Below are 115343 nucleotides of genomic sequence, written 5' to 3'. Positions count from 1 at the left end.
CTTCGGCCGTAAGACGCGCCATGTTCCCGGACTGCGAGGGATCGGCATTGACCAGCATGGTGTTGGCACGCTGGATGATGACATACCACGATTTCCAGTAGGCGAGAATCGTGCTGTCGTCGGGCCAGATCCGGCCGGAACCGAGCGTTTCGTTCTCGTCGCGGGTCATCACCAACCCGGTCAGGGCGTCGTAAGAGGCGGGCCCGGGGAGCATATAGCCGATGGCGGCGCCGCTCGACCAGAGGTAGAGGCCGTTGTAGATTCCCGTCAGCGCCAGTTTGGCGGCCTCCTCGCTTTTGAAGAAGTCTCCCGTGGTGGGTTTCGACGGGTAGCGGTTCAGGAAGTCCTCCGCGCAGGATGTCATCGACAGCAGGCAGAGCAGCAGGATCGGATATTTAATGAACTTTTTCATAATCAGAAGCGTAAATCAAGACCGACGGTAAATACACGCATGATCGGATAGAACTCGGAACCGTAAGAGTTGTTACCCTCCGGATCGAACCCTTCGAAAGCATCGGAGAGCGTGAAGAGGTTTTGCCCGGTGACATAGACGCGCGCGCTCTGGAGACGGAGCTTCGAGATGACCTTCTTGGGAATGCGGTAGCTCAGCGACACATTCTTCAGACGCACGTAACCGGCATTCTTCACCCAGACGTCGGACGAGTAGTAGTTGTTCTTGTTGTTGATCGACAGCCGGGGGAACTTGGCATTGAGGTTGTCCTCGCGCCAATAGTCGGTCTGGCTTTCGAACATCGAACGTCCGTTGTCGAACGGGACGATACCGGCGCCGTTGTAGCGCTTCATCCGCTCGCCGACCCCCTGGATGAAGACCGAAAGGTCGAAATTCTTCCACGAGATGTTGGCCGTCAGGCTGTATAGGTAGCGGGGACTTCCGTCGCCCAGCGTATAGACGTCGTTGTAGTCGATCACGCCGTTGCCGTCCTTGTCGCGGTACTTCACGTCACCGGGTTTGAGGTTCGTCTTGTCGTTGTTGAACGCCGGCGAAGCGTCGATGTCGGCCTGGTCGCGGTAAAAACCGTCGGTCTTCCAGCCGCGGATGGCGTTGCGGAGTTCACCGGGGCGCAGCGCCGTAATATCATTGGTATCGGCAATGTCCGCGACTTCGAGAATTGTACTCTTGGCATCGGAGAAGTTGCCCGTGAACGAATAGCGCCAGTTGCCGTTCTTCGACGAGCCGCGGTACGAAATCGAAATGTCATAACCCCGCGCCTGCATCTTTCCGATATTGAAATACGGGGCATTGTAGACGACAAAGGTCGGGATCGTCGGAACCTGGATCAGGTCCGAGATCTTCCGGTTGAAAAGGTCGACCGTCAGCGTGAGCTTGTCGCCGAGGAATCCCATATCCAGACCGATATTGGCCTGCTTGGAGGTTTCCCACGAGATGTCGGCATTGAAGAGCTTCTCCTGAATGCTGCCCAAGAACTGCTCGCCGTTGAAGAAATAACCGTTCCAGAGGTTAGTGTTCATCTGGCTCGCGAACGGATAGTAGTCGTTGAGCCACTGGTTGCCGAAGTGCGCATAGGAGGCACGAATCTTCAGCGAGGAGACATACTTCTCCACCGACTGCCAGAACGGCTCCTGCGAGATACGGTAAGCCACCGAACCTCCGGGGAAGAAGCCCCAGCGGTTGTCCGGCATGAAGCGCGACGAACCGTCGAGACGCCCGGTGAGCTCGATGAGGTATTTCTCCTTGTAGTTGTAGTTGAGCACGCTGTAATACGAGAGCATCGCCCACTCGTCCCGCGCCGACGAACTGGTCTGGGTTTTCGACCCGACGCCCATCTCGTCGTACCCGGGGATGAAGAATCCCTCGCGCGAACCCGAAAGGCTCTGCGAAAGAAGCGTTTCGAGCTGCACGCCGGCCAGCGCACTGAAATTGTGGTTCTCCCTGAAAGTATTCTTATAGGAGAAGCTGGCGTTGAACTGGATCTGCTGATTTTTCTTCCAGTACATCGAGACCTTTCCGTCCGGCGTCGTGTCGGGATAAGTATATTTCAGCATGCCCTGCGTGTAAGTATCGTAGGGTTTGGTCACGATCTTCTGGTTGTCGTGCTGGTAGCGATAACTGAACAGCGTTTTGAATTCGAGGTTGTAAGGCAGTTTGACCGTCAGGTTCGCCTTGGGATTGAAACCGGTCACGTCGTTACGCTGCGTACCGCCCACCTTAAGGATGGCGATGGGATTGTAACCGTTGAGACCCTCGCCCCAAGTGCCGTCGCGGTTGATGCCGGCCAGCGTCGGGGTGTAGGTCAGCGCCTCGCCGATCAGCTTCTCGGGAGTGGAGATCGACGGCACGGTCTCCGAGGTTCCGAAAGCACTGAAATCCACGCTCAGGGTGGCCCATTTGGCGAGGTTCATGTCGGTATTCACACGGAAGGTCTTGCGCGAAAAGTTGTTGTTCTCGATCAGGCCGTCCTGGAACTGGTACGAACCGTCGATGTAGTAGGAGCAGATATTGCCCTTTCCGGAAATGCTCAGCGCGTGGCGGTGCATGTAGGAACTCTTTTTGAGCATCTCCTTCTTCCAGTCGGTATCGAACGTCGTCCAGTTGTCGGCGCCGTAACGCTTGTACTCGGCGATGTAGGCGGGGTCGAAACGGATGCTCTGCCCGGAGTTCAGGGCCGCGATATTCATATACTCCATGTATTCGGCTCCGGAAACGGGCGTCGGCATCTCCGTCGGAGCGGTAATGGCATAGTAACCCGTGTAGGTGAACTGGGGCGTCTCGCTCTTGCCGCGCTTGGTGGTGACGAGAATGACGCCGTTCGAGGCGCGCGAACCGTAAATAGCCGCCGATGCGTCTTTCAGGGCGGAGATGCTCTCCACGCTGTTCATGTCGACCTGATTGATGTCGCCTTCGACACCGTCGATCAGGATCAGCGGGCTGGTGCTCGAATTGATCGAACCGATACCGCGGATGGTGATCTGGCCGCCGTCGGCGCCGGGACGTCCCGATCCCTGCACGACGCTGACACCGGGCATCAATCCCTGAAGGGCCGAGGAGAGGTTGGGAGCATCGCGTTTGACGATGTCCTTTCCGGAGATCGCCGAGACGGAGCCGGTGAGGGTGACCTTTTTCTGAACCTGGTATCCGACCACGACCACGTCGTCGATCTGCCGGTCCTCGGTTTCGAGGGTGATGTCGAGCCGGGTCCGGTTGTTCACCGGAACGGTACGGCTGTTGTAGCCGATGGAGCTGACGGTCAGCGAGACCGACCCGGAGGGCAGCGTGATGGAGTAGGACCCATCCACGCCCGCGGCCGTTGCGATCATCGGTTTCGAACCTTCGACGACGATCGTCGCACCGATCACGGGCTCTCCGGCAGAGGAGACGACCTTACCCGTCAGGGTCAGCTTTTTGGAGGCCGGTTTCGACGCGGTTTGCGCATGCAACGACACGCAGCCGACCAAAAGCAGGATTAGGAGTGCTAATTTCTTCATACAAAAATTTGTCTCAGCCTTTAACAGCGGCGATTAACTGAAAAAACCGGAGGAGTGACCGCACAGGCGGAACCCCTCCGGCAATCGAAAGGAGGTTACTCCTTGACGTTGTTGATCTCGTAGCCGACCATGCCGACACCCGACAGGAGGTTGTAAACGCGGCAGCTCAGCTCGCCTTCGTCGTCACCGCTGCCCTCGGCAACCACGCTGATGGCCAGACCGCCCGTTCCGTTGGGGTTAAGCACCGACACCTTGCCGTCGAAGACATCCTTGCCGACATAGGCAACCTTGTAGTCCTTGCCCGAAACCTCGAGCAACTGCGTGTAGAGGTAAACCTTGTCCTCGGTAGCGCCGTTCGTACCGATCTCGGTGCTGTAGAATGCACATACGGCGAGGTAATTCACACCGTTGAACGTGAACGGCTGGCTCTGGAGCACCTTGCGGCCGTAGCCGGTCTCCTTAAACATTTCGTCGCCGCCGCCCATGATGTCGCTCGGGTTCACGCCGCCCTTGAAGTAAACGATCTGGTCGTCGAGACCCACATAACCCAGACGGGTCACAGGCACGGCGTTCGAAGCGCCCGGATCGCTGAAATAGAACGGCTTGACAGCCAGTTCGCTGGCGGGCCAAAGCACCTGATACATATTGCCGGCACGGTATCCGGCCGGCACGGCGACCAATTCCGGCTTCGTATTGACGACACCGTTGGTTATCTTCCAGCAGTAGTGGGCTGCGGGTGCGGCAGCAGGATTATTGTTGGGTTTCAGGTTATAATCGGTCACGCTGAGCGACGTAATGATCGCATTGCCGTTGACATCGCCGACAGCCGTCAGACGACGACCGAAGCTCTCCGTTGCCGACTGCTCGTAGCTGAGCACCTCCACGGGAGCGGCATTCAGTGCGGTCCATTTGTAGACCTTCCAGGGATTGTTATTCAGAGCCCAGGCGCCCAGTGTCGCACCCAGCAGATTGCCTTTGCTGTCGTTGGCAACGACAAAAGGAAGCAGTGTTGCAGCATTCGCAGGATTACACTCGATACCATCGATATTGAGCGTCTCGCCGGTGTTCTCGCCGGTAGTGCCGTCGATAATCATACCCGGGCGGGAAACAACCACCTTGTCCTCAAACGAGGCGATCGTAGGCTCGTTGACCGTGAGGCCGATTTCCGATGCTTTCTTCGCCCAAAGCAGTTTCACCGTACCGATACCCTGAGCCACATACTTGCTGACGACGGGTTTCACGGTCCAGGTTTTCTGCGTTTTGCCGTCCTCGGCAGTCACGAGATAGGTCACCTCCTTGGTGAAGTCCTGCTTCACGCTGAACGCGGGAACCACCGTAGCGCCGATGGAGAGCTCGCCCGTAGGCGTCACATCGGAGAGCAGCTCCAGCAGGTCGGGGGCCACATAGAGTTCCACAACGGCTTTGTCCTTGTCGATCTTGACATCGACGTTGGGAACGGAAACCGAGAATTTCTCGATCTCACAATACGGACGCTTCTCGCCTCCTCCTTCGGAGTCGTCGTCCGAGCACGAATTCAGGCCGAAAACGGCCATCGCACCAAGTGCCAGGGTTAAAAACAATCGTTTCATAATCATTCTTTTTTAAGGTTATTTGGCTGTTGTATTACTTGTTACGTGTTACTATCGTTCGTTCCGTTTTTCAATCATCTCCAGCAGCATCGCGGGCTCGTCCGTGGTGATGAAATCGACCCCCATGTCGAGCATGCGCTCCATGATCTTCGGGTCGTTGACCGTCCAGACGTTGATCGTCAGCCCCAGCATCCGCGCCCGGTCGTAGAGCCGCGGCATGTTGTCGAACTGCGAAAAATGGTAGTCAATGCCGTTCATACCCTCGATCTTCTGCTGATCCATCGGCACGACGGCTCCCAGGTAGGCGATGTGCGCCGTGGGATCGAGCGCACGCACCCGTTTCAGCACCTCGTAGTCGAAGCTGATGTAGTCGACCCATGCCTGTGCGCCCATCTTGTGCACCATCGCCACGGCGGCGTCGGCCAGTTCGAGGCCTATTTTGTTCGTCGGCATGGATTTCAGCTCCAGCACCAGCCGCGTCCGGTTCTGCCCGCGGATGATATCCAGATACTCGTCCAGCGTCGCCATCACTTCGCCCTGCTCCAGAATCACGCGCCGCATGTCGGCCAGTTTCGACAGCTCGACGATCATGCCGTCGTACTCGTAATCATGATTGATGGCGATGTACTTGTCCTTCGTGAGCCAGGCATCGAACTCCGAGGCTTCGCATCCCAGTTCGATCGCCTTGCGCAGCGAATGGCGCGAATTCTGGTGATACCCATAGCCTTTCCATGCGCCGCGGTGGGCCACTACCTTGTTGCGGATAAACTCGTCTTTGACAATGGTGAACCGCTTCTGCGCATCGCCGCATGCGACCTCGATCTCGAACAGGATGGGCGACGAAGCCGTCACGACCGCTTTTTTGCGGAGTTTCAGCCGGTTGTCCGCGATCTCGAAGAGCCCCGAGGGATCGTCGGCGAGCACGACAGGCACCTCCGTGGAGAAACGTCCCACCGCCGCACCCGGCACCCCGACGGGCACCGTGTATTTCTCCAATGCCAGCATCGGTTCCGCAGCCTGGGCCGCAGTCGTCGTCAGCAGCAGGAGCAGCGCCGCAAAAGTTTTCAGCAAAAGGTTCTTTTTCATCTTATTTCGTCTTTTTCTTTTCGTTCAGGTAGGCCTGCTGGTGAGCGATGATAAACGTACAAAGGTCGTCGAAAGTCTTGCGGTCGACGCTTAGCGCAGCCTCGGAAAGCTGGCAGAACGCATTCTCGCTCATGTAGTAGGCCAACGGCTGTTTCGCATAGACGCCGCTCTCCTTAAAAGCCTTCATGTAGTCGTACAGCCGCGACCGCTTGGTTCCGCCCAGACTCTCGATAGCCTTCTCGTCGAACTCCACCTCGTAACCCAGGTCGTACTTGTTGATTACTTTTACGGCATCCGTCAACCGGCTGGCCGGCACCGACTCGTTGAAGAAATAGTTGGGCTGGAGATAAGCCTGGTCAAACCCGTAATCTTTCCAGGTGAAATAGTCGGGATCGTTGCCCTGCCAGTCCTTCTCGCCTTTCCAATAGGGAATCCACTCGAACCGCAGCCCTTTCGAATGAAGGTATTCGGCCACGCCCTCGATGATGCCCGACGAGTGGTACATCTCCTCGGCGACCCAGTAGAAACCCGCCAGCTCCACATGCTCATAACCACCGGCATCGAACATCTCGCAGGCTTTGTCAATGTACCATTTGCAGGCCGTCAGCCGGTCTGCCGGACGGGTGAAATCCAGCTTCCGGCCTTCCACCACGCCCCAGTAATCCTTTGCGAGGGTCGGATAATTCGATCCGGCGCCGCCCACGATCGGCTCGGGAAGCGTCAGCACCACCTGCCGCTTGTAGGCCGGGCGTCCGATCTGCCCGATCTGCTTGCCGACGGTCTTGTCCAGGGCATCGACGCTCACGTCTTTCGTAAAATAGTAGTCCAGCAACTCCTGCCACTCGGCCTTCCGCGCCGGAAGCCCGTAATAACCCGTGGCGAAGATCTGGTTCGTAGTCTGCCCGCCTTTGCCCAGCGTGAACTCGATCAGCAGGAACGAGTCGAACAGCCAGTACTTGTTGTCGTTTCGATCGGTGTAGACCACGTGCGGCCCGAAGCTCGCCTCGTTCCACACGACCTGTCGGTGATGGCCGCCGCCGTAAATCAGCGCCAGGTCGGAAATACAGGCCGTCCCATAGGGTACGGGCTCGTCGGTGGAGGGTCCTTCGGGAGTGACGCCCTTTGTCTCCTCACCCTTGCAGGCTGTGATGCAAAGCACGAACAGCAACAGCAGTTTGCACATCAGTCCGGAAATGCCGGCAGGGTTGTTCGGTTTCATTTGGATTATTGCATGGTTTTAAGGTTAACAATCACTTCTTCTCGGCGAAAATCACCGCCGTCGGCATGGTCCGCTCCGCCGGCAATCCGTTCAGCAGGGTCCCCTCGCGTCCCACGAAGGCCGAGGAACCGCCTCCGTCGAGGTTCACGGCCATCACGCATCCGAATCGCAGGAACAGGTCGCCCAGCTCGGGAAGCGTGATTCCGGCGCTCGACTGCACCTTGTCGCCGTTACAGACGACGACCACCATCCGGCGCTGCGAACGGGTGGTTCCGAGCGCCGTGCGGGGGCGGCGTCCCATGCCGTTGATCCCCTGCCCCATATAGTGAAGCACCTCCCGGTAATAGGAATCCTCCGCCACGTTCAGGCTGTCCCTGACGAGCATCGGACCGGCACCGATGGCCTGCTGCGGCTCCCAGAGCTCGGCGCCCGGGGTTTTCGAGGTCGGTGCGGAAGGCATGAAGGAGGGAATGCGCTCGTCATTGTCCAGCGGCGAAGGGAACGCATAGGGACGCTGCGCATCGTCAGCGACACAATACACCCATGCCGTTTCAAACTTGCCGTCGGCCATGCGGCCCATGGCTCCGCGCACGGGGAAAAACTGGTAAGGCGACGACGAAGGCCCGGTCCACTCGTAGGGATCGGGGCGCGAGTTCACCACACCGTCGCTGACCAGCAGACAGTAGGAGCGGGGCGGCGCCGTCATGACGAAGAAACCGCCGTTCACCGCCAGGAACGGATTGTCCGCACCTTCGGCGAGGTGGTCGCTGAAATATTTGGTAGGCTTTTTTCCCGCGGAGAATCGGGGAAGAAACTGAAGGTCGGGATTTTCGACGAAATCCAGCACGGCATAGTAGCCGACGATCTTCTGGCCGCCGGAAAGCGGCATTTCGAATGAACGGACGTAGACTCCCTCGGGATAGCCGTCGTACCGTTTGGTAATGGTCAGACCCTCAGGGTCCTCATAAGGAGCATCAACAAGATCGCCGCCCGTGGAGGGGGGGGGGAATTTGCACGCCTCCGTCGTCGTCGGAACTGCATCCGGCGAACGCACCTATTATAATAGCGGCGGCGACAGTCAGAAAAATAGTTCTGTTCAATTTCATGATACCCAAAACAATTATTGTCTGCACAAATATAAATAAAATAATTTACCTACAAAGAATATTTTAATAATTATTTTTACTCTAAAAATTGATAATGTTGAATTTTATTACTTATTTTGTTGGAAATTAACACCGACTAACCATGAATTTCAACTCGCTGGCTGCGCTTTACAAGACGGAACTATTTGAAAATGTGATACCTTTCTGGCTGAATCACTCCCTCGACCGGGAGTGCGGAGGCTATTTCACCTGCCTCGGCCGCACAGGCAACGTGTACGATACCGACAAATTCATCTGGCTTCAGGCGCGGGAAGTCTGGCTCTTTTCGATGCTATATAATAATGTGGAGCCGCGCAAAGAGTGGCTCGACGCCGCCATCCACGGCGCCGCGTTCCTCGAGAAGCACGGCCACGACGGCGCCCTCAACTGGTATTTCGCCCTCGACCGCCGGGGCGCACCGCTGGTGGAGCCCTACAACATCTTCTCCTACACCTTCGCCACCATGGCCTTCGGGCAGTTGAACAAGGCGACCGGAAATCCCCGCTACGCCGACATCGCCCGGCGGACTTTCGAAATCATCCTCTCCAAAGCCTCCAACCCTAAGGGCAAATGGAGCAAAGCGTCACCCGGCAGCCGGACGCTTAAAGGCTTCGCACTGCCGATGATCCTCTGCAACCTGGCCATGGAGATCGAGCACCTCCTGAGCGAAGAGATCCTCCACGCCCGCATGGAGGAGTGCGTGCATCAGGTGATGGAGGTCTTCTACCGCCCCGAACTGGGCATCGTGGTCGAGAACCTCACGGCCGACAACCAGCTCTCGGACACGTTCGAGGGCCGCTCGGTCAACCCCGGCCATGCCATCGAGGCGATGTGGTTCGTCATGGACATCGGCCGGCGGCTCAAACGCCCCGAGCTGATCGAACAGGCCAAAAACATCACCCTGCGGATGGTCGAATACGGCTGGGACACGACCTACGGCGGCATCTTCTATTTCATGGACCGCAAGGGCTGCCCGCCGCTCCAGCTGGAGTGGGACCAAAAACTGTGGTGGGTGCATATCGAGACGCTCATCTCGCTGCTCAAAGGCTATGAGCTGACCGGCGACCGGCGGTGTCTGGAGTGGTTCGAACGGGTCCACGCCTACACGTGGGATCACTTCAAAGACCCGGAATACCCCGAATGGTTCGGCTACCTCAACCGCCGGGGCGAGGTGCTGATCGACCTCAAGGGCGGCAAGTGGAAAGGCTGCTTCCACGTCCCGCGCGGGTTGTACCAATGCTGGCAGACCCTCGAACGGATCGACCGCAAGGCAACCCTGATTACCCCAACCCCTAAAACCGAAACCTTATGCAACGAAAATTTGCTTTAATCCTCTGCGCGCTGTTCTGCACACTGGCGGCTGCGGCCGGGAATCCCAAACCGTTCGTCATCCCCGAGCTCGTCAGCTGGGAGGGCGGCAACGGCCATTTCACGCTCTCTTCCGCCACCGTCATCACCCATGACGAGGCCACGGCAGCCGTCGCCGAACGTTTCGCCGCCGAATGCCAAGAACTGCTGGGCTTTGCCCCGCAGGTGGTTCCGGCGAAGCGGAACCGGCAGAAATCCGGCGTCATCTCGCTGGCCGTCACCCCCGGCAAGTGCGGCACCGACAACGCCGAAGGCTATGCCCTCTCGATCGGCAGGAACGTCAGGGTATGCGCCAACGAGCCGCTGGGAGCGATCTGGGCCACCAAAACGCTCCTCCAAATGGCCGAGCAGTCGACCGCCCTGCCCTGCGGGTCGGCCGTCGACTACCCCGCTTTCCCGATGCGCGGTTTCATGCTGGACGTGGCCCGCAAATATTTCGACCTCTCCTACCTCGAAGACCTCGTCAAAGTGCTCGCCTACTACAAGATGAACACGTTCCAGGTCCACCTCAACGACAACGGCATGCAGGAGCTCTTCGAAAACGACTGGACCAAAACCCCGTCGGGCTTCCGGATCGAGAGCAAAACGTTCCCCGGACTGGCGTCGAAAGACGGTCATTACACCCAGGAAGCCTTCCGCGAGTTTCAGAAAGAGGCGCTCCGGCAGGGCATCACCATCATCCCCGAGATCGACACTCCGGCGCACACCCTCTCTTTCTCGCACTACAAGCCCTCGCTGGGAAGCGACATCTACGGCAAGGACCACATGGACCTCTTCAATCCCGAGGGCTATGAGTTCCTCGACGCCCTCTGGCGCGAATACCTCTCGGGCGACGATCCCGTGTTCGTCGGCAAAAAGGTGCACATCGGCACCGACGAATACAGCAACAAGGATTCGCTGGTGGTCGAACAGTTCCGCGCATTCACCGACCGCTACCTCCGTTACGTCGAGTCGTTCGGCAAGGAGCCGATGCTCTGGGGCGCGCTGACCCACGCCAAGGGCGCCACCCCGGTCAAATCGGACGGAATCCTGATGAACTGCTGGTACAACGGTTATGCCGACCCGAAAGAGATGTACGCGCTGGGATACGACATCCTGAGCGTCCCCGACGATCAGGTCTACATTGTCCCCGCCGCAGGTTACTACCACGACTACCTCGACACCAAAACGCTCTATGAGAGCTGGACTCCGGCCAACGTCGGCAATCAAACCTTCGACCCGGCGGACCCGCGGCTCAAAGGCGGTCTGTTCGCGCTCTGGAACGACCATGCCGGCAACGGCATCAGCGTCCAGGACGTACACCACCGCATTTTCGACGCCGTCGCGCCGCTGTCGGTCAAAATGTGGAACGGCGCCCGGACCTCGCTGACCTACGACGAGTTCACGGCCCTGCGCCCGCGGATCGGCGAAGCGCCCGGCGTGGACATCCTCTCGCTGCACCCGGAGAAAGGGGTATTGCTGTCCAAAAAGGAGATTTCGCACGGCGAGCGGCTGCCCCTGAAACAGGTCGGCTGGAACTACCGCGTGGAATTCACGCTGACGGCAGGTCAGAACCCCGGCGGCACGGTGCTTTTCAAAGGCCCCTATTCGACCTTCTACATCAACAATCCGCTCGACGGCCGGCTCGGATTCTCCCGCGACGGATACACCTATTCGCTCGGCTACGCCCCGCCCGCCGGCAAACCGGTGCGCATCGCCGTCGAGGGCGACAACAGGTCCACGCGGCTCTACGTCGACGGAGAGCTGACCCGGACGCTCGACATCGTCTGCCCCTACCGCGTGTCGGTGACGCGCCCGGCGATGATTATGAGCTATGTGCAAACGCTGGTCTTCCCGCTGGAAGAGGTCGGGAAGTTCGACGGCCGGATTTCCGACCTGGAAGTTACAGTCCGATAAGTTTGTTGCGTGCCAGCAGGCAGGCACCCGTGACACCCGCATTTTCTCCCAACTCCGAGAGACAGATGCGGGTGTCTTTGTTCACCAGCATCAGCGAGTATTTGTTGACGGCGTTCCGCACGGGAAGCATGATGTACTCCTTGGCCGTGGAGAGCGACCCGCCGATGACGATCTGTTCGGGATTGAAAATATTGATCAGCCCGGCGATGGCTTTGCCGAGGTTGTGGCCGACGGTCTCGAGTATCTCGATGGCGAGGACATCCTCGTTGGCGATCGCCGCCAGAATGTCGTCCATCGTGATCTTCGCCCCGCTTTTGAACTTGTCCGACAACACCGAGACGCTCCCCGCCTCGAGTTTCTCGAGGAACATGCGGTAGAGCGCCGAACCCGATGCGACCGTCTCCAGACACCCCCGCTTTCCGCAGCGGCAGATGATCTCCTCGTCGTTGAAGGGGAAGTGGCCGTACTCTCCCGAAAAGCCCGAATGGCCGTAGAAAAGTTTGCCGTCGATGATGATCCCGATGCCCAGTCCCCAGCTGGCGTTGATATAAAGCAGCGTTTGCTGGGCGTAACTTTCGTTGTTCATGTATTCGCCGTAAGCCGCGGCCCGGGTGTCGTTCTCGATGAAGACCGTATAGCCCAGCCGCTCCTCGAGGAGTACCGACAGCGGTTGCTCTTCCACGAAAAAGTAACTGTAACTGTACCCCGTCCGGGAATTGACCCGTCCGGAGATATTCACGCCCACGGCCAATATTTTCGTCGGGTCGATCTTGTGGCGTTTGATGAAGCCGAGAATGACGTTGCAGAGGTCGTCGAGCGCCTGCGGGCCCTCCAGGTTGAAATCCACTACCTCCCGGTGAATCAGGTTGCCTTTGAAATTCATGGCGCCCATGATTACGGAATCCTTTTTGATGTCGGCGCCGATAATCAATCCCGTGTAGGGATTCAGCCCGTAGATGTTCGGTTTTCGGCCTCCGGCGGTCTGCTGCTCGCCGAAATTGTGGACGAACTCCTCCTCGATCAACTCGCCGAGCAGTTTGGTGACCGTCGGGACACTCAGGTTGACCGCTTTGCTCAGGTCCGCGATACTCGAATCGCCTTCAAATATGAAATGCCTGATAATGTGCTGTTTGAGTATCGCATTCTTGTTGCCTTCGGTTGCGAGTTTGAGAAAAGACTGTTTCATGACGCTTTATTTTGCGTAAATATAATTAAAATTTATCAGAACAAACCAGCTCGCTCATTAAAATATTTTTTCAAACTCCCCCAAACGGCCTCCGGACGGCTCGGCAACTTTAAAAGAAAAAAGCCGGCGATCAGAGAGTCTGCGAATAAAACTGAAAACAAAAGCCGTAAACAATTAAAAATAATTATCATTAATCCGGTTTTAAATAATATTTTTTATTATTTTTGTCCCCATCAGTTAAACCATTAACCGACCCGAATGAAACGAATTACCCTCCTGCTTCTGGCAATGCTGCTGTTCACGGCGTGCGGACGCAACCGCCCGGCCGACACATCGTCCCGGCTGATCGTCCCCACGAAGAACGCCCTTCCGATCTCCGGCACCTTCCTCGACGAGATCTCCCACGACATCCCCCACCAGAACTGGGGCGAGAAGGAGTGGGACCGGGATTTCCGCTACATGAAGGACATCGGCATCAACACCGTCATCCTGATCCGCTGCGGCTACCGCAAATTCATCACCTATCCCTCCGAATACCTTCTTTCGCGGGGCTGCTACATGCCTTCGGTCGACCTGGTGGACATGTACCTGCGGCTGGCCGAGAAATACGGCATGAAGTTCTACTTCGGGCTCTACGACTCGGGCGAGTACTGGGACACGGGCGACATGACCTCGGAGATCGAGGCCAACCGCCACGTCATCGACGAGGTGTGGAAAATGTACGGCGAGAAATACAGCAGCTTCGGCGGCTGGTACCTGAGCGGCGAAATCTCCCGTGCGACGAAGGGCGCCATCCACGCCTTCCGTGAAATGGGGCTGCAGTGCAAGCGCGTTTCGGGCGGCCTGCCGGTCTTCATCTCCCCGTGGATCGACGGCAAGAAAGCCGTCATGGCCTCGAACGGCAAACTTACCCGGGAAGACGCCGTATCGGTGGAACAGCACGAAAAGGAGTGGGACGAGATCTTCGCCGGCATCTCCGGAGCCGTCGACGCCGTGGCGTTCCAGGACGGACACATCGACTACGACGAGCTGGACACGTTCTTCGCCGTCAACAAGCGGCTCGCCGACAAATACGGCATGCAGTGCTGGACCAACGCCGAATCGTTCGACCGCGACATGCCGATCAAATTCCTGCCGATCAAATTCGACAAGCTGCGGATGAAGCTCGAGGCGGCGCAGCGCGCCGGCTACGACAAGGCGATCACGTTCGAGTTCTCGCACTTCATGTCGCCGCAGTCGGCCTACCTGCAGGCCGGGCACCTCTACGACCGCTACAAGGAATATTTCGAAATCAAGTAACCCATGAAAGGCATCGGATACATTCTGTTTCTGTCGGCGGCGGCTGCGCTGGGCGGATTCCTCTTCGGCTACGACACGGCCGTGATCTCGGGGACCATTTCGATGGTCACCACCCAATTCGGGCTCAACGTGACGCTCCAGGGTTGGTACGTAGGGTGCGCCCTCGTGGGTTCGATCGCGGGCGTGTCGTTCGCCGGAATGCTTTCCGACCGTTTCGGCCGGAAAATCTCGCTCTCGCTGGCGGCGCTGTTCTTCACGGTCTCGGCCGCAGGCTGCGCCGTCTCGGCCGACATCACGCAACTGATCATCTACCGCATCATCGGGGGCGTCGGTATCGGCGTGGCCTCGATCATCTCGCCCATGTATATCAGCGAGATCGCCGTCGCCAAACACCGGGGACGCCTCGTGTCGCTCTACCAGCTGGCCATCACCATCGGCTTCCTCGCAGCCTACATCGTCAACTTCGCCCTGCTGAACTATGCCGGACAGGGTACGCCGACGGACACGCTCTGGAGCAAGGTCTTCATCACCGAGCCGTGGCGCGGCATGCTGGGCGCCGAGACCCTTCCGGCACTGCTCTTTCTCGTGATCCTCTTCTTCATCCCCGAGAGCCCGCGGTGGCTCGTCGCCCGGGGCCGGACCGACTGCGCCCTCGCCATCCAGACGCGCATCAGCGGCAGCGAGACCGACGCCCGCAGCGAACTGGGCCAAACCATCGAGCGGATCGAACGCGACAAAGGCTCGGAATGGAAATTCCTGCTGCGCCCGAACATGCTGAAAGCCGTGGCCATCGGCGCCGCCATCGCCATCCTGGGACAATTCATGGGAGTCAACGCCGTGCTCTACTACGGCCCCTCGATCTTCGAGCAGAGCGGCCTCTCGGCCGGCGATTCGCTCTTCTACCAGGTGCTCGTCGGACTGGTGAACATGCTCACCACGGTAGTGGCGCTCGTCATCATCGACAAGGTCGGCCGCAAGAAGCTCGTCTACTTCGGCGTCAGCGGCATGATCCTCAGCCTGCTGGCCATCAGCTGGTACTTCACCTTCGGCGCAGGCATGTCGAGCATCTTCCTGCTGGTCTTCTTCCTGCTCTACATCTTCTTCTGCGCCATCTCCATCAGCGCCGTGATCTTCGTGCTGCTCGCCGAGATGTACCCCACCAAGGTGCGCGGTCTGGCCATGTCCATCGCGGGTCTTTCGCTCTGGGTCGGGACCTACCTCATCGGACAGCTCACCCCCTGGCTGCTGGAGAGCCTGCTGCCGCAGGGCACGTTCCTGCTCTTCGCCGTCATGTGCATCCCCTATATCCTCATCATCCGCTTCCTCGTCCCCGAGACCACGGGCAAAACCCTGGAACAGATCGAACAATACTGGGAGGAGAAAGCCTGAAAACCGACACTATGCTGAAACGAATATTACCGATACTGGGCGCCGCCGCACTGCTCGCCGGCTGCGGAACAGACGCCCGTTACGACCTGCTGATCGTCGGGGGCGGAGCCTCCGGAACGGCCGCCGGCATCACCGCCGCCCGCATGGGCTCGCGCGTGCTGCTCGCCGAGGAGACCCCGTGGCTCGGGGGCATGCTCACCGCGGCGGGCGTGAGCGCCATCGACGGCAATCACCGCCTTCAGGGCGGATTTTTCGGGGAGTTCTGCGACTCGCTGGCCGCCCGTTACGGAGGTCCCGACAGCCTCCGCACGGGGTGGGTCAGCAACGTGCTCTTCGAGCCTTCGGTCGGCAACGCCATTCTCCAGCGGATCGCCGCAAAACAGAAAACCCTGAAAATCCGCTTCGGCACCCGCCTGCTCGCCCTCGCCGAAGAGCCCGGGGGCTGGCGCGCGACGCTGGTGCAGGGCCGCGACACCCTCACGGTCCGCGCGAAGGTCCTCATCGACGCCACCGAACTGGGCGATGTCGCCGCACTGGCGGGCGTCGGTTACGATATCGGCATGGACGCCCGCGCGGAGAGCGGCGAGGCCATCGCTCCCGAAGCGGCGAACGACATCGTGCAAGACCTGACCTATGTGGCTATCCTGCAGGAGTATGACCACGATGTCACCATCCCCGAACCCGAGGGATACGACAAATCCGACTTCGCCTGCAGCTGCCGGTCGGCCGACTGCGTCAACGCGACCCACGGCCGGGTGCTCTGGAGTCCGCGCGAGATGCTCGACTACGGAAAGCTCCCCAACGGCAAATACATGCTCAACTGGCCCATCGAAGGCAACGACTATTACACCAACATCATCGAACTGTCGCCGGCGGAACGCGCCGCGGAACTCGAGAAAGCCAAGCAGTTCACCCGCTGTTTCATCTACTACATCCAGCATGAACTGGGCTTCCGGAACATCGGCCTCGCCAAAGGCGAGTTTCCCACCGGGGACGGTTTCCCGCTGATCCCCTACCACCGCGAATCGCGGCGCATCCACGGCCGGGTGCGTTTCACGGTCGAGGATGCGAAGAACCCCTACCGCAACACGCTCTACCGCACGGGTATCGCCGTGGGCGACTACCCCGTCGACCACCATCACCAGCGGCATCCGCAGTGGCAGAGCCTCCCCGAACTGCATTTCCACCCGATTCCCTCTTACACGATCCCCCTGGCGGTGATGCTGCCGCAGGAACGTCCGAACCTGATCGTCACCGAAAAATCGGTCTCCGTCTCCAACCTGGTCAACGGCACCACCCGGCTCCAGCCCATCACGCTCGAACTGGGTCAGGCCGCGGGCGTGATCGGTTCGCTGGCCGCCGCCCGGAACACCCGTCCGGAACTGGTTCCCGTGCGCGACGTTCAGCGGGAACTGCTGGCGCAGGGATGCTACCTGCTGCCCTATCTCGACCTGCCGCGCAACGACGTCCATTTCGCCGCCTTGCAGCGCATCGGCGCAACGGGACTGCTCCGGGGCGTGGGCACGAACGTCGGATGGTCGAACCAGACATGGTTCCATGCCGACAAAAACGTCGCGGGCGGCGAACTCGCCGAGGGACTGCGGTCGCTTTACCCGGCCGTCGATTTCGGCACGCTCTCCGACACGGTGACCGTCGCCGAAGCCGGCGAACTGCTCCGCCGGATCGCCCCCGATGCAAAAGTCGACGCCCGGACGTGGGATGCGCTGTCGCTCACGGACTTCGACCCCGGCCGAAAGATCACGCGCGGTGAACTCGCCGTACTTTTCGACCACGCGGCGAATCCGTTCGACGGCGTGGAGATAGACCTCTGCGGACAACTAAAAAACCAATGATATGAAACGCTTATTCCTGCTTCTGTCGTTCGTGCTGATCGGCTCCGCACTCTGCGGCCAGACGGCCCACAACAGCAAATTCACGGTCAAAAAAGGCCGGATCGTCTTCGACACGCCCAAACGCGCCCCAGGCCAGCAGTCGATGCTGGGCTTCGCCGCCGAACCGATCCCGGTGGTCCGGGTCGGCATCATCGGACTGGGCATGCGGGGTCCCGGCGCCGTCACCCGGCTGGGATTCATCGACAACGTGGAAATACGGGCGCTGTGCGATCTTTACCCCGAGCGGATCGAGGAGAACCAGCGGATACTCGAAAAGGCGGGCATGCCCCGGGCCGATGAATACAGCGGCGAGGAGGGCTGGAAACAGCTCTGCGAGCGCGACGACCTCGACCTGGTGTACATCGTCACCCCGTGGCTGCAACACGTCCCGATGGCCGTCTATGCCATGGAACACGGCAAGCACGTCGCCCTGGAAGTTCCCGCCGCGCAAAGCGTCGCCGAGTGCTGGCAGTTGGTCGACACCTCCGAACGGACACGCCGCCACTGCATGATGGTCGAGAACTGCGTGTACGACTTCTTCGAACTCACGACCCTCAACATGGCGCAGCAGGGTCTTTTCGGAGAAATCATTCATGCGCAGGGCGGCTATGTCCACTGCCTCGAACAATACTGGTCGAGTTATCAGGGCGACTGGCGCTTCGACTTCAACAAACGCCACACCGGCGACATCTACGCCACACACGGCCTCGGCCCCGTCTGCCAAGCGCTGAACATCCACCGCGGCGACAAGATGAACACACTCGTATCGGTCTCCACCGGGAGCTTCAACGGCCGGAAGCTGAGCGGGAAGCGCGACGGCGACCGGACATTCCGCAACGGCGACCAGACCTCCACGCTCATCACGACCGAGAAGGGAAAGACCATCCTCCTGCAGCACAACGTCATGACGCCCCGTCCCTACGACCGCCTCTACCAACTGGTCGGCACCGACGGTTACGCCAGCAAATATCCGGTCGAGGGATACGCTTTCGGGGACCTGGACTTCGCGGGCGACGAACGTCCCGACATCGAGGCGCTCGACACGCACGGCTTCGTCTCCGAAGCGCGGAAAGCCGAGCTGATGCGGCAGTACGAACATCCGATCCAGCGACAGCTGACCGAGAAAGCCAAGGAGGTCGGCGGCCACGGCGGCATGGACTTCATCATGGATTACCGGCTGATCCACTGCCTGCAAAAGGGCCTTCCGCTCGACCAGGACGTCTACGACGCCGCCGAGTGGTCGTGCATCGGGGAGCTCAGCGCGAAATCCATCGAGCACGGCAACGCGCCGGTCGAAGTTCCCGACTTCACCCGCGGCGAGTGGAACCGGCTCCCGGGCCTCGTCTTCGCCAAATAAAAAAAGGGCTGTACTTCGGTACAGCCCTTTTTGCTATTTCTCGTCCGCCGAGCGAATCTCCTTGCGGCGTATCTTGCCGCTGATGGTCTTGGGCAGCGACTCCACGAACTCGATCACACGCGGGTATTTATAAGGCGCCGTGATGCGCTTCACATGGTCCTGCAACTCTTTGACGAGCGCCTCCCCGGCCTGCGCACGGTATTTCTCCGCAAGGATGATCGTCGCTTTGACCACCTGCCCGCGAATCTCGTCGGGCACGCCCGTAATGGCGCACTCCACCACCGCAGGATGGGTCATCAGGGCGCTCTCGACCTCGAACGGCCCGATGCGGTAGCCCGAACTCTTAATTACGTCGTCGGCACGCCCCACGAACCAGTAGTACCCGTCCTCGTCGCGCCACGCCATGTCGCCCGTGTAGTAAATCCCGTCGCGCCACGCCTCGTGCGTCAGCTCCTCGTTGAGGTAATACTCTTTGAAAAGCCCCAGCGGTTTGCCCCCGTCGGTGCGGATCACGATCTGCCCCTGCTCGCCGTCTTCGGCCGAACGGCCGTCGGAGGTCAGCAGGTCGATCCGATACTGGGGATTGGGCACGCCCATACTCCCGGGCTTGGGTTCCATCCACGGGAAGGTCGCCAGCGTCAGCGTGGTCTCGGTCTGCCCGAAACCCTCCATCAGACGGATGCCCGTCAGCCGTTGGAAAGTATCGTACACGGCGCCGTTCAGCGCCTCGCCGGCCGTCGTGCAATACTCCAGCGACGAGAGGTCGTATTTCGTGAGGTCCTCGCGGATCAGGAAACGGTAAATCGTCGGAGGCGCGCACAGCGAGGTGATGCGGTACTGTTCGATCTTATGCAGAATCTCCGCGGGCGTGAATTTCTCGTGATCGTAGACGAAGATATTGGCCCCGGCCAGCCATTGCCCGTAGAGTTTGCCCCACGCGGCCTTGGCCCATCCCGTGTCGGCAATCGTCAGGTGCAGGCTCCCCTCGTGGAGATTGTGCCACAGCAGCCCCGTGGTGATGTGCCCCAGCGGATAGGTGAAATCGTGGGCAACCATCTTCGGCTCGCCCGTCGTTCCCGACGTGAAATACATCATCATGATGTCGTCGTTGGCGTTCACGCGCTCCGGACGCACGAAAGGCTCCGCCCCGGCTATGCCTTCGTGAAAGTCGAGAAAACCGGCGGGGACCTCGGGGCCCACGCTTATCAGCACCTCCGCAGTGGGGCTCTCGGGCATGGCCGCCGCAATATGGTCGGTAATGACCGCCTCGCCGGCAGCCACGATGCCTTTGATGCGGGCCATGTTGCAGCGGTAGACGATGTCCTTTTTGGTCAGCAGGTGGGTCGCGGGGATCACCACCGCCCCCAGTTTGTGCAGCGCGAGGATCGAAAACCAGAATTCGTAGCGGCGTTTGAGAATCAGCATCACCGCGTCGCCCTTGCCGATGCCGAGGCTCCGGAACCACGAAGCCGTGCGGTCGCTCTCGCGTTTGAGGTCGGCGAAGGTGAACTGAATCTCCTCGCCCTGGTCGCTGGTCCACAGCAGCGCCTTTTTGTCGGGCTGCTCGGCGGCATAGGCGTCGACGACGTCGTAGGCGAAATTGAAATTTTCAGGCACGCGGATATGCAGGTTCCTGCGGAAATCCTCCTGCGACGCAAAGGAGGTCTGCGTTAAAAATCGTTCTACCATAGCTTACATGATTATGGCCAGGAAACGGACCGTTTTTCCGTCGAGGGCTTTCATTCCGTGAGGCTGCGCCGAGTCGAAATAGAGGCTGTCGCCCGGCTCGAGCTCGAACTCCCGGCCGTTCAGACTGATGAGCAGACGCCCCTCCAGCACATAGTTCATCTCCTGCCCGTCGTGGGAGTTCAGGTGCATCGGGGCGTCGGCCGGAGCCGGCTCCACCGTCACGATGAAGGGGTCGATCTTCCGCCCGCGGAAGCCCGAGGCCAGCGCCTCGTATTTGTACGCCTCGCGGCGCTCCACCGACACGCCTTTTCCGGCGCGGGTGATGAAATAGGAGTTCATCCGGGGCTCCTCGCCGAACATCAGCACGTCGAGACTGATCCCGTAATGGCGGGATATGGTCTGCAACACGTTGACCGAGAAGTCGGTCTGTCCACTCTCCATGGCCCGGTACTGTTCGAGGGTCAGGTGGCAGCTTTCGGCCACCTCCTGCTCCGACAGTTCGAGCACCTCGCGCAGCCCGCGCAGACGGGTCGCGATCGATTGAATAGGATCGTCACACATTGTCGTATCGTTTGTTTGGGTAAATCCGGGCCGCCCTAACCACAGCGGCCTGTCCGCGGTAAATATACTGAAAATTATTAAAAACGGCAATTTCCGGGGCAAAATGGCTCTATATATATCGGTAAGATACCCGGCGAATAAAAAAACGGCCGGAATTTTGGTTTTTCCGAATGGAAACCCTATATTTGTCCCCAACGACAACTGAAATGACGATTTTCAACCATATCCATCATCACCATCACCACTTTACCGAGGGGTAGGTCGATCATGTATATGTGAAAACGCAATTATATGAAGCTCACCCCCTGCGGGTGGGCTTTTTCGTGTGCCGTGCCGCAGGTGGGTGTCCCGAAACGAAACGATCAACACACACCGAATATGCTGAGAATAGCCATCCAGGCCAAGGGCCGACTGAACGAACAGAGCATCGAACTGCTTTCCGAAGCAGGCATCCGCGTTGCCGAGAGCAAACGCAAACTCATATCCCGCGCCGAAGGGTTTCCGCTGGAAGTCCTCTACCTGCGCGACGACGACATTCCGCAGGCCGTAGCCATGGGCGTCGCCGACATGGGCATCGTAGGACTGAACGAGGTGGCCGAGAAGGGCTTCTCCGTCGAGCAGGTCATGGACCTCGGGTTCGGGGGCTGCCGCATCTCGCTGGCCGTGCCCAAGACGACAACCTACGAAGGTCCCGACTTCTTCCGCGGCAAGCGCGTCGCCACCTCCTACCCCAACATCCTTGCCCGCTACTTCGCCGAGCGCGGCATCGAGGCCGAGATCCACACCATCGAGGGTTCCGTGGAGATCGCTCCGGCCGTGGGCATGGCCGACGCCATCTTCGACATCGTCTCCTCGGGCGGCACGCTCATCTCGAACGGGCTCACGGAGGTCGAGAAAGTATTCTTCTCCGAGGCGGTGCTCATCGCCAACCCCGGGCTCGGCAGCGACAAACGCCGCGAGATGGAACAGCTGACGTTCCGCCTCAACTCGATCCTCGACAGCCGCGGAATGAAATACGTGCTGATGAACCTCCCGAAAGAGCGGCTCGACGACGCCATCCGAATCCTCCCCGGCATGCGCAGCCCGACGGTGCTGCCGCTGGCGCAGGAGGGATGGTGCTCGATCCACGCCGTAATCGCCCAGGACCAGCTCTGGGAACGCATCGAACGCCTCAAAGAGATCGGAGCCGAAGGCATCCTGATTCTGGCCCTCGAAAACATGATCCGCTGAAAATCCGAACCCGATATGGAAATCCTCAACATCTACCCCAACCCCGAACGCTCCGAGTGGGCGGCCCTCACCGAACGCTGCACGCGGCAGGAGGAGGAGATCACCCGGCAGGTGGCCTCGATCCTCGACGAAGTGCGCACCGGCGGCGACCGGGCCCTGCGCGAAATCACCCGCCGCATCGAGGGGCGCGACTGCGAAACGTTCGAAGTCCCCGCCGACATCCGCCGCGCGGCGGCGGAGCTGGTCCCCGCGGCGCTGAAAGAGGCCCTCGCCACCGCCAAGGCCAACATCGAAGCCTTCCACCGCGCCCAGCTGCCCCCCGAGGTCAGCGTTGAACCGATGCCGGGCGTGCGGTGCGTCCAGCGCGCGCTGCCCATCCGCCGCGTGGGGCTCTACATCCCCGGCGGCAAGGCCCCGCTGTTCTCCACGGTGCTGATGCTGGCCGTTCCGGCCCGCGTCGCCGGATGCCCGGAGGTCGTGCTCTGCACCCCCGCCCGTCCCGACGGCACCGTCGCTCCCGAGATACTCTATGCCGCCGACCTCTGCGGCGTGGACCGCGTCTACACCGTGGGCGGCGCGCAGGCCGTGGCGGCCCTGGCCTACGGCACCGAGAGCATCCCGCGCGTGGACAAGATCTTCGGCCCCGGCAACCGCTACGTCACCAAGGCCAAACAGCTGGTCGGAGCCAACGACGTGGCCGTCGACCTGCCGGCAGGACCTTCGGAGGTACTCGTACTGGCCGACGACGAAGCGTCGCCCGCCTTCGCCGCCGCCGACCTCCTCTCGCAGGCCGAACACGGAGGCGACAGCCAGGCGGTGCTGGTCTGCGCCTCGGAACGCTTCGCACTCGACACCCGGCGCGCCGTCGAAGAGCAGCTTCAACAGCTCCGGCGCGGCGACACCATCCGCGAAGCGCTTCGCCAGAGCCGCATCGTGGTGCTCGACAGCCGCGAGAAGATGATCGGTTTCGCCAACGCCTACGCCCCCGAACATCTGATTATTTCGATGCGCGACGCCTGGAAGGCCGCGGCGCAAATCACCGCCGCCGGCAGCGTCTTCATCGGGCCCTGGTCGCCCGAGAGCGCCGGCGACTACGCCTCGGGCACCAACCACACGCTGCCCACGGGCGGCTGGGCGCGGGTTTACAGCGGCGTCAACACCGACTCTTTCCTGCGCAAGATCACCTATCAGGAACTCACCCGCGACGGGCTTTCGGCCCTCTCCCCGGCGATCGTCGCCATGGCCGAAGCCGAAGGGCTCGGGGCGCACGCCGCCGCCGTCCGCGTCCGTCTGAAAAAACAGCGCTCATGAAGACCCTCGAACAATTGGTGCGCCCCAACATCCTGGCGCTGAAACCCTACTCCACGGCCCGCGACGAATACGCCGGCGGGGAGATCTCGACGTGGCTCGACGCCAACGAAAACCCCTACGAAAACGGCGTCAACCGCTACCCCGATCCGCACCAGAAGGGCCTGAAACAGCGCATAGCCGCCCTGAAAGGCGTGCGCGAAGAGCAGGTCTTCATCGGCAACGGCAGCGACGAAGCCATCGACCTCGCCTACCGCATCTTCTGCCGCCCGGGCATCGACAACGCCGTTTCGATCGCCCCGACCTACGGCATGTACCGCGTCGCCGCCGACGTCAACGATGTCGAGATGCGCGAGGTGCCCCTCGGCGCGGATTATGCCCTGCCGGTCGAGGCCCTGCTGGCCGCGGCCGACGAGCGGACCAAACTGCTGTGGCTCTGTTCTCCGAACAACCCCACGGGCAACGCCTTCCCGGCAGCCGACATCGAGCGGCTCATCCGCCGTTTCGACGGCATGGTCGTACTCGACGAAGCCTATATCGACTTCGCCTCCGGTCCGGGATTCCTCGCGCGGCTCGACGAATTCGAAAACCTCATCGTCCTGCAAACCCTCTCCAAAGCGTGGGGCATGGCGGGGCTGCGCCTCGGGCTGGCTTTCGCATCGGAAAAGGTCGCGGCGCTCTTCGCCCGTGTGAAATACCCCTACAACATCAATTGCCTGGCACAGGCCGCCGTCGCCGAACGGCTCTCGTTCGACATCGCAGGGCAGGTGGCGCAGCTCCGCGCCGAACGCGACGCCATCGCCCGAACCCTCGCCGCGTGCCCCGCAATCGAACGGGTCTACCCTTCCGAAGCCAACTTCGTGCTGGTCCGCACCCCCGATCCCGACCGCCTTTACGACGCGCTGATCGCCGCGGGAGTCATCGTCCGCAACCGTTCGCGCGTCCCGGGATGCGCGGGGTGCCTGCGCATCACCGTCGGACGCCCCGACGAGAACGCCCGGATGCTGGAAACCGTCAAAAATTTCACCCTATGAAAAAAGCCCTCTTCATCGACCGCGACGGCACCGTCATCGCCGAACCCGCGGACGAACAGATCGACAGCCTCGAAAAACTCGCGTTCGTGCCCGGAGCCATCTCCGCGCTGAAAGCCCTCACGGGCCTCGGTTTCGACCTCGTGCTGGCCACCAACCAGGACGGCCTCGGAACCGCGTCCTTTCCCGAAGAGACATTTTGGCCGGCGCATGAAAAGATGCTCTCGACGCTGCGGGGCGAGGGCGTCGCATTCGACGACCAGCTGATCGACCGTAGCTTCCCGCACGACAACGCCCCCACGCGCAAGCCCGGAACAGGGATGTTCGGCCGTTACACGGGCGGCGAATACGACCTCGCGGCGAGTTACGTCATCGGCGACCGCGTGACCGACATCCTGCTGGCCCGCAACCTCGGGGCCCGGGGCATTCTGCTGGCGCCCGCCGCCGAGGGGCTCCGGATGCTCGACGAAGCCGGGGCCGCCGACGCCTGCGCGCTGGTCACCGACTCGTGGGCCGAAATCGCCGAGTTCATCCGCCGCGGCGAACGCCGGGTCGAAATTCGGCGCGAGACCCGCGAAACGCAGATCATCGTCCGCCTCGACCTCGACGGGCGCGGCGACTTCAACGGCGAAATCTCCACGGGGCTGCGCTTCCTCGACCACATGCTCGCACAGATCGCCCACCACGGCGGCGTGGCGCTGGCCGTGGATGCAAAGGGCGACCTCGACATCGACGAACACCACACCATGGAGGACGTGGCCATCACCCTGGGCGAAGCCATCGACCGCGCATTGGGCTCCAAGGCGGGCATCGCCCGCTACGGCTTCGCCCTGCCGATGGACGACTGCCGGGCGCTGGTGCTCCTCGACTTCGGGGGCCGCATCGACTTCGAGTGGGACGCCGAATTCCGCCGCGAGCGGGTCGGCGACGTGCCGACGGAGCTATTCCGCCACTTCTTCCACTCGCTCTGCTGCTCCGCGCGGTGCAACCTCCAAATCTCGGCCCGCGGCGACAACGACCACCACAAGGCCGAAGCCATCTTCAAAGCCTTCGCCCGCGCCCTGCGCATGGCCGTCGGCCGGCAGGGCTTCGGATACGACATCCCCAGCAGCAAAGGAGTCCTATGATAGCGGTAGTCGATTACGATACGGGCAACCTGCGGTCGGTTGCCGACGCCCTGCACCGCGCCGGGGCCGAATTCACCCTTACGGACGATCCTGCGCTGCTGCGCCGGGCCGACCGGGTGATCCTTCCGGGGGTAGGCGAAGCCTCATCGGCCATGTCGAAACTCCGCGAACGGGGTCTCGACACCGTGATCCCCACGCTCACACAGCCCGTGCTGGGCATCTGCATCGGCATGCAGCTGATGTGCCTCGCAAGCGAGGAGGGCGACGCCGAGTGCATGGGCATCTTTCCGACACGGGTCCTGCGGCTCCCGACGCTCACCGCCGCGGGCGAGCGGCTCAAAGTCCCCCACGTGGGCTGGGACACCGTTTCCGGCCTCCGCACCCCGCTGTTCCGCGGCATGGCCGAAGACACTTATGTCTATTACGTCCACTCCTTCGCCGCGGAGCCGTGCGAAGCGACCATCGCCACGACCTGCTACGGACTTCCGTTCAGCGCGGCGCTCGGCCGCGGCAACTTCTTCGGCACGCAGTTCCACCCCGAAAAGAGCGGACGGGCGGGCGCGCTGATTTTACAGAATTTCCTAAACCTTTGACACCATGATCGAAATCATACCGGCAACGGACATCATCGACGGCCAGTGCGTGCGACTGACACAAGGCGACTACGCCAGCCGAAAGACCTACTACCGCGACCCGCTCGAAGCCGCCCTGCGCTTCGAGGAGGCGGGCATCCGCCGCCTGCACATGGTCGACCTCGACGGCGCCAAGGCTTCCGAGCCCCGCAACCTCGCGGTGCTGGAACGCGTGGCGACGCGGACGGGACTCGAAGTGCAGTACGGCGGCGGCATCAAAAGCCGCGAGGCGCTGCGCAGCGTCTTCGACGCCGGAGCCGGCCGCGCCATCTGCGGCAGTATCGCCGTCCGCGAACCCGACCTTTTCGCCGCATGGCTCGCGGAGTTCGGCCCCGAACGGCTGATCCTCGGCGCCGACATCCGCGACGGCGCGGTGGCCATTCAGGGCTGGCTGGAAAGTTCGGCGCTCACGGCTCCCGAACTGATCGAATGTTTCCTCCCGCAGGGGCTTTCGCAGGTCATCTGCACCGACATTTCCCGGGACGGCATGCTGTGCGGGCCTTCAGCGGCGTTCTACGCCGAGCTGCAAAGCCGCTTCCCGGCGGTGGAGATCACCGTCAGCGGCGGCATCTCGGGGATGGACGACATCGGGGAACTCGACCGGCAGGGCCTACGGAGCGTCATCGTCGGCAAAGCCCTCTACGAAGGGCGCATCACCCTCAAAGAACTCGAACGATGCTTGCGAAACGCATAATCCCCTGCCTCGACATCCGCGAAGGCCAGACCGTCAAAGGGATCAACTTCGTGGAGCTGAAACAGGTCGGCGACCCCGTGGAACTCGGCGCGAAATACGCCTCCGAAGGGGCCGACGAACTGGTCTACCTCGACATCAGCGCCTCGGAGGAGGGCCGCCGGACCTTCACCGAACTGGTTTCGCGCATCGCCGCGCGGATCGACATCCCCTTCACCGTCGGGGGCGGCATCTCGTCGGTCGACGACGCCGGGCGGCTGCTCGACGCCGGGGCCGACAAGATCACCCTCAACAGCGCCGCCGTGGCCAACCCCGCACTGATCGACGCCATCGCCGCCAAATACGGCTCGCAGTTCGTCGTGGCGGCGATCGACGCCCGGACGGTCGGGGACCACTGGGTCGTGACGACCCACGGCGGCAAACGTCCCACCGACCGCGAACTCTTCGCCTGGGCCCGCGAGGCCGCCGACCGCGGTGCGGGCGAGATACTCTTCACCTCGATGGACCACGACGGCACGAAGAACGGCTATCCGTGCGACACCTTCGCGCGGCTGGCCGAACTCCCCGTCCCGATCATCGCTTCGGGCGGCGCCGGCACGGCGGACCACATCGCCGACGTGCTGACCCTCGGCCGCGCCGATGCGGCGCTGGCGGCCAGCATCTTCCATTACAACGAAATTCCGATCCCCGTGTTGAAGCGGGCTTTGAACGAACGCAACATAAACGTCAGATTATAACATCATTATGAAAATCGAAGCAAAACCGTTCCCGGCGCTCGACGCCGCGAAACTCCCCGGCGGGCTCGTCCCTGCCGTCATCCAGGACGCCCGCACCCTGCAGGTGCTCATGCTGGGCTACATGAACGAGGAGGCTTACAACAAGAGCCTCGCCGAAGGGCGCGTCACCTTTTACAGCCGTTCGCGCCGGTGCCTCTGGACCAAAGGCGAAACCAGCGGCAACTGGCTCGACATCGTATCCGTCACCGCCGACTGCGACGACGACACGCTCCTCGTGCGCGTCATCCCCCACGGCCCGACCTGCCACACGGGTTCGAAAACCTGTTTCGGAGAGGCCGTTCCCGAAACCGAAGGCTTCATCCGTTACCTGCAAAGCGTCATCCAAGGCCGCCACGCCGAGATGCCCGAAGGCTCCTACACCACCAAACTCTTCAACCGCGGCGTGAACAAGATCGCGCAGAAGGTCGGCGAAGAGGCCGTGGAGACCGTCATCGAAGCCGTGGCCCAGAACCGCGAAGCGATGATCTACGAGGCTTCGGACCTCATCTACCACCTGCTCGTGCTGCTCGAAGCTACGGGCTGTTCGATCGCCGATCTCGAGAAGGAACTGGCCCGCCGTCACTCCTGACCCCCAACCGGTCCGGAAATCCGGACCGCAGAGCGCAACGCCGCAGCGTGCTGAAAAAGCATACTGCGGCGTTTTTTTCGCCCCCATTCGACATTTTTTCGTCATTTCCGACTGTAATCTCCGCAAAAAAAGTTACATTTGTGAAACAGACACCGGAATAAGCACATACCCAACTTACCCGGTTAAGAAAAGCGATAACAGCAGAAATAACCTAAACCTATATCTTATGAAACGAAACTTATGCCGAAACCTGTTCCGCACGCTGGCCGGATCAGGGATCATCGCGGCCTGCCTCTGTTCGTGCGGGTCCAAGCACAACACCCTCACCGAAGCCGAGATCGCCGACGGATGGCAGCTACTCTTCGACGGCAAGACGCTCGACCAATGGAAAGACTTCAACGGCGATTCGCTGACGCAGCCCTGGCACGTCGTGGACGGCTGCATCCAGGCCGCCGGCGACGGCAGCGACCTTTCGGGCTACATCGTCACCAAAAAACAATACGAGAACTTCATCCTCGACTGGGACTGGAAACTCTCCCCGGGCGGTAACAGCGGCATGCTCTACCATGTGGTCGAGAACCCCTATTTCGCGGTTCCCTACGTCACGGGGCCCGAGTACCAGCTGATCGACAACGACGGCTGGGAGGCGCAGAACGCCCCGACGAAACTCGAACCGTGGCAGCGGTTGGGCGTGGATTACGCCATGCACCTGCCCGACGCCGATTCGCTGTTCGTCAATCCGCAGGGCGAGTGGAACTCGTCGCGCATCGTCTGCGACAACGGCCACGTCGAGCACTGGCTCAACGGCCGCAAGATCCTCGAGTTCGAAGCCTGGACCGACGACTGGTTCGCCCGCAAGAACAGCGGCAAGTGGGAGACAGCTCCCGAATACGGCCTGGCGCACCGCGGCGTGCTCTGCCTGCAGGACCACGGCTATCCCGCGTCGTTCCGCAACCTGAAAGTCAAAGAGCTGCCGCGCAAAGCCGGCCGGGAGACGGAGCTTTTCAACGGTCGCGACCTCACGGGATGGGAGGCTTACGGAACCGAGAAATGGTACGTGGACAAAGAGGGCAACCTCGTCTGCGAGAGCGGCCCCGACAAGCAGTACGGCTACCTCGCCACGCGGGAATATTACGACGATTTCGACCTCACGCTGGAGTTCAAACAGTTGTCGAACGGCAACTCGGGCGTCTTCTTCCGCTCGTTCGTCGAGCCGCCCGTGAAGGTCCACGGCTGGCAGTGCGAAGTGGCTCCCAAAGGGCACGACACGGCGGGCATCTACGAATCCTACGGCCGCGGATGGCTGGTGCAGATTCCCGACGAGAAGGAGTCGATTCTCAAAGAGGGTGATTGGAACACGCTGCGCCTGAAGGTGCAGGGCGACCGTGTGCAGACGTGGCTCAACGGCGAGGAGATGGTGGACATCACCGACGCGAAGATCGGCGCCGCACAGGGACGCATCGCCCTGCAGATTCACGACGGCGGAGGTATCAAAGTCCTCTGGCGCAACCTCCGACTCACGACCTTATAAATCCAAAACAACCTGAAAATATGAGTTCCCGCAGAGACTTTCTCAAAACGCTGGGCGGCATGGCGCTGCTGACCGTCGTGCCGCGCAGCGTGCTCGGAGGCCCCAAATACGTCGCCCCCAGCGACCAGCTCACCAAAGGCATCATCGGCGTGGGCGGCATCGGCAAGAGCAGCTATCATTTCACGTCGAACGACGCCTGCCGGCTGGTGGCGGTCTGCGATGTCGACCGGAACCACCTCGACAGCGCCGTGGCGCTGGGCCGCAAGAAGTTCGACAAGACCCTCGAAGCCTACCACGACTACCGCGACCTCATTACCGATCCCAACGTCGACATCGTGCATATCGCCACCCCGCCCCACTGGCACGGACTGATGGCCGTCGAGGCGGCCAGGGCCGGCAAGGACATCTGGTGCGAGAAACCGATGACACGCACCATCGGCGAAGGCAAGCGCGTCGTGGAGGCGGTGAAGCAGAACGGCCGCATCTTCCGCCTGAACACGTGGTTCCGTTTCAAGGACACCTTCTACGGATTGGGCACGACGGTCGAGCCGCTGAAAAAGCTGGTCGACAGCGGACTGCTGGGATGGCCCCTCAAGGTGACCATCTCGGGAGCCACGGGCTTCGCCTGGAAATTCTTCTGGGTGGGGCAGGAGAACCTCACGCCGCAGCCCGTTCCGGCCGAACTGGATTACGACATGTGGCTCGGCCCGGCGCCTTACAAGCCCTACAACAAACACCGTGTCCACGGCACGTTCCGCGGTTACTGGGACTACGACGGAGGCGGCCTGACGGACATGGGCCAGCACTACATGGACCCCGTACAATACCTGCTGGGCAAGGACGACACCTCGCCCGTGAAGATCGAGGTCGACGCCCCGCAGCAGCATCCCGACGCCGTGGGCATCTGGCACCGGATCGTCTACACCTACGAGGACGGCTGCCAGATCGTCCTCGAGGGCGAAGGCTACGAGAGCCAGGGCAAAGTGCCCTACATCGAAGGCCCGTTAGGCAAGGTCTTCCAGGGATTCGAGTGTACAATTCCGAATGTTATGGAAAAGATCTCCGAAATGCCCGATCCCGAGCCGCAGAACACCGATTTCCTCCAATGCGTCCGCACCCGCGAGCGTTTCGCCCTCGACGAAATCAAAGGCCACCGCAGCTCGACGCTCGTGAACCTCGGAGCCTGCGCCCTGCGGCTGAACCGCACGCTGCATTTCGATCCCGACACACAGTTGTTCGTCGGCGACGATGCCGCCAACCGGCTGATCGACCAGCCGATGCGCACGCCGTGGAAAATCTGACCTAACCCTGCAAACCTGAGAAAACGATGAAAAAGATACTTGTAATCCTCCTGCTTGCCCTCGTGCCGTTCGCCGGCGGTGCGCAGGATGCCCGCCAGCGCACCGCCGCGACGATCGTGGCGGACGGGCTGAACCAGCTTCCGGCACAGACCCCCAAGGCGTTCGACGCCGTCATGCAGGAATTGGCCGCCACCGGGGCCGAAGGAATCCGGATGATGGCCGGAATGCTCGTTCCCGCCGCCCAAGGCAAGAACGCCGCCGTGGAATACGCCCTCAACGGCGTAGTGAGCTATGTGACCGCCGCAGGCCGCGAGGAGCTGGCCAAGGAGGTTCGCGCCGGACTTGCCGCGGCCGTGGACGCCTGCACGGACAAACCCAACCAGGCATTCCTGCTCTCGCAGCTCCAGCTCTGCGCAACGGCCGCCGAAGCCCCCGTGTTCGTGAAATACGCCGGCGACAAATACCTCGCGGACTACGCCGTGCGCGGACTGATCTCCACGCCCGGGACCGACGGGGCGATCCTCACGCTGATCGAAAGCGCTTCCGCACCCAGCGCCCTGCTGGCCTATGCCGCTGCGGAGAAGCGCCTTGCAGCCGCCGAACCCGCACTGCTGAAATGGGCCGCGGCCCCCACGGCCGACGAAGCCACAAAAGAAGCCGTCTGCAATGCACTGGCGAAATGCGGCAGCGAAGCATCGCTCCCGACCCTCGCCGCAGCGGCCAAAGCCGCCGGTTACGCCTTTGAGAATAGCCAAGCCGCAAGCGCCTATATCGAACTGCTGACGCGCCTTGCCGCCGCAGGGAATGCCAAGGCCCTCGCCGCGGCCAAAGCCTTGCGGAAAGCCGGCATGCCGCAGAACGTGCGGATCGCCGGATTGGAGATCATACTGCGTGCGGATGCCAAAAAGCGAACGCAGGAGGTGCTCGCCGCACTGAAAGACGCCGACCGGGCCTACCGCTGCGCGGCGCTCGACTTCGCCTCGGAGTTCGCCGACGACGCCCTCTACGTCGCCATCGCCAAAAAACTGCCGTCGCTGAAGGACAACACGGCCAAAACCGACGTCGTAAGCTGGTTCGGAAGCCGTCACGCCGCGTCGCAGGCCGGGACGGTCATCGCCTCCATCGCGTCGCCCGATGCGGAGCTCTCCCTCGCGGCCATCCGCGCCGCCGGCAGAATCGGCGGGCAGGAGGCCCTGGAGGCCCTCATCGCCCAACTCGACGGTCCGCACGCCCGGGAAGCATCGGCCGCCCTCGCGGCTTTCAACGGCAAGCCCAACGCCGCCTTCGTGGCCGCCCTCGACGGAACGCCCGCCACGCAGGCCAATGCCCTGAAACTCGTCGCCCAACGACGCATCACGACCGCCGCCGACAAGGTATTCGCCCTGCTGGAATCTCCGGATGCCGCCGTGCGGGCCGCCGCATACGACGCATTGGCAGGCGTTACCTCCCCGAAAGACTTCGGCCGGCTGTGCGATCGGCTCGACAATGCACAGGAGGCCGACGTGAAGGCCCTGCAGGCCGGACTGAAGAACGCGCTGGCCAAAGAGAGCCCCGCCGCTCAGTATGAGAAGACCATGGCCCGGATGTCCGCCGCCCCCGCAAAGGCCCGCTACTATCCCCTGCTGGCGCAGGCCGCCAATAAGGAGGCGATCGACGCCCTGCTGGCCGCCGGCGACCGCGAAGCCGCCTTTGCCGCCCTGCTGACGGTCCGCAATCCCGCGATGGTCGGGGTGCTGTACGACCTCGCCGGGCAGAACCCCGCGTGGACCGATGCGGCCCTGGCGCGCTACACGGATTTCGTGACGGCATCCCCCGACACGGCCGTCCGCAAGTACCAGCTCTACCGACGCGCCCTCGGACTGAACCCCTCGGCTGCGGTGCAGAACAAACTGCTCAAAGCGCTCGCCAAAACCCCGGAATTCCCGGCGCTGGTGCTTGCCGCCAAGTATATGGATAATCCCGCGACGGCCGAAGCCGCAGCGCTGGTCGTAAAGACCGTGGCGGCAAAGAACCCCGACATGGGCGGCGAAACGGTCTCCGCGGCGCTGAAAAAGGCGCAGGAGGTCTACACCGGACTGGCCAAATCCGACGCCGATGCGGGTTACGCCGTCGACGAAATCAAAGGACTGCTGGCAAAACTCCCCGCCGAAGGATTCGTTCCGGCATCCCTCGCCCCGGGCGGCTGGAAAGCCGTCGCAGGCAATCCCGAGGTCCTCAAAACGATGACCGCCAAAGCGTTGTCCAAGGCGCAGCAGGAGGCTGACGCCGCAGCGGCAAAAGCGTGGAGCGCTGTGGACGGCGTGCTCACGGGAACAACGGGCGCCGCAACGCTCGGATCGGCGAAAAATTATGAAAATTTCAGCCTGATCGTCGACTGGAAAACCGACGGCGAGGCGGGTCTCGGCATCCGCTCGATCCCGCAGATCGCCCTCGGCGGCCGGAACGCCGGTGCGCTGACGGGCAACATGCTCCACGAAAACACGGCTCCCGCAGCCGCCAACCGGCCCGGCGAATGGAATACGATGGAGGTCCGGGTGGTGAACGACCGCGTGACGGTGGTCCTGAACGGCGTCACGACCTGCCAAAACGTGATCCTCGAAAACACCTGCAACCGCGAGATCCCCGCCTACACCGAGGGGCAGATCCTACTCGTCGGCGGCACGGCCCCCGTCAGCTTCCGCGACATGTACATCCGCGAACTGCCCCCGACGCCTCGCTACGAGCTTTCGGCCGAGGAGGCCGCCGAAGGGTTCGAAGTGCTCTTCGACGGAACCTCGATGCACAAGTGGACCGGCAACACCACCAACTACGTTCCGGTCGACGGCACGATTTACGTCACGGCGCAGTACGGCGGCAGCGGAAACCTCTACACCAAGAAGGAGTACAGCGACTTCATCCTGCGTTTCGAGTTCCAATATCTGCAGGAAGGGGTCAACAACGGCATCGGCATCCGCACCCCGATGGGCGTGGACGCCGCCTACCACGGCATGGAGATTCAGATTCTCGACCACGACGCCCCGATCTACAAGAATCTGCGCGAATATCAGCAGCACGGCTCGGTCTACGGCATCATCCCGGCCAAGCGCGTGAAGTTCCCGCCGCTGGGGACCTGGAACGTCGAGGAGATACGCGCCGTGGGCGACCGCATCACGGTGACGGTCAACGGCGAGGTGATCCTCGACGGCAACATCCGCGAAGCCTGCCAGGGGCACAACGTGGCGCCCGACGGCAGCAACAAGAACCCCTATACGGTCGACCACCGCAACCACCCGGGACTCTTCAACCCCACGGGCCACATCGGACTGCTCGGACACGGCCCCGGCCTGAAGTTCCGCAGCATCCGCATCAAGGAGCTTCCCTCGGGAAAAAGCGTGAAATAAAAAGCCGCACGGCCGAAAGAAAACCCGCCTGATGAGGGCGGGTTTTCCGGGCCGCGGTTGCGGTAATTCCAAAATTAGTGTTATATTTGTTCCCAATAAAGCAACCTAAAGAGAGAAACCATGTTTATACCTTGCGCAATCGGTTACGGACAGATCATCGTGATCGTGTTGGTAGTTATCCTGCTGTTCGGAGGCAAAAAAATCCCCGAACTGATGCGCGGAGTGGGCCGCGGCGTCAAAGAGTTCAAAGACGCCGTCAACAAGGACTATACGGCCGAAGAGACCAAATCCGGGCAGGAGTCGGCTCCGAAAAAAGAAGACGAGTAAAGACACGACTGCGGAAATCAGAGGATGAAACGAGAGGATACAGAGCCGTCGGAGATGACGTTTTTCGAGCACCTCGACGCCCTGCGCCCACATTTGGTGCGGGGTGCCCTGGCGATCGTGATTGTCGGATTGGTTGCCTTTTTCTGCAAGAGCCTGATCATCGACACGATACTCTTCGGCCCCAAAGACGCCGATTTCCCCACCAACCGCATGCTGGTATGGGTGGGCGGCGAGTGGGCTCATATTGCCGCATGGCTCAACGATACGCTCGGCACCTCGTTCGATGCCGACCCTGCGGCGTTCTCGATCGGCGGCGACCGCTTCTCGGTCATCAACACCTCGCTGTCCGGGCAGTTCAACCTCCACATGAAGATATCGCTCATGGCGGGCATAGCGCTGGCCATGCCCTACGTGCTGTGGGAGTTCTGGCGCTTCGTGCGCCCGGCGCTCACGCCCAAAGAGATAGCCGGAACCAACTGGTTCGTCTTCTGCGTGTCGCTCTGCTTCTTCTCGGGACTGCTCTTCGGATATTTCGTCATGGTCCCGCTTTCGATCAACTTTTTCGCCAACTACCACGTCAGCGACGCCATCGTCAACATGATCGACATCAGCGACTACCTCTCGACGGTCATCGTCGTGTCGATGGCCTGCGCATTCATGTTCGAACTGCCGCTGCTGATCTATTTCCTGACCCGCATGGGCATCGTCTCCGCAGGATTCCTCCGCAAATACCGGCGGCATGCCTTCGTCGTCCTGCTGGTCCTTGCGGCGATCATCACTCCGCCCGACATCTTCAGCCTGGTGCTGGTGATCCTGCCCCTTTACGGACTTTATGAGCTGAGTATCAAACTCGCCGCGCGAATCGAGCGCAAACAGAGCCGCGAAAGCCTTCCGGAAGAAGCGACCGAGTGACGGCCCGAACGGCAAACCTCAAAACTATGAACGTCAGTACAGACGCGGAACCGGTTACGATCATTGCCATCGGAGCCGGAAACCGCACCAACAAATACCTCGAATACGCAGCCAGGCACCCCGAACGGCTGAAACTCGCGGGTGTGGTGGAGATCAACGAAATACGCCGCCGCACGACCGCCGAGAGATTCGGGCTGGAGCCGGAGCGGTGTTTCACGGACTACGACAGTTTTTTCGCAAATCCCCTCCCGGCCGACGCCGTGCTGATCGCCACCCCCGAGAACGAGCATTTCGAACCCTGCATGAAAGCCATCGAGGCCGGTTACGACGTGCTGCTCGAAAAACCGATCGCACAGACCCTTTCCGAATGCTGCCGAATCGAAGAGGCGGCCCGCCGCAAAGGAGTGATCGTCGGCGTGTGCCACGTCCTGCGTTATCACCCCTATTTCATCCGGATCAAAGAGATCGTCGACTCGGGCGAACTGGGCGAAATCATCTCCATCAGCCACCTGGTCGCCGTGGGACTCGACCGCACCACGCACGGATTCGTCCGCGGCATGTGGCGACGCGAGGAGATCACCAACCCGATGCTGATCTCGAAATGCTGCCACGACATCGACTTCCTGCTGTGGCTCACCGAGGCCCGCTGCCGCAAACTCTCGTCGTTCGGGTCGCTGCGCTGGTTCCGCGCGGAAAACGCCCCGGCACAGAGCGCCGCACGGTGCATCGACTGCCCCATTGAAAAACAGTGCCCTTACTCGGCCGTGGACCTCTACTACAACCGCCGCGACTGGATATCGAATTTCGACATCCCGGCAGGCGCGACGCTCGAGGAGGTGATCCTGCGCGAACTGCGCTCGGGCGACTACGGGCGGTGCGTCTTCCGCTGCGACAACGATGTGGTGGACCACCAGATCGTCTCGATGGAGATGGACAACGATGTCACGATCTCGTTCTCGATGGACGCCTTCACGCTGGGCGACCAGCGCGAAACCCACATCCGGCTGACGCACGGCGAGATCGACGGCGACGAACGCACGCTGCGGGTCCGCAAGTTCCGCGGCGGCGAAGAACGCGTCTACGACTTCTCGGGACTTCTCGAGAAGCCGTTCCACGCGGGAGCGGACCTCCTGCTGATCGAGGATTTCGTCGACACGCTCAGCCGCCGGGAGCACCGCTTCCGCACGGCGATCGCCAACTCGGTCGAAAGCCACCGCATCTGCTTCGAAGCCGAACGCAGCCGCCTCACCGGACAGACCGTCACGCTGGAGGAGCGGTAGCCGTGCGATTTGCAGCACAAAAGCGCTTCGTCGGTTCCCGAATTTCCGAAAAAATCACTACCTTTGCCGTAAATAAACAATACTATTAATGATATGGAATTCGAAGGAACCGTTTACAAAATAATGCCCGTGACGAAGGGAACGTCGGCACGCGGCGAGTGGCAGCGTCAGGACGTGGTCTTTGAGATGAACGAGGGTTCGTTCACCCGCAAAATCTGCGTGACGTTCTTCAACAAGCCCGAAGACGTGGCCCGGCTGCAGGAAGGTGCCGCTTACAACGTATCGGTCAACATCGAGTCGCGCGAATACAACGGCCGCTGGTACACCGACATCCGCGCATGGCGCCTGCAGCCCAAGCAGGAGTCGGCAGGAGCAGGCGCCCCGATGCCCGACATGCCGCCCATCGCCGAGGAGCCTTCCTACGCATCCTCGCCCGCACAGGTGGACGATCTCCCCTTTTAGGGCTTAAAGAAGCCCTTTTTAGGGGTGGCAGAACGTTACAACAATCCTCCAGTTCTGCGCCCGGACTCATATGACACAGAAAAATCCCGGAACCTTGCGGTTCCGGGATTTTTCGTATCAGTCTTCCCTGATTATTCTGCGGGGGCAACCTCGGGCTTCTCGGCCGTTGCGGTCGAATCTGCCGGAGCAGGCTCCTCGTAAGGAGTTACGTCGATCAGCTCGACCTCGAACTCCAGAGCCTCGTTGGGACCGATGTCACGGCCTGCGCCGCGTGCACCGTAGGCCAGGTCGGCAGGAATCCAGAGCGTGATCTTACCGCCCTTGCCCACCAGTTGCAGACCCTCGGTCCAGCCGGGAATCACACGGTTGAGCGGGAACTCGACGGGCTCGTCCTTGTCGAAATCGTCGGGACGCTGTTTCTTAATCATCTCCTGCTGCTCCTTCGAGCGGTTAGCGAACTTCGAAGTATCGAATACCTTGCCGTCGCGGGTGCGGCCCGTGTAGTGAACCTTCACCACGTCGCGCGGATCCTTCGGCATCGCAGCGGCGTCGCCGGCAGCGGTAACCTTATAGAGCAGGCCCGACTCGGTCTTCTTCACGCCCGATTTCTTCTCCATCTTCTCCAGCCATGCCTTCGAAGCCTCGGCGTTCTCGGCCGGACGCTTCACCATGAAGTAGTACTGCAAGTACTGGTTCACCTCGTCTTCCGACATCTTGGCGTTGTTGTCACGCACGTTCTGCATGGCCTCGCTGATCCAAACCAGCTGGATGGGCATGCCGCTCTGTGCGACGTTGTAACCGATATCGTTACCGAATGCGTAGGAAATCTCGGCACGCTCCTCCTCGCTCTCGAACATCTCGGGATCGGCTGCGGGATACTCGACCTTGGTCGAATCGCCGCCGGCCATACGGGCGCTGTCGGCAGCGGCACGCTTCTCGGCGATAGCCTGCGCACGCTCGCCGCGCTTCGACATGAAGTACTCGCGCAGCATATCGAGCGACTTCTCGTGCTCTTGCGTGGCCTTGCCCAGGGCACCTTCCTTAACACCTTTGTCCACGGCTTTGAAATCAAACGGAATATCCTTCATTTCATAGCTCATGCCGTAGCCGATATTGGCGCCGAGCGAATACGACAGCGAGTCGAATTCCGAAAGGCTACCCATCTGCACGCCGCTCTTGTTACCTCCGCAGGAGGCGAGCATCGCAGCACCCGCGAGTGCCGCAGCAAAAAAGATTTTTTTCATTGTTGTTTTAACTATGTTTTGAGTTTGCTTTTATTCGCACGGACAAAGATATAAAAATATTGTATAACGCTCATCTTTATCGGCGTAAATTATCTCCGCCGCGACCGATTCGCGTATTTATCGACATCTACGAGCTCGATTTCATAGTAAAGCGTCGCGTTGGGAGCTACGCCCAGCGTCTTGTCGCCCTCGGCACCGTAAGCTGCCGACGAAGGCATCCAGGCATTGATCCGCCCGCCTTTGCCGATCAGCTTCACGCTCTCCTGCACGCCTTTCCGCAGATCGCGCAGCAGCGAACGCACCGTGTCGCCTTTCTCGTAGGAGGAGGCGACCTGGCTGCCGTCGGCCGTGCGGATCACCCACCGCAGGGCCACGCTGTCGCGGTCCGACGCGGGAACCTGTTCCTGATCGCCGACGGCCGTCACCGTATAGGTCACGCCCGACGAAGTGCGGGCATACGAGCGGTTCGACTTGGCGATGTCGACGAGGAACTGCTCCTCGTAAGCACGGGCTTTCTCGGGCAGCGCATAGTTCACATAGCGCAGGTAGAACGTCTCGGCATCGGCTGCCGAGAGTTTCGTCGACCGGCGCACGGCGTCGCGGATACCCTCGCAGACGGCGTTCACGTTGATCGTGGAATCCATCCGCAGCAGGTTCATACCGACGTTCATGCCGATAACATAGGCCACCGAGTCGGTGTCGTTCTTGAGTTTCACGCCCCCGCCCGACTTTTTCGAGCAGGCCGCAGCCAGCAAAGCGACGGCGGGGAGGATCAGCAGGATTTTTTTCATGGTTTCGTACTTTTTTTCGAAAAGGCCAGAATCAGCAGGCATCCCACGACCGCTGCGGCGAGCGAGCCCATCAGGATGGCGATTTTGCCGCGGTCGATCAGGTCGGAGTCGGAGAAGGCCAGCGAGTCGACGAACAGCGACATCGTGAACCCGATACCGCCCAGACAGCCTACGGCCAGCAGCATGCGCCACGTCGCCCCCTCGGGCAGCTCCGCGAGCCCGGACTTCACGGCTCCCCACGAAGCAAGAAATATGCCCAGCGGCTTGCCGACGACCAGTCCGAAGAAGACGCCCATGCCGACCGACCCGATCTCGGGCGAATAGTGGAAGATATTGAGGTATTCGAGCGAAGTGATCTCGACGCCGGCATTGGCCAGCGCGAAAACCGGCATGATAAGGAACGTCACATAAGGCGCCAGACCATGCTCCAGCCGATAGCTCATCCCCACCGAATTGGCCGACAGGTCGTGCATGCGGCGCAGGTAGAAGCGCTGCTCCTCGTTGGGGAAATCCTCGTGGGTGGCGGCCGAGAGCATCAGCCCTTTGAGCCAGCGCATCTTATGGGCGAAATACTCCTTGCTGTAACGGGGCTCCATCGGGATCAGCAGGGCCATCGCCACACCCGAGATGGTCGAATGCACCCCCGAGTAGTAGAACAGTCCCCACACCACGAAGGCCGGGACCAGGTAAAAGAACATCCGCTTCTCGCCCATCTGCTTCATGAAATAGACCCCGAGCATGATGACCAGCGCCACCAGCAGGCAGCCGATCTGGACCTTTCCGCCGTAGAAGAGCGCGATGACCAGAATGGCCCCCAGATCGTCGGCAATGGCCAGCGCCGTGAGGAAGATTTTGAGCGACACGGGAACGCGGTTGCCCAGCATCGAGAGGATGCCGATGGCGAAGGCGATGTCCGTGGCAGTAGGGATTCCCCAGCCATTGGCGGCTGCCGTGCCGTGGTTGAAGAACGTGAAGATGATGGCCGGAGCCAGCATGCCTCCTGCGGCGGCCAGCACCGGAAGGATCGCCCGGCGAACGGACGATAGCTGTCCGCAGACGATCTCGCGTTTGATCTCGAGCCCCACTGCGAAGAAGAAAATCACCATCAGGCCGTCGTTGATGAACTTCTCGACGGTCATGCCCCGCGGGAAAATCCAGTCGATCAGCCCGTCCGGAGAGCGGACCATCAGCGAGAGGTCGGTCTCGAGCAGGTGGTGGTAATAGACCTTGGTGGCGGGCAGGTTGGCCAGCAGCATGGCGAAAATCACGCATACGAGCAGCACCACGCCTCCTGCCCACGGAGCTTCCAGGAAATTACGGCCACGAAGCCCCATCATGTGTCGCTGGCGCACCCAGCGGTACATTGAAAACAGTCGCATTTATTCGTTATTTGGTTTTTCGTTCGATTTGAGCGTCTGCCCGCAGAGTTTCCACAGGATGCGGGCCCCGGTGATGGCGTCGATCCGGTCGTCGGACGCGGGGCAGACCTCCACCACATCGAATCCGATGATGCGGCGGCCCGAGCGGACCAGCGTGTCGACGAGGTAGACGGCCTTGTTGAAAGAGAGTCCTCCGCAGACGGGCGTACCCGTATGGGGGCAGTTGTCGAAGGAGAGTCCGTCGATATCGAAGCTCACATAGACCTCCGCGGGCAGCGAGTCGACGATACGGCGGCACTGGGCATCCCACGTTTCGCCGCGGAACTCCGCGGCGGCGAGCGTTAGGTCGTCGAATGTGGCGATCCGCTCCGACGAAGCGGCCAGCGCAGCCTCCGCCTCGCTGAAATCGCGCACGGCGACCTGGGCGATCCGGCTGACCTGCGGCACGTCGCGCAGGACGTTGAACATGATCGACGCGTGGGAAAATTCGAAACCCTCGTAAGCGTCGCGCAGGTCGCAGTGGGCGTCGATGTGCAGGATGCCGAAAGCCGCGTGACGAGCCCCCAGCGCCCGGATCAGCCCGTAAGGCGTCGAATGATCGCCGCCGACGAGTCCCACGACCTTGCCCGCGTCGAGCCAGCGGGCGGCCTGTGTCTCGATATTGGCGTTCATGGCCACACAGCCCTCGTTCACGCGGCGGACCTTGCGCACGACATAGTCGTCCTCGAGACATCCGCCTCCTTCGAGGTGGTCGATCACCCGCGAGGCGTCGACACGCAACCGCTGCGAGGTCTCCTGCAGCGAATAGTCCACATCGGCCGTGGCGATGCCGCGGCGCCAGGCCCCGGGGGCCAGCGGATCGTAGAAATCGAGCTGCGTAGAGGCTTCGATAACGGCATCGGGGGCATAGGCCGCACCGGCCCCGTAGGAGACCGTCACGTCCCACGGTGCCGAGATCAGCACCAGTTCCGCCGTTTCGGGATCGAACGGAAGCCCGAAATAGGTTCCGTTGTCCACGCCGACTCCATCCGGATCGAAAGGTTTCTGTTCCATAACGTTCTTTATAAACTACAAAGATACGAATAAGCGAGAGCAAAAGCAAGTTTACTTGTATTTTGCCGAGCGGGAGTATCTTCGACGAAGTCAAAGATACGAAAAAAGCCGGATGGATTCAAAACCGAATTGCGTGCGCCCCGGCAAAACCTTCCGACGGATAAAAAGTGTCATTACGACACCAAAGGTATTCATTTTTTATTTTTTACCTTATATTTGTCTACCTAAAGACGACAAGAAACGAAAAAAGCACCAATACCATGAAAATCATAGCCGACAGCGCCATCCCCTTCCTGAAGGGTGTCCTGGAGCCTTTCGCCGAGGTGCGTTACCTCCCCGGAAAGGCGATTTCGGCCGCCGACGTCCGCGACGCCGACGCGCTCCTGACCCGCACCCGCACGCGGTGCGACGCAGCGCTGCTCGCCGGTTCGCGGGTGCGCCTCGTCGCCACGGCGACCATCGGATTCGACCACATCGACACGGCATGGTGCGCGACGCACGGCATCACGGTCACGACAGCCGCAGGGTGCAATGCCCGGGGCGTACTGCAATGGGTCGCCGCCGTGCTGGCCCACCTCTCCCGCACACAGGGCTGGCAGCCCGCAGCGCGGACGCTGGGCATCGTCGGCGTGGGGCACGTCGGATCGCTCGTCAAAGCCTATGCCGAGGCATGGGGATTCCGCGTCCTCTGCTGCGACCCGCCGCGTGAAGAACGGGAGCGGTGCGGATTCCTGCCGCTGGAGGAGGTGGCCCGCGAGGCCGACATCCTCACGTTCCACACCCCGCTCGACGACACGACGCGCCGCATGGCCGACGAAAGGCTGTTCCGGCAGATGAAACCCGGAGCCATCCTCATAAATTCCTCACGCGGGGAGGTGGTCGACGGCGACGCCCTGCTCCGGAGCGGCCTCCGCTGGGTGCTCGACGTCTGGGAGCACGAGCCGAACCTCAATCCGCAACTGCTGGAAAAGGCCCTGCTGGCGACGCCCCACATCGCGGGTTACTCCGAGCAGGGCAAGGCCAACGCCACAGCGATGTCCGTGGCCGCGCTGGCACGTTGTTTCGGACTGCCGCTCGAAGGGTGGTATCCGCCCGAGGCGTCGCCCTCGGTTCCCCGGCCGATCGCGTGGCAGGAGCTTTGCACCACCATCGGCCGTATCTACGACATCGAAGCCGAAAGCCGCCGCCTGAAAGAGCGCCCCGGCGATTTCGAATCCCTGCGCGACCGTTACGCCTACCGCCGCGAATATTTCTAACCCCCGGTCTAAGAGACCGGATTTAGGGGCGGCGGAAAGCCTCCAGGATTCCAGGCCAGTTCTGCGCTCCCACCTAAGAGGCGGGTTTTAGGGGCGGCGGAAAGTCACGGGGATTCCGGCCCAGTTCTGCGCCCCGCCACATAACGGCTGAAGTTGTACATCGTTAGTCAATTTTTACTACCTTTGCCTCCGAAATGTACCAAAGGATCATAAAACCCCTGCTCTTCTCGCTCAACATCGAGCGGGCCCATCATGTCGTCCTGCTGATGCTGCGCATCTTCGGACTGATTCCCGGAGGCCGCTGGCTCCTGCGCAAATGCTACGCCGTGGAGCACCCGGCGCTCGAGCGCGAAGTGTTCGGCATGCGGTTCGCCAATCCGGTCGGGCTCGCCGCAGGATTCGACCGTAACGGCGAAGCGTTCCGCGAACTGGCCGCACTGGGATTCGGGTTCATCGAGGTGGGCACCGTCACGCCCCGGCCCCAGGCGGGCAACCCCCGTCCGAGGGTCTTCCGGCTCCCGAAAGACAACGCCATCATCAACCGCATCGGACTTTCGAACCGCGGCCTCGAAACCGCCATCCGCCACCTGCGGCGTCCGCACGGCGGGGTGATCGTGGGATGCAACATCGGCAGGAACACCTCGACCCCGGCCGAAAACGCCCCGGCCGACTACCTGAAACTCTTCCGCAACCTCTACCAGTATGCGGACTATTTCACCGTGAATATCAGCTGCGACAACTCCTGCCGCGAGGGCACGACGCACACGCGCGAACATATCCTCCAGATACTCAACCCGCTGTTCGACTTCCGCCGCGGGCAGAACCAGTACCGGCCGGTCATGCTCAAAATCTCGCCCGACATGACGGACGAGGTGATCGACCGGATCACCGACGTACTGATGGAGACGCCGCTCGACGGCATCGTCGCCACCAACGGCTCGCACGGCCGCGAAGGGCTGAAAACCAGCCGTACGGCGCTCGAGAAGATCGGCAGCGGCCGCCTGAGCGGTGCACCCCTTACGGGCCGCGCCGTGGAGATCGTGCGCCGCATCCACACCCGCTCGGGCGGCACCTACCCCATCATCGGCGTGGGCGGCCTGATGTCGGCCGACGACGTACGGGCGATGCTCGACGCCGGAGCCGACCTCGTGCAGCTCTACACGGGATACATCTACGAGGGTCCGGGACTGGTGCGGGACGTATGCCGCGCGCTGATCGCCGACGCCGAACGCAAGGCGACCCGGACCGCGCCCGACGCCGCATCCGACGCCGGGGAGACTTCCGGAAAACCCCAGGATTCCGCACCTAACGCATAGTCAGCCATGAAGGCAACCATCATCACCATCGGCGACGAAATACTCATCGGCCAGATCGTGGACACCAATTCGGTATCCATTGCCAAACACCTCAACGCCGCGGGCATCGTGGTCCGCGAGAAGCTCTCGATCGGCGACGACCGCGCGCAGATCGTCGAAGCCGTCGAACGGGCCCTGTCGGCTTCGGAGGTCACCGTCGTCACCGGCGGCCTCGGCCCCACGAAGGACGACATCACCAAGAAGACCCTCGCGGAGATGTTCCGCAGCGAGATGCGCTGCAACCAACGGGTCTCTGACCACGTGGAGCGAATGCTCGCGGAACGGGGCATCGAGTTCAACGAGCTGAACCGCTCGCAGGCGATGGTCCCCGCATGCTGCACGGTGCTGTTCAACGCCCACGGCACGGCCCCGGGCATGTGGTTCGAACGCGACGGGCACGTCGTGGTGTCGCTGCCGGGCGTGCCGTTCGAGATGGAGCACCTGATGGAAGACGAGGTGATGCCGCGGCTGAAAGCCCATTTCGCCCTGCGACAGATCGTCCACCGCACGATGATAACCGCCGGGCTCCCCGAGTCGATGCTGGCCAAGCGGATCGAGGCGTGGGAGAACGCCCTGCCGCCGTACCTGAAGCTGGCCTATCTGCCCAATCCGGGCGCCGTGCGGCTGCGCCTGTCGGCCTACGAGGTCGAGGGAGAGAGCGTCGCCCGCGAGATCGACCGACAGTTCGAGGCCCTGCGCAAGATCATTCCCCACAACATCATCGGGTTCGAGACCGCGACGATGCAGGAGTTGGTGCACAAGATACTCACCGAGCGCGGGCTGACCCTGGCCACAGCCGAGAGCTGCACGGGAGGCGTCATCGCCTCGCGTTTCACAGCCATGCCCGGAGCGTCGGCCTATTTCCGCTGCGGCGTGGTGTCGTACAGCAACGAATCCAAGGTGAACCTATTGGGCGTGAACCCTGCCGACATAGCCCGTTACGGCGCCGTGAGCGAACAGGTCGCCCGCCAGATGGCCGAAGGGGCACGCCGCACGGCAGGCGCCGATTACGGCGTGGCCACCACCGGAATCGCCGGCCCCGCGGGCGGCTCGGCGGAGAAACCCGTCGGCACGGTCTGGATCGCCGTCAGCTCGCCCGAACGCACGGTCGTCCTCCTCAAACAGTGCGGAACCGACCGCGGACAGATCATCGACCGCGCCAGCGCCTTTGCCATCAGCCTGCTGCGCGACTGCCTCAACGGAAAATAACAAAACCGACCATGAATAAAATCCTCGCGCTGCTGGCCGCACTCGCGCTGACAACCTCCTGCTGCGAATCGAAACCCGAGAAACGCGTACACAAACTGCTGATGGACCGTATGCTGACGCTCTCCGTGGCCGAAAGCTGCACGGGAGGCGCCATCGCCTCGCGCTTCACGGCCATGCCGGGAGCCTCGGCCTACTTCAAAGGCGGCGCAGTCGCCTACTGGAACCAGACCAAGAGCCTGCTGCTGAACGTCTCGGCCGACACCATCGCCCGCTACGGCGTGGTGAGCGAACAGGTCGTGCGCCAGATGGCCGAGGGAGCGCGCCGTGCCGCCGACACCCATTACGCCATCGCCACCACCGGAATGGCCGGTCCTTCGGGCGGCACGCCCGAAATCCCGGTCGGCACGGTATGGATCGCCGTCAGCTCACCCGAACGCACCCTTACCCGGCTGGTCCACATCAAAGGCAACCGCAACCGGGTCATCCGCGAAGCCGGCTCGGCCGCAATCGAGCTTCTCGAAGAGGAGTTGACAGCCGGAAACAGAACCAAATAGCACCCCCAAGAAAACGATTTTACCCGCTTTTCATTTGCTTTTCCCGGTTATTTGCGCTACTTTTGTGCTTATTTAGTCCAAAAAGTAATGAAAAACGCCCTGCTGCTTCTGGCGATTCTGATTGCATCGGCATTGCCGGCCGCCGCGCAATCCGCCGCCGACGGCCTCGACACGACGCTCGTCGCCTATTATCGCTGGTGCAACCGCCACAAGCAGGACCCCGAAATGCTGCTCAAAGCCGACACCATGTTCCGGCTGGCCGGCGAGCGGCAAAATCCCCGCATGCAGTCGGTGGCGCTCTGCCTGAAAACCGACTATTACTACTACACGGGCAATTTAGACTCGCTCAAAGTCTGGGTGGCGCGCACCCAGCAGTTCACCCGCGAACACGACCAGCTCACACACTACTACTTCGTCTGGACGCGGCTGATTACCTATTACAGCAAATACAGCAAATACACCCTCGCGCAATATGAACTGGAGCGCTTCCGCGACCAGGCCATCCGCGACGACTACAAGCCCGCGATCGCCGAAGCCTACAAACAGCTGGGGCACATTTACCGCACCAAATCCCTCTATGACACGGCCATCGAATCCTACGCCAAAAGCATCGGGATGGTCGAGCGGAACAACCTGAAGGAGGTGGACGCCTCCTATCTGTACCTCCAGCTCGCCGAACTGTACACCCTGCAGCAGAAGTACGACAAGGCCGAAGAGGCACTCCGGATGTCCGAGAAGCGCATCCTGCTCCCCGAACATATCTGGCGCACCCGGATCTCCCGGGCCAACCTCGCGGCCATGCAGGGCGATTTCGAGAGCGCCGAAGAGCAGGTGCGCGAGATCCGGGAAAAAAGCGGCGGGTATGTCTCTGAAAACAAGATCGAGGAGATCGAACTGACGATTTACAAGGGTACGCGCAACTTCCAGAAGGCGTTGGAGATCGTCAACAAGCAGTTGGCAAACTACGAAATGACCAAGGACAGCCTCGGTTCGTCGCACTATTTCTATATTCCGATGCTGGCGAGCCGCGCCTCGCTCCTCTACGAAACGGGCAGCTACAAAGCCGCCGCCGAGGACCTTTCGCGGCAGGCGGCACTGGCCCGGCAGAAATACGAGAGCGACAACCAGGAGATGCTGAACGAATTCGCCACGCTGTTCGATGTCGAACGGCACGACCGCGAGAAGGTCGAAGCCCGGCAGCAGGCGCAGGCCGAACGGCTGCGCCGCGCCCGGCTGTTCGAAACCGGACTGGGTGTGATCCTGCTGCTGGCGACGGCGTTCATCGTCATCCTGACCCGGCTGAACCGCGGGCTGGCACGCGCCAAACGGGCAGCCGAGGAGAGCAGCCGCATGAAGGGCGTCTTCATCCGCAACATCACCCACGAGATCAACACCCCGCTGAACGCCATCGTGGGATTCGCCGAACTGGCCTCGACAACCCCGGACGACGAACCCGAGCGCAGTTCCTACATCGACATCATCCGCGAGAACAGCGGCTACCTGCAGAAACTCATCGACGACGTGCTCTACATCGCCGACATCGAATCCTCCGAGGCGCCGCCGTCGCGCGCCGCGGTGGAGGTCGACACCTGCTGCCGCAGGTGCATCGACGAACTGTCGAAGCACGCCCCGCTCGCCACCGAAATCCGCTTCGCCTCCGACGGGGAAGGCCGGTCGCCCCGCATCCGCACCTCGTGCCTGCTGCTGGGCAAGGCGCTCACCGAACTGCTGCGCAACGCCGTGCGGTTCACCGACCCCAAACAGGGCGTCGGGCTCTCCTATTCACTCTCGGAGGACGGGCGCAGCATCACCTTCGCGGTCGAGGACGCAGGCCCCGGCGTGCCCGAAGGGGAGCGCGAACACATCTTCGAACGCTTCGTCAAACTCGACTCGTTCAACCAGGGCCTCGGGCTCGGACTGGCCGTCTGCCGCCTGATCGCCCGCACGCTCGGCGGCGACGTGCGCCTCGACCCGGACTTCACCCGGGGCGCGCGGTTCCTGCTGACGATCCCCACCGAATAAAAAAAGCCGGGGATTATTGGTATTTGACGAAAAGGTTGTATATTTGCACTCCCTTAATCGGGTTTTAACCAAAAATTTATCAAACAATGAAAGTTTGCGAAATCACAGGCAAGGTAGCGATCGTGGGCAACAACGTCTCGCACTCGCACCACAAGACCAAGCGCAAATTCAGTCCCAATCTGAAAACCAAGCGCTTCTGGTCGGAACAGGAGGGCCGCTGGATTACCCTGAAGGTAACGGCTGCCGGCATGAAAACAATTAACAAGAAGGGTCTTGCAGTCGCCCTGCGCGAGGCTGTCGCACCCAAAAGCGTGTACTAAAAACAACGAGTAACCAATGGCAAAGAAAGGCAACAGAGTTCAGGTCATCCTCGAGTGCACCGAACAAAGAGAGAGCGGCGTTGCGGGAATGTCCCGTTACATCACCACCAAGAACAAGAAAAACACCCCCGACCGTCTGGAGCGCAAGAAGTACAATCCGTTCCTCAAGCGTGTCACCGTTCACCGTGAAATCAAATAGTTAAGAGAGCTTTATGGCAAAGAAAGTAGTCGCAACACTGAAAACCGGCACGGGTAAGCAGTTCACCAAGTGCATCAAGATGGTCAAGTCGGACAAGACCGGAGCATACATGTTCAAAGAGAGCATCGTTCCCAACGACCAGATCAAAGAGTTCTTCGACGAGAAGAAATAGTATTTTAAGAGTCACACTCTTAAATACAAAGGGCATCTTTCGGGATGCCCTTTGTGTTTTTAGGGACCGGAAAGCACCGCGATATAAAATATTTTTGTTACTTTTATCCGGAAAATTCCAGACGGCCCGATCCGGTCGGTCCCGTCCGGGAGATTACGACGTGTTTCATGAAGAAAATAGCATTCATCATCATCCGCTACGGAGTCGAGGTCAACGGCGGCGCAGAAGTCCATTGCCGCATGCTGGCTGAACGGTTGCGCCCCTACTACGACGTGGAAGTACTTACCACAACGACCAAGGTTTTCCGCGACCCTGCCAGCGACTACCCCGAAGGGGTCAGCACCGTCAACGGCGTCACGGTCCGCCGGTTCAAACCCGCACCCATCGACGGAGAGCATCACGGAGCCTACCGCAAAAAGTGCAAAACGGCCCGCCGCATCCGTCTGCAACTGGCAAGGATGGGGTTGCTGCGCCTGATCTCCTCGCTGCATCCCGAATGGACCATGAGCCTCGAAGCCGAAAAACGGTACTACGAGTCGCAGGAGGACCATACGCCCCAAATGCTGGAGTTCATCGAGCAGCACAAGGACGAATATGCGGCCTTCCTTTTCATGAATTTCTACTTCAGCCAGCCGGTGCTGGGCAGCACGATCGTCCCCGAAAAGACGATCCTCATCCCGCTGGTGCACCCCGACAAGCCGCTCTATTTCAGCATCAACGCACCGATGTTCACCCGCGTCAGACACATCGCCTTCAACACCGCGGCCGAACGGCGGCTCTGCAGCCGGGCATTCGGCGCTTCGCTGGCCCCGAACAGTCTGGTAGGATGCGGCATCGAAGAGGCCCCGGCAGCGGATTGGGGAGAGGTCAAGGCCAAATACGGACTGCCCGACCAGTATGTGCTCTACCTGGGTCGCATCACGCCGTCGAAGACCACCAAGGTGATTCCCGACTTCCTGCGCTACAAGAAGAAGCACGGCGGCGAGGTCAAACTGGTGATGGTGGGCGGCACGGAGCTCGACATCAAACGCTCGGACTCCCCCGACATCATCTTCACAGGATTCGTCTCCGACGAGGAGAAGAGCGCCATCATCCGCCACGCCACGGTGATAGTCAACCCGTCGCGCATGGAGAGCCTCTCGCTGCTGATGCTCGAAGCCATGCAGAACCGCGTGCCGCTGCTGGTCAACGGCCGCAGCCGCGTGATGAAGGACCACTGCAAATCGAGCGGAGCGGCGTTCTGGTACAACAGCAGCCGGGATTTCCGCCACAAACTCCACCGCCTGCTCTCCGATCCGGAACTGCGCCGCACGATGGGCGAAAAAGGCCCGGTGTACGTGCGTGAACATTACGACTGGAGCGTGATTATCCCCAAACTGCAGAAGTTGATCGAAAGCCTCTGATGCGCCAACCGCAAACAAACGCGGCGCACCCCGAAAGGAGTGCACCGCGTTTTTCGTCCGTGGGCCCGGCGTCAGAACTTATGCACGGCGCGCACGAGGAACTTGTTGTATTTCGGAATCTCGATCACATAAGGAGGTTCGATCCCCATGTGGGTCGTATAGGCGTTCTTCTCGTCCATTTCGGTCGAGGTGAAATAGTAGACCAGCCGGTCCATGCGCTTGCCGCCGGCATCTTTGAGCGCATCGTTGAACTTGTTGCGCGCCTGGCGGTTGTTCTGCACGCGCGTTCCGCCGTTGTAGTTGTGGCCGATGGTCAGCATCTCGTCGATGGCAGGCAGGTACCACCCCTCGCCCTTGTTCCGGCACCATTCGAACGCCGGGAAATCGGCCCACGAGAGGTTGTTGGCAGCGATGTACTGCGCCACTTTCGCCATGTTCTCCTCACCGTCGGTCCGGCTGTCGGCGCCGACCACACGCAGGTCGGGCTTGCGGAACTCGCTCCAATGGAGGTAGATCTCGTCGAGCGACACCACCAGCCCGTGCATGCCGTCGTCCGAAAGCTGGCAGATGACACCCCGGATGCCGTTCTGGTCATACAGCTCGCCGATCTCGTACTGTTTGAGCACGTAACGCCCGGCCGGAGTCTGCGGCGCAGGTTCGGCGGCCGGCGTCACGGCCGGAGCGGATTGCGCCGGTTCTGCCGGAGCGGCCGGGATCAGCGGCGTCGCGGGGATGGTCTTGGTGTAATACTCCTTTTCGCCGTTGGCGTACTGGATATAGTGGATGTCCTTAACGGGCAGCACGTAGGTCGGGCCGTCGGGGTTCGAGAAACGCTTGTAGCGCACCGCCTCGGTCGTGATTTCGATCACTTTAGCCTCGATCTTCGTGGCGTCGGTCTTTACGATCAGGTCTTGCGCGGCGGCGGTCAGAACACCGAACAGCGCCGCAAACAGCAGCAGAATGGTTCTTTTCATCATGTCGGACAGATATATGTTAGGCAAATATAACGTTTTTTTCCGAATATTCTTATTTACCTTTGGTGTCGGTGCCGTAACGGCACTTTTAGATAAGCGGAAAGTTCTGCCGGACCGCTTACGATTCAGCGAAACTTTCCGACTTTTTCGTACCTTTGGCTGCTCCTTAGATACTCCCGCTCGGCAATGTTCAAATAAAAATTTGACATTGCCCTCGCTTATTCATATCTTTGCAAAGGATTAATCCCAAAGACATGGCATTTTTCGATATTTTCAAAAAGAAACAGAATACGCCGCCCTCCGAGGAGCAGGCGCGCAAACAGCAGGAAGAACTCAGCGCCGGGCTGGAAAAGACCAAAACGGGACTCTTCTCGAAACTGGCGCGCGCCGTGGCGGGCCGCTCGACGGTCGACGCCGACGTGCTGGACGACCTCGAGGAGGTGCTCATCTCGTCGGACGTGGGCGTGGAGACCACCGTGAAGATCATCCGCCGCATCGAGGAGCGCGTCGCCAGGGACAAGTACATGAACGCCTCGGAATTGCAGTCGATCCTGCGCGAGGAGATCACCGCCCTGATGGAAGATGCGCACGGCTCGTCGGAGCACTTCGGACTCGACGCCACCGAAGGCCAGCCCTACGTGGTGATGGTCGTGGGCGTCAACGGCGCCGGCAAGACCACCACCATCGGCAAACTGGCCGCACAGCTCACCAAGGCGGGCCGCAAGGTCTGGATCGGCGCAGCGGACACGTTCCGCGCCGCGGCCATCGACCAGTTGCAGGTGTGGGCCGACCGCGCCGGGGCGACGATGATCCGTCAGCAGATGGGTTCCGACCCCGCGTCGGTGGCTTTCGACACGCTCACCTCGGCCAAGTCCAACGGCGCCGACGTGGTGCTGATCGACACCGCCGGGCGTCTGCACAACAAAATCAACCTGATGAACGAACTGACGAAGATCCGCAACGTCATGGCCAAGGTCATTCCCGGAGCACCGCACGAAGTGATGCTCGTGCTGGACGGCTCGACGGGACAGAACGCCTTCGAACAGGCGAAGCAGTTCACGCAGGCCACGCAGGTTACGTCGCTCACCATCACCAAGCTGGACGGCACGGCCAAAGGCGGCGTGGTAATCGGCATCAGCGACCAGTTCCACATTCCGGTCCGCTACATCGGCATCGGCGAAGGCATCGACCAACTGCGCATCTTCGACCGCCGGGAGTTCGTCAACGCACTGTTCGGCGATGAAAAAAATTAACGTCATCACGCTCGGCTGTTCGAAGAACACCGTCGATTCGGAGCACCTGATGGCGCGGCTCGCGGCCGCCGGGTACGAAGTCGTCTTCGACAGCGACCGCACCGACGCCAAGGTGGTGGTAATCAACACCTGCGGATTCATCGGCGACGCCAAACAGGAGTCGGTGGACATGATCCTGCGCGCGGCGGCGGCCAAGCAGGCCGGGAAAATCGAGCGGCTGTTCGTCGTGGGGTGCCTTTCGGAGCGCTACGCCGACGAACTGCGGGCCGAAATCCCCGAGGTGGACGAATATTTCGGCGCCCGCACGTGGGACGGCATCGTCCGCGCACTGGGGGCTTCGGAGGACCCCGCGCTGGCCACCGAACGCCGGCTGACCACCCCCAGGCACTACGCCTACCTGAAAATCTCGGAGGGCTGCAACTGGAAATGCGGCTACTGCGCCATTCCGCTCATCCGCGGCGCACACGTCTCCGTTCCGATGGAGGTGCTGGAGGAGGAGGCCCGCAAACTCGCCGCGCAGGGCGTCCGGGAAGTGATGGTCATCGCGCAGGACACGACCTATTACGGCATCGACCTCTACGGCCGGCGGATGCTGGCCGAGCTGTTGCGCCGCCTGTGCCGCATCGACGGCATCGAATGGCTCCGGCTCCACTACGCCTACCCCACGGGGTTCCCCGAGGAGGTGATCGAGGTGATGGCCGCAGAGCCGAAAATCTGCAAATACCTCGACATTCCTTTCCAACACATCTCCGACGCCCAGCTTGCGGCCATGCACCGCCGCCACACCAAGGCCGAGGCGATGGAGCTGATCCGCCGCCTGCGCACGGCCATTCCGGACCTCGCGCTGCGCACGACGCTGCTCGTAGGCTATCCGGGCGAAACGGAGGCCGATTTCGAGGAACTTCTGGAGTTCGTGCGGGAGGTACGTTTCGAACGGCTCGGGGTCTTCGCCTACTCCGAGGAGGAGGGGACTTATTCGGCCGAAAAGCTCCGCGACGACGTGCCGGAGACCGTGAAGCAGGAGCGTGTGGAGCGCATCATGGCTCTGCAGAACGAGATTTCGCTCGAAAACAACCGCCGCCGCGTGGGGAGCACCGAACGGGTCATCATCGACTCGCGTCAGGGCGACTTCTATGTAGGACGCACGCAGTACGACTCTCCGGAGGTGGACCAAGAGATTCTGATACCCGTCGGCGGGAAGCGGCTTCTGCGCGGACATTTCTACGAGGTGACCGTCACCTCGGCTGCGGATTACGATCTATACGGAAAAGTCCGCGAAAAATAATATTTGTAAATTATCGTTCTTTTTCGTATCTTTGGTGTCGTAACGACACTTTCAGCAGGTCGGAAAGTTTTGCCGGACCGCACGCAATTCCGTTTTGGAATCGTCCGGTTTTTTTCCTACCTTTGAAAAATAAACCGGGACCTTTACCCAAGACCATGGCCGACAAAAGCGTGATAACAAATCTCGAAGCCCGCGTAAAGCAGCTTATCGACGACCACAAACGGCTGTCGGAACTCTGCTCGGAGCTGACGGCACAGCGGGACACGCTCCGCTCGGAAAAACGCACGCTGGAAGAGCGTGTCCGGGAGCTGGACGCCGAATTGGCGCGCATGCAGCTGACCGAGGGCCTTGCGGGAGAGAGCCGGAACCGGGAAAAAGCGCGGGCTCGCGTCAACCGTCTTATGCGGGAGGTGGACAAGTGCATCGCGTTGCTGGGGCAGCCGTTGGCTGTTCCGAAGGCAGAATAGGACGCCCCGAGGCAGGACGAACAGGACAGGAGAATAAACGAAACGAAAAATGGCAAAACAGTCGATAACCCTCAAAATAGCGGGGAAAAGCTATTCACTCAATATCGAGAGCGAAAAAGAGGAGGTGTACCGGCTGGCCGAACGGGAGGTGAACAATTACCTCGCACAGATAAAACAACAGAATATCAAAAACTGGAACGACCAGGATTACCTGTCGATGGCCGCACTGAAATTCGCCATTGCGAACGTCGGAATGCGCCAGAGCCGTGAGGTGGACAACGAAGATCTCCGGCAGCTGGAAAAAATCGGCACGGAAATAGATGCATATCTCAACGACCCGAAGAAGTAACGCCCGGGGCGCAGCGCACAGAGGCGAGAGCCGCCCGCGGACAATATGCATCCGACAAAAAACGTTCTTTTACATACAAGAATCTACCCGCATAGATTCCTTAAAGCTTTGCGAAACTGAACATTTATTACATTGGGGCAACTCAAGACGCTTCAAAATCAGGCCTTACCACCCTTCGGGGGAGTACGTTACGGCGTACCGTTGGAAGATTGCGATTGTCGGAGCCCCCACACATGACTGATCGGCAGATTCGTCAAACGAGACTAAGGAATCCTATGCGGTTTTTTTTATGACTATACAAGAAACCCTAATAATAACAACTAAAAACACGTAAGAGTCAATGTATACCATCATTTTGACTGCCTGCATCTCTGCAGTGGTCGCCGTTGCGGTCTACGCGGTTGTCACCAACCTCGTGGTCAAAACGTCGATCCGCAAGCGCCGCGAAGCCGCCGTGAAGGAGGCCGAGGCCGAAGGAGAGATGATCAAGAAGGAGCGTATCCTCCAGGCGAAAGAGAAGTTCATACAGCTCAAGAGCGAATACGACCGTCAGGTCAACGAACGCAACCAGAAGATCGCCCAGAGCGAACAGCGCGCCAAGCAGATCGAGCAAAACCTGCAGAATCAGCAGCGCGAACTGGAGAACAAGCTCCGCGACAACGACCGGCTGAAGGAGCAGATGCAGAACCAGCTGCAAATCCTCGAACACAAGAAAGAGGAGGTCGACCAGATGCAGCGCGAACAGAACGCCCGCCTGGAGCAGATTTCGGGCATGAGTTCGGAAGACGCCAAGAACATCCTGATCGAGAACATGAAGGCCGAGGCCAAGACCGAAGCCGCCGCCTACATCAACGAGACCGTCGAGGAGGCCAAGCTGACTGCCACGAAAGAGGCCAAGCGCATCATCGTCGCGTCGATCCAGCGTGTAGCGACCGAGACGGCCATCGAGAACGCCGTGACGGTCTTCAACATCGAGAGCGACGAAGTCAAGGGCCGCATCATCGGCCGCGAAGGCCGTAACATCCGCGCCTTGGAGGCCGCAACGGGCATCGAGATCATCGTCGACGACACCCCCGAGGCGATCATCCTTTCGGGCTTCGACCCCGTGCGCCGCGAGATCGCGCGTCTGGCCCTGCATCAGTTGGTCACCGACGGCCGCATCCACCCCGCCCGCATCGAGGAGGTGGTGGCCAAAGTCCAGAAACAGATCGAGGAGGAGATCGTCGAGGTGGGCAAACGCACCACGATCGACCTGGGCATCCACGGTCTGCACCCCGAGCTGATCCGCATGATCGGCAAGATGAAATACCGTTCGTCCTACGGCCAAAACCTGTTGCAGCACGCCCGTGAAACGGCCAATCTCGCAGGTATCATGGCCGCCGAGCTGGGCCTCAATCCCAAGACTGCCCGCCGCGCAGGCCTGTTGCACGACATCGGCAAGGTGCCCGACGACGAACCGGAACTGCCGCACGCAATCATCGGCATGAAGCTCGCCGAGAAGTTCAAGGAGAAACCCGAGGTTTGCAACGCCATCGGCGCCCACCACGACGAGGTGGAGATGACCTCGATCATCTCTCCGATCATCCAGGTCTGCGACGCCATTTCGGGCGCACGTCCCGGAGCACGCCGCGAGGTGGTCGAGAGTTACATCAAACGTCTGAAGGAGATGGAGGACATCGCCCTGTCGTACCCCGGCGTGGTGAAAACCTACGCCATTCAGGCCGGACGCGAACTGCGCGTGATCGTCGGAGCCGACAAGCTCTCGGACCAGGAGTCGGAAGGACTGTCGCACGATATCGCCAAGAAGATCCAGGACGAAATGACGTACCCGGGCCAGGTGAAGATCACCGTTATCCGCGAAACCCGCGCCGTGTCCTACGCCAAGTAGACCGACATATTCCGACAAAAATCCCTCCCGAACGATTCAGGAGGGATTTTTTTTGCAACCGTAGCGGCTTCCGGCAAACTGCCGCCAGAGGATGACGGAAAAGAAAGCCCCGAAAACGGCACACATCGCCGCCAACAGGAAATTCATCACCCGCAGGTCAGGCCTGACGCCACCGTGGGAATTGAGTCCGCCGGAGAATATCCATTATTCGAAGATGTGTTTTTTGTTGCGCGTCAACGAATGGGCGCGCTTGTTAAACAGGAAGATCGGAGCCGCGGCGCCTGCCGCCAGCATGAAGATCACACAGAAAGTCACGAAGCCGTTGCGCAGAATTTCCTGCAAATACAAGCCGCTGGCCGCCGCATCGCCCAAGTGCTGCATGAACATAATCATCGCAAAAACCGTCTTATAGGCATACATGCCCGGGATCATCGGGAGCAGCGCCGGAATGAACAGCACGGTCATCGGACAACGGATGCGGCCGCCCAGCAGAAGGCTGCCCACGCCGATCACGACCGAGGCGCAGAGCGATGCCGAGGCAATATCCATCCCGCCCTGCATCAGCACGAAGCGCAGGGCGTGGCCCACGGCGGCCAGCAGGGCGATGACCGGGAACGCCCGCATCGGAGGATCGGAGATGGCCCCGAAACCGATGGCCGCAACGGCCGCGAAAAATCCGTCGGAGAGAATTTCAGGCAGCATCATAGCAATCCGTTTTTAACGATCATCAGCGTACACGACAGTCCGATGGCGATGCAGATAATCAGCATCAGGGCCGAAGTGAGGCGGGCAATGCCGTTCAGCACGTGCCCCTCGACGATGTCGATCACACCGTTGATGAGCGGCACACCGGGAATGAGGAAAAGGACGCTCGTGGCGAGCGCCACTTCGGAGGTGGTGTCGAACATCAGCGCCACCGAAGCGCACATCGAGGCTGCGAACGACGAGGCGATGAAGATCACATAGTGGTTGAGTCCCCTGGCCTGCATGCGCTGGCGGAGGAAAAATCCCAGCAGCGTCGCCGTGAAGACGATGCTCACGGCGAGCCAGTCGCCGCCGAACAGCCGGCAGAACGAGGCGTTGGCAAAGCCGACGAGGATGAGCGTGAAAATGGGGCCGAGACGTGGCCGGGCGATAATCTCCGCATAGCGGGTCCGGATTTCCGGGAGCGGCATCCGGCGGTCGTAGGCCTCCCAGCTCAGGGCGCTCAGCTCGGCGTTCAGTTTGAAGCTGATCGGCAGGGGCGGAATGTCGGCCACTTCGCTGTATACCTCGCCGCTCTCGTCGTCGCAGACCGAAAAGGTCACGACCTTCTGGAACGCCGACACGATCACCCGCACCCCGAGCGCATCGCCCAGCCGCTTGGAGTTGCGCACCACACGGGATGTGTGGACGCCCGAGCCCATCAGCCGGGTGGCATACTCGGCGATGAACTGCGCTATTTCCCTGAGTTCCGCCACTGTTTTCATAACCTGAACTTTAACCGGGGACAAAGATACGGATAAGCGAGGGCAAAAGCAAGTTTACTTGCATTTTGCCGAGCGAGAGTATCTAAGGCGAAGCCAAAGATACCTAAAAAATTTTATGTATCTTCGCCGCATGAAACGACCCGATCCATCGCTCGTGGCCTATGCCGAGGCCGAGATCATCCCCCGTTACGAACATTTCGACCGCGCCCACGGCACGGACCACGTCCGCACGGTCATTGCGCAGAGCCTCGCGCTGGCCGCGCATTACGACGTGGATATAAATATGGTCTACGCCATCGCCGCCTACCACGACACGGGGCTGGCGTACGGACGCGAACGCCACCACATCGACGCCGGACGCATCCTGGCGGAAGACGCAGAGGTGCGTCGCCGGTTCACCGGGGAGCAGATCGAAGTGATGCGCGAAGCCGTGGAGGACCACCGCGCCTCGTCGGACCACGCACCCCGCACGGTCTACGGCCGCATCGTGGCCGAAGCCGACCGGGTGATCGACCCCGCGACGATCATCCGCCGCACGGTGCAGTACGGACTGGCAAACTACCCTGCACTCGACCGTGAGGGACATTATGCGCGCTGTCTGGACCACCTGCAAAAGAAATATGCCGAAGGGGGTTACCTGCGCCTCTGGATCGCCGAATCGGACAACGCCCTGCGGCTCGAAGAGCTGCGGACGATCATCCGCGACCCGCAACAACTGCGAAGGCTCTTCGACGAAACGTTCGACGCGGAAACCGCCGCCGAATAACAAATGAAAACCCCGGAGCTTTTCGAAAGCGTCCGGGGATTTTCATTTCAGGCGGCGATTACTCCTCGCCGTGGGGGAAATATTTCATATACTGCACCCGCTGGTAGAACTCGCCCTCCGAGGAGCCGTAGTCCATACGGCCGGAGAACTCGTCGAGCGAGTCGAAGCCCTGACGGGCAGCCCACTCGTCGATGAAGCGGTTGATCCCGCCGATCACCTCGTAGCCGTGGCGATGGATAGCCGTGCAAACCTGCACCACGGCAGCGCCGCACAGCAGGGCTTTGACAGCGGCGGCTCCGTCGTGCACGCCCGTCGAGACGGCGATATCCAGCTGCGGCAGCGCATGGGCGCACAGCGCCGTGCTGCGAAGCACGTTGCGCAGTTCGGTCGGTTCGCTGAACGGATCGCCGTTCACGAAACTCATCTTCTCGATGTCGATATCGGGTTCGAAAAAGCGGTTGTAGAGCACCAGTCCCCGGGCGCCGCGGCCCAGCAGGGCGTCGCCGACCGAGAGCACGTTGGTCAATCGCATCGGGAGCTTCACCGACACGGGTATCGTCACCCCGGCGGCAACCTTGCGCACAATATCGGCATAGCGGCTCTCTATCTCCTGCGCCGAAGCCTGCCGGTCCGTCGGAAGCAGGAAGATATTCAGCTCCAGCGCCGAAGCCCCTGCGGCCTGCATGGCCGAGGCATACTCGATCCACGCATCGCCCGTACCTACGCAGTTGATGCTTCCGATGACGGGAATGCCCGTCTTGGCGGCATCGGCGACGAGTTTCAGCAGTTCGGCCTTGTAGGCGTCGCCCAGATAGCGCTCGAGGTACTCGCCCGCATCGCCGTAACCCTCCATGTTGTCCAGCGAGGCGGCCTGACGGTAAATCTGCTCCTCGAAGATTGATTTCAGCACCACGGCGCCGGCGCCGTTGCGGACGCACTGCTCGACGTTGTGCATGTTTGCCGTATAGGGGGAACTGCTGACCACGACGGGGCTTGCGAGTTCCAGCCCGAGATATTTCGCTTTCATAGGAAAAATTATCTGTTAAACATTAAACAAACGGAATCTTCACCACCTCGGCCTTCACGGGCTTCTCACGGATGATAACAGCGATTTCCGTGCCCGGCTTGGCATAGGCAGCCTCGACGTAACCCAGCGCCACGCCGACTTTCAGGCAGGGCGACATCGTGCCGGAGGTGACATGCCCGATCTCGGCGCCTTCGGGCGACGCAATCGGATAACCGTGGCGCGGAATGCCGCGCTCGGTCATCTTCAGCCCCACGAGTTTGCGGGCGACGCCCTCGGCCTTCTGCTTCTCCATCACGGCGCGGTCGATGAAATCCTTGCCGTCGGCGAATTTGGTGATCCAGCCCAGTCCGGCCTCGATCGGCGAAGTGGTGTCGTCGATGTCGTTGCCGTAGAGGCAGAAACCCTTCTCCAGACGCAGCGTATCCCGGGCGCCGAGACCGATGTTCTTCAGCCCGAACTCCTCGCCGGCCTCCCACAGCGCTTTCCAGAGTTTGTCCCCGTCCTCGTTGGCGACATAAATCTCGCAGCCGCCCGAACCGGTGTAACCCGTGATCGAAAGGATGGCGTCGCATCCGGCGACCGGCATTTTCTTAAAGGTATAGTATTCCATCTCCTCCACCGGCTCCGTGCACATCTTCTGCACGATCTTCATGGCCAGGGGCCCCTGCACGGCCAACTGGCAAATCTCCTCCGAGGCGTTGTAGAGCTCCTTGCCGTGACCGGCCTCCATGCCGAAAGCCTTGCCTTCGGCGCAGATGTGCGCCCAGTCCTTGTCGATATTGGCGGCATTGACACAGAGCATATAGGTCTCGGCATCGACCCGGTAAACGAGGATGTCGTCGACGATACCCCCGCGGCCGTTGGGCATGCAGGTATACTGCACCTTGCTGTCGACGAGTTTCGCAACGTCGTTGGTCGTGATGCGCTGCAACAAGGCAAGCGCTTTGGGACCTTTGACCCAGATTTCGCCCATGTGGCTAACGTCGAAGACGCCGGCGCCGTTGCGGACAGTCATGTGTTCGTCGTTGATGCCCGTGAATTCGATGGGCATGTTGTATCCCGCGAATTCGGCCATCTTGGCGCCCGCGGCAATGTGGTACTTGGTAAATGCGGTAATTTTCATCCGAGTTTATTTATTAAAGTCATTTTCCCAAACAGATCGTCACCCCGACACCGAACGTCTGATTATATCCCCGGTCCGCCAGGCAATGCACCAGGCCCCGCGAATAACCGGCCGAAAGACGGAACGTTCCCGCTTCAAAAATCAACCGTCCCCGCACACCCGCATCCCAGCGTCCCGGCACAACCGCATCGGGAGCGGCATATCCCACACGGCAGGCGCCGTAAAGGCCGCCCGAAAGGAACATCCTGATTCCGAAAAGTGTCGCTATCCGATACTGCACTTCCGCAGGAAGCGCCAGATAATAGCTTCGCAGCACCTCCGAAGGGCTTTTGCCTCCCATGGCTGCGAATTCGAAACCGGCTTCCGCCTCCCAGCGGCGGTTTATCACCAGAGAGGTCGTCGCCGAAACATAGAATCCCGTACGCATCGCATCGAACCCGGAGGAAGCAACGTCGGAAAACAGAACGCCGCCACCGAGGTTCAGCGTCCACGGAGAAGTGGCGAGCCGCAGCATGAAACCGGGACGTTCGCCGCGGAATGCCTCCGAACGGGTTTCCGGCGGCAGACTGACCCTCAACGTATCGGCATCGCGGCTTTTTACGGCCGGAACTTCTGCTGCGGCAGTCGGCTCCTCCTTCGGAAAAGCCTGCCCGAGAAATTCGATCGTGCGCTGCGGATCCTTGTTATAGCCTTCGAGTGAAGCAATCTTTACGCCCGTGCGGTCAAACAGCACCAGTTCGGGGACACCCCTGCGTTCCGAACCATAGGCCCGCTGATAAACCTTGCCTGCCGGCGTATCGATATCGAGCACCCGCAGGTCAATCCGCCCAAGCAGCGCCGCGACTTCGGCGTTGCGGAACGTCACGCCTTTGACCATCCGGCAGGGACCGCACCACGACGCGGTGAAAAACAGCAGCACAGGACGCTCCGAACGGATCGAGTCGGGCACCGCCACAATTTTTTTCGCCGTCTCCTGCGCAACGGCAGAACCCGGTCCGGCCGACATCAACATAATCAGCAGACAAAGGATTTGCAAACCATATATGACGGACTTTCTCATAAGAAGAAAATTAGCGGACACGCATCACACCGACGCCGATGCAACCGACAGCCGGACAGCGATTACTCGCGGCGCTTCACGCCCAGGCGCGGACAGCGGTGAAACTCCTTCGTACGGTCGAACAGGTAGCGGTAGGTGGTATGCACCTTGTGGCGCGTGGCGCAGACGTAGGTCTCGATCATGCGGTTCATCACAGGGTTGAAGTCGCCGATCCACGCCAGCTCCATCGACTTGTAGGGATTCTTCGTCCGTTCGAGGAACTGCCAGTATTTGACCATGATGGCCGACTCGACTCCCTTGCCGTGGAACTCGGGCGTGATGCCGAAGATGATGGCGAAGATGCGGTCGCACGACTTACGCACTTTGAGGTCCCACATCAGGCGCAATTTCTGCCGAAGGCCGAATTTGCCGTTGAACTTGCCGATCAGGCGGTTCAGGTCGGGGACGGTGATGAAGAACCCGATGGGCTCGTCGTTGAAATAGGCGAAGAAGATGATATTGGGGTCGATGATCGGTTTCATCTCGCGGACCATCTCGAGCGCCTCCTCCTGCGTCATCGGCTTCACACCCGAGAAAAGGGCCCATGCCTTGTTATAAATGACGCGGAAGCTCTCGGCGGCATCCTCCAGGTTGTTCATGTCGATATTCTCGACCCGGTAGCCCGGCACGGTGTAGAGCCGCTCGGCGCGGGCGAAAATCTGCTTGTTGGCCTCCGAGTTGTTCACCCGCCAGATAAAGCTGTGCTGGTTGAAATAGTTTTTGAACCCGTAATTCTCGAACAGCTCCTTGTAATAGGGCGGGTTGTAGGGATTCTTGTACAAAGGCTGGAATTCATAGCCCTCGACCAGCAGTCCCCACCAGTCGCGCCGCTGCCCGAAGTTGACCGGACCGTCCATGGCCTCCATGCCGCGGCTGGCGAGCCACATGCGCGAGGCTTCGAACATCATGTCGGCGACCTGCTGGTCGTCGATCGCCTCGAAGAACCCGCAGCTGCCCGTCGGCTGCTCCTCGAGGGCGGCCTTCTCACGGTTGTAGAACGCCGCGATACGGCCCACGACCGCGCCCTGCCGGTCGCGGACCACCCAGCGGATGGCCTCGCCGTCGGCGAAAAGTTCGTTCTTCGCCGGGTTGAAGACCTCGAGGACATCCATGTCCAGCGGGCAGACCCAGTTGCGGTTTCCCTTATAAATCTTTTTGGGAAGGTCGAGCCACTCGCGCTCCACGGCGGGCGTCGTGACCTCCTGTAAGGTGTACTTATCCTTGTTCATCGCTCTGTCTTTCTAATTTCAGCGTTTCTGATTCCAAAGGTAACAAATTTTTCCTTATTTTTGTTGGTAGAACAAATTTAGCATCCGAATGAACAAAAGCCTGGAACAATATATGCCCGACGGGAGCAAGGTCCCCTACCGGTTCATGAAATACCGCATCCACAAGATCCTGCTCGTGTGCTGCAGCTACGACGGCTACATCCTCGAGGAGGACGGGCACATCGAATCGCAGATCAACCAAGAGTACATCGACCTCAACATGTCGAACCCGCCCTCGCTGACGCGCGTCAGCTCGACGGCCGAGGCGCTGGAGAAACTGGCCGGGGACGACACGTTCGACTTCATCCTCACGATGTACAACGTCGGCGAACCCGACGTCTTCTCGTTCGCCCGGATCGTCAAAGAACGCCACCCCAACACCCCCGTCGGATTGCTGACCTCCTTTTCAAAGGACATCTACCGCCGCATCGAGGAGCAGGACCGCTCGGGACTCGACTACATCTTTTCGTGGCACGGCAACACGGACCTCATCGTGGCCATCATCAAACTCATCGAGGACAAGATGAACGCCGACGAGGACATCCTCGAGGGCGGCGTGCAGGCCATCCTGCTGGTCGAGGACTCCATCCGTTTCTACTCCACCTACCTGCCGGAGTTATATAAACTGATCCTGCTGCAGAACACCGAGTTCCTGAAGGACGCCTTCAACGAACAGCAGCAAGTGCTGCGCAAGCGCGCCCGCCCCAAAATCCTGCTGGCCCGCTGTTACGAGGAGGCCGTGGAACTGTACGAACGTTACAAGAAAAACCTGCTGGGCGTGATCTCCGACGTGGGATTCGTCCTCCACCGCAACGATCCGCCCGAGAGTGAGAAGCTCGACGCCGGGATCGACCTCTGCCGCCGCATCAAACAGGACAACCCGCTGATGCCGGTGTTGCTGCAATCGTCGCAGGTGGCTTTCGGCAAACAGGCCGCGGAGCTCGGTGCGGGATTCATCGCCAAGAACTCCAAGACGCTCCTTTCGCAGTTGAGCGAGTACATCGCCAAGGAGTTCGCCTTCGGGGATTTCGTCTTCAAAGACCCCGACACGGGCGCCGAGATCGGCCGCGCCAAGGACCTCACGCAGATGCAGCACATGATCGCCACGATTCCCGACAAGGCGTTCGAATACCACACCTCGCAGAACCACCTTTCGAAATGGCTCTACTCGCGGGGTCTGTTCCCGCTCGCGGCCTCGATCCGCCAATACAACAAGAGCCATTTCACATCGGTCGAGGAGCACCGCCGGGCGCTGGTGAACCTGATCCGCGACTACCGCACCCTGCTGGGGCAGGGCGTCGTGGCGCGTTTCGACGCCGAGACCTACTCCGACGCCGTGGCCTTCGCCCGCATCGGCGAGGGTTCGCTGGGCGGCAAGGCCCGCGGACTGGCCTTCATGAACTCGATGCTCATTAAATACCGCCAGTACGACAAGCACGAGAACGTGCGCATCATGATCCCGCGGTCGGTGGTGATCGCCACGGAGTATTTCGACGACTTCATCCACAACAACGGATTGAAATACATTATCTCGCAGGATTTTTCCGATGAGGAGATCCTGTCGGAATTCGTCAGTTCGGTGCTCCCGTTCCGGCTGCGCGAAGCCCTGAAGGGCTACATCCGCACGGTCCGCACGCCGCTGGCCATCCGTTCGTCGTCGAAACTCGAGGACTCCCACTACCAGCCCTTCGCCGGCATCTACTCCACCTACATGATCCCCTACGTCGACAACGAGGACCAGATGCTCCGTCTGCTGTTCAAAGCCGTCAAAAGCGTCTACGCCTCGGTCTACTTCGCGGCGTCGAGGGCCTACATACAGTCGTCGCAGAACCTCATCTCGGAGGAGAAGATGGCCGTCATCATCCAGGAGGTGTGCGGCACGGAGCAGGACGGGCTCTTCTTCCCCACCTGCTCGGGCGTGGCACGGTCGATCAACTACTACCCCATCGGCGACGAACAGCCCGCAGACGGGGTCTGCAACGTGGCGATGGGACTCGGGAAACTGGTCGTGGACGGCGGACGCACGCTGCGGTTCTCGCCCCGCTACCCCCAGAAAGTGCTCCAGACCTCAACCCCCGAGCTGGCGCTGAGCGACACGCAGAACGAGGTGCTGGCCCTGAGCCTGCGCCCCGAGGAGTTCCGCACGTCGATCGACGACGCGGTGAACCTCCACCGCCTGAGCCTCACGGACATCGCCCGGTTCCGCAACTCGAAATACGTCTGCTCGGTCTGGGACCGCGAGAACGAACGCATCTCCGACAGCCCCTTCGACAGCGGACGCAAGGTTATCACGTTCAACAACATTTTAAAATACAACACGTTCCCGCTGGCGAAAATCATCTCGGACATCCTCCGCATGGGCGCCGAGGAGATGCGCTGCCCCGTGGAGGTGGAATTCGCCGTCAACATGGATGTCGCCCCGGGCCAGCAGCAGATCTTCAACCTGCTGCAAATCCGCCCGATCATCGACAACCAGGACAACCGCTCCATCGACTGGGCGGCGGAAGAGACCTCCCGGGCGCTGATCTACGGCGAGCAGGCCCTCGGCATCGGGCAGATGCAGGACATCGCCGACATCATCTACATCAAATCCGAAGCCTTCGACTCGCTCTCGACCGAGAAGATCGCCGAAGAACTGCTGATGCTCAACAACCGCATGCGCGAAGAGGGTCGGTCGTACATCCTCGTAGGCCCCGGACGCTGGGGCTCCTCGGACCCGTTCCTCGGCGTGCCGGTCAAATGGAACCATATCTCCGAGGCGAAGGTGATCGTCGAATGCGGCATCGAGAAATTCGATGTCGAGCCCTCGCAGGGCACGCACTTCTTCCAGAACGTCACCTCGCTGGGCGTGGGATACCTGACGATCAACCCCTTCCGCGGCGACGGCATTTTCCGCGAGCAGGAGCTCAACGCCCGGCAGGCCCTCTTCGAAGGAACCTACCTGCGGCAGGTGCGCTTCGAAAATCCCCTGTGGGTCTGCATCGACGGGCGCTCGAACAAGGGCATGGTGCGCGAAGAAAAACCCGAAGATTAATATTTGTCCAAAAATTTCCGGAAAACGGTTACAATCTATAAGAAATATTTTTATATTTGTGATAAGACAAAACCAACCAACTAAAAACTTCAGCATATGAACGTAACCAAACTGATGACCGAACTCGAGCGCAGACATCCCGGCGAAAGCGAATACCTGCAGGCCGTGCGCGAAGTCCTCATGACCGTCGAGGAGAGCTACAACCAACATCCGGAATTCGAAGCCAACCGCATCGCGGAGCGCATCGTGGAGCCCGACCGCATCTTCACCTTCAAAGTGGTCTGGACGGACGACAAGGGCGACGTGCAGGTCAATCTCGGCTACCGGGTACAGTTCAACAACGCCATCGGCCCTTACAAGGGCGGTCTGCGGTTCCACCCCTCGGTGAACCTCTCGATCCTAAAATTCCTCGGCTTCGAACAGATTTTCAAAAACGCACTCACCACGCTGCCGATGGGCGGCGCAAAGGGCGGTTCGGATTTCAACCCTAAAGGCAAGTCGGACCGCGAGGTGATGCGCTTCTGCCAGGCTTTCATGACCGAACTGTGGCGTCACATCGGTCCCCAGACGGACGTTCCGGCAGGCGACATCGGCGTCGGCGGCCGTGAAATCGGCTTCCTCTACGGCATGTACCGCAAGCTGGCCCGGGAGAACACGGGCGTGCTGACGGGCAAGGGCATGACCTACGGCGGATCGCTGATCCGTCCCGAGGCGACGGGCTTCGGCGCCGTCTATTTCCTGCGCCAGATGCTCGAAAAGGCCGGCATGGACATCAAAGGCCAGACCATCGCCATCTCGGGCTTCGGCAACGTGGCCTGGGGCGCCGCGACGAAAGCGACCGAACTGGGCGCCAAGGTGGTGACCATTTCGGGTCCCGACGGCTATATCTACGATCCCGACGGCCTCGACGCCGAGAAGATCGCCTACATGCTGGAGCTGCGCGCATCGAACAACGACGTGGTGGAGCCTTACGCCAAGAAGTTCCCGGGATCGAAGTTCTTCGCCGGCAAGAAGCCGTGGGAGGTCAAGGTGGACATCGCCATGCCGTGCGCCACGCAGAACGAACTCGACGGCGAGGATGCCAAGAAACTGCTGGCCAACGGCGTGAAGATCGTGGCCGAGGTTTCGAACATGGGCTGCCGCCCGGAGGCTATCGACGCCTTCATCGCGGCGAAGATTCCCTACGGACCGGGCAAGGCCGTGAACGCCGGCGGCGTGGCTACGTCGGGTCTCGAAATGACGCAGAATTCGCAGAAACTCAACTGGACAGCCGAGGAGGTCGATGCCAAGCTGCACCAGATCATGTCGTCGATCCACCACGCCTGTGTGGAGTACGGCACCGAGAAAGACGGCTACCTCAACTACATGAAGGGCGCCAACATCGCCGGATTCATGAAGGTCGCCAAATCGATGGTCGAGCAGGGCATCCTGTAAACCCGCCACGCTTCGGCGAAAACGAAAGCGGACCCCGACGGGGTCCGCTCTTTTGTTTCAGAAAGCCGCGCAAACGCCGATGCCGAACGTCAGTTTGTGGAGCCGCTGCCGCGAAGCGCCCGTCAGGGGCGGCGCCACGTCGTAGTCGGTCGTGAACCGCACGCCGAGGTTCTGGGTGGCGAGGTAGGTCGTGGAGATACCCGTGCCGAACGAAAATCCGGCGCGGCTCTCCAGCCTCCGCAGGTCCGTTTTGCAGGGTTTGTAGATTTCGCATCCCCCGAGCAGTTTCGCGCCGACCAGCCACCGCATCGAAAAAGGATAGGAGAAATAGGGGCCCGCATAGACCGAGGCGCACTCCAGCTCGTCGTTCTGGGCCACGCCGTTGACCTTCACCCGCAGGTTCACACACGACATGCGCCCTCCGAAGCCCCAGTAGGGCGAAGCGAACCACGCTCCCTGAACCTGGACGGCAGGGCCCGCGAGAAGCTGCATGCGCATATCGGGATAAGGCTCATAAGTCCCCGGCACGGTCGTCAGCCCGAGACCGAAGCCCAGAAACGAGGGGCGGCGGTAGCGGTCGTAGACCGAATAGGTTTCCGAGACGAGCAGCCCTTTGTCTTTGAAAATCAGGTCGGCGAGGAAATACCCCAGCTCCGTGGCCAGAATGCCGATGCCGGCGCCGACCATGATGTCGCTCATCCAGTGGCGGTTGTTCAACTGGCGCGTGACCCCCGTGACCGTCGCCACGGTGTAGCCGCCGATGCTGTACCACGGACTGCGGTGGCCGTACTCTTTGTGGAGCATCGTGGCAGTCATGAAGGCCGTGGCCGTATGTCCCGAGGGAAAGGAGTTGCGCGACGAACCGTCGGGACGCATCACGCGGCAGGAGTATTTCAGCGAGTTGACGCCGACGGCCATCAGGCCCGCCGAAAAGGCGTCGGAGACCAGCATGCGGCCCCACGAACTGCGCCCTTTGACGCCAAAAGCCTTCATGCCGACCATCACCCCGGCCGGAGCGTACTGAAGGTAATCGTCGTAGTCGTGGCGGAACGAACGGCTGTAACCGTTGCGCAGGCGCCGGAAATCGGCATCATAAGCCTGCATGACCACCCCGCCCACGATAAGCGGTGTGCCGATGAACAGCATGCGGTAGGCTTTCGTCGAAGTGTGGCGGTCAATGCGCTGACGGAATGCACCGCCCGCACTCATGTCGACACTGTCCGGCAACTGCGCCCATGCTCCCAAGCCCACGAAAGAGAGCAGACAAGCCGCGGCAAAACGTCTGAGCATCGTAATATAGAAGCAACTGTTTTTTACGCCTTTTTACGCCGGACGGCACGGATCAGTTCGCCGCCGATAGCCAGCAGCGAAGTGAAACCGATCACTTCGGCCCATTCGCCCCACGTGAGCGGCACGGTGCGGAACACCTCGCCGCCGAACTCCACGATCAACACCTGTCCCACGCCGATAGCCAGCAGGATCAGGAAAAACTCCCGGCACCCCCTCAGGCAGGTAAACACCGAATGGCGGGTTTCGAAACCCTTGGCGTTGAACATGTTCCAGAACTGCAGGAAGACGAACGTCGAGAAGAAAAGCGTCAGCTGGCGCACGGTAAGTCCGCCCTCGGTGATCGTCCACCAGAAGAGCATCCCCAGCAGGACCGTGACCATGACCATGCCGCAGGTAAAGATGGTGCGGGCCATGGCGCGCGTGATGATGAACTCGTCCCTCGGACGCGGCTTGTCGCGCATCACCTCGGCGCTGGGCGGCAGCGAAGCCATCGCCATCGCCGCAAAGGTATCCATAATGATATTGACCCAGAGGATCTGCACCACCGTCAGCGGCATCTCGGTACCGAACACGGCGCCGACGAAGCAGATGACGATGGCCGCGAAGTTGATCGTCAGTTGGAACAGCACGAACCGCTGGATGTTGCGGTAGAGCGAGCGGCCCCACATCACGGCCGTGGCGATCGACGCGAACGAGTCGTCGAGCAGCGTGATGTCCGAAGCGTCCTTCGCCACGGAGGTTCCCGACCCCATCGAAAGGCCCACGTTGGCGAAATTCAGCGCCGGGGCGTCGTTCGTGCCGTCGCCCGTGACGGCCACCACCTCGCCCCGCTGCTGCAACAACCTGACGAGACGCTGTTTGTCGAGCGGCCGGGCACGGGACATGATCTTCAGGTCGTGCACCCGCTCCAACAATTCCTCATCGCTCAGGGCCGCGAAATCCGTACCGGTGATGTGGTTGCGGTCGCCGTCCTCGGCGTCGTTCCACAGCCCGATCTGGCGGGCGATCTCACGCGCCGTGGCCGGGGTGTCGCCCGTGACGATTTTGATGCCGATGCCGGCCCCGAGGCAGCGTCCGACCGCCGCGGGAACATCCTCACGGACGGGATCGGAGATGGCCGCAACGGCCGCAAAATGCAGGCCGCCGGCCTTAACGGCCTCCAGACAGTCGTCCGACGCGGTCTCGGCCCATGCCACGGCCAGCGTGCGCATGGCGCGGCTCTGGAAACCGAGCAGCTGCTCGGCGACCTGCGTGTCCTTGCCGTCCGGAAGACACATCGTGCGCACGATCTCCGGCGCGCCCTTCACACAGAGGATGCGACGGCCCGAAACGCCGCTCTCGATGATCGTCGCCATGTATTTGCGCTCGGTCGAGAAGGTCAGCCGATCGACGATCTTCGCTCCGGCCCGCAGGGGCTCGTAATCGGCGCCGCGGCTGCGCAGCCATTCGAGCAGGGCCCCTTCCGTGGGGTTGCCGATGATGTGCCCCTCGGCATCGAGGAACGCCGTGGTATTCAGCGCCACGATCTCGGCGAAATCCCGCTCGGGGAGCGCATCGTAACGCACCAACTCCTGCACGTGCATCCGGTTCTGGGTGAGCGTGCCGGTCTTGTCGGTGCAGATGACCGTCACGGCGCCCATCGTCTCGCAGGCGTGCATCTTGCGCACGAGGTTGTTGGTTTTCAGCATCCGCCGCATGGACATCGCCAGCGACAGCGTGATCGACATCGGAAGCCCCTCGGGAACGGCCATGACGATGATCGCCACCGAGACCATGAAAATCTGCAACACATGCTGAGAGATCGTCAGCCAGTCGCCGTCGAGCAGTCCGCCCACGAAGATCGCCTTTGCGAGCATCACGCAGAAGATCAGCACCGAAAGGAGAATGCCCAGACGCCCGATCAGGCGCGAGAGGCGCGTCAGCTGACGGTCGAGCGGCGTCTGTTCGTCGTTCTGCACGGTGGCCTGCTCCGTCACCCGCCCGGCCTCCGTCGCGTCGCCCACGGCCGTGACGACCATCACGCCGTAACCGTCCGCCACGGTCGTCCCCCGCAGCACGGCATTCGACGGATAAGTCGCCTCGGGATCGAAATCGGCCTCATTGACGGTCTTGTCGACCTCGGGTTCGCCCGTGAGGGTCGATTCGTTGATTTTCAGCGACACGGCCTCGACCAGTTCGCCGTCGGCAGGGATCGTCTCGCCGCCCTCGATGTAGACCACGTCGCCCGCAACGACGTCGCGGCGCGGAATTTCGCGGATCGTGCCTTCGCGCATCACTTTGACGGGGATGTCGTCGTTGACCTGGTTCAGCCGCCGGAAACGCCGCTGGGCGTCCCACTCGAACCAGAAGCCGACGCATGTGGCGAGGATGATGGCGCAGATAATACCCACGGATTCCGTGAAATCCTTGTGAATGAAACCGATGACCAACGACAGCACGGCGGCCAGCAGCAGGATGCGGATGATCGGATCGCGGAACTTTTCGAGCAGCAGACGCCACACCGAATCGTCTTTCGGCGGGGTGATGATGTTGTCGCCGTGCTGACGCCGGCTTTCAGCGACTTCCTGCGGGGAGAGTCCCCGGGGATTGAAGGGTATCATAGCATTGTCAAAATTTGGTCAGGGAAAACTGCCGCGTCGAGGCATCGAGCCGCACGGCGATGAACAACAGAATCGTAAAAGCGATGAGCGACGAACCTCCGTAGCTCATGAAGGGCAGCGGAATGCCCATGACGGGCATCAGTCCGATGGTCATACCCACATTGACCAGCACGTGAAACAGCAGGATCGCCGCCACGCAGTAGCAGTAGATGCGGCCGAAAGGCTCCTGCTGCCGCTCGCCCATACGCATCAGGCGCAGGATGAGGATGCACAGCAGCGACAGCAGCACGACCGCGCCCAGAAACCCCCACTCTTCGCCCACGGTGCAGAAGATGAAGTCGGTATGCCGCTCGGGCACGAATCCGTATTTGATCTGGGTACCCTCCAGGAAGCCCTTGCCCCAGAAGTTGCCCGAACCGATGGCGATTTTGGCCTGATTGACGTTGTAGTCGGTGCCCAGCGGGTCGCTGATGATGCCCAGAAAGCTCAGGATGCGGTCCCGCTGGTGCTGTTTGAGGATCGAATTGAAGATGTAGTCGGTCGTGGGCAGAAAGACCATCGAACCGATGAACAGCCCCAGCGTAATGTAGATGTTACGCAGGTTCGACCGGTAGGCGTAGGCCGCCACGAATCCCAGCGAGAGGATCGTCACGATCAGCAGCGAGTGGTAAATGTCCAGCACCCCCGGAGCGATGAGCGACATCACGAAGCACAGCAGGATGCTCGCCAGCGCCAGCACGGCCAGAAAGACGATCCGCGAGCGCCACAACCCGTTCATCATCGCCTCCGAGAGGGTGCAGACCAGGATCAGCGAGACGAGGAGCGTCATCGGCGAGAGCAGGAACGAGACGATGAACAGCGCGGCGATCAGCAGGACCGGAATGCAGAGCCATTTGTTCAGTCCCTCGCGGTAGAGCACGAAGAGGAACGACCCCAGCACGATGCCCGACCCGGTGTCGTTCTGCAGGATGATGATGAACAGCGGGATGCAGATCACCATGCCTACGCGGAACAAATCCCCGGCGCGGTTGATCGAGAAGGAATATTCGCTCATCACGCGGGCCAGGGCCAGAGCCGTGGCGATCTTGGCGAACTCCACGGGCTGTACGCGGAACGAACCGAACTCGAACCACGCCTTGGCGCCGTTGACCTCGCGGCCGAACAGCAGTGCGGCCAGCAGCAGCGCAATGCCTCCCAGGTAGGCCGGATAGGCGAACATGTGGTAGAACCGCTCGTCGAGCAGCAGCACCACGAGCGCCGTGACCCACGCCACACCGATCCAGAGCAGCTGCTTCATGTAGAAATGCGAGAACGAAAAGAGGTCGGCCGCCCCTTCGTCGTAGGAGGCCGAAGTGATCGACACCCACCCCGCCAGCACGATCAGCACGTACAGCAGGACAGTCCAGAGGTCCACTCCGTAAAAGATGCCGCTATGCCGGTTACTTGTCATAGGCGGGATAGTAGATGTTCAGGTTTTTGACATGCTCCAACAGCGCCGGACGCCGGATCGTGTCCGTCAGGTAGTACTCCTCCAGCAGGCTGGCGATCGGCAGGGCCGCGGAGGCTCCGAAACCGCCGTTCTCGACATAGACCGAAATGGCGATCTTCGGATTGTCCTTCGGGGCGAACGACAGAAAGGTCGAGTGGTCGCGGCCGCGCGGGTTCTCGGCCGTGCCGGTCTTGCCGCAGACATCCCACCCGTCGAGCCGCGCGAGCGTCGAGGTGCCCCCGACGTTCACGCCCCGCCACATGCCCTCGACGATCGGCTCGAAGTGTTTCGGATCGACCTTCGTGTAATGGCGTTCGTAGAACCGGGCGTCGAGCGAGTCGCGCCCTTCGATCTTTTTCACGATGTGCGGAATGTAGTAATAGCCGCGGTTGGCGACGATAGCCGCGAGGTTGGCCAACTGCAGCGGCGTACAGCCCAGCGCATCCTGCCCGATCGAGAGCGACAGCACCGTGAGCGAGTTCCACGAACCCCGGTACTGGCGGTCGTAGAAAGCCCGGTCGGGGACATAGCCGTTGCGTTCGTCGAGGAAATCCGAACCCAGCCTGCGACCGAACCCGAAGCTCTCGACATAGGATTTCCAGACATCGTACCCCTCCTTCACGCTCCCGTACTTGGGATTGTCGAGGATATCGCGGAAGACATAACAAAAATAGGCATTGCACGAGGTGGCCACCGCAAAACGCAGGTCCAACGGCGAAGCGTGGGCATGACAGGCCATTTTCAGGCGTCCGGCCTGATAGCCCATGTGGCAGTAGTGGAGATCCGAAGGCCGCAGCACCCCCTCCTGCAAGCCGATCAACCCCTGCACCAGCTTAAATGTCGAGCCCGGCGGATAAGCCGCCCGCACCGCGCGGTTGAACAACGGCTGACGCTTGTTGCGGAGCATCTCCATATAGTTGTTGCCGCGTTCGCGGCCCACCAGCCGGTCGGGATCGTAGGTCGGCGAGGAGACCATCATCAGGATTTCGCCCGTCGAAGGCTCGATAGCCACCGCGGCCCCTACCTTGCCGCGCATCAGCTCCTCCCCCAACAGTTGAAGCCGGGCGTCGATGGTGCTCACGAGGTAGCGGCCGGGATCGGGCAGCGAGTCGAAATGCCCGTTCATGTAGGAGCCTTTGATGGCTCCATGGGTGTCGATCTCCTGGATTTTGACGCCCTTGCGGCCCCGAAGTTCCGGCTCGTAGGCCGATTCCACACCGCCCATACCCACATAGTCGCCGATCTTATAGTCCGGATGACGTTTCAGGTAGTCCGCGTTCACTTCGCTGACATAACCCAGCAGGTTGCCGCCCACCTCGCGGGGATATTGCCGCACGGTACGGTAGACGGCGTAGAATCCCCGGAAATTGCACTCGTCGAAACGCAGTTTGTCCTCCTTGGAGATATAGCTCATCACGAGGCGCGGCGCCCGCGGACGCATCCGCGCATTGGCCAGTTCCCGGTCGAGCTTCACCCGCGGGAGGTTCAGCACCTCGCACAGACGGGCCGTGTCGAAGCCCCGTTTGTCGATCTCGCTGGAAATGACCATCAGGTCGTAACATTCGCGGCTCTGGACCAGGTATTCGCCGTTGCGGTCGAAAACCTCGCCCCGCGGCGGGTACTGGACCACATGCCGCAGTACGTTGGCCCGCGCGAGGTCGTCGTAACGCGAGTCGATCAGCTGAATGTAGGCCAGCCGCCCGACGATCAGGGCAAAGACCAGCAGCACGACGACCTGCAGGGTCCGCATCCGACCAAAACCCTCCGAACGACTCATACGCGCATGGGGAGTTTAGCCGTGAAGATACGGGCGATGATCCAGATGAAGCCCACCGACACCGCCGAACTGACGACGATGCGCAGCAACGTATGCAGCACATGGGTCCACGAAAGGGCCTCGAGCGAAAAGAAGACGGCATGGTGGATGAGCGTCAGCGCCACGAGGTAGCCGACGAAAATCCGCTCGCCGAAGCGTGCCGAGGAAGGCACGCCTCCCTCACGGGCGTTCTCACGCCCGTAGAGCATTCCGATCAGCGTCGGGCGCAGGAAGGCGATCAGCAGCGTGGCGATGGTATTGATCCCGGCAGCGCCCATGACGCAATCCATCGTGACGCCCAGCGCGAGGCCGGCGCCGAGCACCACCACGGGCAGCGTGTCCAACGGCAGCAGGGCGATGAAGACGATGTAGACGAGCGGATTGAGGTAGATGCTGATCGACAGGTTGTCGAACAGGAAAACCTGCAGCAGGACCGCCGCCGCAAAAAGTCCGAGATATGGGAGTGTGCGATGCATTTGTCAGGGTCGGGTGTGTTGTTCGACTTGTTCGCTCTGCTGGAGGTCGCGGATTTCGAAGAGGTCGCGGTTGCCGACCAGCACCACCTCGCCCAGCCGCGACATCCCGGCGGCGAGGCGCACCCGGGCCGTATAGGCCGTGCGGGTTTCGTTGAGCGACGCGCTTTCGACCCATCCGATCAGCACGTCGGCAGGGAAATACTGCGAGAATCCGGTCGTCACGACCTCCTGTCCGGGCTGCGGGTCGGCGTATTTCGACAGCTCGCCGAGGACCACGACATCCGGATCGAGGCCGTCCCAGTAAATCGAACCGTAGTATTCGGAGTCCGCGAGTTTGCCGCTGGCGCGGAACGAGGTGTTGAGCACCGACATCGCCACCGAATAACGCTCCGTGCAGGCGACGACGTACCCCGCCATCGCACCGTCGGGCGACAGCACGGCCATCTCCTCCACGATCCCGTCGCGGTGCCCGCGGTTGAGCGTGATGAGGTTCCGGGTCCGGTTGACCGTATTGGCTACGACCGAGGCGGTGGCAAAGCGGTATTTCGACTCGCCGATATCCTGCATATAGCCGTCCAGCCGCTCGGCGGTCGCGGCCTCCTCGTACTGGGCCAGCCGCTCCTCGAGCTGCGTGACGCGCGCGAGCAGCATCCGGTTCTCACGCCCCAGCGTGAAGTAGTGGCCTATGCCTGCAAAGAGTCCGTGCACGCTGCCGACCACCTGGTTGGAACGTGAGAGCAGCCGCGCCTGGGTGTAGTAGGAGGAACGGGCGTAGTAGCTGATAGACACGGCCTCCAGCACCACGAACAGCACCACGACGTAAACGCTGCGGATGAACTCGAACAGTTTGCGCAAAGTTTCTTCTCTAATTTAAGATTGCGGACCAAGGCCCGCAATCCGCATTTGTCAATTTAACCGATTTTTCCTACCCGACAATTCCGGGTTTCGGCTTTAGGGGAGCAGATTTTGCATCGACCGAAATCGGACGGGGCAGGAGCATACAGACGTATGTGACTGTCCCGGCCGGTGAGGAGATGTGAAATATGCCCCATAAAACGAAAGCTATTTCATTAAGAAGGAAAAACGATTGATATTTTTCAACGCAATACCCGTTCCGCGCGCAATGGCCCGCAGCGGGTCCTCGGCGATGTGGAACGGAATGCCGGTCTTTTCGTTCAGACGCCGGTCGAGACCTTTGATCAGCGCGCCGCCGCCGGCGAGGTAAATGCCGTTCTTCACGATGTCGGCGTACAACTCGGGCGGCATGGATTCCAGCACCTTCATCAGCGCGGCGTCGATCTTCGTGAGCGACTTTTCCAGCGCGTAGGCGATTTCGCTGTACGACAGCGACACGGTCTGCGGCAGGGCCGTCAGCATGTTGGGGCCCGTCACCACGAAGTCCTCGGGCTCCTGCTCCAGGTCCGAAACGGCGGCGCCGATCGAACATTTGATCGCCTCGGCCGTGCGTTCGCCGATACGGATGTTGTGCTGCTGGCGGACATAGCTCTGGATGTCGTTGGTGAAGACGTCGCCCGCCGTGTTGATCGACTCCGAGCAGACGATGCCGCCCAGCGAGATGCAGGCGATCTCCGACGTACCGCCGCCGATGTCGATGACCATGTTGCCTTCGGGCGCCTCGACATCCAGCCCGGCTCCGAGCGCCGCAGCCATCGGTTCGTAGATCATGTAGACCTCGCGGCCCCCGGCATGCTCCGCCGAATCGCGCACGGCACGAATCTCCACGTTGGTCGAACCCGAAGGGATGCAGATCACCATTCGCAGCGACGGGGCGAAGAGGCTGCCCGAGGTTTTGACTTTCTTGATCATGCCCCGCAGCATCAGCTCCGTGGCGTTGAAATCGGCGATCACGCCGTCCTTCAGCGGACGGATCGTTTTGATGTTCGGATTGGTTTTCTCGTGCATCTGCCGCGCCTGCTGGCCGATGGCGACCAATTTTCCCGTGTGAACGTCCAGGGCGACGATCGAGGGTTCGTCCACGACGACCTTCCCGTTATAAATTATCAGCGTGTTGGCCGTACCGAGGTCGATGGCCAGCTCTTGTGTCAATGAAAAAATTCCCATAAGGCTACAACACCCAATTATTTCGTAAAATACTTTAATTTCAGCTAAATACGCGAATACTTCGCCACCCCGGCGACGGGAGGGTCACGCATCCGGACAAAGGTACTAAAAAGCCCCGGAAATTTTTGTATTTTATTCTAATTTTTTTTATTTACATTTGTAGTCGAAAAACTGAAACTCCGCATGGAATACAAAATCGGAACCGGGGCCCGCTGCGCGGTCATCGGCTATGGCAGCTGGGCGACGGCCATCGTCGGATTGCTTGCGGCCAACGGCCAGCGCGTCGGATGGTATGTCCGCAACCCCGAGGTGCTCGAATCGCTGCGCACCGAAGGCCGCAACCCCCGCTACCTGAGCGACCTGGAGTTCGACCGCGACCGCATAGCCCCTTCGGACGACCTCGACGGCGTCGTGCACGACGCCGACATCGTGATACTGGCCACCCCTTCGGCCTACCTCAAAGATTTCCTCGCCCCGCTGACCGTGCCGCTCCGCGACAAGTTCATCGTCTCGGCCATCAAAGGCATCGTTCCGGGCGACTACCAGACCGTCGTGGAGTATATCCACGACCATTACGGGCTGTCGTACAAGCAGATCGGACTCTTCACCGGCCCCTCGCACGCCGAGGAGGTGTCGCGCGGAAAACTCTCCTACCTGACGGTCGTCTGCACCGATCCCGGGAACGCGCAGCGCATCGGCGAAAAGTTCGCCGGCGGGAACATCCGCCTCAGCTACTCCACGGACCTCTACGGCATCGAATACGGAGCCATCCTGAAAAACATCTACGCCCTGGCCGTCGGACTGGCCGTCGGACTGGGCTACGGCGACAATTTTCTGGCGGTGCTGATCGCCAACTCGGCGGGCGAGATGACCCGCTTCCTCGAAGAGAGCTACCCCGACAAGCGCGACACGCAGGTTTCGGCCTATCTGGGCGACCTGCTGGTGACCTGCTACTCGGTTTACAGCCGCAACCGGCGCCTGGGCCTGCTGATCGGCCACGGCTGCACGGTGAAGAGCGCCCTCAACGAGATGACGATGGTCGCCGAAGGCTATTTCGCCGCCGACTGCATCCGCCACATCAACGCCCGGCACAAGGTCGACATGCCCATCGCCGAGACAGTTTACCGGGTGCTCTACGAGGGCGCCCCGGCCCGCAGGAGCATGCAAGAACTGACTACCAAATTAATCTGATAAGATATGGAAACACTGAAATTAGACATTGCCAAAGCGGGTGTCGCCCTCACGGCCGACATCGAGGCCAAGGCACAGGCCGCAAACGCCCTGCTGCATTCGGGCAAAGGCGCCGGAAACGATTTCCTGGGTTGGATCAGCCTCCCCTCGTCGATCTCGGAGGCCGACATCGCCGCCATCGAAAAAGAGGCTGCGAAACTCCGCGCCAAGGCCGACGTGGTAATCTGCATCGGCATCGGCGGTTCGTACCTCGGCGCCAAGGCCGTGCTCGAAGCCATGGTCGATCCGTTCAAACTCCTGCACAAAGAGCAGAAATTCCCGACGGTCCTCTTTGCCGGACAGAACATCTCGGAGGATTACACCGCCGAGCTGCTCGACGCCGTGAAAGAGCACTCGATCGCCGCCATCGTAATCTCCAAATCGGGTACGACGACCGAACCGGCCATCGCATTCCGCCTGATCAAAGCCGAGATCGAAAAGCGCTACGGCAAGCAGGAGGCCGCCGGGCGCATCGTGGCCATCACCGACAAGACACGCGGAGCGCTGAAGACCCTCGCCACGCAGGAGGGTTATCCGACGTTCGTCATTCCCGACGACGTGGGCGGACGTTTCTCGGTGCTGACCCCCGTGGGACTGCTGCCGCTGGCCGTCGCCGGCGTGGACATCGCGGCGCTCGTACACGGCGCACAGGAGATGGAGAAGGCCACGGCCGAAGGCGTACCTTTCAACGAGAATCCCGCGGCCGTCTACGCCGCCGTGCGCAACCTGCTTTACAACGGAGGCAAGAAGATCGAAATCCTGGGTTCGTACGAACCCAAATTGCAGTACGTCAACGAGTGGTGGAAACAGCTCTACGGCGAAAGCGAGGGCAAGCAGGGCAAGGGCATCTTCCCGGCGAGCGTCACGCTGACGGCCGACCTGCACTCGATGGGCCAGTATATTCAGGACGGCGAACGCACGCTCTTCGAGACGATCATCTCGGTAGCGAAACCGGCGGCCGAAGTCGTCATCGAAGCCGACGCCGAAAATCTCGACGGGCTGAACTTCCTGGCCGGAAAGCGCATTTCGGAGGTCAACCGCATGGCCGAACTGGGCGTGCAGCTGGCGCACATCGACGGCGGCGTTCCGAACATCCGCATCGAGATTCCCGAGATTTCGGCCCGGACGATCGGCGGCCTGCTCTACTTCTTCGAAAAGGCGTGCGGCATCAGCGGCTACATCCTGGGGGTGAATCCGTTCGACCAGCCCGGCGTCGAGGCGTACAAGAAGAACATGTTCGCCCTGCTGGACAAGCCCGGTTACGAGGAGGCTTCGAAAGCCATCAAAGCCCGGCTGTAACCCGTCCCGGCATCACGCAAAAAGCGGATTCTCAGTTAGAGAATCCGCTTTTTGCATTTTCCCGGCGGCGCGCGTCAGAGGAACGGCTTTTCCGCTCCCGACGAACGAACGCCGGAGGCTACGACGCCGTCCTTTGCATAGGCCGGAACCTCCACCGCAATATAGAGCGAAACGATCTCTTTCTCCGAGCGCAGCTGCAATTCGGTCTTCGTCTGCTTTTCGATCACGTAACTGCTTTCCCACGGTATGCCGGAGGAATAAACGCCCGAAATCACCTGCCCGTCGATCGAGTAGGTGCCCGTCAATTTCTGGTATCCGGGCGTGTCGATGCACTGGTAAAGCACGAAGGTCATATCCCCGTTGAGTTGCAGGAAGACCTTGCCGGAGAGCTCCGTGCCGCCGTTCCAGGTGGAGAGCATCCAGCCGTCGTAATTGATCGCATCCTCCTTTTTATCGCTTCCGCCGCAGCCGGCCATCAGAAAGGCCAACACCGCGACGACACCCATTTTCAATTCCCGTTTCATACGTTGTGCCCGCCCCGCATCTGGTTTGCCGCGGCGGCGGTTCACAAATATAGGGTTTGAAATCCGAAATCCAAAGCTGCCGGGCGAAAAATCCCCCGTTGCGGATGAAAACGCCTGCCGCTGGCATAAAAAATGCACCTCCCGATCGGTATTTTCCACCAATCGTCCGATAGTATGAAACTGCGTCTGGTCCTGATACTCCTGCTGTTCGCGGCATCGGTCGGCATCCTCGTCTGGCTGTACTGCGCGGCGACGCGCGCTCCCCGGGCGCCGCAGGTCTCGCCGTGGACCGAGACGCTCGCGGACCTCGACGCCTGCTGCCGCCGCAAACACGTCAAATCGGTCCAATACGACAAGTTCGCCGCGATCGCCGTCGGGGAATCCCGCCCGGATGCCGAGCGGTTGTTCCGGGCCATGGCTTTCTCCGAACGGTTGCAGGAGCACCACTGCGCGCAGGCCATCCTGCACCTGGGCGGCAGCTACACGCCTCCGGTCCGGATCGTCCTCTTCGGAGGCACGACCGACGGCAACCTGGAGCGGAGTATCTTCCACGAACTCCGGAGCCTCGGCGAGCGGCACGGTGCGGAGATCGACCGCGCGATGCGGAAAAACAACCGCTATGCGGCGCGGCTGCTGGCCCGGGCAGCCGCCGCAGATCGGCGGAATGCCGCCCTGCTGGAGCATTGCCGACGCACCGGGAAAGATCATCCGGACAGTTGCCGGTTCCTTGTCTGCCCGGGGTGCGGCAACATCTATGCGGCGGGCGATCCCGATCCCTATTGTCCGTTCTGCCTGACCCGCAGCGAACGCTTCGTAAGGTTCGAATAGCCCGGCTAAGAGGCGGATGGTTTTGATTTTAGAGGAGCAGATTTGTACTTAAACGAAGCAGGGCGCGGATGGGTAGTACGGAATACGTCCCATTCACGCCCTGCGAATGCAAGTGCAAAGATGCCCTATAAAATCGAAAACTACTCTTCGTCGGGCTCCTTCATGGTGTGGTAAACGTTCACCACATCGTCGTCGTCCTCGAGCTTCTCGACCAGTTTCTCGACCGATTCGCGGCCTTCGGCGTCGAGCTCCTTCACATCGGTCGGGATGCGCACCGACTCGCCGGAAACGATCTCGAAGCCCTTGTCGTCGAGCCACTTCTGGATGGCGCCGAAAGACTCATAGGGAGCATAGACCGTGATGCCGTCCTCCTCGGTATAGAATTCGTCGACACCCAGGTCGATCATCTCCAGTTCCAGCTCTTCGGGATCGACGCCCTCGGCGGCGCGGAACTTGAAGACGCACTTGTGATCGAACATGAAACCGACCGAACCGCTGTTGCCCAGCGTGCCGCCGCACTTGTTGAAATACATGCGCACGTTGGCCACCGTGCGGTTGGTGTTGTCCGTGGCGGTCTCGACCAGGAACGCAATGCCGTGGGGGCCGTATCCTTCGTAGATCACCTCCTTGTAATCGGCGGCGTCCTTCTCGGTGGCACGTTTGATGGCGCGCTCGATGTTCTCCTTGGGCATGTTCTCGGCCTTGGCGTTCTGGATCAGAATGCGCAGGCGGGTATTGGCCGACGGATCGGAGCCTCCGGCCTTGACGGCGATCTCGATCTCTTTCCCCAACTTGGTGAAGACGCGGGCCATGTGACCCCAACGTTTCATTTTTCGCGCTTTGCGATACTCAAAGGCTCTTCCCATACGATTATCGTTTTTTCAGTTTTTTTCTTTCGTGGTGCAAAGGTATAAAATTCACAGAAAAAAAACGGTAATCTCTTTCAAAAATATTCGTCCCGGCCCCGCTAATAGACATAGCTGATGTCCGTGGACCAGGAGTCGGTGCGGAAAGGTTCGGCAGGAAGTCCGGCGCCGTTTTCGAGGTTGGTCGTCGGATAGAGCAGGAAAGCGTAACGCACCGCCACGTCGGCCGCCGCGGTCGAAGCCGTCACCACGTCGGGACAGGTGAGCCACACCTCCGAACCGTGAATTTCAGCCGCGGCGGGATAGAACCGGTGGCTCCTTCCGGCTGTGGCGGCCAGATAGAAATGCTTCGGAGCCTGTCCGTCGTTGGTCTTCAGCCCGTCGGCGTTGTCGAAGAGGAGCTTCACCACGCCGTTCTCGACCTTCAGGCTGTTGTAACGCGGGCCGAGACACGCCACCTCGCTGCGGCCGTAAGTCTGGTTGAGTGCCAGACGCGCCAGGCGTTCGCCCACGGGGCGCTTGTTCGTGGGATGGATGTCGTCGGGATCGCCCACGTCCATCGTCACGGCCATCCCCGAATTGGAAACCTGCTCACGGGTCAACGCCTGCGCCTCACGCATGTAGGCATAGCCGATATGGACACCCTGGGTGTAGAACCACTCCTGCGAGGCGGTGTTCTGGCCGAAACCCCACGGGGCGATCTGCACGTAATAGAACGGCATCCGCTCGTTGGCGAAGTTGCGCCGCCACTCGCCGACAAGCGTCTTCATCAGCAGGGGATAGATATCGTAGTTGCCCCAGTTGCCCTCGCCCTGATACCACACCACGCCGCGGGCCGACAGCGGCAGCAACGGATGGACCATGCTGTTGTAGAGCTCGGCAGGACGCACCAGCACGTCCATATTGGGATTGGCCGCATACGGGTCGACGAAAGTCGTCTTCAGCCGGCTGTCGGCTTTGAGGGCCTCGAGCGGCGTATAGGCCTGCGCCGTGGCGCCGCCGTAGGAGGTGTTGACCAGCCCGACGGGCACGCCCAGTTCCCGGTGGAGCATCAGTCCGAAATAGTAGCCCACGGCGCTCTGGGCCCCGGCCGTCGCAGGACTCGTCGAGTACCATTTGCCGTAGGGTTCGGGCATCTCCTCGCGCCAGTCGAAGATCGGCCGGGCCTCATTCGAAGGCTGCACGGTGAAAAAGCGGATGCCCGGATAGTTCGCCGCGCTGATCTCGGCGGGGGCGTCGAGCGCCTGCCCCAGGGCGAACGCCATGTTCGACTGTCCGCCCAGGACCCACACCTCGCCGATCAGCAGGTCGCGCAGGGAGGTCGTCTGGAGCGGCGTAGAGAGCCGGATCGACTGCGGGGCACCGTCCGAAGGCGCCGCAGGCACCGGGATTTCCAGCACCCACGTACCGCTCGCATCGGCCTTGCAGGTGTATTCCTGCCGGGTCCAGCTCGGCTTGGCGGTGATCTTCACATGCGCGGCGGAGGCCTTGCCCCACAGGCGGAACGGCTGGTTCTGCTGGATCACCATGCCGTCCTGCAGAAAACTGTGCAGTCTAAAAGTCCCTTCAACCCCGTCTTCAGGCGAGTCGCCCTTCTCGGAGGAGCAGCCTGCGAGGAGCGCAAACACGGCAACAAGCGCAAAATAGCGATTTCTCATATAGCTTAATCGTTTAAGTATTGGTTCAGACAAAAGTAAGTAAAAAAATGCAGCATCCAAACCCGCGGGCAAAGAAATATCGGCCGGCGGGACGTTATTTCACTATAATTATGTAATTTTGCGCCGTATAATACCTTATAGAATATGGAAATCAAAAGCCGTTTCGACCATTTCAACATCAATGTCACGGACCTCGCACGCAGCCTCGACTTCTACGACAAGGCGCTCGGACTGAAGGAGGTCGGCCGCAAGGAGGCCTCCGACGGATCGTTCGTGCTGGTGTACCTCGGCGACGGGCAGACCCCGTTCCGCCTCGAACTGACGTGGCTCCGCGACCACGCGGCAACGCCCTACGAACTGGGCGAAAACGAGAGCCACCTCTGCATGCGCGTCGCAGGCGACTACGACGCCGTCCGCGAATATCACCGCGCGATGGGGTGCGTCTGCTTCGAAAACAAGTCCATGGGGCTCTACTTCATTAATGACCCGGACGATTACTGGATCGAGGTACTGCCTTTAAAGTAAGCCGGCCATGCAGAAGGAAACCGATATGCAGAAGGAGGCCGACGAAGCCGTGCGCGTCATGCGCGGGGGCGGGATCATCCTCTACCCCACCGATACGGTCTGGGGACTGGGCTGCGACGCCACGAACGCCGCCGCCGTGGAGCGCATCTACCGCCTCAAACGCAGCGAGAACAAGAAGTCGATGCTCGTGCTGTGCGCCTCGGCCGACATGACCGTGCGCTACGTCAACAAAGCCCCGGGAGTGGCGTTCGAGGTGATGGAACTGGCGACCAGCCCCCTGACGGCCATCCTGCCGGGCGCCGCGGGGGTCGCCGAAAACCTTATCCCCGAGGAGGGGACGCTCGGCGTGCGCATCCCTGACCACGAATTCTGCCGCCGGATGCTCGCCGGCCTCAAAAAACCGATCGTCTCGACCTCGGCCAACATTTCGGGCGAAGCGACGCCCGTGGGGCTGCAGGACGTGGCGAAGGAGATCGTCGACGGCGTGGATTTCGTCGTCAACCCCCGTTTCGAAGGCAAACCGACCCGCAAAGCCTCGTCGATCATCGCGTTCGGCGAAGGCGGCGAGGTGAAGATCATCCGCGAATAAGATGGCCCGCACACTCGAAACCCCCATTCAGAAACGGTTCTCGGACATCGATCCGTTCCAGCACGTGAACAACGTCTCGCAGCAGATGTATTTCGACGTCGGCAAAATGGAGTATTACGAAAAGATACTGGGCGCGGAGGTGCTGCTCGCAGACCTGCGCATCCTCACGGTCTCGACTTCGACTTCCTACACGGGGCAGGTGCGGATGCACGATCCCGTGTGTGTGACGACCACCTGCGAACGGGTCGGCACGAAGAGCCTGACGCTCCTCCAACGGCTGCTCGTCGGCGGCGAGGTCCGCAGCGAAAGCCGCTCGGTGATGGTCGTCTTCGACTTCGCCCGGCAGCAGAGCGAGCCCGTGCCCGCCGAGTGGCGTGAACGGCTCCTGGCGGATTAGTGCTGAAGCAGTCCGTCGCTGCGCAGCTTCGGCAGTCCGTGGCGGACATAGTATTTATAGCCGATCACCACCAGCACCACTCCCGCGAAGATAAAGGCCGACGCCGTGATGTTCGCCGCATTGAAATGCGCCTGACCGCGCGTGACGGCCAGGATGCCGGCGATGAGAGGCTGGATATAACGGTAAAGGGCCGTGTGCACGGAGGTGAGTTTCTCCGTACCGCGGTAAAGCAGGTACATCGGCAGCACGGTGCCCAGGATCAGGATGTAGCCCAGCTCGGCCTGCGCATAGAGCGGCAGGCGCAGGAAGGGCACGTGAGCGATGTATTTCCAGAAAAAAGGCGCCGTAATGGCCAGCCCGATGATGTAGTACCACCCCATCACGACCAGCGTGCCCAGTTTTTCGAGCTGCGGTTTGATGATTACCGTGTTGATGGCGATGGCCACCACGGCCGCCAGCACGAACAGGTTGCCCTGCGCACGGCTGCCGTGGGTGAGCGAAAATCCATCGCTGAAGATCAGGATCGCCGCCCCGACGAGTGCGCATACGACGCCCACGACACGGGTCCGAATGTATTTGCGCGGGTGCATCAGGTGGTCCATAATCAGCGTGAATGCCGGGCCCAGCGTAGCGATGACCGAGGCGTCGATGGGCGTCGTATAGGACGATCCCCAGAGCAGCATGTACATCCAGCCGTAGACGATCAGCAGCGAGACGATCAGGATGTTGCCCGCATCGCGCCACGTGATGCGGAACGACTGTTTCGAGAAGAGCGCAAAGGGGATGAAGAAGACTGCCGCCGAGAGCACCTGAAGCATGAAGATCTGCTGAAAGTCGAGGAAATTGCGCGTGAGTGAAACGTAAAACGAGAAATTCGCCCCGAAAAAGACGTTGGCGAAGACCAAATCGAGATTATACCGCGTTTTACTCACGAAAGAACGATACAGCAATTATCGCACCACCCGGCTAAGAGCCGGGACTTAGGGGCGGCGGTTGGAATTGCGGGTCAGAGCATAAACAACGCTACAACCCATTATAAGACCCACCTCTTAGGTGGGCCCGGCTAAGAGCCGGGTTTTAGGGGCGCCCGCCTAAGAGGCGGGTTTTAGAGGCGGTGACAGGAATTGCGGAGCGGAACATAGACAACGCTACAACTCGATACAAAAATCCCGCTTCTAAGCGGGTCTGGGAAAATGGACAAAGGAAAACTGAAAGGACATGCGGCCCTGCTGGCCGCCAACATCGTCTGGGGACTCAACGCCCCGATCGGCAAGAGCGTGCTCTGGTCCGAAACCAATCCCGGAGGAGTCAGCCCCTTTGCGCTGAGCGTCTACCGCATGGTAGGCGCCGCGCTGCTGTTCTGGGCCGTGTCGCTGTTCCTTCCCCGCGAACGGGTCGCCCCGCGCGACATCTTCTTACTGCTCCTTGCCTCGGTATTCGGCATCCAGCTCAACCAGATGCTCTTTCTCTGGGGACTGTCGCTCACCTCCCCCATCGACACGTCGATCATCGCCACGATCGTCCCCGTGCTGACGATGGTGCTGGCGACGCTGTTCCTGCGTGAACCGATCACATGGCTCAAAGCCGGAGGTGTCTTCCTGGGATGCGCCGGAGCGGTGATCCTGATTCTCGTGAGCCAGCACGGGACGGGCCACACATCGAGCGTCAAAGGCGACGTGCTCTGCATCGTCAGCGCAATCAGCTTCGCCACCTACCTCACCGCTTTCCGCAACGTGATCGTACGCTACTCGCCCGTGACGACGATGAAATGGATGTTCCTTTTCGCCGCCATCGCCGCCGTGGCGATCTACTACCGTCCGCTGACCGAGGTAGATTATGCAGGGCTGGCCGCCCGGACCTGGGCCGGAATCGGTTACGTGGTTGTCGGCGCGACGTTCTTCTCCTACCTGATGGTCCCCATCGCCCAGCGTCACCTGCGGCCGACGGTGGTCTCGATGTACAACTACGTGCAGCCCGTCGTGGCGGTGCTCTTCACCGTGGCCATCGGACTCGACACGTTCGGATTCACCAAGGCCGGCGCGGCCCTCTGCGTCTTCGTCGGGGTGTGGCTGGTGACCAAGTCGAAATCGCGGGCACAATTGGATACGGAGAAAATGCAAAAAAAAGGTTGAGCGAAATGCTCAACCTTTTTTTGTCAGCCCGCGTTCCGCCGCCAGCCGCTCCATCAGGCCGTAGGCCGCGTCGTATTCGTTGGGGATTTCGCCGTCGAGAATGGCGTTCTTAATGACCTCTTTGATATCGCCGATCACGCGGCACGGACCGATGCCGTAGGTCTCCATAATCAACTCGCCAGTAATCGGGGGCTGGAAATTGCGGATGCGGTCCCGCTCTTCGAGGTCCTTCATCTTGCGGCGCACCAGTTCGAAATTCGCCAGGTAGCGTTTCACCTTGGCGTCGATGCCCGAGGTGATGTCCGCCTCGCACAGGGTCATCAGCGCCTCCACGTCGTCGCCCGCCTCAAACAGCAGACGCCGCACGGCGGAGTCCGTCACCAGGTCTTCGGAGAGGATAATGGGCCGCAGGTGGAGAAACACGAGTTTCTGCACGAATTTCATGTGCTCGTTCAAAGGCAGTTTCAACTGACGGAAAATCCCCGGAACCATCTTCGAACCCACGACCTCGTGGCCGTGGAAGGTCCAGCCGATCCGGGGATCGTAAGCCTTGGTCTGCGGCTTGCCGATGTCGTGCAGAATGGCGGCCCAGCGCAGCCACAGGTCGTCCGAACGGCGCGAAACATTGTCCAGCACTTTGAGCGTATGGAAGAAATTGTCCTTATGGGCGTGTTTGCCCCGCTTCTCCACCCCTTTGAGGTTGTGGAGCTCGGGGAAGATCAGTTTCAGCAACCCGGTGAGTTCCAACAATTCAAAACCCATCGAGGGGACGGGCGAAAGGACGATCTTGTTGAGTTCGGTGGCGATGCGTTCGCGCGAGACGATCCGGATGCGCTCCGCGTTGCGGCGGATGGCCTCGAAGGTCTCCTCCTCGATCGTAAAGCCCAACTGCGAAGCGAACCGCACGGCGCGCATCATGCGCAGAGGATCGTCCGAAAAGGTGATGTCGGGATCGCACGGCGTGCGGATGATGCACTCCTCGAGGTCGGACATCCCGTCGAAAGGGTCGACCAGCTCGCCGAACGTGGCCTCGTTCAGCGACCACGCCATGGCGTTGATCGTGAAATCGCGCCGCCGCTGATCGTCCTCCAACGTTCCGGGCTCGACCTCGGGCTTGCGCGAATCGCGCGTATAGGACTCCCTGCGGGCCCCCACGAACTCCACCTCGACGCCTCCGGCGCGGACCATCGCCGTGCCGAACGTTTTGAATACCGAAACCTTGGCTTTCAGTTCGCGCCCCAGCGCCTCGGCCAGCGCGATGCCGCTGCCCACGACCACGACGTCGATGTCGGTCGACGGTCGGCGCAGATAGTGATCGCGCACGTACCCTCCGACGACGAAAGCCCTCACGCCCTGCTCGTCGGCGAGGCGCGAAATCCGGCGGAATATCGGGTTCGTCAACTCCACGCAGCTATTTCACATGGTATTTGATGGCGTCGCGCCACACCAGGTAACCCGGCCCCATCAGGTGCAGGCCGTCGTTGGTATAGCGTTTGTCCAGTTTGCCGTCATGGTCGGCCAGAGCCCCCCAGACATCGAGGTAGGTGACCCCCTTTTCGTCGCACAGCGCCTCGAGCTTCTTGTTCGTCGGCACGATCAGGTGGCTGTGGGCGTAGTGGTTCTTGAACTTCGAAAAGTCAACCCCGTTCACGGGCAGGATGCTCTGGACGTAAATCTTGGTCCAGCGCGATTCGCTCTGGAAACGGTCGATAAGTTTCGAGACGTTGGCCACGATCTCCTCGGGCGTGACCCCAGCGGCCAGGTCGTTGGTGCCGATCAGCAGGAAGAGCTTCTTGGGATGCCCCCCGATGATCGGATCGAGGCGGTCGAGCAGCCAGCCCGAACGGTCGGCGCTGATGCCGCGGTTTTTGACATGGCGGTTGTTGAACAGCTCGGCCCATTCGCAGCCGTCGGTAATCGAGTTGCCCAGGAAGACGATGTCGCTCGAGAGCACCGGAAGCACTTCGAAAAGACTGCGCCGCTGGTAGTTGTATTCGCTCTGGGCAAATGCCGCGCCCGCTGCGAAGAGAGCTATGGAAAGGATCAGGATACGTTTCATGGTCGTCGTCATTTAAGTTCGCGTCGGTAAAGCTGCACGGTGTTTTCGAGTCCGTAGTAGAGCGCGTCGCAGATCAGCGCATGGCCGATCGAGACCTCGTCGGTCCAGGGAATGCGGCTGACGAACCAGCGCAGGTTCTCCAGCGAAAGGTCATGCCCGGCGTTCAGCCCCAACCCCTGCCGGCGCGCCTCTTCGGCCGCGGCCGCGTAAGGGGCGACGGCCTGCTCGGGGCCGTCGGGATATTCGCGCGCATAGGCTTCGGTGTAGAGCTCCACCCGGTCGGCGCCGCACGCCTTCGCCCCGGCGACCATCTCGGCCACGGGGTCCACGAAGACCGAGACCCGGATGCCCTTCTCGTGGAAACGCCGCGTCACGCCGGTCAGGAACTCCCGATTGGCGAGGGTGTCCCAACCGGCATTCGAGGTGATGGCGTCGTGGGCGTCGGGAACGAGGGTCACCTGCGCCGGAACAACCTCCAGCACCAGGTCGATGAAACTCGGAATGGGGTTGCCCTCGATGTTGAGTTCCGTCGTGAGCACCCGTTTCAGATTGCGCACATCGTCGTAGCGGATGTGGCGCGCATCGGGGCGCGGATGCACCGTGATCCCGTCGGCTCCGAAACGTTCGATGTCCGTGGCCGCACGGACCACGTCGGGAAGGTTGCCGCCGCGCGAATTGCGGACCACGGCAATCTTATTGATGTTAACGCTCAACTTTGTCATAAAACTCGCTTTATTTAAATAATATAGGACCCGATTCGGACAAACTCAAATAAATTTGGCTTATCGCTCACCTTTCGCTATATTTGCGGAATATAGGATGCGGTTCGGCAAAATCCAGACAAGTTTGGTTTTGCGCTCACCTTTCGCTATATTTGCCACGATATGCCGCACCTCCGCACCGGTCCGCAAATGCCTGCGTCCCAAGTTCGGATCGGCGTGGTAAAGTTACTTTATTTTTTCGAAACTCCGCCGATGAAAATCATACTTTTTTCCCGCGCACAGATTGCCCACACCCCCGAGGAGATCCGCCAGTTGTTCGATGCGATCGAACTGTTCGGATTCGATTACGCAGTCAACGAGGAATTTGCCCCCGTCGTACGGCAAACGGCCGGGATCGAACTTCCGCCGGAGAGAGTCTACGGCCGGCACATAGGCAAACAGCCTGCCGAAACCGTCATGGTTTGCTACGGAGGCGACGGAACGCTGCTCGAAGGAGTGCACCGGCTCTGCGGCGCCCCGGTTCCCGTCATGGGCATCAACGCCGGACACCTGGGATTCCTCACCAGCGCCCCGAGCGCCGGGCTGAACCTGATATTCGACGACATCGCCGCCGGGAGAATCACCACCGAACCCCGCTCATTGCTGCGCATCGAGGGCGATTTCGACGAGCGGCCCGATTCGACGCTTGCGCTCAACGAATTTACCGTGCAGCGCCACGGCGCGGGAATGATCTCGGTCGAAACCTATGTCGACGACCAGATGGTGGCCACTTACCACGGCGACGGGGTGATCGTCTCCACCCCCACGGGATCGACCGCCTACTCGCTCAGCGCCGGGGGCCCCGTCGTGGCCCCGACGTGCCGGTGTCTCGTCATCTCGCCCCTCGCCCCGCACAACCTCACGATGCGGCCGGTGGTGATCCCCGATTCGGGCGTCATCTCGCTGCGCGTCAACGCCCAGCGTTCGGACGCGTTCGTCACGCTGGACGACCGTACGCACCCGATTTCGCACGGCGCGGCCTTCACCGTCAGGCGGGCCGAACAGCAGATTTTTTTGGCCGTGCCGCACAATATATCATTTTACGACACGTTACGGAATAAGATGATGTGGGGAATAGACATCCGCAGTTAATCTTTAACCGTTTTTTCCTTAATTAATAGAATTTTCCCTATATTTGTGCCCTAATATGAGCGAGCAGAAACGCATACCGCAACACGTCGCCATCATTATGGACGGCAACGGCCGCTGGGCCGGGTTGCACGGCAAAGAGCGTTACGAGGGTCATGCCGCGGGTGTGGAACCCGTGCGGGCTTCGTTGCGCGCTGCTGCCCGTTGGGGTGTGAAATACCTGACGCTCTATGCGTTCTCGACCGAGAACTGGGGCCGTCCCTCCGGGGAGGTCGATGCGCTGATGGAACTTTTCTGCCGGAGCGTCGTGAACGAAACGCCCGAACTGATCCGCCAGGGCGTCGAGGTACGCATGATCGGCGACAGGAGCCGCTTTTCGGAGAAGGTGCAGCGTTACCTGGCCGAAGCCGAGGAACGGACCGCCGGGGGACGGACGCTGACGCTGGTCCTGGCGCTCAACTACTCGTCGCGCGACGAAATAACGCGCGCCGTGCAGCAGATCGCCCGCCGCGTGGAGGCCGGGGAGATCGCCCCCGCGGAGATTTCCGAGGATACGGTCAGCGCCGCGCTCGACACGGCGCCCTACCCGAATCCCGACCTGATCGTCCGCACCAGCGGCGAACAGCGGTTGAGCAATTTCCTGCTGTGGCAGGCGTCCTATGCCGAACTCTGGTTCCCCGAAGTGCTGTGGCCCGATTTCACGGAACGTGATTTCGACGCGGCCATGAAGGAATACGCCCGACGCGACCGTCGCTTCGGACTGGTTAAATAAATGAAATTTAGACTATATTTACAATAGATGAAGTATTCCGGTAAGATATTCATGGCAGCAGTTGCCCTTGTGCTTTGCTGCTCGAATATATCCGCCCAGGAGCAGAATCCGCAGGACACGACGGCGGCTCCGAAGCCTGCGATCTCCGAAAATGCCCCGATGTATAAAAACAACGGCGCGCCCAGGCTCTACCACATTCGCAACGTCAACGTCCACGGCGTGCAGTACCTCAATCCCGACATTCTCAAGTCGTCTGCCGGACTGATCGAGGGCGACTCGATCTACCTGCCGAGCAACTTCATCTCCAACGCCATCTCGCGGCTGTGGAGCCAGCGGTTTTTCTCGGACGTGAAGATCGGCGCCGAGATCGAGGGCGACAGCCTCGACCTGGAGGTGTTCCTCAAAGAGCGGCCCCGCGTCTACAACTGGGAGTTCGAGGGCATCTCGAAGGGCAAGAAGAAAGACCTCCTGGAGAAGCTCAAACTCAAGCGCGGCAGCGAACTTTCGGATTATGTCATCGACAAGAACCAGAAGCTCATCAAACAGTATTGGGCCGAAAAGGGATTCCGCAACACGGAGGTCGGCGTGCGCATCGACAACGACACGCTGCGCCCGGGTCAGGCCGTGACCGTCACGTTCCTCGTCGACCGCAAATCGAAGGTCAAAATCGGCAAGATCAACTTCACGGGCAACGAGCAGTTCCCGGACAAGCGCCTGCGCCGCACGTTCAAAAAGACGCACCAGAAATCGATCAACTTCTTCAAGGGCGCCAAGCTCAACGAAGGCGACTACGAAACCGACAAGGAGCTGCTGATCGACTTCTACAACTCGAAGGGTTACCGCAACGCGACGATCGTGAGCGACTCGATCTACCCGATCAACGAGAAACGCATCGGCATCGACATCGACGTCTCGGAGGGTAACAAATACTACATCCGCAACGTGTCGTGGGTCGGCAACTCGGTTTACGAAACCGACGACCTGCAGCGCATGTTCAGCGTCAAAAAAGGCGACACCTACGATAAGAAATCGATGCACAAGCGCCTGGGAATCGGCAAGGAGGAGAATCCCGAGGACATGTCGGTCAAATCGCTCTACCAGAACGAAGGTTACCTGATGTCGCAGATCGAACCGGCGGAGGTCATCATCGCCCCCGACTCGATCGACATCGAGGTCAAGGTGTTCGAGGGCAAGCAGTTCACCATCAACGAGGTCGGCATCACGGGCAACCAGCGCGTCGACGACGAGGTGATCCGACGCGAACTCTACACCCGTCCGGGCGAGCTGTACAACCGCTCGCTGCTGATGCAGACCATCCGTACGCTGGGCTCGATGGGCCATTTCAACCCCGAGGCCGTCATGCCCGACATCAAACCCGTCTCGAACGAGCTGGTGAACGTCAACTGGCCCCTCGAGGAGCAGGCTTCCGACCAGTTCAACATCGCCGGCGGCTGGGGCTCGGGAACCTTCGTAGGTTCGGTGGGTATCACGCTGAACAACCTCTCGATCAAAAACACGTTCAAAAAAGGCGCATGGCGCCCCTACCCGATGGGCCAGAACCAACGGCTGTCGCTCTCGGCACAGACCAACGGTACCTATTACAAGGCTTTCGCGTTCAGTTTCACCGACCCCTGGATGGGCGGCAAGAAACCCAACTCGTTCACCCTCTCGGCACACTTCTCCGAGCAGAACAACGCCTACTACGTATGGCAGTCGGCAACGCAGTATTTCCGCACCTACGGTCTGGCCGCCGGCCTGGGCAAGCGCCTGAACTGGCCCGACCCCTATTTCACATTCTACGCCGAAGCCAGCTACGAGCGTTACAACCTGAAAAACTGGACGGGATTCGTCGTGGAGAACGGCAACTCGAACCTGCTGTCGCTCAAACTGGTGCTGGCCCGCAACTCGGTCGACCAGCCGATCTACCCGCGCCGCGGTTCGGAGTTCAGCGCCTCGGTGCAGGCCACGCTCCCCTACTCGCTCTGGGACGGAAAGGATTACAGCGACCAGTCGATGTCCGACCAGGACCGCTACCGCTGGATCGAGTTCCACAAATGGCAGTTCAAGGCGCAGTGGTTCCAGGGATTCCTGCGCAACTCGAACCTCGTGCTGATGCTCAAGGCCGAGATGGGATACCTCGGAAGCTACAACAAGAACAAAGTGTCGCCTTTCCAGCGTTTCGAGGTCGGCGGCGACGGCATGTCGGGATACAACATATACGGTATCGACATCATCTCGATGCGCGGTTACGAGGACGGCGCGCTCGACCCGTCGAGCTATTATTCCCGCGGCTACAACAAGTACACCGCCGAGCTGCGCTACCCGATCATCCTGAAACCTTCGTCGCAGATCTATGTGCTCGGATTCCTCGAGGGCGGTAATGCATTCGACTCGTGGAAGAAATTCTCTCCCTTCCGGATCAAACGTTCGGCCGGCTTCGGCGTCCGTCTCTATCTGCCCGTGGTGGGTATGCTCGGCATCGACTGGGGTTACGGATTCGATCCCCCCGCGAACTCCACGACCAAGAGCGGCAGCCAGTTCCACTTTGTCCTCGGTCAGCAGTTCTAAAAAAGGCCCCGTGGCAATAAATTTGAAAGAAAAGAGTTATATTTACAGCAGAAACCCGGGAAACCGGACTGAATATTAACTTAAAATAACAGGATTATGAAACGGCTGATTTTAATTGCGGCATTCGTTCTGACGGCAGGAACCCTGGCGGCCCAGAACTACATAATCGTCAACAGCGAAAAAGTTTTCAAGTCGATCGACGCCTACAACAAGGCCATCTCCGATCTGGATGAGCTTGCCAAGCAGTACCAGACGCAGGTGGATACCAAATTCGCGGAGGTGGAGACGCTCTACAACAACTACCAGATCCAGAAGACGTCGCTCTCCGCCGCGTCGCGCCAGGTCCGCGAGAACGCCATCCTCCAGAAAGAAAAGGAGGCTCAGGAATATCAGGAGAGCCTGTTCGGACAGGAGGGCACGCTGATGAAAAAGCGGGTCGAGATGATTACCCCGATCCAGAAGCGGGTATTCGCAACCATCGAGACCTATGCCAAGCAGGTCGGGGCCGACCTGGTGCTCGACTCGGCGAACAACCCCACGCTGCTTTACAACAATCCCTCGGTCGAGCGGACGCAGCAGGTGATCGAGGCCCTGAAAAAGAAATGACATCAAAACATTAACTGATAAATTCGTATGAAAAAAGCAATCAAACTGACCCTCGCTTTTGCGTTGGTTATGGGTTCCACGACGCTCTTCGCCCAGAAGTTCGGACGTATCAACACCCAGGAGATCATCATGTCGATGCCTGAGACCAAGACGATGCAGGAGAACATGGAGACTTTCGCCAAGGAGTTGCAGGACAACATCGAGACGATGAACGTCGAGTTCAACACCAAGCTGCAGGAGTATCAGAAAGGGCTCAACACCTACAACGAAGCCGTCCGCGAGATGAAGGAGAAGGAGTTGCAGGACTTGCAGAACCGCAGCCGTGAGTTCCAGGAGCGCGCACAGCAGGACTATCAGAAAAAACAGAACGAGCTGCTCGCGCCGATTATCGACAAGGCTAAAGCCGCCATCGACAAGATTTCGGCAGCCAACGCCTATACGGTCGTATTCGACACCTCGACCGGTTCGCTGGCTTATTTCGATGAAGCTACGCTGACCGACATCGCTCCCCTGGTGAAGAAGGAGCTGGGCATCACCGATGCTCCCGCTGCTCCCGCCAAATAAAAAGCAGACGCAGCACCCCGCGGAACATGCTGCGGGTCAGATAAAACCCACAAGGAGCGCCGGTCAGACAACGACCGGCGCTCTTTTTTTCGTATCATGGTTCAAAAATGCGCTCGAGGTGATCAAAAGGACGAATAATCGAACCATATGAACCATATCGAATCTTTTTATTACTATATTTGTCGGAAATCAAGTGACGCCATGAACAGTAAAGCCACAGAAGCTCCGATCACGAGCTTCACCCTCAGCGAGTTGATCGCTATGTCCGGCGGCGAAAAACGCCCCGGCCTGCTGGGCGAATGCATCGCCGCCAACAGTTCCTCCCAGATGGAGGTCTTCCGGTTTCCGGGACGCCTCGATGCCTTTGTCATCGGCGTATGCACCGAAGGCGAGACGACTTTTACGTCCAACCTGAAGGAGTACCGGCTAAAAAAGGATTCGCTCTTCATCATCGGTCCCAAGCATATCCTGCAAATACAGTCCGACGACCGTTTCAAGGCGCATGTCATCGTCATCACGCCGGACTTCCTGCGGCGCATCAACATCGACACCAAGCACATGATGCCGCTTTTCCTGCAATTCGGCTCGCGCCCCTGCATGGAACTCACGCACAAGGAGTGCACCTCGCTGCGCAGCTTCATCTCGATGGTCGAGCAGGAGCTCGAGGGTCCCGAAACCGATTTCGCAGTGGAGATCGTCGGCGGGCTGATCGCCGCGACGATTTATAAGGTCGGCGACATCCTGACCCACTACATCGAGGAGCATCCCGAGTTGGAAAATCCGATGCACAACCGGGCCGAGGAGTATTTCAAGCAGTTCACCGAACTGCTCGGCGAGCATTATACCCGCGAACGCAGCGTAGGTTACTACGCCCGGCAGCTCTGCATCACGCCCAAATACCTCACCACACTCATCAAGCGCATCAGCGGCAAATCGGTGTCGGAATGGATCGACAGCTACGTCATCCTCGAAGCCAAGACGCTGCTCAAATACTCGAATATGAGCGTGCAGGAGATCGCCTACTACCTCAATTTCCCCAACCAGTCGTTCTTCGGCAGCTATTTCAAGCGCAACACCGGCATGTCGCCGTCACAGTACAAAGCCAAGCAGTAGCCGTCCGCCGGACCGTCGGACCATACCTCCACACACAAAGCTCCCGCCCCGGCGGGAGCTTTGTGCGTATCACGGCCGTCCGAACGGGAAAGAGATCCGGAAGGCCCGGTTTAGACCGGAGGGAAAATCTTTGACACGGAGAGTCAAAAACCGAACTGCGAAAATCCGTTTCTTTGTAAATCAACCGAAACTATAAAGCCCATGAAAAATTACCTGCCAAACTATCTTTCGATGCTGGTGTTAATGTTCGTCTGCATCGTAAGCTGTTCCAACGAAACCACCTCCGACCCCGGATTCGAGATCGGCGGCACTCCGGCCGAAACCGTCTACCAGATTCCTTCCGACCGCAAGGTCCGGCTGCCGGGAACCGGATTCCAGACCGGCGACGTCGTCCGGCTGACCGACACCGGCATTTCGCACAACACCTACCGCGTCGAAGCCGCCGTCGAGGAAGACGGCGCCGTCATCACGCTTCCGGGCAATTTCGTGGACGGCCAGTACGAGCTGTTCATCGTCCGCGGCACCCGGCAGTTCCGCTACGGACGGGCCGTATTCCGTGCAAATTCGGATCGGCCCGGGGAGCTCGACCGTCCGGACTACGACCGGCTGACGGCCGACAGACACCCCCGCCTGCTGATGGACGACGAAGCGTTCGGATCGCTGATGGAGCAGGTCCGCGCCGGAAACAATCAGGTATTGAACCGGCTGCACGCAACCAACCTGCGCAACGCCGACATCTACGGACTGGCCGCCGCACCCCTCGCCTACCAGCTCGACGCCGCGGAGAAACGCATTCTCCACATCTCCTCCGCCGCCCTGCTGCGCATCTTCTCCTGCGCCTACGCCTACCGCGCCACAGGCGACCGCAAATACCTCGATCATGCCGAGAACGACATCAACACCGTCTGCAACTTCCCCGACTGGAACGGACACCGCCACTACCTCGATGTCGGCGAAATGGCCGCGGGCGTAGCCTTGGGCTACGACTGGCTCTACGCCGACCTGAAACCCGAAACCCGCGCCAACGCCGAGAGGGCGCTGCGCGAATATGCGTTCGACACGGCGGAGCCTTACGGATCGAGTTTCTACAATAAGGTTTCCAACTGGAACCAGGTCTGCAACGCCGGACTGGTCTGCGGCGCGCTGGCAGTCTATGAGACGTGCCCCGAGACGGCCGAAGCCATCATCGAAAAATCGCTGGAATCGAACCGCACGGCCATCGAAGCCCTCTACGCGCCCCACGGAAACTATCCCGAAGGGTACGGCTACTGGGAGTACGGTACGGTATTCAATGTCCTGATGCTTACGGCGCTCGAAACCGCCGCCGGGTCCGACGCCGGCATCTCCGCCACAGCGGGTTTCGACCGCACGGCCGAATGGATGCTCTACATGGTCGGCACGACCCGTCAGGGATACAACTACGCGGACTACCCTCAGACCACGGTCGGCGCCGATATTCCGAGCTGGTATTTCGCCGACAAGTTCAAGAAGCCCTCGCTGCTCTATTATAATATGGAGTGTCTCAAAGGGACGACCACGGACTATTACATCTGGAACCACCGTCTGCTGCCGATGATCATGGTCTTCGCCAGCAGGGTCGACCTGAGCAGCGTGACCCCGCCGACCCAGAAAGTCTGGGCCGGAGAGGGCGCGACGCCCGTCGTGCTGGTCCACACCGACTGGACTTGGAGCGATACGGACAAATACCTGGGTGTCAAGGGCGGCAAGGCGAGAAGCAGCCATGCCCACATGGACTCGGGATCGTTCGTCTACGACGCTTACGGCGTGCGCTGGTCGATGGACCTCGGCCGTCAGGACTACGCGACGCTCGAAGTGGCCCTCAAAGCGCTGGGCGGAAACCTCTGGACCTACACCCAGGCGTCGCTGCGCTGGGAAGTATCGCGGCTGAACAACTTCTTCCACAGCACGCTCACGGTCAACGACTCGAAACACCGCGTGGAGGGCTTCGCAACGCTCGAACAGACCATCAACACGGCAACGGAACAGGGCGCCACGTTCGACCTCTCGCCCGTGCTCGAAGATCAGGTGGCCTCGGCGAAGCGCACCGTGAAGATCGTCGACGACAAGGACCTGAAAGTCATCGACGCCATCCATGCCCGCACCGACCGGAGCGCCAAAATCCGCTGGACCATGGCCACGCCGGCCGTACCGACCGTGGAAAACGACCGGATCGTGCTGACGAGCCGCGGCAAGACCATGTACCTGACCGCTGCGGAAGAGGGCGAAACGCAAATCGTCTACAAAACATTCAGCACCGATCCCGTCCACAGCTACGACGAACCCAATCCGGGCATTTACCTGGTCGGATTCGAAGCGACCGTCCCCGCAGACAAGTGGGCGACCTTCACCACGACACTCTCCCCCGGGAAATAATCCCCGGCAGCGGGGAAGCCGTTTCCGCCGTCCCGATCCGGACCGGAAACGGCTTCCCGCCGCACCGGGCGGCCGGAAGCCGCCGGAAACAGCGCCCTCGATTTTTTTCGGACCGATCCCCATAAAAAACGACCGTTTCGGAACATCGTGAACAAAAAAATCATAAATTTGTATACAGACATCCTCTTGATCTACTCCCGATGACCCGGAAAAGAGAGACTCCCTACCGTACAATCGAACGTTTCTGCAAGTGTATCCTTCTGTGGACGGTGTCGTTCTGCGCCCACGGAGCCTGGGCGGGCCCGCAGTTCATCCACCACCTCCCCAACCTGACGATCCACCGCTTCGCGCAGGACAAGGTGGGCTACATCTGGATCGCCACCGATAACGGGCTCTGCCGCTACAACGGACAATTCTATTATTACTACCAGAACGAACCGGAAGACCCGGCGTCGCTCCCCGGCAACCGGGTGTCCGACATTCTCATCGACGGCAGCGGCACGCTGTGGATCGTCACCTCCGGAGGAGTCTGCACCTACGATGCGCGGCTCGACAGCTTCCGGAAACTGCTCGGCAAGGAGGGGTTCAACAAAGCGGTTTTGAACGGGGAGCACGTCGTCTGCTCCGGCCCCGGCGGAATGGCCCTTTTCGACGGCGGAGGCCGTCTGCTCCTCGAAATGCGGGACACGCCCCGGCACGGCCCAGCCGTGCTGGAAGCCGATCCGAACGGATTTTTGTGGGGGGGGGTAAACGGAGGTAGGATTTTCAAATACGACCGCGGCCTGAACGTCTGCGACTCGCTGGCGCTGCCCGACTCCGCGGAATTCCTGAGCAGCTGCCGCGACGCCGAAGGCCGGATCTGGTTCGGGACCCCGAACGGAATCCGCATCGTCGATCCCCGCACCGGCGCACTCGTCGAAACGGACGAATCGCTGCATACATGCCTCGCCGCGGTCTCCCAGTCCGCGATACTCTCACTGACGGCCATCGACGAGACGATCTATATCGGGACGCAGGGAGACAACCTCCACCAGTTCGACACCCGGACCCATGCGCTGAAAAAGAACATCGTGACACGGGGAACGCCCGGGCTCAACTACACCAGCGATTTCTCCTGCTGTTTCTTCGATTCGGAAAACAATTTCTGGATCGGCACGCTCGACCGCGGCTACTCCGTGCGCTATACCAACGAAAAGGAGTTCACCCGGTCGATACGGCTGGGCAAACAGACCCTAAGCAAGTTCGTCAACGCCGTCACGATCTCGAAGGACGGCACACGCTGGATCGGAAGCCGTTTCAAGGGTCTCCTGGCCTACACCACGCAGCTCGACCTGAAATGGCACACGCTGGAAAACTGCGCCCTCATGCAGCGGCTCAACAGCAAGAACGTATCGGCGCTCTTCGCCGATTCGTCGGGACGCCTCTGGATCAACATCGACGACCGTATCGCCTGCTGCAACACCCGGCAGCAGACGATCACCGACTACGCACTGCTCCCGGAACGCTTTTCGGTCAACCGCTTCTGCGAGGACGCCCGCCACGACGTATGGGTGGCGACGACTTCGGGACTCCTGGCATACGACGGCATGCGTCTGCGGGGCACGTGCTTCGAGGAGTGCGACGTGCAGGACATCATCCGTCTCGACGATACGACGATGCTGGCGGCAGTATTCCGGCGGGGACTTTTCGCCATCGACAGCCGCAGGCTCGAACAGCGGCCCTTCCTCGAAGCCCCGGACAGCCTCACCGCCACCGCGCTCCGCCATGCGACCTGCCTGCTGAAAGGCCGGAAAGGCCGGCTGTGGATCGGAACCCGCTCGAAAGGCCTGCTGCGGTATCATCCGGCGGAGGGATTCAAAACCTACACCCTGAAAGACGGTTTCGCCAGCAACGAGATCGCCTCCCTCGCACAGGACCGGAAAGGCAACATGTGGGTGGCGACCTCCTACGGACTTACGCTCCTCCTCGACGGTTCGGACCGGGCCATCACCTACCTGCGCTCCGACAAGATGCAGACCCAGCAGTTCCATCCCCGGTGCGTCTGTCAGACATCCGGCATGCTCTACTTCGGGGGCAACCTGGGGCTCGTGCATTTCAAGCCCGAAAACGTCCTGCCCAAGATTTCGGAACGCCCCGTGCAGTTGGTGCTCCGGGAGCTCAAAGTCAACAGCATCGTACAGCACCCCTCCGACGAGGGAATCCTCACGCAGCAGCTCGACGACACCAAACGGATCGTCCTCAACCACAAACAGCGCAACCTCGACATCAGCTACGAGGCGCTGGCGTTCCTCTCCCCCGAGAAAATCCGCTACGCCTACCGGCTTCACGGCGGCAACATCGACGAGGAGTGGAACTACGTCGAAAACCGCACCAGCGCCAACTATTCGCACCTGCCTGCGGGCCGCTACGTCTTCGAACTGACGGCTCAGAATCCCGACGGATTCTGGAACACCGAGCCGCGGCGGCTGGAAATCGTCATCAAACCCTCGCCGCTGCTCACGTGGTACGCCTTTCTGCTCTACATCCTGGCGGCCGGCTCCGCCGCCTGGTTCGCCAACAGGCTGTTCCTGCGCCGACGGCTGCAAAAAATCGAGCTGGAGGCCACCCGCAAGGAACTGGAACGCGAGAAGGAGCTCACCAACATGAAGATCAATTTCTTCACCAACATCTCACACGAGCTGCGGACGCCCCTGACGCTGATCTACGGTCCGGTGAACATGCTGCCCGGCATACAGGACAAAAAACGCCTGCACGAACTGATAAACCTGATAAACGACAACATCCAGCGCCTACTCAAACTCGTCGATCAGACGCTCAGCCTGAGCCGCATCGAGAACGACACGCTGCCGCTTTCGGTCTGCCGGCAGGACATCCTCCCCGTGGTCGAACGCATGATGGCCGGCTTCGCCTGCTACGCCCGCGAGAAGCGGATCGACATCAGCCTGACGGCCACGCCGCCGGGCAGGATGACCGTCGCCGTCGATACGGACAAATTCAGCAAGATACTCTCGAACCTGGTCTCCAACGCCCTGAAATACACGCCCGAAGAGGGCCACATAGAGGTGTCGCTGACACTCGCCGACACGCTGCCTGAGAAACTCACCGCCGCCGCGTCGTCGCACTATCTGGTAGTGAGCGTCACCGACGACGGCGCAGGCATGAGCCAGGAGGATGTGGAACACATCTTCGAACGCTACAAGCGGCTGACGGCGAACGAACACGTCGCAGCCGGCTCCGGAATCGGGCTCCACTACGTGAAACAACTGCTGCTGATCCACAAGGGCAGCATCGTGGCCGAGGTCCGGCCCGAAGGCGGCATGCGCTTCACGTTCGCCATCCCGGTGGACGAAAGCCTCTACGACATCGCGGGCGAACCCACCGTCGAGGTCGAATTCATCGACGGCATGGCGACCGCCGTGGCCGACACGCCGGACAGCCTCCCCGACGCGGAGGAGGATGCGCTCGATACGGGTCCGCGGCCGAAAATGGTCATCATCGAGGACAACCCGCAGCTGCGGCGCTACTGCCGCCAGATATTCGCTCCCCAGTTCGACGTTTTCACGGCGGACAACGGCTCCGACGGATTCGACCTGATCCACACCGAGATGCCGGACGTAGTGGTCACCGACGTGCTGATGTCGAAGATGGACGGGTACGAACTGTGCCGTAGGATCAAGACGGACGTACTGCTGAGCCACATCCCGGTCGTGATACTCACCGCCAAGGTCACCGATCAGGACAAGATCACCGGCTACCAGGAGGGAGCCGACGTTTACATGACCAAACCGTTCAATCCCACGCTGCTGCAAACGGTGGTCGACAACCTGCTGACCTCGCGCAGCAAGCTGCGCGAAATGCTCCTCTCGGGCACCGTAAAGCCTTGCAGCGAGCCCGAAAGTGAGGAAGAGGCCGGAGAAATCCGGCTATCGGCCGCCGACCGCGCGTTCGTGGACAAACTCCGCCAATACGTCGACGCCCATATCTCGGACTGCTCGCTCAGTATCAGCGACATCAGCACCGAAATGTGCATGAGCCGCGCCAGCTTCTTCCGCAAGATCAAGTCGCTGACGGGCGTGACGCCCAACAATTTCATCCTGATCTACCGGCTGAACAAGGCCGCGGCGATGATCCGCAGCCGGGAGTACCGCCTCAACGAAATCGCCGACCTGGTGGGATTCAGTTCGCAGTCGCACTTCTCGCGCTGCTTCAAACAGCATTTCGGAATGGCGCCGAAGGACTATATATATCATGGGGGGGGGTGAACCGTCCCTCCGGAAGGCAGATTGAGATTCTGAGACATATTTTTAAGACCGCCGGACCGGAAGAATGACGGACGCAGGAATACTTTTGCAAAAACAAAACATTCCTGATATGACCCGAACACTTCGAATCATTCTGACCCTTTGCCTGGTCGCCTCCGCCGGGACCGGCGCCGCACAGAGCATCGTCCGCAAGTCTTTCACCCGCGCAGCGCAGCAAACCGCGCTGATGGATTCGCTGGCCCCCGCCGACCGCTTCCCCGCCTCGTGGGAGCACGACGGAACCACCCGTTACAACTCGGCCAAGGGCTGGATCAGCGGATTCTTCCCGGGGAACATCTGGTACCTGTATGAATATACGGGAGACGCCAAATGGCTCGAAGCGGCCCGCCGCCGCACGGCGCAGCTCGAACCGCTGCGGCACTACACCCAGACCCACGACGTGGGATTCATGGTGGGCTGTCCGTGCAGCCTGGCCTACCGCCTGACCCGTGACGACTATTACAAACAACTGATGATCGACGCTTCCGAAGCGCTGATCTCGCGGTTCAACCCCACCGTCGGACTGATCCGCTCGTGGAACAACAAGGACGGGAAAGCGAATCCCTTCCGCGTAATCATCGACAACATGATGAACCTCGAAATGCTCTTCCTCGCCTCGGAGTTCACCGGCGACAGACGCTACCGCGACATCGCCGTGACCCACGCCGACAACACGCTCAAAAACCATTTCCGGGCCGACAACAGTTGTTTCCACATCCTCTGTTACGACACTGAAACGGGCAAAGTCGTCACGCAGAAGGGCGGACAGGGCTATTCGCAGACTTCGGCCTGGTCGAGGGGCCAGAGCTGGGGCCTCTACGGATTCACGATGTGCTACCGCTTCACGCACGACCGCCGCTATCTCGACCGCGCCGTGAAGAGCGCCGAATATTTCATCAACCACCCCAACCTCCCCGAGGATATGGTGCCCTACTGGGACTATTACGCACCGGGGATTCCCGACGAACCGCGCGACGCTTCGGCGGCGGCCGTCACCGCCTCGGCGCTGCTCGAACTGGCCAAATACGTCCCCGAAAAGGAAAAACTCTATTACAAAACGGCCAAAAAGATCCTGCACTCGCTCGCTTCGGACCGCTACCTGATTCCCGCGGGGAAGAAGAACGGATTCCTGATCGACCACAGCGTCGGTTCGAAACCCAGCAAATCGCAGGTCGACGTGCCGATCATCTACGGCGACTACTATTTCCTCGAAGCGCTGCTCCGACTGAAAAACTACAAATCCCATAAATAGACCATGAAAAAAATCTTAGCGGCACTGCTCCTCATCTGCGCGGTGTGGGGTGCCGGCGCACAGGAACGCAAGTCGATGGACAACCAGACCGTCGACGGTTATCGCGGCATCTGGTTCACGATCGGCCAGGCCCGTTCGGGCTACGGCGACAAGTATTCGGGCGGACTGGGCACCTACACCATGAAGCACATCCCGATGGCGGTCTACTCGCCCGAAGCCGACAAAACCTTCTTCGTCTACGGCGGAACGCCCTCCGAAGAGCGTAAATACCTGCTCTGCATGGTCGGCTGCTACGACCACAAGACGGGCATGCTGCGCCGTCCCGTCGTGGTTTACGACAAGGGCGTGGCCGGCGTCGGCGACCCCCACGACGACCCCACGATCCAGCTCGACAAGGATGGCTACGTCTGGGTGTTCGTCGCCGGACGCGCCAACAAGCGCCCGGGCATCCGCTACCGCAGCACGAAACCCTACGACATTTCGGAATTCGAATACGTCAACGAGAGCATCATGGCCTACCCGCAGGTGCACTACCATCCCGAGAAGGGTTTCTTCCTCTTCTTCACGCGCTACGACGGCGTGCGGCGGCTCTTCTACCAGAGCAGCAGGGACGGCAACCGCTGGACCGACTACCGCCAGATCGCCTCGATCATCGACGAGGGCGAGACCAAGTCGGGACACTACCAGTTCACGAACCTCTGCGGCGACAAGCTGATGTGCTGCTTCAACCGCCACATCAACGGCGCCGTGGACACGCGCACCAACATCTACTACATCCAGTCGGAGGACTGGGGGCGGACGTGGACCACGATCGACGGCAAACCGATCGACCTGCCGATCACCCGTTCGAAGAACCCCGCCCTGGTGCACGACTACCAGTCCGAGCACCGCAACTGCTATATCAAGGACATCAACTACGGACCGGACGGACAGCCCGTGATCCTCTACCTGACGAGCGACAACCACCTGACGGGTCCCGAAGGCGGCGTGCGCAAGTGGCAGACCGTACACTGGGACGGCGCCAAGTGGGTTTACAGCGACATTACGACCTCGACGCACTGCTACGACAGCGGCAGCCTGTGGATCGACGACAAAGGCGTCTGGACCGTCATCGCACCGACCGACATCGGCCCGCAGTACTGGGGCACGGGCGGTGAGATGGTGATGTGGCGCAGCCGCGACAAGGGCCGGACGTGGAAACGCGTCCGCACGCTGACCCACGACAGCCCGCGCAACCACGGTTACGCCCGCCGCCCGCTCCACGCCGATCCGGATTTCTACGCCTTCTGGGCCGACGGCAATCCCGATGCGCTGAGCATCTCGTACCTCTATTTCTGCAACGCCAAAGGCGATGTTTTCCGGATGCCCTACACGATGAACGCCGAGTGGCAGAAACCGGAACCCGTGCCCGGCGGAAAACCCCGCGACTGACCCCCAAGCCAGCCCGTAACCGCATGAAAAAACACGTCTTGTTTACCGTCGTATTGCTTGCAGCCGCGCTCCTCGGGGGCGCCGGCTGCAACGGCAATACGTCCGAAACCGAAACTCCGCTTCCCGTTCTGGAAAACGCCGGACAGGTGACGCTCGCGGGCGGCCGCAACCGGATCGTCTGCCGCTGGACCGGCATGCCGCAGGAGGTCGCGTCGATCCGGCTCCGGCTCGGCGACGACGGGACCCCGCACGATATTCCGGCCGGCGACGGCAACGGCGAAAAGGAGCTGACCGGTATCGAAGAGGGCTCTTGGCCGGCCGAGGTCCGCTACGTCACCGATGACGGAGGGATTTTCGCTGGTCCTGCGCCGACGGTGACCGTATACGGCGACCGCTACGAAGCGTCGCTGAAAAACCGCACCGTCACGGGGGCTTATTTCGCCGGCGCCTCGGCGACCGTGACGCTCGGCAACTCCTGTCCCGAAGGATTGGTCGGACAAGAGTTCACCTACGTCTCGGCGGTCGGGGAGCCCCGAACCCGCTACTGCGAAGCGCGGCACGACGGTTCGAAGCAAACCGTCGCGTTCGACGATGCGGGCGGCGACATCTCGTACCGCTGCGTCTACCGCCCTTCGGAAATCACCGGAGACCTCTTTTACAGCCCGGCGGCAACGATCTCCAACTACGCCCGGGTGGACTCCCCGGAACAGACCCCCGTGGTGGTGGGTTACCGCGGCATCTGGTTCTCGATCGGCCAGGCCGCTTCGGAATACGGGCCCAAATACTCCGGCGGACTGGGCACCTACACGATGAAACATATCCCGATGGCCGTCTACGCCCCGGCCGTCGGACGGACCTATTTCGTCTACGGCGGCGCCCCGGACACGGGCCGGAAATACCTGCAATGCATGATCGGCTGCTACGACCACAAGACCGGACTGCTGCAAAAGCCCCGCGTCGTGCACGACAAAGGTATCGACGGGGTTTCCGATCCCCACGACGACCCGACCGTCCAGATCGACCGGAACGGCTATGTCTGGGTTTTCGTCGCCGGGCGCGCCAACAAACGCCCGGGCATCCGCTACCGGAGCGTCAATCCCTACGACATCTCGGCTTTCGAACGCATCAACGAAAGCATCATGGCCTATCCGCAGGTGCACTACCATCCCGAGCGGGGCTTCTTTCTCTTTTTCACCCGCTACGACGGCGTGCGCCAGCTCTTCTGGCAGACCAGCGAAGACGGCGTGAACTGGACGCCCTACCGGAAGCTGGCTTCCATCAAGGAGGGCTCCGAAAGCAAATCGGGACACTACCAGATCAGCAACATCTGCGGCACGAAGGTCTGCACGGCCTTCAACCGCCACATCAACGGTAACGTCGATACGCGCACGAACATCTACTACGTCCAGTCCGAAGACTGGGGCGCAACGTGGACCACGGCCGACGGCACGACGGTCACGGTTCCCGTGACGGAGCGCTATTCGAACGCCCTGGTGCGCGATTTCCAGAGCCAGGGACGCAACTGCTACATCAAGGACCTGAATTTCGACGCCGCAGGACGCCCCGTGATCCTCTGCGTCACCAGCGACAACCACCTGACGGGCCCCGACGGCGGCGTGCGCCAATGGCACACGTTCCACTGGACGGGCCGGGAGTGGCGGGAGAGCCTGATCGCCACCTCGACGCACTGCTACGACAGCGGCAGTCTTTGGATCGAAGACGGCGCCTGGACCGTCATCGCCCCGACCGACGCAGGGCCCCAGTACTGGGGCGCAGGCGGCGAGATCGTCGTCTGGCGCAGTTTCGACGAGGGCGGGAGCTGGGTCCGCGCACAGACGCTTACCTCGAACAGCATCTACAACCACACCTACGTGCGGCGACCCCTCGGCGCCGCAGAGGGATTCTACGCGTTCTGGGCCGACGGCAGCCCCGACGCCCGGACCGCCTCGCACCTCTATTTCTGCACCGCTGCGGGCGATGTCTTCCGCATGCCCTACGACATGACCGACGAATGGGCGGCGCCCGAACCCGTAAACCGATAACCGCAATCAAACATCCGAACTATGTATAAAACACGATTCTACCTCTTTCTGTTGGCCGCCGCGCTTTCGGGCGTCCCGGCCGAAGCCGCCAACAAACGCGACATCGAGATCGCCAACCGGGCGGCGCAATGGCAAATCGACAACTTCGGCAAACACCTCTCCCGCCCCGGCACGCGCAGCGACCAGCACTGGGCCAACGGCGCACTCTACCGCGGAATGCTCACCTGGGCCGAAGTCTCGGGATACAAGCCCTGCGAGGAGTTCATCCTCGAAATCGGACGCCGCAACGGCTGGCGCATGGGACGGCGGCAGTACCACGCCGACGACATCTGTGTCGGACAGGCCAGTCTGATGCTGTACGAACGCTACAAGGACCCGGCGATTCTGCGCCCCGTAAAACAGCGGGCCGATTCGGTGATCGCCTTCCCGGCGCAGACCAAAATGCACATCAAGGCCAAAAACGGCTCGAACCGTTGGAGCTGGTGCGACGCCCTGTTCATGGCGCCCCCGGTCTACGCCCTGCTGGCGAACGTCACGGGCGACAACGGCTACCGGGAATTCATGAACCGCGAATTCTACGCCTCGTCGCGCAGTCTTTTCGATGCCGCCGAAGGGCTTTACTACCGCGACGCGCGCTATTTCGGCAAACGCGAGAAGAACGGCAAAAAGGTCTTCTGGGGCCGCGGCAACGGCTGGTGCTACGCCGCGCTGGCCATCCTGCTCGAAACCCTTCCCGAGAGCGACCCGATGTACGACTTCTACCGGCGGACGTTCCTCCGCATGTCGGAAGCCGTCGTCGCCTGTCAGGACGCCCGCGGATCGTGGCATCCGAGCATGCTCGACCACGAAACCTACCCGATGCCCGAAAACAGCGCCTCGGGATTCTTCACCTACGGACTTGCCTGGGGCGTGAACCGCGGACTGCTGACCGCACCGGTCTACAAACGCGCCGCGCGCCGCGGCTGGAAGGCCCTCTGTTCGTATGTCGACCCGGACGGACGCCTCGGATACGTGCAGCCCATCGGCGGATCGCCCCAGCGGACGAACCGCGAAATGACCGAGGTGTACGGCGTCGGAGCCTTCCTGATGGCCGCCTCGGAGATCGTGCGGATGTAACCGCAGGCCGCCGCCGCACAATGCGACGCTCGGACAAAAAACGAATACACTCGTGAAAAACGATTCGCGGCCATCGGAATAACTTTGACCTGACAACCCAAAACACAACCATCACATGAAAACCCTGAAAATCGCATGCACGGCCCTGATTCTGCTGGCAGGGATCTTCGCTGCGGCCTGCTCCTCGGACCCGGAGACCGAAGCTGCCGACCGGGTGGAGATCGACGGGCTGGAAGAAGGACTTCATTTCCCGTACAACCCCGAAGAGGGCGTCAGTTTCTCGATCTCGACGAACAAAACCTGGTCGATTTCCAAAAGCGGACTCGACTGGCTGACCGTTTCGCAGATGAACGGAGGATCGAAACTCCCGGCTACGATCACCCTCTCGGCGGCTCCCAACGACGACCTGGAACGCAGCGGCGAACTGACCGTCTACGCCGGCGCCCATGTGCAGCGGGTGACCGTCACGCAGGATGCTTTCCCCATCGTGCCGACGCTCACGCTGGACGGCCTGACCGACAACACGCTCGAATTCGAGTTCTCGGACCTCGACCCGGTCACATTCTCGGTCTACGCCAACGTCGCCTGGACGGCTCTCCCCGAAGAGCTGGGCTGGGCCGAGGTATCGCCGCTCTCGGGCGAACGCAAAAAGAGGACGACGATCACCGTAACCCCTTCAGCCAACGGCGGCGACGCCCGCCAGGGCACGATCACGTTCCGGGCCGAAGAGATGGAGCCCGTGGTGGTGACCGTCCGTCAGACCGCTTACCGTGACGATCCGCTGCTCACGGTAACGGGCTTCGGCGAGGGCAACACGATCGAGTTCCCCGAGGTGCCGGAAGCCCCCGCCGCCCTGCAGATTCTCTGCAACCGCAACTGGACCGTCGTCAAGGAGGGCCTCGACTGGCTCACCGTCACGCCCGAATCGGGTACGCCTTCGGCGGCCCCGGCCGACGTCACGCTGACGGCTTCGCAGAATACCGGCAAGGCCCGCACCGGCACCCTGACCATCCATCCCGACGATCCGGCGCTGGAAGATGTCGTAATCACCGTTTCGCAGAAGGCCAAGAGCCTCGAACCGATCGCCTGGTGGACCCTCACCGACGAGGCCCTGAAAAAGTACAGCGGCGACAACTGGCTCACCGGCGGCAGAATGTTTGCCGACAAACCCGCCGGAACGACCGCCTACGGCCAATGGAACAAAGTCAACGACGCACCCGTCTATACTCCTGAATACATTATCAGCGGCGACGGCAACGGACACTACGCCGTCAAACCGATCTGGACGGACGATAACCTGGAATTCACCATTCCCGTGAAGAATTTCGCAGCCGGACAGGCCGTCAACATCCGTTACGGCATGAGAGCCGTTGCCAAGGCACCCAAGTACTGGACGGTAGAGTATTTCGACCAGGGTACGTGGAAAGCTACAAGCACGAAAGAGTTCATTTACTCTAAAAACCAATTGCACCTCACGGCGACCTATGAATTGACAAAGGCCAATGCAGTGACGAACGTCAACGAAACCGCCCGCTTTACGGAGGCCGTAGACGATGGCGTCATCCGGTTCCGCATCCGCTGCGCCAACGGTACCTGCCAGGTAGACGGCAAGGCCGTGCTGACCGAACCCTCAGCCGGATCTACATTCCGTATCTGTCAGTGGAGCACGAAGGACCTCGACGCCATTGCATTCTATCTGGTAGACTGAAACAGCTGTGCGAGGACTGCCGGCCGCGTCACCCGCTGACGGCCGGCAGTCCGCCGCAGCCATTTCCCCAACCTATATAATCAACCTAATCCCAATATGGAAAACTTCTATCTCAAACCGCTCACACCATCGCTGCACGGGCTTCGCCGTCTGGCCGCCATGGTGTTGCTGCTGCTGTCCGCCGTCACGGCAGGACCGGCCGCCGCCGGAGAGCAGGATTCCGGCAAGCAGCAACCGACGATCCAGGCCAAAGGCCGCGTCGTCGATACCAACGGCATTGCGATCGCCGGCGCGGCGGTCACGGTCAAGGGAGGATCTGCCGGCGGTACGATCTCCGACGCGCAGGGCGCATTCACGCTCCGCGTCCGCAAAGGCGACGTGCTTCACGTCTCGTTCCTGGGCTTCCAAGCGCGGGAGATCGCCGTCACCGACGCCTCGCCGCTGACGATACGGCTGGCCGAAGAGACGCATCAGGTCGAAGACGTGGTGGTGGTCGGATACGGCGTTCAGAAGAAAGAGAGCGTCCTGGGCGCCATCTCGCAGGTGAACAACGAACAGCTCGTCAATTCGGGCACCACGAACATCACCAACGCCATCGCCGGCAAACTTTCGGGCGTGACGACCATTCAGACGGGCGGACAGCCCGGCAACAACGACGCCAACATCTTCATCCGCGGCGTATCGAGCTGGAACGGGTCCACGCCGCTGGTGCTCGTTGACGGCGTGGAGCGCAGTTTCGCGGACATCGACCCCAACGAGGTCGCCTCGCTGTCGGTGCTCAAAGACGCTTCGGCGACGGCCGTGTTCGGCGCCAAAGGCGCCAACGGCGTCATCATCGTAACCACCCGCACGGGCTCCACGGGCAAGCCCAAGATGAACATCTCGCTCTCCTACGGTCTGGACTTCCCGACGATGATCCCCGACCACATCGGCTCGGCGCAGACGGCCGAACTGCTCAACGTGGCGCTGAAAAACGCCCAGAGCTACGGCTCGATGATTCCCCGTTCGGAGATCGAGGAGTACGCCCGCCCTTCGTCGCGCATCAATTCGATCCGCTATCCGGACAACGACTGGTTCGACATCGCCATGCGCAAGTGCGCCCAGACCATCAACGCCAACTACAACGTCTCGGGCGGTTCGCAGCGCGTCAAATACTTCCTCTCGCTGGGATATACCCACGAGGGGTCGATCTTCAAGGATTTTTCGGAGTGGAGCAACGCCAATTTCCGCTACGACCGCATCAACTACCGTTCGAATCTCGATTTCGACGTGACGCGCAGCACGAAACTGTCGGTCAAGGTGGGCGGCGTGCTGGGAATCAAGGACACGCCGACGGACAAGACCGTGTCGGGCATGTTCAACATGATGTATTCGGCCTCGCCGATGATGTATCCGGCCTACTACCCCGCCTGGGTGCTGGAGGAGATTCCCGACACGGACTATCCCGACGCCTCGGGAGGCCGTCTGTCGAGTCCGCGCACGGCCTACTTCGGGAACATCCGTACGTCGCTCTCGACGGGCGAGTTCGAACAGACCACGGACAACAAGCTCTATACCGACATCAACTTCGAGCAGAAGCTCGACTTCATCACCAAGGGGCTCTCGGTGAAAGCCAACGTCTCGCTGAGCACCTACTACTCCCGCATCTCTCAGACGGCGACCAACTCCAACCCCACGTTCTACATCGACTGGAACCGGTACGACGCCGGCGACGGCAACCCCTGGATCTACTCCGCAGCCAGCGAACACGTCTATGAGAACACCCCCTACGCCGTGACACGCGGAGCGATGCAAAACAACTACTACGTCACCTTCTACTGGGAGGGAGCCCTGAACTACAACCGCACGTTCGGCGACCACTCCGTGACGGCGCTGGCGCTCTTCAACCAGCGGGAAAACATCAAGGGCACGGCCTTTCCCTACCATTCGCAGGGCGTCGTAGGGCGTGTGACCTACGATTACAAACACAAATACCTCTTCGAATGCAACCTCGGTTACACCGGGTCGGAACAGTTCTCGCCCGAGAACCGCTACGGCTTCTTCCCCTCGGTGGCCATAGGCTGGGTGCCCTCGCAGGAGCGTTTCTGGAAAGAGGCGATGCCCTGGTGGTCGAAACTGAAGATCCGCTATTCGGACGGACTGGTCGGCAGCGACTCCGGTTCGCGGTGGCTCTATTTCAGCGACTACGTGAAGGGCGGCGACAGCTACATCTACGAAGGCGCCGCGGCCAACGCGGTGGCCCAGTGGGAAGAGGCCCGCAAACGCGACCTGGGCATCGAGATGGGCTGGCTGAACAACCGGCTGACGCTCAACCTCGACCTTTTCGACGAAAAGCGCACCAACATGCTCGTCAAGCCCAACGTCACGATGCTCGTCGGCACCTCGTACAAGGAGGTCAACCGGGGCAGCATGAAGAAGCACGGCATCGACATCGAGCTGGGCTGGGCCGACAAGACCCCTACGGGCTTCGGATACAACCTGACGGCAATGGTCTCGCTCAACGAGAACCGCATCACCAACTACGAGGACGCGCCCTACGCCCCGGAGTACCAGAAGACCGCCGGAAAACCCTATAAGGGACAGACCGACGGCGTGAGCATCGTCGATTCGGGCTATTTCGAATCCATCGACGACATCCACAACTACCCGGCCTACACGACCGACTGGAATTTCGTCAACGTGGGTGCCTACAAATACCTCGACTATTCGGCCGACGGCCGGCTCTCCGTCGAGGACCTGCACGCCATCGCCGGCAGCCAGTATCCGCCGGTGGTCTGCTCGTTCCGGGCCGGATTCGACTACAAGGGGTTCGAATTCAGCATGCTGTGGTACGCCAACCTCGGCAAATGGGTCGAATACAACAAGAGCTGGGAGATCGAGTTCAACAAGGGCGACTACCGCATCACCCATTCGCAGCTCGACTACTGGCGGCCCGACAACCGGGACGCCAACCATGCCACGCTGGTCTACGGAGGAACGTCGGGACACCCGATGTACATGTGGGCCGGCGGCAGCGGCGACGCCGGAGCCAAAATGATGCTCGAAGGCCGCACGTGGCGCAAGGCCGACTACCTCTCGCTGCGGGAGGTTTACCTCGCCTACACATTCAACGCCAAACGGCTCCGCCAGAAGGTCGGATTCCGCAGCCTGAGCCTCTACCTCACGGCGAACAACCTGCTGACGTTCACCCCGCTGATCGAGGGAGACCCCGCGAGCACCACCTTCACCACGGGATTCTATCCGCAGATGACCAGCCTCAAACTGGGTGTTAAAATCGGATTCTAAAACCGCAACGACTATGAAAAAACTGATACTACTCGTTTTGGCTGCATGCAGCGCGATAGCTCCCGCCTGTACGTTCCTCGACATAGACCCCGAAACGGGGCTCGATGAAAATCAGGTGTTCTCGACCTGGGATAACTTCAAGGCCTATTTCAACAACGTCTACGAAGGACGCACGGGACAGAGCGGCAGCGGCGACAACATCAACATCAAACTGGGCTATCCGCTCTACCTCGATTTCAGCGACCGCCGCTTTACGTGGAACGCCCTGACGGACATGTGCGACGGAGGCCGCTGGCTCCGCGCACAGCAGATCAAGGCCGGAGCGCTGGGCGCCAACGTCTCCGAATGGACCACCGCCACGTCGAGGCGT

Annotated in this window: 94 protein-coding genes (2 of these 94 cut by a window edge); 60 read left to right on the top strand and 34 right to left on the bottom strand. The window is 60.7% G+C overall.

Annotated features, from left to right (window positions below; translation table 11 throughout):
* From BLU78_RS09805 to BLU78_RS09780, 6 genes are all read right to left on the bottom strand, one after another.
* Positions 1-412: the beginning of a RagB/SusD family nutrient uptake outer membrane protein gene (locus BLU78_RS09805; protein ID WP_010266569.1), read on the bottom strand. The gene continues 1436 nt to the left of window position 1, outside the view; the window shows 412 of its 1848 coding nt (coding positions 1-412); the start codon lies at positions 410-412; its stop codon lies beyond the left edge, outside the window.
* 2 nt (positions 413-414) lie between these two features.
* Positions 415-3465, bottom strand: a complete 3051-nt coding sequence (locus tag BLU78_RS09800; RefSeq protein WP_026020873.1) for a SusC/RagA family TonB-linked outer membrane protein — start codon at positions 3463-3465, stop codon at positions 415-417.
* A gap of 95 nt (positions 3466-3560) precedes the next feature.
* Positions 3561-5054 carry a DUF5018 domain-containing protein gene (locus BLU78_RS09795; RefSeq protein WP_176791134.1) on the bottom strand — a complete coding sequence of 498 codons (1494 nt, stop codon included), beginning with the start codon at positions 5052-5054 and terminating at the stop codon, positions 3561-3563.
* A 51-nt stretch (positions 5055-5105) separates the two neighbouring features.
* On the bottom strand, positions 5106-6140 hold the full coding sequence (locus BLU78_RS09790) for a glycerophosphodiester phosphodiesterase (RefSeq protein WP_010266577.1): 1035 nt from the start codon (positions 6138-6140) through the stop codon (positions 5106-5108).
* Position 6141: 1 nt separating this feature from the next.
* On the bottom strand, positions 6142-7359 hold the full coding sequence (locus BLU78_RS09785) for a DUF4855 domain-containing protein (protein ID WP_010266580.1): 1218 nt from the start codon (positions 7357-7359) through the stop codon (positions 6142-6144).
* Between the two features lie 31 nt (positions 7360-7390).
* A complete protein-coding gene (locus BLU78_RS09780; protein WP_010266583.1) occupies positions 7391-8413 on the bottom strand; it encodes a phosphodiester glycosidase family protein in 1023 nt (340 codons plus the stop codon).
* A 194-nt stretch (positions 8414-8607) separates the two neighbouring features.
* On the opposite strand from BLU78_RS09780, the gene BLU78_RS09775 reads away from it, so the two are divergent.
* Complete coding sequence (locus BLU78_RS09775) at positions 8608-9834, top strand: n-acyl-d-glucosamine 2-epimerase (protein WP_010266585.1); 1227 nt, start codon at positions 8608-8610, stop codon at positions 9832-9834.
* Positions 9813-11768, top strand: a complete 1956-nt coding sequence (locus tag BLU78_RS09770) for a beta-N-acetylhexosaminidase (protein ID WP_010266587.1) — start codon at positions 9813-9815, stop codon at positions 11766-11768. Before BLU78_RS09775 ends, BLU78_RS09770 begins: the two co-directional genes overlap by 22 nt.
* On the opposite strand, the gene BLU78_RS09765 is transcribed toward BLU78_RS09770, so the two are convergent.
* Positions 11755-12954, bottom strand: coding sequence for an ROK family transcriptional regulator (locus BLU78_RS09765; RefSeq protein ID WP_010266589.1), 1200 nt, complete (start codon positions 12952-12954; stop codon positions 11755-11757). The two genes, BLU78_RS09770 and BLU78_RS09765, sit on opposite strands and share 14 nt — an antisense overlap.
* A gap of 288 nt (positions 12955-13242) precedes the next feature.
* Here BLU78_RS09765 and BLU78_RS09760 point away from each other — a divergent pair, with 288 nt between their 5' ends.
* The 4 genes from BLU78_RS09760 to BLU78_RS09745 are packed head-to-tail and all read left to right on the top strand — an operon-like array spanning position 13243 to position 18891.
* Positions 13243-14253, top strand: coding sequence for a DUF4434 domain-containing protein (locus tag BLU78_RS09760; protein WP_020693329.1), 1011 nt, complete (start codon positions 13243-13245; stop codon positions 14251-14253).
* Positions 14254-14256: 3 nt separating this feature from the next.
* Complete coding sequence (locus BLU78_RS09755; protein ID WP_010266595.1) at positions 14257-15642, top strand: sugar porter family MFS transporter; 1386 nt, start codon at positions 14257-14259, stop codon at positions 15640-15642.
* Positions 15643-15653: 11 nt separating this feature from the next.
* Positions 15654-17495 (top strand): FAD-dependent oxidoreductase, encoded by a 1842-nt coding sequence (locus BLU78_RS09750; protein ID WP_010266600.1) that lies wholly within the window; start codon positions 15654-15656, stop codon positions 17493-17495.
* A 1-nt stretch (position 17496) separates the two neighbouring features.
* The gene (locus tag BLU78_RS09745) at positions 17497-18891 is read left to right on the top strand and encodes a Gfo/Idh/MocA family protein (RefSeq protein WP_010266605.1); all 1395 of its coding nucleotides are present in this window, start codon (positions 17497-17499) and stop codon (positions 18889-18891) included.
* A gap of 33 nt (positions 18892-18924) precedes the next feature.
* Here the strand turns inward: BLU78_RS09745 and BLU78_RS09740 are convergent, their stop codons facing one another.
* Together BLU78_RS09740 and BLU78_RS09735 are read right to left on the bottom strand one after the other, a co-directional pair.
* Positions 18925-20580: an AMP-binding protein gene (locus BLU78_RS09740; RefSeq protein WP_010266608.1), complete on the bottom strand. Its 1656-nt coding sequence runs from the start codon at positions 20578-20580 to the stop codon at positions 18925-18927.
* Positions 20581-20583: 3 nt separating this feature from the next.
* Positions 20584-21141 (bottom strand): helix-turn-helix domain-containing protein, encoded by a 558-nt coding sequence (locus tag BLU78_RS09735; RefSeq protein ID WP_010266614.1) that lies wholly within the window; start codon positions 21139-21141, stop codon positions 20584-20586.
* Between the two features lie 378 nt (positions 21142-21519).
* Between BLU78_RS09735 and hisG the strand changes: the two genes are divergently transcribed.
* The 15 genes from hisG to BLU78_RS09660 all read left to right on the top strand — a co-directional run bounded on the left by hisG (position 21520) and on the right by BLU78_RS09660 (position 37718).
* On the top strand, positions 21520-22371 hold the full coding sequence (gene hisG, locus BLU78_RS09730; RefSeq protein WP_020693327.1) for an ATP phosphoribosyltransferase: 852 nt from the start codon (positions 21520-21522) through the stop codon (positions 22369-22371).
* A 15-nt stretch (positions 22372-22386) separates the two neighbouring features.
* Positions 22387-23682: a histidinol dehydrogenase gene (gene hisD, locus BLU78_RS09725; protein ID WP_010266621.1), complete on the top strand. Its 1296-nt coding sequence runs from the start codon at positions 22387-22389 to the stop codon at positions 23680-23682.
* Positions 23679-24713 (top strand): histidinol-phosphate transaminase, encoded by a 1035-nt coding sequence (hisC, locus tag BLU78_RS09720; RefSeq protein WP_010266625.1) that lies wholly within the window; start codon positions 23679-23681, stop codon positions 24711-24713. Before hisD ends, hisC begins: the two co-directional genes overlap by 4 nt.
* Positions 24710-25837 carry a bifunctional histidinol-phosphatase/imidazoleglycerol-phosphate dehydratase HisB gene (gene hisB / locus BLU78_RS09715; RefSeq protein ID WP_010266629.1) on the top strand — a complete coding sequence of 376 codons (1128 nt, stop codon included), beginning with the start codon at positions 24710-24712 and terminating at the stop codon, positions 25835-25837. The genes hisC and hisB overlap by 4 nt, the downstream gene beginning before the upstream one ends.
* Positions 25834-26430: an imidazole glycerol phosphate synthase subunit HisH gene (hisH, locus tag BLU78_RS09710; RefSeq protein WP_010266630.1), complete on the top strand. Its 597-nt coding sequence runs from the start codon at positions 25834-25836 to the stop codon at positions 26428-26430. The genes hisB and hisH overlap by 4 nt, the downstream gene beginning before the upstream one ends.
* Positions 26431-26434: 4 nt before the next feature.
* Positions 26435-27163: a 1-(5-phosphoribosyl)-5-[(5-phosphoribosylamino)methylideneamino]imidazole-4-carboxamide isomerase gene (gene hisA, locus BLU78_RS09705; RefSeq protein ID WP_010266633.1), complete on the top strand. Its 729-nt coding sequence runs from the start codon at positions 26435-26437 to the stop codon at positions 27161-27163.
* The gene (gene hisF, locus BLU78_RS09700; protein ID WP_010266635.1) at positions 27145-27897 is read left to right on the top strand and encodes an imidazole glycerol phosphate synthase subunit HisF; all 753 of its coding nucleotides are present in this window, start codon (positions 27145-27147) and stop codon (positions 27895-27897) included. The genes hisA and hisF overlap by 19 nt, the downstream gene beginning before the upstream one ends.
* Before the next feature lie 7 nt (positions 27898-27904).
* Positions 27905-28525: a bifunctional phosphoribosyl-AMP cyclohydrolase/phosphoribosyl-ATP diphosphatase HisIE gene (gene hisIE, locus BLU78_RS09695; protein ID WP_010266636.1), complete on the top strand. Its 621-nt coding sequence runs from the start codon at positions 27905-27907 to the stop codon at positions 28523-28525.
* Positions 28526-28751: 226 nt separating this feature from the next.
* A complete protein-coding gene (locus BLU78_RS09690) occupies positions 28752-30056 on the top strand; it encodes a 3-keto-disaccharide hydrolase (RefSeq protein WP_010266637.1) in 1305 nt (434 codons plus the stop codon).
* A gap of 20 nt (positions 30057-30076) precedes the next feature.
* Complete coding sequence (locus BLU78_RS09685) at positions 30077-31357, top strand: Gfo/Idh/MocA family oxidoreductase (protein WP_010266639.1); 1281 nt, start codon at positions 30077-30079, stop codon at positions 31355-31357.
* 26 nt (positions 31358-31383) lie between these two features.
* Positions 31384-34737 carry a 3-keto-disaccharide hydrolase gene (locus BLU78_RS09680; RefSeq protein ID WP_010266641.1) on the top strand — a complete coding sequence of 1118 codons (3354 nt, stop codon included), beginning with the start codon at positions 31384-31386 and terminating at the stop codon, positions 34735-34737.
* Positions 34738-34857: 120 nt separating this feature from the next.
* Positions 34858-35064: a Sec-independent protein translocase subunit TatA/TatB gene (locus BLU78_RS09675; RefSeq protein ID WP_010266643.1), complete on the top strand. Its 207-nt coding sequence runs from the start codon at positions 34858-34860 to the stop codon at positions 35062-35064.
* A 54-nt stretch (positions 35065-35118) separates the two neighbouring features.
* Positions 35119-35976 carry a twin-arginine translocase subunit TatC gene (gene tatC, locus BLU78_RS09670; protein ID WP_010266645.1) on the top strand — a complete coding sequence of 286 codons (858 nt, stop codon included), beginning with the start codon at positions 35119-35121 and terminating at the stop codon, positions 35974-35976.
* Between the two features lie 26 nt (positions 35977-36002).
* Positions 36003-37256, top strand: coding sequence for a Gfo/Idh/MocA family protein (locus BLU78_RS09665; RefSeq protein WP_010266648.1), 1254 nt, complete (start codon positions 36003-36005; stop codon positions 37254-37256).
* 93 nt (positions 37257-37349) lie between these two features.
* A complete protein-coding gene (locus BLU78_RS09660) occupies positions 37350-37718 on the top strand; it encodes a DUF3127 domain-containing protein (protein WP_010266651.1) in 369 nt (122 codons plus the stop codon).
* A 131-nt stretch (positions 37719-37849) separates the two neighbouring features.
* Here the strand turns inward: BLU78_RS09660 and BLU78_RS09655 are convergent, their stop codons facing one another.
* From BLU78_RS09655 to BLU78_RS09640, 4 genes are all read right to left on the bottom strand, one after another.
* Positions 37850-38962, bottom strand: a complete 1113-nt coding sequence (locus tag BLU78_RS09655) for an FKBP-type peptidyl-prolyl cis-trans isomerase (RefSeq protein ID WP_010266654.1) — start codon at positions 38960-38962, stop codon at positions 37850-37852.
* Positions 38963-39051: 89 nt separating this feature from the next.
* A complete protein-coding gene (locus BLU78_RS09650) occupies positions 39052-39753 on the bottom strand; it encodes an FKBP-type peptidyl-prolyl cis-trans isomerase (RefSeq protein WP_010266656.1) in 702 nt (233 codons plus the stop codon).
* A complete protein-coding gene (nhaA, locus tag BLU78_RS09645) occupies positions 39750-41132 on the bottom strand; it encodes a Na+/H+ antiporter NhaA (RefSeq protein WP_231291034.1) in 1383 nt (460 codons plus the stop codon). Before nhaA ends, BLU78_RS09650 begins: the two co-directional genes overlap by 4 nt.
* Positions 41133-42185, bottom strand: coding sequence for an arginase family protein (locus BLU78_RS09640; RefSeq protein WP_010266660.1), 1053 nt, complete (start codon positions 42183-42185; stop codon positions 41133-41135).
* 260 nt (positions 42186-42445) lie between these two features.
* Here BLU78_RS09640 and BLU78_RS09635 point away from each other — a divergent pair, with 260 nt between their 5' ends.
* From BLU78_RS09635 to BLU78_RS09595, 9 genes are all read left to right on the top strand, one after another.
* Positions 42446-43441 (top strand): 4-phosphoerythronate dehydrogenase, encoded by a 996-nt coding sequence (locus BLU78_RS09635; protein ID WP_010266662.1) that lies wholly within the window; start codon positions 42446-42448, stop codon positions 43439-43441.
* Between the two features lie 194 nt (positions 43442-43635).
* Complete coding sequence (locus BLU78_RS09630; RefSeq protein ID WP_010266664.1) at positions 43636-44757, top strand: quinone-dependent dihydroorotate dehydrogenase; 1122 nt, start codon at positions 43636-43638, stop codon at positions 44755-44757.
* Positions 44758-44763: 6 nt separating this feature from the next.
* The gene (locus tag BLU78_RS09625; RefSeq protein WP_010266667.1) at positions 44764-46005 is read left to right on the top strand and encodes a competence/damage-inducible protein A; all 1242 of its coding nucleotides are present in this window, start codon (positions 44764-44766) and stop codon (positions 46003-46005) included.
* 11 nt (positions 46006-46016) lie between these two features.
* Positions 46017-46559 (top strand): CinA family protein, encoded by a 543-nt coding sequence (locus BLU78_RS09620; protein WP_010266671.1) that lies wholly within the window; start codon positions 46017-46019, stop codon positions 46557-46559.
* Positions 46560-46646: 87 nt separating this feature from the next.
* Positions 46647-48581 (top strand): tetratricopeptide repeat-containing sensor histidine kinase, encoded by a 1935-nt coding sequence (locus BLU78_RS09615; protein WP_010266674.1) that lies wholly within the window; start codon positions 46647-46649, stop codon positions 48579-48581.
* A gap of 86 nt (positions 48582-48667) precedes the next feature.
* Entirely contained in the window at positions 48668-48901 is a 234-nt protein-coding gene (gene rpmB / locus BLU78_RS09610) for a 50S ribosomal protein L28 (RefSeq protein WP_010266677.1), read from the top strand.
* 16 nt (positions 48902-48917) lie between these two features.
* Positions 48918-49100 carry a 50S ribosomal protein L33 gene (gene rpmG / locus BLU78_RS09605; RefSeq protein WP_010266679.1) on the top strand — a complete coding sequence of 61 codons (183 nt, stop codon included), beginning with the start codon at positions 48918-48920 and terminating at the stop codon, positions 49098-49100.
* A 13-nt stretch (positions 49101-49113) separates the two neighbouring features.
* Positions 49114-49272, top strand: coding sequence for a DUF4295 domain-containing protein (locus tag BLU78_RS09600; protein WP_010266683.1), 159 nt, complete (start codon positions 49114-49116; stop codon positions 49270-49272).
* 167 nt (positions 49273-49439) lie between these two features.
* Positions 49440-50675: a glycosyltransferase family 4 protein gene (locus BLU78_RS09595; protein ID WP_020693316.1), complete on the top strand. Its 1236-nt coding sequence runs from the start codon at positions 49440-49442 to the stop codon at positions 50673-50675.
* A gap of 71 nt (positions 50676-50746) precedes the next feature.
* On the opposite strand, the gene BLU78_RS09590 is transcribed toward BLU78_RS09595, so the two are convergent.
* Entirely contained in the window at positions 50747-51649 is a 903-nt protein-coding gene (locus tag BLU78_RS09590) for a hypothetical protein (RefSeq protein ID WP_231291036.1), read from the bottom strand.
* A gap of 254 nt (positions 51650-51903) precedes the next feature.
* Between BLU78_RS09590 and ftsY the strand changes: the two genes are divergently transcribed.
* The 5 genes from ftsY (at position 51904) to rny (ending at position 56891) form a co-directional block, all read left to right on the top strand.
* Positions 51904-52902 (top strand): signal recognition particle-docking protein FtsY, encoded by a 999-nt coding sequence (ftsY, locus tag BLU78_RS09585; protein ID WP_010266694.1) that lies wholly within the window; start codon positions 51904-51906, stop codon positions 52900-52902.
* Positions 52889-54187 carry a 30S ribosomal protein S12 methylthiotransferase RimO gene (rimO, locus tag BLU78_RS09580; RefSeq protein WP_010266698.1) on the top strand — a complete coding sequence of 433 codons (1299 nt, stop codon included), beginning with the start codon at positions 52889-52891 and terminating at the stop codon, positions 54185-54187. Before ftsY ends, rimO begins: the two co-directional genes overlap by 14 nt.
* Positions 54188-54342: 155 nt before the next feature.
* The gene (locus BLU78_RS09575; protein WP_010266701.1) at positions 54343-54654 is read left to right on the top strand and encodes a hypothetical protein; all 312 of its coding nucleotides are present in this window, start codon (positions 54343-54345) and stop codon (positions 54652-54654) included.
* A 49-nt stretch (positions 54655-54703) separates the two neighbouring features.
* Positions 54704-55003 carry a cell division protein ZapA gene (locus tag BLU78_RS09570; RefSeq protein WP_010266707.1) on the top strand — a complete coding sequence of 100 codons (300 nt, stop codon included), beginning with the start codon at positions 54704-54706 and terminating at the stop codon, positions 55001-55003.
* A gap of 340 nt (positions 55004-55343) precedes the next feature.
* The gene (gene rny / locus BLU78_RS09565) at positions 55344-56891 is read left to right on the top strand and encodes a ribonuclease Y (RefSeq protein WP_010266710.1); all 1548 of its coding nucleotides are present in this window, start codon (positions 55344-55346) and stop codon (positions 56889-56891) included.
* A gap of 204 nt (positions 56892-57095) precedes the next feature.
* Here rny and BLU78_RS09560 read toward each other — a convergent pair whose 3' ends face one another.
* Both BLU78_RS09560 and BLU78_RS09555 read right to left on the bottom strand, forming a co-directional pair.
* Positions 57096-57596, bottom strand: a complete 501-nt coding sequence (locus BLU78_RS09560; protein WP_010266714.1) for a threonine/serine exporter family protein — start codon at positions 57594-57596, stop codon at positions 57096-57098.
* Complete coding sequence (locus tag BLU78_RS09555; RefSeq protein WP_026020875.1) at positions 57593-58360, bottom strand: threonine/serine exporter family protein; 768 nt, start codon at positions 58358-58360, stop codon at positions 57593-57595. Before BLU78_RS09555 ends, BLU78_RS09560 begins: the two co-directional genes overlap by 4 nt.
* A gap of 130 nt (positions 58361-58490) precedes the next feature.
* Here BLU78_RS09555 and BLU78_RS09550 point away from each other — a divergent pair, with 130 nt between their 5' ends.
* A complete protein-coding gene (locus BLU78_RS09550; protein WP_010266720.1) occupies positions 58491-59126 on the top strand; it encodes an HD domain-containing protein in 636 nt (211 codons plus the stop codon).
* A gap of 58 nt (positions 59127-59184) precedes the next feature.
* Here the strand turns inward: BLU78_RS09550 and BLU78_RS09545 are convergent, their stop codons facing one another.
* The 4 genes from BLU78_RS09545 to BLU78_RS09530 form a co-directional block, all read right to left on the bottom strand.
* On the bottom strand, positions 59185-60153 hold the full coding sequence (locus tag BLU78_RS09545) for a dihydroorotate dehydrogenase-like protein (protein WP_010266723.1): 969 nt from the start codon (positions 60151-60153) through the stop codon (positions 59185-59187).
* Positions 60154-60175: 22 nt separating this feature from the next.
* Positions 60176-61276: a glycine cleavage system aminomethyltransferase GcvT gene (gene gcvT / locus BLU78_RS09540; RefSeq protein WP_010266726.1), complete on the bottom strand. Its 1101-nt coding sequence runs from the start codon at positions 61274-61276 to the stop codon at positions 60176-60178.
* Between the two features lie 19 nt (positions 61277-61295).
* On the bottom strand, positions 61296-62231 hold the full coding sequence (locus BLU78_RS09535; protein WP_176791133.1) for a thioredoxin family protein: 936 nt from the start codon (positions 62229-62231) through the stop codon (positions 61296-61298).
* A gap of 167 nt (positions 62232-62398) precedes the next feature.
* A complete protein-coding gene (locus BLU78_RS09530; RefSeq protein WP_010266735.1) occupies positions 62399-63604 on the bottom strand; it encodes a hypothetical protein in 1206 nt (401 codons plus the stop codon).
* Positions 63605-63692: 88 nt separating this feature from the next.
* Between BLU78_RS09530 and BLU78_RS09525 the strand changes: the two genes are divergently transcribed.
* Both BLU78_RS09525 and gdhA read left to right on the top strand, forming a co-directional pair.
* Positions 63693-66677, top strand: coding sequence for a PEP/pyruvate-binding domain-containing protein (locus BLU78_RS09525; RefSeq protein ID WP_010266737.1), 2985 nt, complete (start codon positions 63693-63695; stop codon positions 66675-66677).
* Between the two features lie 96 nt (positions 66678-66773).
* Positions 66774-68111, top strand: coding sequence for an NADP-specific glutamate dehydrogenase (gdhA, locus tag BLU78_RS09520; RefSeq protein WP_010266739.1), 1338 nt, complete (start codon positions 66774-66776; stop codon positions 68109-68111).
* Positions 68112-68168: 57 nt separating this feature from the next.
* Here the strand turns inward: gdhA and BLU78_RS09515 are convergent, their stop codons facing one another.
* The 7 genes from BLU78_RS09515 to BLU78_RS09485 all read right to left on the bottom strand — a co-directional run bounded on the left by BLU78_RS09515 (position 68169) and on the right by BLU78_RS09485 (position 77864).
* A complete protein-coding gene (locus tag BLU78_RS09515) occupies positions 68169-69401 on the bottom strand; it encodes a phosphatase PAP2 family protein (protein ID WP_010266740.1) in 1233 nt (410 codons plus the stop codon).
* A gap of 23 nt (positions 69402-69424) precedes the next feature.
* Complete coding sequence (locus BLU78_RS09510) at positions 69425-72001, bottom strand: calcium-translocating P-type ATPase, PMCA-type (RefSeq protein ID WP_010266742.1); 2577 nt, start codon at positions 71999-72001, stop codon at positions 69425-69427.
* A 7-nt stretch (positions 72002-72008) separates the two neighbouring features.
* Positions 72009-73451, bottom strand: coding sequence for a rod shape-determining protein RodA (rodA, locus tag BLU78_RS09505; RefSeq protein ID WP_010266744.1), 1443 nt, complete (start codon positions 73449-73451; stop codon positions 72009-72011).
* Positions 73441-75267, bottom strand: coding sequence for a peptidoglycan D,D-transpeptidase FtsI family protein (locus tag BLU78_RS09500; RefSeq protein WP_010266746.1), 1827 nt, complete (start codon positions 75265-75267; stop codon positions 73441-73443). Before BLU78_RS09500 ends, rodA begins: the two co-directional genes overlap by 11 nt.
* Entirely contained in the window at positions 75264-75782 is a 519-nt protein-coding gene (locus tag BLU78_RS09495) for a hypothetical protein (RefSeq protein WP_010266748.1), read from the bottom strand. The genes BLU78_RS09500 and BLU78_RS09495 overlap by 4 nt, the downstream gene beginning before the upstream one ends.
* A 3-nt stretch (positions 75783-75785) precedes the next feature.
* A complete protein-coding gene (gene mreC, locus BLU78_RS09490; RefSeq protein ID WP_010266752.1) occupies positions 75786-76637 on the bottom strand; it encodes a rod shape-determining protein MreC in 852 nt (283 codons plus the stop codon).
* 207 nt (positions 76638-76844) lie between these two features.
* A complete protein-coding gene (locus BLU78_RS09485; RefSeq protein ID WP_010266755.1) occupies positions 76845-77864 on the bottom strand; it encodes a rod shape-determining protein in 1020 nt (339 codons plus the stop codon).
* Between the two features lie 183 nt (positions 77865-78047).
* Here BLU78_RS09485 and BLU78_RS09480 point away from each other — a divergent pair, with 183 nt between their 5' ends.
* The gene (locus BLU78_RS09480) at positions 78048-79055 is read left to right on the top strand and encodes an NAD(P)H-dependent glycerol-3-phosphate dehydrogenase (protein WP_010266759.1); all 1008 of its coding nucleotides are present in this window, start codon (positions 78048-78050) and stop codon (positions 79053-79055) included.
* A gap of 6 nt (positions 79056-79061) precedes the next feature.
* The gene (locus tag BLU78_RS09475) at positions 79062-80393 is read left to right on the top strand and encodes a glucose-6-phosphate isomerase (protein ID WP_010266762.1); all 1332 of its coding nucleotides are present in this window, start codon (positions 79062-79064) and stop codon (positions 80391-80393) included.
* A 74-nt stretch (positions 80394-80467) separates the two neighbouring features.
* Here the strand turns inward: BLU78_RS09475 and BLU78_RS09470 are convergent, their stop codons facing one another.
* The gene (locus BLU78_RS09470; protein ID WP_010266765.1) at positions 80468-80917 is read right to left on the bottom strand and encodes a lipocalin family protein; all 450 of its coding nucleotides are present in this window, start codon (positions 80915-80917) and stop codon (positions 80468-80470) included.
* 174 nt (positions 80918-81091) lie between these two features.
* Here BLU78_RS09470 and BLU78_RS09465 point away from each other — a divergent pair, with 174 nt between their 5' ends.
* Positions 81092-81745, top strand: coding sequence for a hypothetical protein (locus BLU78_RS09465; RefSeq protein ID WP_020693306.1), 654 nt, complete (start codon positions 81092-81094; stop codon positions 81743-81745).
* Between the two features lie 140 nt (positions 81746-81885).
* On the opposite strand, the gene BLU78_RS09460 is transcribed toward BLU78_RS09465, so the two are convergent.
* Positions 81886-82611 (bottom strand): YebC/PmpR family DNA-binding transcriptional regulator, encoded by a 726-nt coding sequence (locus BLU78_RS09460; RefSeq protein WP_010266769.1) that lies wholly within the window; start codon positions 82609-82611, stop codon positions 81886-81888.
* Positions 82612-82712: 101 nt separating this feature from the next.
* Positions 82713-84269 carry a sialate O-acetylesterase gene (locus BLU78_RS09455; protein WP_231291043.1) on the bottom strand — a complete coding sequence of 519 codons (1557 nt, stop codon included), beginning with the start codon at positions 84267-84269 and terminating at the stop codon, positions 82713-82715.
* A 144-nt stretch (positions 84270-84413) separates the two neighbouring features.
* Here BLU78_RS09455 and BLU78_RS09450 point away from each other — a divergent pair, with 144 nt between their 5' ends.
* Genes BLU78_RS09450 through BLU78_RS09440 form a run of 3 tightly spaced genes read left to right on the top strand, consistent with a single transcriptional unit; the run spans position 84414 to position 85780 of the window.
* Positions 84414-84794, top strand: coding sequence for a VOC family protein (locus tag BLU78_RS09450; protein ID WP_010266775.1), 381 nt, complete (start codon positions 84414-84416; stop codon positions 84792-84794).
* A gap of 7 nt (positions 84795-84801) precedes the next feature.
* Positions 84802-85383: an L-threonylcarbamoyladenylate synthase gene (locus BLU78_RS09445; RefSeq protein ID WP_010266780.1), complete on the top strand. Its 582-nt coding sequence runs from the start codon at positions 84802-84804 to the stop codon at positions 85381-85383.
* Position 85384: 1 nt separating this feature from the next.
* Positions 85385-85780 (top strand): acyl-CoA thioesterase, encoded by a 396-nt coding sequence (locus tag BLU78_RS09440; RefSeq protein ID WP_010266783.1) that lies wholly within the window; start codon positions 85385-85387, stop codon positions 85778-85780.
* On the opposite strand, the gene BLU78_RS09435 is transcribed toward BLU78_RS09440, so the two are convergent.
* Entirely contained in the window at positions 85777-86685 is a 909-nt protein-coding gene (locus BLU78_RS09435) for a DMT family transporter (RefSeq protein WP_010266786.1), read from the bottom strand. The genes BLU78_RS09440 and BLU78_RS09435 overlap by 4 nt on opposite strands.
* Positions 86686-86973: 288 nt before the next feature.
* On the opposite strand from BLU78_RS09435, the gene BLU78_RS09430 reads away from it, so the two are divergent.
* Positions 86974-87912, top strand: a complete 939-nt coding sequence (locus BLU78_RS09430; protein ID WP_010266789.1) for a DMT family transporter — start codon at positions 86974-86976, stop codon at positions 87910-87912.
* A 9-nt stretch (positions 87913-87921) separates the two neighbouring features.
* Here the strand turns inward: BLU78_RS09430 and BLU78_RS09425 are convergent, their stop codons facing one another.
* Genes BLU78_RS09425 through BLU78_RS09415 form a run of 3 tightly spaced genes read right to left on the bottom strand, consistent with a single transcriptional unit; the run spans position 87922 to position 90693 of the window.
* A complete protein-coding gene (locus BLU78_RS09425) occupies positions 87922-89319 on the bottom strand; it encodes a CCA tRNA nucleotidyltransferase (protein WP_020693303.1) in 1398 nt (465 codons plus the stop codon).
* A gap of 4 nt (positions 89320-89323) precedes the next feature.
* A complete protein-coding gene (locus tag BLU78_RS09420) occupies positions 89324-89971 on the bottom strand; it encodes a GDSL-type esterase/lipase family protein (RefSeq protein WP_026020877.1) in 648 nt (215 codons plus the stop codon).
* Positions 89972-89979: 8 nt separating this feature from the next.
* Positions 89980-90693: a pyridoxine 5'-phosphate synthase gene (locus BLU78_RS09415; protein WP_010266796.1), complete on the bottom strand. Its 714-nt coding sequence runs from the start codon at positions 90691-90693 to the stop codon at positions 89980-89982.
* A 252-nt stretch (positions 90694-90945) separates the two neighbouring features.
* On the opposite strand from BLU78_RS09415, the gene BLU78_RS09410 reads away from it, so the two are divergent.
* The 15 genes from BLU78_RS09410 to BLU78_RS09335 form a co-directional block, all read left to right on the top strand.
* Positions 90946-91824, top strand: a complete 879-nt coding sequence (locus BLU78_RS09410; RefSeq protein ID WP_010266800.1) for an NAD(+)/NADH kinase — start codon at positions 90946-90948, stop codon at positions 91822-91824.
* 55 nt (positions 91825-91879) lie between these two features.
* Positions 91880-92593, top strand: coding sequence for a polyprenyl diphosphate synthase (gene uppS, locus BLU78_RS09405; RefSeq protein ID WP_010266802.1), 714 nt, complete (start codon positions 91880-91882; stop codon positions 92591-92593).
* Between the two features lie 27 nt (positions 92594-92620).
* Entirely contained in the window at positions 92621-95161 is a 2541-nt protein-coding gene (gene bamA, locus BLU78_RS09400) for an outer membrane protein assembly factor BamA (RefSeq protein WP_026020878.1), read from the top strand.
* 96 nt (positions 95162-95257) lie between these two features.
* The gene (locus BLU78_RS09395) at positions 95258-95767 is read left to right on the top strand and encodes an OmpH/Skp family outer membrane protein (RefSeq protein ID WP_010266807.1); all 510 of its coding nucleotides are present in this window, start codon (positions 95258-95260) and stop codon (positions 95765-95767) included.
* A 27-nt stretch (positions 95768-95794) separates the two neighbouring features.
* Positions 95795-96331 (top strand): OmpH/Skp family outer membrane protein, encoded by a 537-nt coding sequence (locus tag BLU78_RS09390; RefSeq protein WP_010266810.1) that lies wholly within the window; start codon positions 95795-95797, stop codon positions 96329-96331.
* Positions 96332-96532: 201 nt separating this feature from the next.
* Positions 96533-97444, top strand: a complete 912-nt coding sequence (locus BLU78_RS09385) for an AraC family transcriptional regulator (protein WP_010266813.1) — start codon at positions 96533-96535, stop codon at positions 97442-97444.
* Between the two features lie 201 nt (positions 97445-97645).
* Complete coding sequence (locus BLU78_RS09380) at positions 97646-99838, top strand: heparinase II/III domain-containing protein (protein WP_010266816.1); 2193 nt, start codon at positions 97646-97648, stop codon at positions 99836-99838.
* Positions 99839-100038: 200 nt separating this feature from the next.
* The gene (locus tag BLU78_RS09375) at positions 100039-104100 is read left to right on the top strand and encodes a hybrid sensor histidine kinase/response regulator transcription factor (RefSeq protein ID WP_010266819.1); all 4062 of its coding nucleotides are present in this window, start codon (positions 100039-100041) and stop codon (positions 104098-104100) included.
* Between the two features lie 109 nt (positions 104101-104209).
* On the top strand, positions 104210-105391 hold the full coding sequence (locus BLU78_RS09370; protein WP_010266822.1) for a glycoside hydrolase family 88 protein: 1182 nt from the start codon (positions 104210-104212) through the stop codon (positions 105389-105391).
* 3 nt (positions 105392-105394) lie between these two features.
* Entirely contained in the window at positions 105395-106822 is a 1428-nt protein-coding gene (locus BLU78_RS09365; RefSeq protein WP_010266825.1) for a BNR-4 repeat-containing protein, read from the top strand.
* Between the two features lie 23 nt (positions 106823-106845).
* Positions 106846-108864, top strand: a complete 2019-nt coding sequence (locus BLU78_RS14020; RefSeq protein ID WP_143029386.1) for a BNR-4 repeat-containing protein — start codon at positions 106846-106848, stop codon at positions 108862-108864.
* A 21-nt stretch (positions 108865-108885) separates the two neighbouring features.
* Complete coding sequence (locus BLU78_RS09350) at positions 108886-109980, top strand: glycoside hydrolase family 88/105 protein (protein WP_020693293.1); 1095 nt, start codon at positions 108886-108888, stop codon at positions 109978-109980.
* A gap of 115 nt (positions 109981-110095) precedes the next feature.
* On the top strand, positions 110096-111688 hold the full coding sequence (locus BLU78_RS09345; protein WP_010266832.1) for a BACON domain-containing protein: 1593 nt from the start codon (positions 110096-110098) through the stop codon (positions 111686-111688).
* 96 nt (positions 111689-111784) lie between these two features.
* Positions 111785-114973 carry a SusC/RagA family TonB-linked outer membrane protein gene (locus BLU78_RS09340; protein ID WP_010266834.1) on the top strand — a complete coding sequence of 1063 codons (3189 nt, stop codon included), beginning with the start codon at positions 111785-111787 and terminating at the stop codon, positions 114971-114973.
* A gap of 13 nt (positions 114974-114986) precedes the next feature.
* Positions 114987-115343, top strand: the beginning of a protein-coding gene (locus BLU78_RS09335) for a RagB/SusD family nutrient uptake outer membrane protein (protein ID WP_026020880.1). It continues 1509 nt past the right edge of the window; only the first 357 of its 1866 coding nucleotides appear in the window; the start codon lies at positions 114987-114989; the stop codon falls past the right edge of the window.

Source organism: Alistipes timonensis JC136 (genome assembly GCF_900107675.1).
GTDB lineage: Bacteria > Bacteroidota > Bacteroidia > Bacteroidales > Rikenellaceae > Alistipes > Alistipes timonensis.
This window is presented reverse-complemented; position numbering and strand designations above follow the sequence as displayed.

Excerpts from the sequence above, each read along its gene's own strand:
- BLU78_RS09385 (WP_010266813.1), top strand. The coding sequence starts at position 96,533 with ATGAACAGTAAAGCCACAGAAGCTCCGATCACGAGCTTCACCCTCAGC.
- rpmB (WP_010266677.1), top strand. The coding sequence starts at position 48,668 with ATGAAAGTTTGCGAAATCACAGGCAAGGTAGCGATCGTGGGCAACAAC.
- uppS (WP_010266802.1), top strand. The coding sequence starts at position 91,880 with ATGAGCGAGCAGAAACGCATACCGCAACACGTCGCCATCATTATGGAC.
- BLU78_RS09470 (WP_010266765.1), bottom strand. The coding sequence starts at position 80,917 with ATGAAACGGGAATTGAAAATGGGTGTCGTCGCGGTGTTGGCCTTTCTG.
- BLU78_RS09350 (WP_020693293.1), top strand. The coding sequence starts at position 108,886 with ATGTATAAAACACGATTCTACCTCTTTCTGTTGGCCGCCGCGCTTTCG.
- BLU78_RS09615 (WP_010266674.1), top strand. The coding sequence starts at position 46,647 with ATGAAAAACGCCCTGCTGCTTCTGGCGATTCTGATTGCATCGGCATTG.
- BLU78_RS09665 (WP_010266648.1), top strand. The coding sequence starts at position 36,003 with ATGAACGTCAGTACAGACGCGGAACCGGTTACGATCATTGCCATCGGA.
- BLU78_RS09430 (WP_010266789.1), top strand. The coding sequence starts at position 86,974 with ATGGACAAAGGAAAACTGAAAGGACATGCGGCCCTGCTGGCCGCCAAC.
- BLU78_RS09765 (WP_010266589.1), bottom strand. The coding sequence starts at position 12,954 with ATGAAACAGTCTTTTCTCAAACTCGCAACCGAAGGCAACAAGAATGCG.
- BLU78_RS09345 (WP_010266832.1), top strand. The coding sequence starts at position 110,096 with ATGAAAACCCTGAAAATCGCATGCACGGCCCTGATTCTGCTGGCAGGG.
- BLU78_RS09390 (WP_010266810.1), top strand. The coding sequence starts at position 95,795 with ATGAAAAAAGCAATCAAACTGACCCTCGCTTTTGCGTTGGTTATGGGT.
- BLU78_RS09480 (WP_010266759.1), top strand. The coding sequence starts at position 78,048 with ATGGAATACAAAATCGGAACCGGGGCCCGCTGCGCGGTCATCGGCTAT.
- BLU78_RS09560 (WP_010266714.1), bottom strand. The coding sequence starts at position 57,596 with ATGATGCTGCCTGAAATTCTCTCCGACGGATTTTTCGCGGCCGTTGCG.
- BLU78_RS09620 (WP_010266671.1), top strand. The coding sequence starts at position 46,017 with ATGAATAAAATCCTCGCGCTGCTGGCCGCACTCGCGCTGACAACCTCC.
- hisG (WP_020693327.1), top strand. The coding sequence starts at position 21,520 with ATGCTGAGAATAGCCATCCAGGCCAAGGGCCGACTGAACGAACAGAGC.
- BLU78_RS09760 (WP_020693329.1), top strand. The coding sequence starts at position 13,243 with ATGCTGCTGTTCACGGCGTGCGGACGCAACCGCCCGGCCGACACATCG.
- rny (WP_010266710.1), top strand. The coding sequence starts at position 55,344 with ATGTATACCATCATTTTGACTGCCTGCATCTCTGCAGTGGTCGCCGTT.
- BLU78_RS09750 (WP_010266600.1), top strand. The coding sequence starts at position 15,654 with ATGCTGAAACGAATATTACCGATACTGGGCGCCGCCGCACTGCTCGCC.
- BLU78_RS09485 (WP_010266755.1), bottom strand. The coding sequence starts at position 77,864 with ATGGGAATTTTTTCATTGACACAAGAGCTGGCCATCGACCTCGGTACG.
- ftsY (WP_010266694.1), top strand. The coding sequence starts at position 51,904 with ATGGCATTTTTCGATATTTTCAAAAAGAAACAGAATACGCCGCCCTCC.
- BLU78_RS09495 (WP_010266748.1), bottom strand. The coding sequence starts at position 75,782 with ATGCATCGCACACTCCCATATCTCGGACTTTTTGCGGCGGCGGTCCTG.
- BLU78_RS09650 (WP_010266656.1), bottom strand. The coding sequence starts at position 39,753 with ATGAAAAAAATCCTGCTGATCCTCCCCGCCGTCGCTTTGCTGGCTGCG.
- BLU78_RS09555 (WP_026020875.1), bottom strand. The coding sequence starts at position 58,360 with ATGAAAACAGTGGCGGAACTCAGGGAAATAGCGCAGTTCATCGCCGAG.
- BLU78_RS09530 (WP_010266735.1), bottom strand. The coding sequence starts at position 63,604 with ATGAACAAGGATAAGTACACCTTACAGGAGGTCACGACGCCCGCCGTG.
- BLU78_RS09785 (WP_010266580.1), bottom strand. The coding sequence starts at position 7,359 with ATGAAACCGAACAACCCTGCCGGCATTTCCGGACTGATGTGCAAACTG.
- BLU78_RS09685 (WP_010266639.1), top strand. The coding sequence starts at position 30,077 with ATGAGTTCCCGCAGAGACTTTCTCAAAACGCTGGGCGGCATGGCGCTG.
- nhaA (WP_231291034.1), bottom strand. The coding sequence starts at position 41,132 with ATGCGACTGTTTTCAATGTACCGCTGGGTGCGCCAGCGACACATGATG.
- BLU78_RS09450 (WP_010266775.1), top strand. The coding sequence starts at position 84,414 with ATGGAAATCAAAAGCCGTTTCGACCATTTCAACATCAATGTCACGGAC.
- BLU78_RS09745 (WP_010266605.1), top strand. The coding sequence starts at position 17,497 with ATGAAACGCTTATTCCTGCTTCTGTCGTTCGTGCTGATCGGCTCCGCA.
- tatC (WP_010266645.1), top strand. The coding sequence starts at position 35,119 with ATGACGTTTTTCGAGCACCTCGACGCCCTGCGCCCACATTTGGTGCGG.
- rodA (WP_010266744.1), bottom strand. The coding sequence starts at position 73,451 with ATGACAAGTAACCGGCATAGCGGCATCTTTTACGGAGTGGACCTCTGG.
- BLU78_RS09515 (WP_010266740.1), bottom strand. The coding sequence starts at position 69,401 with ATGCTCAGACGTTTTGCCGCGGCTTGTCTGCTCTCTTTCGTGGGCTTG.
- BLU78_RS09415 (WP_010266796.1), bottom strand. The coding sequence starts at position 90,693 with ATGACAAAGTTGAGCGTTAACATCAATAAGATTGCCGTGGTCCGCAAT.
- BLU78_RS09625 (WP_010266667.1), top strand. The coding sequence starts at position 44,764 with ATGAAGGCAACCATCATCACCATCGGCGACGAAATACTCATCGGCCAG.
- BLU78_RS09575 (WP_010266701.1), top strand. The coding sequence starts at position 54,343 with ATGGCCGACAAAAGCGTGATAACAAATCTCGAAGCCCGCGTAAAGCAG.
- BLU78_RS09500 (WP_010266746.1), bottom strand. The coding sequence starts at position 75,267 with ATGAGTCGTTCGGAGGGTTTTGGTCGGATGCGGACCCTGCAGGTCGTC.
- BLU78_RS09570 (WP_010266707.1), top strand. The coding sequence starts at position 54,704 with ATGGCAAAACAGTCGATAACCCTCAAAATAGCGGGGAAAAGCTATTCA.
- BLU78_RS09440 (WP_010266783.1), top strand. The coding sequence starts at position 85,385 with ATGGCCCGCACACTCGAAACCCCCATTCAGAAACGGTTCTCGGACATC.
- BLU78_RS09395 (WP_010266807.1), top strand. The coding sequence starts at position 95,258 with ATGAAACGGCTGATTTTAATTGCGGCATTCGTTCTGACGGCAGGAACC.
- BLU78_RS09545 (WP_010266723.1), bottom strand. The coding sequence starts at position 60,153 with ATGAAAGCGAAATATCTCGGGCTGGAACTCGCAAGCCCCGTCGTGGTC.
- BLU78_RS09795 (WP_176791134.1), bottom strand. The coding sequence starts at position 5,054 with ATGAAACGATTGTTTTTAACCCTGGCACTTGGTGCGATGGCCGTTTTC.
- BLU78_RS09340 (WP_010266834.1), top strand. The coding sequence starts at position 111,785 with ATGGAAAACTTCTATCTCAAACCGCTCACACCATCGCTGCACGGGCTT.
- gcvT (WP_010266726.1), bottom strand. The coding sequence starts at position 61,276 with ATGAAAATTACCGCATTTACCAAGTACCACATTGCCGCGGGCGCCAAG.
- hisH (WP_010266630.1), top strand. The coding sequence starts at position 25,834 with ATGATAGCGGTAGTCGATTACGATACGGGCAACCTGCGGTCGGTTGCC.
- hisD (WP_010266621.1), top strand. The coding sequence starts at position 22,387 with ATGGAAATCCTCAACATCTACCCCAACCCCGAACGCTCCGAGTGGGCG.
- BLU78_RS09775 (WP_010266585.1), top strand. The coding sequence starts at position 8,608 with ATGAATTTCAACTCGCTGGCTGCGCTTTACAAGACGGAACTATTTGAA.
- BLU78_RS09640 (WP_010266660.1), bottom strand. The coding sequence starts at position 42,185 with ATGGAACAGAAACCTTTCGATCCGGATGGAGTCGGCGTGGACAACGGA.
- BLU78_RS09510 (WP_010266742.1), bottom strand. The coding sequence starts at position 72,001 with ATGATACCCTTCAATCCCCGGGGACTCTCCCCGCAGGAAGTCGCTGAA.
- hisB (WP_010266629.1), top strand. The coding sequence starts at position 24,710 with ATGAAAAAAGCCCTCTTCATCGACCGCGACGGCACCGTCATCGCCGAA.
- hisA (WP_010266633.1), top strand. The coding sequence starts at position 26,435 with ATGATCGAAATCATACCGGCAACGGACATCATCGACGGCCAGTGCGTG.
- BLU78_RS09420 (WP_026020877.1), bottom strand. The coding sequence starts at position 89,971 with ATGAAACGTATCCTGATCCTTTCCATAGCTCTCTTCGCAGCGGGCGCG.
- BLU78_RS09525 (WP_010266737.1), top strand. The coding sequence starts at position 63,693 with ATGAACAAAAGCCTGGAACAATATATGCCCGACGGGAGCAAGGTCCCC.
- BLU78_RS09680 (WP_010266641.1), top strand. The coding sequence starts at position 31,384 with ATGAAAAAGATACTTGTAATCCTCCTGCTTGCCCTCGTGCCGTTCGCC.
- hisF (WP_010266635.1), top strand. The coding sequence starts at position 27,145 with ATGCTTGCGAAACGCATAATCCCCTGCCTCGACATCCGCGAAGGCCAG.
- BLU78_RS09460 (WP_010266769.1), bottom strand. The coding sequence starts at position 82,611 with ATGGGAAGAGCCTTTGAGTATCGCAAAGCGCGAAAAATGAAACGTTGG.
- BLU78_RS09675 (WP_010266643.1), top strand. The coding sequence starts at position 34,858 with ATGTTTATACCTTGCGCAATCGGTTACGGACAGATCATCGTGATCGTG.
- BLU78_RS09375 (WP_010266819.1), top strand. The coding sequence starts at position 100,039 with ATGACCCGGAAAAGAGAGACTCCCTACCGTACAATCGAACGTTTCTGC.
- BLU78_RS09550 (WP_010266720.1), top strand. The coding sequence starts at position 58,491 with ATGAAACGACCCGATCCATCGCTCGTGGCCTATGCCGAGGCCGAGATC.
- BLU78_RS09800 (WP_026020873.1), bottom strand. The coding sequence starts at position 3,465 with ATGAAGAAATTAGCACTCCTAATCCTGCTTTTGGTCGGCTGCGTGTCG.
- BLU78_RS09790 (WP_010266577.1), bottom strand. The coding sequence starts at position 6,140 with ATGAAAAAGAACCTTTTGCTGAAAACTTTTGCGGCGCTGCTCCTGCTG.
- BLU78_RS09600 (WP_010266683.1), top strand. The coding sequence starts at position 49,114 with ATGGCAAAGAAAGTAGTCGCAACACTGAAAACCGGCACGGGTAAGCAG.
- rpmG (WP_010266679.1), top strand. The coding sequence starts at position 48,918 with ATGGCAAAGAAAGGCAACAGAGTTCAGGTCATCCTCGAGTGCACCGAA.
- hisC (WP_010266625.1), top strand. The coding sequence starts at position 23,679 with ATGAAGACCCTCGAACAATTGGTGCGCCCCAACATCCTGGCGCTGAAA.
- BLU78_RS09380 (WP_010266816.1), top strand. The coding sequence starts at position 97,646 with ATGAAAAATTACCTGCCAAACTATCTTTCGATGCTGGTGTTAATGTTC.
- BLU78_RS09655 (WP_010266654.1), bottom strand. The coding sequence starts at position 38,962 with ATGAAAAAAATCTTTTTTGCTGCGGCACTCGCGGGTGCTGCGATGCTC.
- BLU78_RS09740 (WP_010266608.1), bottom strand. The coding sequence starts at position 20,580 with ATGGTAGAACGATTTTTAACGCAGACCTCCTTTGCGTCGCAGGAGGAT.
- bamA (WP_026020878.1), top strand. The coding sequence starts at position 92,621 with ATGAAGTATTCCGGTAAGATATTCATGGCAGCAGTTGCCCTTGTGCTT.
- BLU78_RS09370 (WP_010266822.1), top strand. The coding sequence starts at position 104,210 with ATGACCCGAACACTTCGAATCATTCTGACCCTTTGCCTGGTCGCCTCC.
- BLU78_RS09630 (WP_010266664.1), top strand. The coding sequence starts at position 43,636 with ATGTACCAAAGGATCATAAAACCCCTGCTCTTCTCGCTCAACATCGAG.
- BLU78_RS09660 (WP_010266651.1), top strand. The coding sequence starts at position 37,350 with ATGGAATTCGAAGGAACCGTTTACAAAATAATGCCCGTGACGAAGGGA.
- gdhA (WP_010266739.1), top strand. The coding sequence starts at position 66,774 with ATGAACGTAACCAAACTGATGACCGAACTCGAGCGCAGACATCCCGGC.
- BLU78_RS09635 (WP_010266662.1), top strand. The coding sequence starts at position 42,446 with ATGAAAATCATAGCCGACAGCGCCATCCCCTTCCTGAAGGGTGTCCTG.
- BLU78_RS09735 (WP_010266614.1), bottom strand. The coding sequence starts at position 21,141 with ATGTGTGACGATCCTATTCAATCGATCGCGACCCGTCTGCGCGGGCTG.
- BLU78_RS09455 (WP_231291043.1), bottom strand. The coding sequence starts at position 84,269 with ATGAGAAATCGCTATTTTGCGCTTGTTGCCGTGTTTGCGCTCCTCGCA.
- BLU78_RS09590 (WP_231291036.1), bottom strand. The coding sequence starts at position 51,649 with ATGAAAAGAACCATTCTGCTGCTGTTTGCGGCGCTGTTCGGTGTTCTG.
- BLU78_RS09465 (WP_020693306.1), top strand. The coding sequence starts at position 81,092 with ATGAAACTGCGTCTGGTCCTGATACTCCTGCTGTTCGCGGCATCGGTC.
- BLU78_RS09690 (WP_010266637.1), top strand. The coding sequence starts at position 28,752 with ATGAAACGAAACTTATGCCGAAACCTGTTCCGCACGCTGGCCGGATCA.
- BLU78_RS09445 (WP_010266780.1), top strand. The coding sequence starts at position 84,802 with ATGCAGAAGGAAACCGATATGCAGAAGGAGGCCGACGAAGCCGTGCGC.
- BLU78_RS09410 (WP_010266800.1), top strand. The coding sequence starts at position 90,946 with ATGAAAATCATACTTTTTTCCCGCGCACAGATTGCCCACACCCCCGAG.
- BLU78_RS09755 (WP_010266595.1), top strand. The coding sequence starts at position 14,257 with ATGAAAGGCATCGGATACATTCTGTTTCTGTCGGCGGCGGCTGCGCTG.
- BLU78_RS09365 (WP_010266825.1), top strand. The coding sequence starts at position 105,395 with ATGAAAAAAATCTTAGCGGCACTGCTCCTCATCTGCGCGGTGTGGGGT.
- BLU78_RS14020 (WP_143029386.1), top strand. The coding sequence starts at position 106,846 with ATGAAAAAACACGTCTTGTTTACCGTCGTATTGCTTGCAGCCGCGCTC.
- rimO (WP_010266698.1), top strand. The coding sequence starts at position 52,889 with ATGAAAAAAATTAACGTCATCACGCTCGGCTGTTCGAAGAACACCGTC.
- BLU78_RS09475 (WP_010266762.1), top strand. The coding sequence starts at position 79,062 with ATGGAAACACTGAAATTAGACATTGCCAAAGCGGGTGTCGCCCTCACG.
- BLU78_RS09595 (WP_020693316.1), top strand. The coding sequence starts at position 49,440 with ATGAAGAAAATAGCATTCATCATCATCCGCTACGGAGTCGAGGTCAAC.
- hisIE (WP_010266636.1), top strand. The coding sequence starts at position 27,905 with ATGAAAATCGAAGCAAAACCGTTCCCGGCGCTCGACGCCGCGAAACTC.
- BLU78_RS09770 (WP_010266587.1), top strand. The coding sequence starts at position 9,813 with ATGCAACGAAAATTTGCTTTAATCCTCTGCGCGCTGTTCTGCACACTG.